Here is a 96734-nt window from a genome sequence, read left to right as displayed (position 1 = left end):
AAGCGTGGGCTTTACCGTTCAAGAAACAATTTGTTGATTAACGCTGACTTGAACGGTAGCGCCAACATTTTAAGAAAAGTAGCCAGGAAGTTAGGTATTGACCTAAACCGACTGGGTAGACGGTCTTTGACAACCGTAGCGAGAGTTAGATTGTGGAAGTTGCCACAACTTAACTCTGTCCGCAGAATCCCTCACTTTCAGTGAGGGAACGTCAACACTACATCGCTTGGTTACAATACCTGATCCTTCATTTCCTCCAACCTTGGGGGTATCAGTTGCAGGGTGAAGTTAAATGGCAAGGCGAAGATCCCACGGATCAGGGAGTGATTCGGGTTGAAAATAATCAGCTTGTTTTACCAGCCGGGATTGATTTTCTCAAAGAAGCAACTGCCCCCATTGCTGTCCCCCATGCGGTGATGCAAGGATTAGAAGCCATTCAAGCTGTCAATCAAACAGCTTTATATAGTTGGTTGGCGGCTGAACAAACAGCCATTGAATTAGGGTATCCTGAAACTGCCCAGTGGATTCAATCCCATCTGGAACTGTATATCCGTGGGATGAAGCAAGGGTTTGTTGGGGACGATCAAACTTAGCCGAAACGTCCGCTTACATAGTCTTTCGTGGCTTCCTCCTTGGGATTTTGGAAGATATTTTCGGTTTCGTCGTACTCAACTAAATACCCCTGTTTCCCCCCCTTTTCTGTGGCTCTGGCATTGAAGAAGGCGGTCATATCAGCCACCCGTGTGGCTTGCTGCATATTGTGAGTCACAATCACAATACTGTATTTTTGTTTCAGTTCGTGCATTAAGTCTTCAACCTTGAGGGTGGAAATCGGGTCAAGAGACGCACAAGGTTCGTCCATTAATACCACATCCGGGTTAATCGCGATCGCACGGGCAATACATAACCGTTGCTGTTGTCCTCCAGATAGAGACATTCCGTTGGTTTTTAGCTTATCTTTGACCTCATCCCATAAGGCGGCAGCGCGTAGGGAGTTTTCCACCAATTCATCTAGATTCCCTTGGTAATTATTCACTCTGGCACCGTAGGCAATATTGTCATAAATTGTTTTGGGAAATGGGTTGGGTTTTTGGAACACCATACCAATCCGCCGTCGGACTTCTACCGGATCAACCTTTTTGTCATAAAGGTCTTTCTGGCGATAGTAAACTTTACCCTCAATGTGAAATGAATCAATTAAATCGTTGAGACGGTTGAAGCAGCGGATCAATGTACTTTTACCACAACCCGAAGGACCAATCAGAGCCGTGATCCGGTTTTTGGGAATCTCCATAGACACCCCTTTCACCGCTAAAAATTTGCCATAGTATATATCTAGGTCTTCCGTGCGTAAAACCGTTTCCGTTGATTGTTCATTGCCTTGATTCGGACTGGCAACTTTTTGATTAGATTCCATGATAATCCACCTTAATTTTGAGATTAATTGCTGCTACGATAACTGGACTTTAAGATTTAGACTTTTAACCTTCATCTCCCATTCTATATAGGTAGGTTGATTGGATAATTCATAACTCATAATTCAGTAAATGCTTTTCCGGGTTGTCCAACGAGAAATTACACTAGTGAGTAAGACCAAAGCCACCAGGATTAAAGAAGCTGCCCAGGCTAATTCTTGCTGATCCGAAAAAGGCGAGGTGGCAAAATTGTAAACTAATACGGCTAGGGAGGGAGTCGGGTCACATATTCCTGAGGGCCAAAAGAAGGTGAATAGAGCCGTGAAAATCAGGGGGGCGGTTTCCCCAGCGGCGCGAGCAACCGCCAAGGTAGTTCCCGTCAGGATCGCGGGTAAAGCGGCGGGAAGAACCACTCTCAATACCGTTTGATATTCCGACGCTCCCACACCCACCGATGCCCAGCGTACATCCTGAGGTACAATTTGCAGGGCTTCATCCGTGGTTCTGATAATAATGGGTAGCATCAGTACCGCCAGTGCTACGCCTCCTGCAAATGCGGAAAAGCTACCTGCACAGGGGATGAATCCCGGTCCTAGCACAATAATCCCATAAGCAAATATCCCGGCAATAATTGAAGGGACACCACTGAGGACATTAGTGGCAAAGCGAATCCAGCGAGCAATTGGACCCGAACTAAATTCAGATAGATAAACGGCGGCTAAAACGCCAATGGGAACACTAATCAGCGCTCCAATTCCAACCAAAATTAATGTACCGGCAATTGCATTGCCAACACCGCCACCCGATAAACCCGCAGCAGGTGGCAATTCTGTAAATAAGTTCAAGTTCAGGCGGTTAAATCCTTTAATGATCACATAGATAATCACCGCAAACAACGGGATTAGGGCAATAACCAGGCAAGCTCCGGCTAGGATGGTCATCACGATACCAAATATCGATCGCCCACTCGTGTATGAACGGGTAAAACTGTGAGTGGGAAAGTCTTCAGCTTGTGTATCTTGAAAATCCTCTGACATAAAATTTTTTGAGTTTTGAATTAACTTAAAACTTCTTAACTTGGCGCACAATCAACTCTGCCAGGATGTTCACGATTAGGGTTAAGACAAATAGCACGAACCCGGCATACATTAACGCTGCCACCTGTAAACCGGAGGCTTCGGCAAATTGGTTAGCCAATAGGGAAGCAATTGTATTGGCTGGGGCGAGTAGAGAAAAATTAAGTTGATTAGCATTACCAATCAGCAAGGTTACTGCCATAGTTTCTCCCATGGCTCGACCTAGCCCTAACATTATGCCACCAACAATGCCTGAAAATGCGGCTGGAATCAGAACCCGAAAAATAGTTTGCCAGCGGGTAGCCCCTAACCCTAGAGACGCTTGTCGCAAATCTGGAGGGAGGGAAGCTAAGGAATCGCGAGAAATTGCCGTGATAATTGGCAAAATCATCACCGTTAAGATAATCCCAGCCGGAAACATACCTACTCGTGTTGGTTCTGTACCAAACAAAGGAATCCAGCCGAAGGTGTTATGTAGCCACTGCTCAAGGGGTAACAGGATTGGCACCAACACATAAATGCCCCATAGCCCATACACCACACTGGGAATCGCCGCTAACAATTCCACCATAAACACCAGCGTCGTCCGCACGGATTGGGGGAGAAAGTCTTCGCTCAAAAAGAGGGCGGTGCCAATTCCTAGAGGTACAGCAAACAGCAGCGCGATCGCGGAACTCACCAGCGTCCCGTAGATCATGGGTAGCGCCCCATAATTCTGTTCTACGGGATTCCAGGCGCTGTTGACCAGAAAGTTCAGACCAAATTCCCGAATCGCTGGTAAGGCTTCTATGCCTACTGTGATCGCGATGAAGATTAAAATTCCCGCGACTGACAGCGCCAAAATGCGAGCCAGCCAAACAAACCCCCGATCCGTCATTTTTTCACGATCCGATCTTTGGGGGAGTACTGCTGAAGTGGACTCAGCTTGTGTGGTCATAATTAATGAACGTGAACCGACGTTAAGAATTTAAGGATACCAGTGAACCGATCAAACGTAGTAAGCTGTCATGCATTTAAATTGGGTATTAGTAGCGAGCAAGAGGCTCGCACTACTATGGAAGCCATGATTAACATTAAGGTTTGGCTACCGAACAGCTTATCTGAGGAAGGTAAGGTCAAGTCTTCTGTCGGGGCGGGTTTCGCTGTTATCGTTGCTTATTGACCCCGATGGAACTAAACCCGCCCTAACCGAGTGGAATAATTTTGAATTAACCTCCAACTTTCTCAGTTTGTGTGAAGCTATTCACTAACCTCAATGTCATAGTCAGGGCTAATCACATCTGCCGCCTCTGCCACTTTTTCCCGCACATTTTGCGGTAGTGCCACATAGCCTAACTCCGGCGCAATTTCTTGACCTTCTGTCAACGCATATTCAATCGTGGCTTCCAAGGATTTAGCCGTCTCCGGATCATCATACTCTTGGTAAGCCAAAAGCCACGTATAAGTAACAATGGGATAGGATTCCTCACCTTCGGGATCAGAAATAAATGCCCGCAGATTTTCCGGTAAAGTAACGGCTTCTAACGTCTTGGATGCCGATTCATCACTGGGCGTGACAAAATTCCCGGATTGGTTTTCCAAGGCAGCAAAGTTGAGGTCATTCTGCTTGGCGTAGCCGTATTCGACATAGCCGATCGCACCATCGGTTTGTTGAATCTGAGCCGTCACCCCTTCATTTCCCTTTGCGCCAACCCCGGTGGGCCACTCGACGGTTTTGCCTTCCCCAACTTGTTCTTCCCACTCCGGACTAATCGCACTCAGGTGTTTGGTAAAGACGCCTGTAGTACCACTACCATCGGAACGGTGAATCACGGTAATCGACTGATCGGGCAACTCTACACCCTCATTTGCCGCCGCAATTGCCGGATCATTCCAGTTGGTAATGTTGCCCAGAAGAATATCCACGTACACATCCCGTGGCAGTTTCAATTCTTCTACTCCTCCCAGGTTGTATGCCAGTACGATACTGCCAGCCGTTATCGGCAGCATGAGAACGCCTCTATCGACTTGCTCGATTTCTTCGTCCTTCATTGCCACATCGCTAGCCCCGAAGTCTACCGTACCTTGAGTAAACTGTTCTACACCAGCGCCACTACCGACAGATTGATAGTTGACCTGGAGCATCGGATATTGACTACTGATGTCTTGGAACCAACGCTGATAAATCGGGGCGGGGAACGATGCACCAGCACCGGTTAGCGCTACAGATTCAGCGAGGGCGAGTTTGTCATCACCCCCACCCATGTCAGTTTCTCCATCTGTCATGTCAGCCTCTTGCTCTCCTCCGCATGCCGCTAGGCTAACTGCCAGAACTAGAACGGAAACTGAGCGAACTAAACGAGCTGGATTGATGAAAGCGAGACGGAACACCATTTGACTAAGCCTCAAAGACAGTTACACTACCGTATAGTCTCTTGCAGGATACCCCTCATTCGTAAAGAGAAGGTTAACAAGTATGAATTTCCGTATGGGTTTGGAAACCAAACCCCGGTTATTAATGTTGGTTCCCTGATCAATTATCTGGTAAGGCTGAACTGGTGCAGAATGTCGGCTATAGGGTATAGTGTTAAGTTGCGGTTCTATCGGTTGTGACATCACGACCAAGCCGCCGACGTGCAAAGCGAGGGTCAAAGCGTGGTTCAAACGCCATTACGACAGTCTGACAATTCACTCCATCCGGATGCGGCGAATTCCCCAGCCTCCGTGCCAACCGCAGTGCGAGACTGGCTCAACGCTCTCGCCCAACGGATTATAGCAGGCGATCGCATCAATCGAGAGGAAGCGCTGACACTGGCGCAGATAGAAGGACAGGATAATATTTTGCTTCTGTGTGAAGCCGCCGATCAAGTGCGCCAAGCCTGCTGCGGTAACACCGTGGATTTATGCAGCATTGTGAACATTAAATCCGGTAGCTGCTCAGAAAACTGCGGCTTTTGCGCCCAATCTGCCCATCATCCAGGGAAAGATTCCCCTATTTACGGACTCAAATCCCCGGAGGAAATACTGGCACAAGCCAAAGCCGCCGATGCAGCAGGGGCAAAGCGTTTTTGCCTGGTAAGTCAAGGGCGTGGACCGAAATATCAGTCTCCCAAATCCACAGAATTTGAGCAAATTCTGGAAACCGTCCAGCAGATTATTAGCGAAACCGGGATTAAGCCCTGCTGCGCCTTAGGCGAAGTGACACCAGAACAGGCACAGGCACTCAAGGAAGCCGGAGTCACCCGCTATAACCATAACTTAGAGGCATCGGAGAACTTTTTCCCGGAAATCGTCACCACTCACCGTTGGCGCGATCGCGTCGAGACGATTAAGCACCTGAAAGCCGCCGGAATTCAAGCTTGTACGGGTGGCATTTTGGGAATGGGAGAAACCTGGGAGGATCGGGTGGATTTAGCCCTCGCCTTACGGGAATTAGAGGTGGAATCCGTCCCCCTGAACTTGCTGAATCCCCGTCACGGAACGCCCTTGGGAGAACAGACGAAACTTGATCCATACCAAGCGCTAAAGGCGATCGCGATTTTCCGGCTGATTTTGCCCGAACAAATTATTCGCTATGCTGGCGGACGAGAAGCGGTGATGGGCGAGCTCCAAGCCCTGGGATTGAAAGCCGGGATTAATGCCATGTTAATTGGTCATTACCTAACCACTTTAGGACAGCCACCAGAACACGATCATGCCATGTTAGAGTCATTAGGCTTAACCGGAGGCGAAGCACCGCTTCCCGGAGAGCATCAATCCCAGCAAGTATAGAGGGGGAGTTAAGGACGATTCGCGTAAAAGTGTCTGCTCCCCATGAACTCGTTTGGGCTTTAATTGGCTTATTACTGACTATCGGTGGCACCTTTTTAGAAGCCTTCGTGACAAATCCGCCCTGGGATTGGTCAAGCCAAGGAATTCAGCCTATTTCCTTAGGCGTTACCTGTCAGATTGGGGCGGTTCTACTGGTTGGGTGTTTAGGTGGAAAAAATGCAGGTGTCCTGTCTCAAATTGCTTATGTGGTTTTAGGCTTAATTTTACCGATCTTTGACCAAGGCGGGGGTTTAGACTATGTAATAAAACCCATGTTTGGGTATTTATTAGGATTTATTGCGGGAGCCTGGGTTTGTGGTTTTTTGGCGTTTCGTCTGCCTTTGCGATTAGAATCCCTAGGGTTTAGCTGCTTATGTGGTTTATTCACAATCCATATTTACGGCATAGGCTATTTAACGATTTTTCATCTTATTTTTAATCGGACAAGTATGGATGGTTTATCACTGATGGATGCCATGTTGACATACTCGATTTATCCGTTACCTGGACAGTTAGCCATTGTTTGTGCGGTGACGGTTATGGCGTATACTCTGCGTCATTTATTGTTTTATTAGTCATAAGTTGTGTAAATAAGCCTCAAACCCTGACAAATGACAAATGACGATCCCCACCGTTAACTTTAATTGCCCCCACCTACTTAACCATGCCTTTTAGAAAAAATCGTTACTTCTGGGTAATTGCCGCTGCTAGTGTAATTGTGGATCAACTGACTAAATATTTAGTGGTACAAAATTTTGCCTTATACGAAAGTTTGCCTCTGATTCCCGATATTTTTCACTTAACCTATGTACTCAATACTGGGGCAGCCTTTAGTCTGTTTAGTCAGGGCGGAGTTTGGCTGCGCTGGCTATCACTGGCAGTGAGTCTGGGGTTAATGGGGTTGGCATGGTTTGGTTCCCGGCTGAAACCGATTGAGCAGTTAGGCTACGGCTTTATTTTAGGCGGTGCATTAGGGAATGGAATTGACCGCTTTTTTAATGATTGTATCGTTAATGGAAAAGAGTTAACCTGTGTGGTTGATTTTCTGGAATTTCCAATCGTCAAGTTCCCTATATTAGTCGATTTTCGTCATATTCAACTCGCGCCTTTTCCGGTGTTTAATTTTGCTGATGTTTTTATTAATCTAGGGATTATCTGTTTGTTAATTATCAGTTTTCGCCAAAGCCCATCGGCGGCTAACTCAAACAAGTAGTCTGAGTGTGCCGTTTCAAAGGTCAACTTAAGCTTAAGCTACAGCCCTCACCCCCAGCCCCTCTCCATCCCCTCACAAGGGTAGTAGCGTGGCACAGCTAATTTGATGAATTAGAATTACGCCCGGAAACTGTAGGGGCGCAAAGACTTGCGCCCGATTCAATGGTAAGGTCTAATCCATCATTTTCGCTGTATCAGTCCAGTAATGGCGTGGCACACCTAAGCAAGATAAATTAACCCCACGCCCGGAAAACCTATAAAATCTACGAACCTGCTTTTGTATTGATGCTATTTATCGTAATACATTGCCTCTAAATGTATGACAAGCGTATGTTGTTTTGTATGACAATTTTCTAAGCTTTTGCTGGATAAGTCGCAATTTTATATAGAGACTTATTCGGCTAAACCTATTCTTTTAATCCTGTTAACGTAAAATAGACCAACTTAAATAATGGGTTTTATTTTTTATTCATAATTTATAAACAATTGATAAACTTGTTGCCGAAAATCAATCCAGTGCAATAGCATAGGAATGATGTAGAGAATGGTCTGATCGGATAAAAAAACTGGGTGTCTCTAGTAGTCTGGGTTAAACGCTACTCTAGAATTTATGTCAATCAAAGCCAATACCTCATTAGGTTATTTGGCTTAAACCTTGCTCAAACCCAGCATTTTTGAACAGGCTGACTTTCTATTCTCAATTCAGCCAAAAACGATGATAGGCTCTCATCCTACAGATTGGCTAAACCAGGGTTATCTATGATTATGTTGAACGAGCAAACTTGGATTCAACTGAACTAAACAGCAAGTATCCTGCGATGACCTACACCTTGACAGACTTACGATTTTGCAGCATACGTTTGGCTTATCCTTTAGGAAAAATGCCCGGAGTGAATTTATCGGTAAAGACGTAACCAATTTCATCCCTGTGCTAAGACTATTCGGGTAAAAACCCATCCCCCCTAATCTGGCAAAACAGAGGACTAGGGGGTTTTCAAGGAAATGAATGGACTTTATTTTTTCGCCTCCCGTCTCCGGAAGGGAGATGGATTTGTTCAACGGACTCTAGAGTGGTAGGTAACCAGCCATGTGGGCAAAATTTCTCAAAAATTTAACCAACCAGAAAAAACTTCAGAATCAAATCTTATTGCTGCTGTTTTTAAGCAGTCTTATTCCCGTCTCAATCGTGGGACTTTATGGGATATTTTCGTCCTCGACTGCTTTATCCGAAGTCTCAGAAACTAAACTTGAGGACAGGGTTACTGATGATGCCGAAAATATTGATGCTGTCTTAGAGGGGATTAATGAGGATGTCTTATTCCTGAGCAAGATTCCCGCTATTCAAGGGATTATTCGCTCAGAAACGGCTTCCGAAGACAATCAATCGGCTGATGTTTGGGTAGACCAAGCCCAGACCATTTTTGAGAGTCTAATGCAGGCGAAGTCTCAATATATGCAGCTTCGGTTTCTTGATGAAAATGGTCTGGAAATTGTAAGGGTTGATTCCGATGGGACGACGACGACAGTTATTCCCAAATCCGAGTTGCAAAATAAAGGCGATCGCGGCTATTTTGTTGAAGCGATGAAACTGGAACCAGGAGAGGTTTATGTCTCCCCGGTGAACCTGAACCAAGAACGCGGAGAAATCGAAACCCCGTTTAAACCCGTGATTCGCTACGCCACACCTGTTGCTGATGCAGCCGGGGAAAAACAGGGAATTGTGATTGCCAATGTTTTTGCTAACACATTTCTCCGATATATCGAAGATGCCAATTTAAGCAAGGGCGAAACAGCCTTACTGATTAATGCCGATGGCTACTATCTCTCTCACCCCGATGATGAGAAAGAATGGGGATTTGATCTGGGTACTGATGAAAACTTGGCGAAGGATTATTCTGACCAAATTGTCGAGCAAATTCTGCAAGGTGAACAGGGATTAATTGGTACAGGAAGTAATGAACTCATTAGCTACGCTCAAGTTGATCCAGATCCCAATCAACCGGGTTTTTTGGTGGCTATCCGTACTGTTCCCAAAAGCACAATTTTTGCGTCTGTGACGGCGTTTAAAGTGGTGGCGACGCTGATTATTTTAATCTCCCTCGCTGCGGTGTTACCCGTGGGCGTTTTCCGGACAAGTCAACTGGCGAATTTAGTTAAACAAATTGTGACTCGTATCTCCACCGCTAGCCAAGAGATTTTCTCCACCTTAGAAGAACAAGAACGGGTGGCGAGTCAGCAAGCAGCTTCAGTGAATGAAACGACTACCACCATGGATGAGTTAGAAGCCTCCTCCCGACAATCCGCCGAACAAGCCAAGGCTGCTGTATCCGCCGCCCAGAAAGCGTTGGAACTGACTCAGGGAGGAACCCAAGCGGTAGGTGAAACCCTGGAAGGGATGTACACTCTGGAGAATAAAGTCGGCGCGATCGCACAACAGATTGTTCGTCTTTCTGAACAGGCAAATCAAATTGGTAGTATTTCCCAGTTGGTGTCTGAATTAGCCAACAAAACCAACATGTTAGCCCTTAATTCCTCCGTAGAAGCGGTGCGTGCGGGAGAACATGGCAAAGGCTTCTCAGTAGTTGCCAATGAAATTCGCAAATTAGCCGATCAAAGTCAACAATCCGCTGACAAAATTGGTCTTCTGGTTTCCGAAATTCAAAGCGCGATAAACTCAACGGTAATGGTTACAGATGAAGGGACAAAAACCGTGGCATCCGGTGTGCAAATTGCCCAAAAAACTAATGAAGCGTTCACCGGGGTAGCCGATGCGGTGGACAAAGTGGTGTTAAATAACCAACAAATCTCCCTGAACTTAAAACAGCAAGTCGATGCGATTCAGCAAGTTGTTGAAGCGATGGAAACCATTAATAAGGGTGCAAAAGAAACCGCCACAGGGATTAATCAAACCAAGATCGGGACTCAGCAACTGAACGAAACCTCTCTGGAATTGCAAGAAATGGTTTAACTGCGCCGAGTTGATGTAGAGACGTAGCATGCTACGTCTGGGAGATGGGGGAGATGGGAGACAAAATTTCTATAGCCCATTAGCCTATTCCCTGTTCCCTATTCCCTATTCCCTGTTCCCTGTTCCCTGTTCCCTGTTCCCTAACAAATGACGAATGACGAATGACAAAGGACATAAGACGAATGACGAATCATGATCATAGACGATGAAGAACTGCGAAATCTGTATAAAACGGCGGGTGAAGAACGGCTAGAGAAACTCACTGTCGGTTTGCACCATCTACAAAAAAATCCAGAGAATGAAACAACCTTAGAACAGTTGCTGCGAGATGTTCACAGCTTAAAAGGAGACTCCAAAAGTCTAGGGGTTAAAGCTGTAGAAACCCTTGCCGATCGCATGGAATGGACTCTGGGACGGATTAAACGCCAAAAGCTGGTTTTTTCGCCGTCAGTGAGTCAATGTCTTGATCATGGATTAGATGCAATTCGTCTTTTAATTGCTGAAGCAATAACAGGTAAACCAAGCGGCGTCAATTTAGCTGAAATACTGGATCAATTTCAACAACTTGCTAGTGAATCAGCAGAAAACGCCGCAGGTAGAGACATTCCACCAGAACCTCTAGAGAGAGAGGATATGAGCGCTGAATCATCTGAATTAGCCGAAAGCTATATCGACGATGATGAACTCCGAGACGTTTATCAACTGGCTAGTCGTGAACGGTTACAAAGCCTAGAAGCTGGGTTGCGTCATTTGACAGAAAATCCAGACGATGAAGCTATCTGGGAACAGTTGCGCCGAGAAGCCCATAGTATTAAGGGCGATTCTCGTAGCGTTGGCGTGGAAACCGTGGAAATTTTGGCTCATCCCCTGGAAGAAATTATCGAAAGCCTCAAATCCCAACCCACAGCGTTTACCCCAGAGGTTAGCCAAACCTTACATCAAGGAGTAGAGGCAATTAGCAAATTAGTCCAGGAAGCCGTTACCGGTCAACCCAGTGCGGTGGATACCACGGAGGTACTAGAACAATTTATGCTAGTCCTGGAAAATTGCCAACAAGCCGAACCCGGGCTTGTAGGGGCGGGTTTTACCGATAACCTTGAGCCGACAACCGATAACGGAACCAAACCCGCCCCGCCTCAACCGTCTCCCCCACCCCAACTCGCCGAAAGCTATATCGACGATGATGAATTACGAGAGGTGTATCAACTTACCAGTGGTGAACGATTGCACAGCCTGGAAACGGGGTTAAATGATTTAGCCCAAAACCCAGACAACGATGCTATCTGGGAGGAGTTACGCCGGGAAGTTCATAGTCTTAAAGGCGATTCTCGCAGCGTTGGCGTGGAAACCGTGGAAATTCTGGCTCATCCCCTAGAAGAAATTATCGAGAACCTTAAATCCCAACCCACGGCGTTTACCCCAGATGTTAACCAAACCTTACATCAAGGAGTAGAGGCAATTAGCAAATTAGTCCAAGAAGCGATAACCGGTCAACCCAGTGCGGTGGATACCACTGAGGTGCTGGAACAATTTATGCTGGTGCTGGAAAATTGCCAACAGTCGGCTGTAGCATCGCCAATTCAAGCCGAACCAGGGCTTGTCGGGGCGGGTTTTACCAATACCCTTGAGCCGACAACCGATAACGGAACCCAACCCACCTCGCCTCAACCGTCTCTCCCACCCCAACTCGCCGAAAGTTATATCGATGATGATGAACTGCGAGAGGTGTATCAACTCGCCAGTAGCGAACGGTTGCAGATTTTAGAAGCCGGGTTACTGCATTTAGAAAAATATCCCGATGATACAGCAACATTAGATCAATTACTGCGGGAAGCCCATAGTCTCAAAGGCGATTCCCGTAGCGTTGGCGTCGAATCGGTGGAAACCCTTGTCCATCATATCGAAGAAGTCTTTGATCGCATCAAACATCGACAACTCGGTTTTACGGTTAAAGTCAGTGAAAGCCTCTATGATGCATTAGAAGCCATTCGTGGCTTAGTCGATGAAGCGGTAACGGGTCAACTTCAGGGTGTGGATACAGTGCAAGTGCTGAACCAATTAATCGAAGCGATTGAAGCATCAGCCCAATCTCCCCCGGTGATACCTGTCTCCAAAACTCCCACGCCCTTATCATCCAATCCCGTCTCTCGTCCGGATTCTGTCACGATTGTCGGGTTACCCAATGTCCCATCTTCACCCTCTCAACCTCCCCTCAGCGCCACGTTTATTGACGATGAGGAAATGCGGGATGTTTATAAACTCGCCAGCCTTGAACGCTTACAGAAGCTAGAAGCGGGATTACTGCAATTAGAAAAGCAGCCCGATGACTCAACTATCTTAGATGAGTTACTGCGCGAAGCCCATAGTTTAAAAGGCGACTCCAGAAGCGTCGGCGTTGAACCCGTGGAAGCCTTAATCCACCACGTTGAAGAGATTTTAGGCGGGATTAAACTCCAGCCTACTATTTTAACTCCAGATATTAGCGATCGCTTGTATCGAGGATTGGATGCGATGGGTAAACTGGTACAGGAAGCGGTGACGGGTCAATATCAGGGTGTGAATACTACGGCGGTTCTGAACCAATTACTGGAAGTGTCTCTTCCCACCTTACCGGAGACAGTACCGACTCCCGCCCAACCGCCAGTACCCAAAACCCCAGCCCTAAGTGACACCTACCGAATTGATACAATTCGGGTTCCCACTCGTGATTTAGATGCATTAATGGCGCAAGCGGAAGAATTAAATGTGACGAAACTTCGCATCGCTTACGCCGCGTCAGAAATTGAGGAACTGGTAACACTTTGGCAAGACTGGAAAGCCTTTTATCGTCAATCCGGTGAGGCGACAGCCACAGAGGTTAACCCATTCCAAGAACGCTTAGATGAAAAGATTACCGCCTTACGCACCGCCACTCAGGAAAATACCTCTAACCTGGATTTAATTGCAGAGGATTTACGGGAGAGAATTCAAACCCTACGGCAGTTACCTCTGTCTACTATCTTCCAGTTGTTTCCGCGTATGGTGCGGGATTTAGCCCGCAAACAGTCGAAACAGGTGGAGTTAATCATTGAAGGGGGAGATACGACGGCGGATAAAACTATTCTAGAAGATATTAAAGACTCTTTAACCCATCTAATTCGTAACGCGATCGATCATGGGATTGAGACACCGGAAGAACGGGAAAAATTAGGTAAACCGCCAGTGGCAAAAATTTGGCTGCGGGGGAGTTTAATTGGGAATACGATTATCATTGAAGTCGCTGATGATGGGCGGGGACTGGATATCGACCAAATTAAGCAAACCGCAATTAAACGGAAGCTTTACCAACCCGATGAACTAGAGAGGATGAATCCCAGTCAAATTTATGACCTAATTTTTGCCCCAGGATTCTCCACCCGCAGCTTTATTACCGAAATTTCGGGTCGCGGGATTGGCTTAGATGTAGTAAGGACAAACATTGAACGACTCAAAGGCGCGATCGCGATTGAATCAACTCCCAATCAAGGAAGTAAATTCCGCATCCAACTTCGCACCACCTTAGCCACTGTTAATGCCTTATTTGTCGAGGTTCAGGGAATTGTTCAAGCCATTCCGATTGAATTCGTCCAAACCAGTTTACTCCTTTCCCCCGATGAAATAGAAACCATTGATGGGCGGGAGACGTTAAACTGGCAAGGTCAAAGGGTTCCCGTCGCCAATCTTGCCAATGTCTTGGAACTCTCGAACTCTCCCGCCTACGCCCTGATCGCCAAAAAAGAAATACCGCTATCTGACTTGCGATCGTGTATTTTACTCAAGGTTGGTGATGAAGTTTCGGGATTTTTAGTCGATCGACTTTTGGATACCCAAGAAATCCCCCTCAAACCTCAAAGTACGTTATTAAAGCGGGTCAAAAATATTTTGGGTGCAACGATTCTCCCCACTGGGGACGTTTGTATGATTCTCAATCCGGCTGATTTAGTTAAGTCGGGACAACAACAAACTCCCGCAACAGTTTCGGTTAAAGCCAATACGGTTCTACAAACGAAACCGACAATTCTCTTAGTCGAAGATTCTCTCCCCGTGCGGACGCAAGAACGACGACTTTTAGAAGGGGCGGGGTATGAAGTGGTAATTGCGGTTGATGGATTAGATGGCTATACCAAACTCAAAAGCCGTCATTTTGATGCCGTAGTTTCTGATGTGGAAATGCCTCATTTAGACGGGTTATCTCTAACCGCCACGATTCGCCAGCATTCCGAATATCAAGACTTACCAATTATTTTGGTCACCACCTTGGATTCAGAAGCCGATCAACAACGGGGTGCAGAAGCCGGGGCAAATGCTTACATTATTAAAGGTAAGTTCAACCAAGCGTTTCTATTAGAAACCATCAGCCGATTGGTTTAATTGACTTAAGGTTCGTTTGTTCGTTCGTAAGTAGTCGGCACTTTAGTGCCATCAGCGCTGAAGCGCTTACTACAAACCCTGAGACCATTTCTTTCGTTCGTTCGTAAGTAAGTAGTCGGCACTTTAGTGCCATCAGCGCTAAAGCGCTTACTACAAACCCTTAGTTTCGCTCGTAAGTAAGTAGTCGGCACTTTAGTGCCATCAGCGCTAAAGCGCTTACTACAAACCCTTAGTTTCGTTCGTTCGTAAGTAGTCGGCACTTTAGTGCCACAAGCGCTAAAGCGCTTACTACAAACCCTTAGACTATCAACGACTAACAAATAAAAAATGACGATTAAAGTTCTATTAGTTGAAGACTCCAAAATATCCCTAGTCATTCTCAGACGAATTATCAATGAATTCCCTCAACTTGAGGTTGTCGGAGAAGCGCAAAATGGTTTAGAAGCATTGAGCCTAATTCCTCAAGTTAAACCCGATGTGATTTGTACCGACTTACACATGCCACAGATGGATGGGTTGGAATTAACCACTGAAGTCATGAGTCATAATCCCATACCCATTTTGGTCTTGAGTGTATCAGTCCAACAGGAAGATACCCATCATATCTTTGATGTCCTCGAAGCTGGTGCCGTCGAGATTTGTCCCAAACCGCTAGCTGGCTTAACCACAGAAAACCAACAGTTTAAACGAGAATTAGTTAATAAAATTAGTGTCATTTCTGGGGTTAGAGTTTTCAAGCGAAAACGCAGATATTCGCTGCAACGCCAAGCCGTTAATCTGAACAATCTGACCACGGCTCCCACCAAATCATACCCGAAGCCTAAAATAATTACCATTGGCACATCAACGGGCGGACCTCCAGCGTTGCAGGAAATTTTTTCCCAACTTCCCGCCAATTTTTCGGTTCCCATCCTTTGTGTGCAACACATTTGTAATGGATTTTTACAGGGCTTAATTGATTGGTTAGCTCCCACCTGTAAATTGCCGATTAAAATTGCCGAATCGGGAAATAGACCGCAACCGGGAATTATCTATTTTCCGCCAGAACAACATCAGTTGAAATTAGATAACCAGGGTAATTTTGTTTGTTCAGATACCGTATCTTTCGACGGACATTGCCCATCGGCAACAGTCACATTTGAGTCTGTTGCCAAAGTTTACGGTAAGAAAACAACCGCCATATTATTAACCGGAATGGGCAGAGACGGTGCCAAAGGAATGTTAACCGTTACCCAAGCGGGTGGTTTGACGATTGCTCAGGATGAAGCCACCTCAATCATCTTCGGAATGCCCAAGGAAGCCATTGAATTAGGGGGGGCTAGAGAAGTCCTACCTTTGAACGCGATCGCGCCAATGTTGCTGGAACTTTTACAAAAACAGTCGATTCTACAGTAAACCGATTAGGTAATGAATGTGTCAACACCCAATGAGTTAACTCCTAAAATAAAACAAGCCTTTATTCGCTTAATTGCTCAACATACGGGTTTGGTGATTCGAGAACGCGATCAAGCCAGCTTAACGGACAAACTATTCGCCCGAATGAAAGCAATTAAACTAACCTTTCCGGAAGATTATTATTTGCTGCTCAATTGTCAAACCAGAGAAGCCAAGCAAGAGTGGAAAAAATTGGTTGTCTTGCTGACGAATCTGGAAAGTTACTTTTTTCGGGATAAAGAACAATGTAAATTGCTCAAAACTAAAATATTACCCGAACTAATTCAGCGTCATCAGGTGGATAAAACCCTGCGGCTTTGTAGTGCGGGATGTTCAACGGGAGAGGAACCCTATTCCCTGGCGATTATGCTGAATGAACTGATTCCGGATATTGATAGCTGGAATTTAGTTATTTTTGGCATCGATATTAATCAAGAGGCGCTAGACAAAGCCAAAAAAGGAATTTATCGGGCTTGGTCATTAAGAAGTATTGATCCCAAAATCAAACACGAGTATTTTAAACGTATTGATAATCACTACCACATTGATGACAAAGTTAAATCATTAGTCAAATGGCAACAGGTCAACTTAGTCAAAGATCCTTTCCCTCAAGCTCACTTAGATTTACAGGCGTTTGATTTAATTATTTGTCGAAATGTCTTTATCTACTTTGAATCCTCCGCCATTGCCCAAGCCTTGGATAAGTTTTACCACGCCCTCCAGCCCTTAGGCTATCTGATCACAGGTCATTCTGAACTGTATGGTCAACTTTTAAAGCAGTTTAAAACCAATGTTTTTCCCGAATCCTTGGTGTATCAACGTCAAACTGAGAGTTTAGTCTATACACCTTTAGGCGATGTCCCTAGTCCGTTGACTTGGGATACTGAAGACGATTATACCTTAGCCTTTAATCCGGAAACACTCGAACATGACCTAGAGAAAAACACGATTAAAATGCAGCATGTGGCGTTGAATCTACTCAAACAGTTACCGCCCAATACTCCCCTACAAAAATTAGGCAATTTGACGCCATCTGAACTGATTAAACAACTCCAATCCTCCTTAAATAGTATCGAGCCAGACTCCCCATGACAGACAACTCCTATTTTAGTTTCGGTTTAAATGATCGGCTGTATGGTATCAGTACAGCTTACGTAGAGGAAGTGTTTCCTCTCCCCGAATTAATCTCCATTCCCGAAGCGCCGCGTGAAATGATTGGCGTGGTCAATTTGCGGGAAGAAATGATACCTGTTATCGATTTTAATCAGAGTCTTGGCTTACAATCATCCAACTACCGTTTAACCGACAGTATTATCGTTCTAAGACGAGAAAAAACCAAAGTTGGAATTATTGTGAATCAGGTTTGTGAAGTCCTGACAATCGCCCCAGATGAAATTACCACTGAACTTGAGCCGAATCAAACCGTTAGCGAAAACGGCGTCATTGGTGGACTTACTCGCCATGCAGGTGATATCGTTATTTTAAGTGATCCAGAGAATTGGTTAAACTCGATAGATAGCCACACCTTTAAATTAGTAGAGAACTATCTCAGCCAAGAACTTAACCGGAATCAATCGAGTGCAGACATTCCCGCCGAACAAGCCGTATTTGCTACAAATGCGACACCCGAAGAACGAGACGTTTTCCGAGAACGAGCGAATAATCTCAAGCTTCCCTTCGAGAGTCAAGACTTAACCAGTGTCAAACCGTTAACAATTATTGTCTTAAATCATCAGTTATTCGGGATTGATTTAGGAATGGTGCGGGAGTTTACCGATATCCAACAGGTGACACCGATTCCCTGTTGTCCCCCTCATATTGTCGGAAACATGAATCTGCGCGGCGAAATTGTCACCTTAGTCGATATTCGCCCGGTGTTGAAATTGCCCTTAACCGCGATAACCCGAAGTTCCAAAGCGCTGATTGTGGAGGTTGAGGAGATTTTGGCGGGTGTGATTGTGGATGATGTGCGTGAATCGATGTTTCTGCTGAATCCGCTTCAGATTATTGCCGTGACTCCTGAAACGACTAGCATAAATTCCGACTATTTGCAAGGAGAAGCCGTCTATGCTGAAAAAATGATGAGCATTCTGGATATACCGAAAATTTTCTTGAATGGTGGCTTAATCGTTGAGCAAGCGGTTTGATTGTCATTTGTCATTTGTCATTTGTCATTTGTCATACTCGCTCCCTTGAGAAGCAAGCTACGTCATTCGTCTTATGTAAAGTCGGGGCGGGTTTAGTTACATCTGGGTGTAACCAAAAAGATAATAGTGAAACCCGCCCCTACACAATTTCCCCCTTACTGTTCCCTGTTACACACCGAGCGAAGCCGAGGTGTTCCCTAATCTCCACCGTTAACTTTAATTGTCCCCACCTACTTATAAAGATTGCCAGCGACCCAGCCCATCGCTTACCCTTAAAAAAGTGAGCTTTAATCCGCTCAATCGGATGACTGGAGATAACGATATTGTCGAAAAAGACGGAAACTAAGGTCAAAAACAGCGAAACCCTAGAGCAGAAGTTGTGGAAGTCGGCAGATAAACTCCGCAAAAATATTGATGCTGCCGAATACAAGCATATTCTTTTGGGGTTAATCTTCCTCAAATACATCTCCGATGCCTTTGAAGTGCTACACCAAAAACTCATCGCGGGAGAAGGGGAATATGAAGGAGCAGACCCCGAAGATAAAGACGAATATAAAGCAGAAAACGTTTTCTTTGTGCCGCCAGAGGCGCGGTGGTCAACTTTGCAAGCTCAAGCCAAACAGCCGAATATTGGTCAGCGAGTTGATGAGGCGATGGAAGCCATAGAACGGGAAAATCCCAAACTGTTAAAAGGAATTTTACCCAAGGTTTACGGTCAATAAAAACTTGACTCTGCCTCTTTAGGAGGACTGATTGACCTAATCGGCAGTGCCAAACTGATTGGGGAGACTAAGGCAAGTAGCGAACAGCTAGAACTTGATATAGACCAAAACGCCCTAATATTAAGTGGAACCCGGAGGGGTCGTTTCTCAATGATGCTCACAAGGATTTAAAAGCCGATTTTGTAATTGCCAATCCGCCCTTTAACGATAGCGATTGGGGCGGGGAATTGTTGCGAAAAGATGGACGCTGGCAGTATGGCGTACCCCCAGTAGGTAATGCTAATTTTGCCTGGGTGCAGCATTTCTTGTATCATTTGGCTCCTACGGGGGCGGCGGGGTTTGTGTTGTCCAATGGCTCGCTATCATCGAATACGGGGGGTGAGGGGGAGATTCGCCAAGCTTTGGTGGAGGCGGATTTGGTAGACTGTATTGTGATGTTGCCGACGCAGTTGTTTTATAACACGGGGATTCCGGCTTGTTTGTGGTTTCTCAGTCGTTATAAGAATGGCAATAAGAATCGCAATCGCCAGGGGGAGGTGTTATTTATTGATGGGTCGGAGTTGGGCTATATGGTCAATCGGCGCAATCGAGCTTTTGCCGATGAGGATATCGAGCAGATTGCCGGGACGTATCGCGCTTGGAAGCGGAAGCCCTCCCCTAGCCCCTCTCCCTCCCCTAGCCCCTCCCAAAGGGAGGGGAACGGGGGGGATTATGAAGATATTAAAGGGTTTTGTAAGTCGGCGACGTTGGCGGATATCCAGAAGCACAATTTTGTGTTAACGCCGGGGCGTTATGTGGGCATTCCGGAAGAAGAGGATGATGGTATTCCTTTTGAGGAAAAGATGGGAGTGTTGACGGCACAGTTGGCGGTGCAGATGCGGGAGGCGGCACAATTAGATGAGGAGATTAAAATTCAGTTGGCTAAGGTAGGGTTTGATTTGGAGGTGGAATGATGACGTTACAGGAAATTCTTGAGGCGGTGGATGAGTTGTCGGTGGATGAGCAGACTTCACTGTTTAATGTGCTTCAACTTAGATTAGCTAAAACAACTCAGTCTAGCTCAAATGGGGAAACGTTTTGGGCAATGACTTTAAGGTTTCGAGAACGGATAGAGCGAGAAGGGATTGAGTTTACGGATGAAGATTTCGCGGATTTGCGAGACCGTAGTCCGGGGCGGGAGGTTGAGCTATGACAGCGCAATTTCTTCTAGATACCAATGTAATTTCTGAAGTTAACAAGAAGGTTCCTAACCAATCTGTAGTTGCCAAGATGGATTTGTATGAGGGCAAGGTGGCAACGGCATCTGTGGTAGTGCATGAGTTGCTTTACGGAACGCTGCGAATGCCGCCTGAGTCAGCAAAACGAACATTTTTGTTAGATTATCTAGCTGAGTTGCCCTCAAAAATGGTTGTTTTTGACTACAATCTCAATGCGGCTCGTTGGCACGCTGAGGAGCGAGCAAGACTTTCCAAGATTGGTAAAACACCTGCATTTGTTGATGGGCAAATTGCCAGTATTGCTTTCTGTAATGGGTTGGTTTTAGTGACCAGGAATGAAACAGATTTTCAAGATTTTGAGGGTTTATCTGTTGAGAATTGGTTTGTTATGGAGGAGGAATGATGGCAGAGTTTACTGACTGCATTGTCATGGGGTTTGATTTGGAGGAGATGAACTAATGGACAAGCAACAGGTTCTCGATAAGTTAAATGCTCACAAAGAGCGCCTCGACAAATTCGCGGTCAAAGCGTTGTTTTTGTTTGGTTCGGTAGCGCGAGATGAGGCTAGCTCAGACAGTGATGTAGATTTTTTGGTGGAGTTTGAGCGCCCAGTTGGATTATTTACTTTATTGGGTCTGAAAGCTTATTTAGAGGAGCTTCTAGGCTGTTCAGTCGATGTAGGTACTCCTAGTTCACTACGTCCTCACCTGCGGGAAACTGTGCTAAAGGAGGCAATTCGTGCCGTCTAGGGAGTTTGAACTGCGGGTGCGAGATATGTTGGCTGAGATTGATGTAGTGGAGGAAGTTGTGGCAGGCTTGAGTGTTGAGGTGTTTGCTCAGAATCAACAAGCGTTGCGGGCGGTACTTTACAGTTTGGCGGTGATTGGGGAAGCGGTGGCTAGTGCTATTGATGATTTAGAGGCGGCAGATCCAGCAATACCGTGGCAGCAAATTCGAGGTATGCGAAATGCGGTGATTCATGAGTATTTTCGGGTAGATGTGGAAACGGTGTGGCAAACGACCCAGTTAGATTTGCCGATGCTCAAGGTGGCTTTGCAGCAGATTTTGGATGAGCTAGATATGAGGAGGTAATGATGGCAGAATTGGCAGCGTTGGATCGGGAGATTAAGGCTCAATTGGCAAAGGTGGGGTTTGAGTTATGAGTGAGTGGTTACAAGTACCTCTTGGAGATTTTGCGGATGTGCAAAACGGATATGCTTTCAAATCGACGAGATTCAGCGATCAGGGTACGCCTGTTATTAAAATAAAAAATATCGCTTCCGGGGAAATCACTTGGGATGAAATCAGCTTTTTTTCTGGCTCACCACAAGGCTTGGAAAAGTTTTTGATTCATCAAGGGGATGTTCTGATTGCAATGACTGGTTCGCATGTAACGCAAGTCTCGTCAGCAGTTGGAAAAGTGGCGAGATATAACTCAGACATTGAAGCGTTGCTCAATCAGCGGGTTGGGAAAGTCTATCCCAAAAACTTAAGAAAGCTGGATAATGAATTTCTTTACTACTTTTTAGTTCAACCAGTTACACAATATAAGCTAGGTATCGGTGCATCAGGCAGTGCTAATCAGGCAAACATTTCACCATCTCAAATCAAAGACTTACTGATCGATTTACCCCCGATTACAGAACAAAAGAAAATTGCAGCAGTTTTATCAAGCCTCGATCGCAAGATTGAAAACCTCAGAAGACAGAACGAGACACTAGAGGCGATCGCACAAACTCTATTTAAGCATTGGTTCGTCGATTTCGAGTTCCCCAACGCCGACGGCAAGCCCTACAAATCCTCCGGTGGCGCAATGGAACCGTCAGAATTAGGCGCAATTCCCGCAGGTTGGCGCGTGCATAAACTAGGAGATATTGTTGAAAAAGCGAATACTGGAGCTGATGCCATACAAAAAGCACCGATTGTTGAACGGAATACAGGGATAAAATGTTTAAGAGTTGGCGATCTAACAAATCATCGCCCGTTTGAGGATTGGGGATACTGTGAAGTTACTGAAAAGAATTTTGAGCAGTACAGACTTAGAACTAATGACATCATTGTCAGTAGAACAAGTTCTCTTGGATTAAATCTGCTGATCATGAGTGATTTACCTTCTGTTTTTAATAATGGATTAATAAGGTTAAAACTGAACGAAAATACCAGTCATTTATTAGTTTTTTGTTTTTTACAAAGTAGGAGATTTCGAGAACATATAGAAAAAATAACTTACGAAACATCTACTCGTCCAAACATGAAAATAAACTATCTTCTAGACTTTCTCATTCTTCATACCGATAAAGTTCTAGAGAAGAAGTTCACAAAAATTGTACTTAGTTTATTCTTAAAAGTTGAAAATAACAAAAAACAAATCCAAACCCTAACAAAAACCCGCGACATTCTTCTCCCTAAACTTATGAGTGGTCAAATCAGGATAGGAGGGTGAGTATGCACAAACTAACGCGACTTAGAGAGCTAGTAGAAAAATATAGGCGATGGCATTCTCTAGCACAATTTGTTAATCGAATAGAACTGGTTTATGCTTCTGACCTTGATTCAGCTATCTCCAACGCGCACTCACTTATTGAAACCATACTAAAAACAATTTTATTTGAACGAGTTGAAGAATATGAAAATGAAAAAAAGCTCAAATCTATAAAAATAAATAAACTGGCATCAGAGACGCTTAAGAATATCAATCTAGTCAGATGTAGAGAAAATAGCAATTTTATTAGCGGGATGATAACGTCAATTCAAAATTTAGGTGAAATTAGAAATGGTTTATCGCATGGGAAAAATCTACATTCTCTTGAAGATGAAAAAACAGAGGAACTTACGGCCTTCTTCCTTATGAATTCTGTAGAAACTATCGCCTGCTTTTTGATTGAATTTTATGAAGTTGAATATCCACTTAAAAGTAAAGGCAAAGAAATTAAATATGAAGATGAAGATTATAGAGATTTTAATGATTGGCTTGACGATGAACACGGAACTGTAATGGTTGCTGGGATTCCGATTATGACAAGCATTGCTCTATTTGGCGATCTCATTGCTTATCAGGATAAATACCAAGAATATCTATTGGCAAAAGATAATGAAGAAGTTGACTGAAGCTCAAATTGAAGAATTTGCCTTGAGGACTCTTCAGGGCTTGGGATATGAGTACCAATATGGCGTTGAATTGTCCCCTGAAGATTCTCGACCTGAACGTTCGTCTTATGGAGACGTATTGCTAACGAACCGCCTCAGCCAAGCCATCAGCCGCATTAACCCCCACATTCCCCCCGATATCCGCAACCAAGCCCAACGGGACTTACAAAACATCGCCAGTCCCGACCTGATCAACAATAACGAAACCTGCCACCGCTACCTCACCGAAGGCATCACCGTTGAATATACCAAAAACGGCGAAACCAAAGGCGAACAACTCTGGCTGATTGACTGGGAAACCCCCGAAAACAACGAATTCCTCGCGGTTAACCAGTTTACCATCATCGAAGACAACCACCAACGCCGCCCCGATATTATCCTGTTTATTAACGGCTTACCCTTAGTGGTCATCGAACTGAAAAACGCCGCCGATACCAAAGCCAACCTCTACGCCGCCTATAACCAACTGCAAACCTATAAACAAGAAATCCCTAGTTTATTTACCTATAACGCCCTGCTGGTCATCTCCGATGGACTGTCAGCCCGCGCTGGTTCCCTTTCTGCCGACTATAACCGCTTTAGCCAGTGGAAACGCAAACTCCCCAACGGCGAAATTGACAACAACCCCGACACTAACGAACTGGAAATCCTCAGCCAAGGGATGCTGAATAAACATACCCTACTCGACCTGATCCGCCATTTCACCGTCTTTGAACAAACCAAAACCATAGACCCAGAAACCGAGGTTGTCAACCTGCAAACCCTCAAGAAAATCAGCGCTTATCACCAGTATTACGCCGTTAATAAAGCCGTCGAAAGTGTCTTGCAAGCGTGCGGAATCCCCTCTCCTAACCCCTTTCCCTCCCCTAACCCCTCCCAAAGGGAGGGGAATATGAAAGTCCCTCGCCCTTTGGGAGAGGGATTTAGGGAGAGGGCAGATCATCACCCTTTGGGAGAGGGATTTAGGGAGAGGGCAGATCATCGCCCTTTGGGAGAGACATCTAGAGAGAGGGCAGATCATCACCCTTTGGGAGAGACATCTAGAGAGAGGGCAGATCATCACCCTTTGGGAGAGGGATTTAGGGAGAGGGCAGATCATCACCCTGGGGGAGAGACATCTAGGGAGAGGGCAAATCCAACAGCTTATCGGGGTGGATTACCTGTAACCACACTCCTCAAACGAGCGCGAGAACTCCGCAAAAAACAGACTCCTGCCGAAATTATATTTTGGGAAACCGTCAGAGCTAAACGATTCTATGGGCTAAAATTTCGTCGTCAACATCAGATAGGACATTACATCGTCGATTTTTACTGCCATCAACACCAATTAGTGATTGAACTAGATGGTGGAGTGCATGAACAACCCCAACAAAAAAAACGCGATCGCGAACGAGAGAATTATCTTAAATCCCTGGGTCATACAGTTCTACGCTTCACCAATCAGGCGATTTTCAACGATCTTGAATCGGTTTTGCGATCGATCCTTCAGCATCTGGGTTTGCCCTTTCCTTCTCCCTCCCCTAGCCCTTCTCCCTCCCCTAACCCCTCCCAAAGGGAGGGGAATATGAAAGTCCCTCGCCCTTTGGGAGAGGGATTTAGGGAGAGGGCAGATCATCGCCCCGTGGGAGAGGGATTTAGGGAGAGGGCAAATCATCGCGGCGGAGTCCTGTGGCATACCCAAGGGAGCGGTAAATCCCTATCTATGGTCTTCCTCAGTGGTAAACTCGTTCTGGCATTAAATAACCCCACCCTGGTTATCTTGACCGATCGCAACGACCTCGACGACCAACTATTTGACACCTTCGCAGGCTGTCGTCAACTGCTGCGTCAAGAACCCCAACAAGCCGAAAACCGCCAAGCCGTCCGCGAACTCCTCAACGTCGCCTCTGGGGGGATTATTTTTACCACCGTTCAGAAATTCGCCCCCGAAGACGGCGAAACCCTCTATCCTAAAATTAGCGATCGCGCCAATATCGTTGTCCTAGCCGACGAAGCCCACCGCAGCCAATATGGATTCAAAGCCAAACAAGTCACCCTCAAAGACCCAGACGGGAACGAAATCGGCAAAGCCACCCGCTACGGCTTCGCCAAATATATCCGCGATGCCCTCCCCAATGCCACCTTTGTCGGTTTCACCGGAACCCCCATCGAACAAAGCGACAAAAACACCCCGGAAATCTTCGGCAACTACATCGATATCTACGACATTGCCCAAGCCGTTGAAGATGGCGCAACCGTCCCCATTTACTACGAAAGCCGCCTAGTCGAAGTAGACCTCGACGCACAAGGGCGGGAATTACTCGATGAACTGGACGAGGATCTCAGTTTTGAAGACCTCAACACCACCCAAAAAGCCAAAGCCAAGCAAACCCAACTCGAAGCCATAATCGGCTCTAGCCAACGCCTGGAAACCATCGCCCAAGACATCATTACCCACTTTGAACAACGCCAAACCGCCAATCGCGGCAAAGGGATGATTGTCACCCTCAGTCGCCAAATTGCCGCCAACCTCTACGACAACATAATTAAACGGCGTCCCGACTGGCACAGCGAGGATCTAAATAGTGGCAAAATCAAAGTTGTCATCACCGCCAGTGCCTCCGATGAAGGCAATCTCGTACAACACCACACCAGTAAACGCGATCGCCGCATCCTCGCCCAACGACTCAAAGATCCAGAAGACAACCTGGAACTGGTGATTGTCTGCGATATGTGGCTGACGGGGTTTGATGCCCCCTGTCTCCACACCATGTATATAGACAAACCCATGAAAGGGCATAATTTAATGCAGGCGATCGCCCGAATTAACCGTGTTTATTTTGAAAAGCAAGGCGGCTTAATCGTCGATTATCTCGGCGTCGCCAGCGAACTCAAAAAAGCATTATCCTTTTATTCCCAAAGCGGCGGCAAAGGTGAACTCACCCTCGACCAAGACGTCGCCCTAGGCTTATTTTTAACCAAACTGGAAATCGTCGAGCAAATTCTCGCCGATTACAACTACCTGTCTTATTTCAGCGCTCAAACTGGAGAAAAGCTAAATAGTCTCAAAGGAGCGACCAATTATGCCGCTCATCCAGACATTAAACCGCGATTTTTAGATGCTGTTACCGCCTTATCGCGGAGTTACGCCTTAATCGCTCATCATCCCCAGGCGATCGCGCAAGCCGAAAAAGTGTCCTTCTTCCAAGCCATTAAAGCCAGCTTGCGTAAACTCGAACCCGACGATGGTCGTCTCAGCAATCGAGAACTAGAAACCGCGATTCGTCAAGTCGTTGACCAAGCCCTAGTATCCGATACCGTCGTTAACATCTTTGACGAAGCAGGCATTCAAAACCCCGATGTGTCGATTATCTCCGAACAGTTTTTAGCCGAAGTCGAAGGCATGGAACACCAAAACCTCGCGGTTGAGGTGTTGAAAAAGCTCCTCAAAGAAGAAGTTAAAGCCAAAAGCCGGACTAACATCGTCCAAAGTCGCAGATTGGCGGAAATGCTCGAAGATACATTGCGCCGCTACCAAAATCAAGTAATTGGCGTAACCGATGTGATTCAAGAATTGCTCCACATGGCGCGGGATGTGCAAGCAGCAACCCAACGAGGGGAAGACTTAGGATTAGAACCCTACGAACTCGCTTTTTATGATGCCCTCGCGCAAAACCAAAGCGCTCAAGACGTGATGGGAGTTGACCAACTGCGGGAATTAGCCAGGGTATTAGTCAGCCGCATTCGTAAAAATGCCTCCATTGACTGGAATCTCAAAGAAAGCGCCAGAGCCAGAATGAAAGTTATGGTCAAGCGTCTACTGCGACAATATGGCTATCCACCAGATATGCAGGCGTTGGCGATTGAGTTGGTCTTAGAGCAAGCCAAAGTATTTACAGAGTCAGGACTATCGCAATCCTAACCCCTGTGTAATACAAAAAATTCCATTTTCGGTCTATCTGTCTTACACCGACTCTCCGTAGAAATCACCGAGAGAAAAACTTCACAACCCTTATGTCGTCTATATTACGTCTATTGCAGACTATAGCGATATATTTCAATATGTCACAAACTGTTTTGTATCAACACTGAAAGTGTAATACTAAAACAATCTAATTCTACCGACAAATTCATAAACCAACTAATCTAAAAGTGTAAATTATACCACACAAGTAAAACGAGTAATATTTTATTAATAAAAATTTTTATTTTACGAGTATTTGCTTAAATATACTTTGAGTTATTTTCACAATTTAGTCTTCTGTCTGAAGGTAGAGGCTATCCCCCAAAACGAACAATTAGTATTAGTTCTTAACGGTTTTCCGCCATTTTCCGGCAAATCAGCCTTGTTCCGGTAAAAACACTACATATAGCGTTTTTGACGTTTACACTCGCTACATCTATTGTTTTTGTCGCTTATTCTGCCTAAGTATTCAAGTCAAAATGAATCATTTTATATAAAAAAACGGTAAAGTAATACTTTCACTTTTTTAAAGAAATGATGAAGTTTAGCAAAAACTATACAAAGAGGTTGCAAAAGTTAAAACTTATTGGTTAATATGCTATTCAGAACGAAAAAACCAGGGAAACTTGCATGTCAAACTCGGCTTTACCTCAAGATGATAAAATGCATCTCACCGATTCAAGTGCGAGCAAAACACGGAAAAAGAAAAGGAATAAAATTTTAATTGGCACCCTTGCCGTATGTATTGGTGTAATTGGTTTAGGAGGAGCTGGACTGGCGTATCGACAGACCACTCGATATAAAGTCAGCGATGCAATGGAGGTTAATCTCAAGGAATTAACCAATACTCAATATCCCGCCAACACATCAGGTTTAAGTAAAAAATTCCGCCGCTATAACGATCGCACTTTAACCGTGGTTAAACGGGATGACCACCATTTCGATTTTGTCCTGGAGCCGAATAACGATCACACGGCTAAAATTGTGATCAAAAATATTGATTTAGAACTTTTAACCCCGAAAGTCCCCGAATGGACTAAAAACGATGAAGGCTTAGAAATCGTTGCCTTTACTAACCGCGAATGGAACCGCCAACAGATCAGTTTCCCAGCGGATTCCGAACATATTGAAATTAGTGGCGGTGACGGGTTTGAAAAAGACAATATCTATCAAGTCGCCCTAGCCAATAATTGCATCAATGGTGGATTGTGGGAAGTGATTCTCACCACCAAAGAAGACGGCAATAAAAAGCTTTACTACCAAGGATGGTTTGACTTTCCCCATGGACTGTACAAAGAAGTCTTTGAAGACATCAACAATATCTCCTACTGGAAACACTGGCGACGCTTAGAACATTGGAAAGATCCTAGTGGCGCTGTTGTCAAGACTGACTTGCTGCGAGATGTCATCGATGAGCAAGAAGTTCAAGCCGATTTCCCCCTAGATGAAAAAATCATTGCGTCCGGTGAGCAAGTCCGCAAAGTCCGCACCGTTCTCGCCAATAACTTACAAACCTGGGGCGATTTCTATAGCGGTGAACATGAGATTCAATTTGGCTCTTTTGTTCCCCCTGGATACTATAATACGGATAAACCCTGGGGACATGAATACTGGCGCATTGGTCAATTTGACAAAGCCGTTCTCCGGAATATTGACCATGTAGGTGTCGATGAAACCTTACAGGAACTGGAGTTAACGTTCACGGATACGAAATCCGGAGAACAAAACAAATTGTTTATCAGTGGCGTTGATATCAAAAACCTACCGCAGTTACCTGTAGAGGAATATAATAAGGGCTTATATATGCCTTTAGGAATTGGCATTCCTCCGTTCTATCAAGACTACGAAGAACTGAAAACCAACCATCCCGATAAAAGTCCTTATTTCGCTGGATTACTGGATTCTAAGGACGGGTGGATTGACAATCATAAAGTTGCGTTCGATGGCATCGTCATGCACCGGGATCAGGATGACCCAGAACTGTTGCATCTGTACTTCTTGTCCTACGAACGGATGACCCTAATTGCCCACTTCAAAGTTGATATCAAATCCCTCTACTAGGCACTCGTTGTAACTCACCAATAAGATACCTGATTTCTCTCAGAAGTCGGGTATCTGAACCTCACTTGGTTAGGGCGGGTTTAGTCAAATCCGAGTGCTAAAGAAAAGATAATCGTGAAACCCGCCCCTACAAAACTCTATGTGAAAAGTCAGACTTATTCTCTTGTGCCTCCTGCTTTCTTGCTGCCTTATCCCAGATGTTGCTGCACCATCTCCAACAATTCTTGAGCTTGAGGCGGTTTCGCTAAAAACCCAGTTGCACCCACCAGTTGAGCGCGAGTCCGGTCAATTGACGTATTTTTAGCCGTCAATATAATAATCGGTGTCTTTTTAAACACAGGAGTTTCTCGCAGAAACTTACAAATGCTATAGCCATCAGCATTCGGTAAAAGAAGGTCAAGCAAAATTAAATCTGGCTTATGTTCAATCAGTTGAGAGAACCCTCGCATCGGTTCGGGAATACTCAACACTTGATATCCATTGGGAATTAAAATTTTTCTTAACGTGAGCGTTAACACCGGACTGTCATCAATGCAAGCAATTAAAGACGTTTTAGTATCGGGTGGAGTTTGCTTGATTTCTGGTGGCTTTTTCTCAGCAACTATCGGAGTATTCCCAGCATTATCGTTGCTGCTTGGTAACGTCAAATCAGGAATGTCTTGAAATTTAATCATCCCTCGTTTAGTCCAATCCACCAAAGACTGACTAACTTCAATGATGGATTGATTTCGCTCAACCGCAATATCCCACAAGGTTAATTTTCCATTGAGATACTTGTCTGCAATCGGCAATTCGGATATATCTGCTCCCTCTTGTAAAATAGGAGCCATAGTCGGGTGAAGGTGACTCAACCCAGCCGCTTGCCATTGTTTCTGCATTTGCTCGGCTGTACCCAGAATTGTTTGTATTTCGTTGCTGGATAAAGCAACAACTTTGCAAAATGTCGATATCGCTGTTTGGGTGGGCTTCCAGTCTCTGTCCAAATCCGTGTAAGGCGTGAGTTCAAATAAACATTCTTGAACTAAACTGCGAATGATTAACTTGGCTTGAATCAGGCTAAGTTGTTTTTGGCTCAATCCGCGATCGATGAGCTGACATTCCCAACTAGGATTGTCGGAAAACTGCGAGTAATCAGCCCTCCAGTGCCAATTCGACCGATGCTGATTGATTGCCCGATTCCAGCGTCTCACGGGATGATGTTTACTCTTCGGATAAAGTAATTGACCCCGAACCAAGTACAATGTCCAAAATGCCTGAGAGTTTTTTAGAATTAGCTCTCCGTTTCCATGTTTACTATAGTCGTTTAACTCTTGAATTAGACGGGTTAAGTTCATTCGTAATAATTAAATTATTTTTTATAAATAGAATTTTTTGACCTGGTACAAGTGGCTTCCCGACCTACGTGATAACACGAGAGTTTCAGGTCACTGCTAGTATTTTTTGTCAAAAGAACTAGCATCTGATTCAAAGATGGAACCGATGCACTAGAAGAGTAGATGCTTGCGAAGAGTAGATGCTTGCCTTGAAACGTAAATGTTCTGAACTATGCTTCGCGCGGTTAAATTTGTCATTCTGAACGGAGCGATAGCGGAGTGAAGAATCTCACCAGATGTTACGCTGTACTTCACTAAGTTCTGCATGACAAAAGCTCAGTTTGTAACCGCGAGCAGTATAACTCAACGGCGCGATCGCGCTCAAAAAACGGATACTTAATCGGAAACACCTGTATCTTCTGCTGGAAAGGTTTTCACCCCATGCACCGTCTGACTAGCAGCAAGATACCATGTCTGAGTATAAACTAACGTACTTGGTTAAGATTTGTCTACTTATTCCCCGTTAGCACGTATGTTTGAGCAATTTACCCAGCATCGGATTACCACCTCAGACACCACGATTAATCTGGTGATGGGTGGCGCAGGATATCCTCTATTATTACTCCATGGTTATCCGCAAACCTATGTAATGTGGCATCAGGTTGCACCCGTTCTGGCACAGCACTTCACCGTGATTTGTGCCGATTTGCGCGGTTATGGTGACAGCGATAAACCCAACTCTGATCCAGCCCATCTGACCTATTCTAAACGGGTAACTGCCCAAGACCAAGTGGAACTGATGGATATCCTGGGTTTTAAGCGGTTTTTCGCCGCCGGACACGATCGCGGCGGACGGGTGTTGCATCGTCTCCTGCTTGACCATCCTAACCGAGTTGATAAAGCGGCGGTTTTAGATATTGTACCTACCCGAACGATTTTTCAAACGGTGGATAAGGAGTTAGCCACAGCTTACGAACATTGGTTTTTTCTGATTCAGCCCTATGATTTTCCCGAACGACTGATTGGTGCAGACCCAGAATTTTACCTGAAAACCAAGATACACCAATGGAGTGCAACACAGACAGGGTTTACCGAAGCGGCGATGGCGGAATATAGTCGCTGCTTTCGCCAACCTGCTGTGATTCACGCCACTTGTGAGGATTATCGCGCCGCCGCCTCCATTGATCTCGACCACGATGAAGCAGATATTGACCAGAAGATTCAATGTCCTCTATTGGTGTTATGGGGCGCAAAAGGGGTCATGCAACGCCGCTATGATGTCCTGCAAACCTGGCGCGATCGCGCGATCGATGTTCGGGGTCAGGCGTTGGAGTGCGGTCATTTTCTCCCAGAGGAAGCGCCGCAACAGACAGCCAAGGCGCTGTTAGATTTTTTTATTAAGTAGGTTGGTGGAAATAAACTCAACCCGATTAAGTTATGCAAACCAGCCTCAAACTCTTACTGTTGCCTATTGCCTGTTCCCTGTTGCCTAATCTCAACCATTAACTTTAATTGTGTCCGACTACTTATCCTATTGACTTCTGGGTTGCCTTGATTCATTATGTTTGACATGAGCAATGCCGTATGTTAATAAAAGTCCGTCAAAATCGCTCAAACCCTGATGGGGTAAAGCTGAAAGCATTGTGTCGTCCCTCTGCACCGGAGGAACTTCAGTTTAAAAGTCCCCGGAAAATCTAACCTCTGCTGGAGGAATTAGCCATGAACAGAGTGCATCATTTAACCACCGTTGTTACCGGATTTGGGTTGGGGATTGCAAGTCTGGGTACGTTCTCTGAAGTCCTAGTTCTGGCGCAACCGATTACCTCAGCCAGAGATGGGACGGGGACAATTATTACACTGGATGACAACCGCATCGATATTTCTGGGGGTAGTCTTTCTGCTGATGGCAAAAACCTCTTCCACAGTTTCCAGCAGTTTGGCTTAGATGCCAACCAAATTGCCAACTTTTTGGCTAATCCAAATTTAAACACTATCCTCGGTCGCGTCGTGGGTGGTGACGCCTCTGTGATTAACGGGTTGATTCAGGTCACCGGCGGCAATCCGAACTTATATTTAATGAATCCGGCGGGGATGATTTTTGGGGCGTCTTCCCGATTAAACGTCCCGGCTGACTTTATCGCCACCACCGCCACAGGTATGGGGTTTGGCGATAATCATTGGTTTAATGCGGTGGGTGAGAATGCCTATCAGAACTTAGTCGGGACACCTAACCAATTTGCCTTTGATCCGTTGGAGGTGGGAAGTATTGTTAATGGGGGTGACTTAGCCGTATCCCAGGGGCAAAATTTAACCCTACTCGCTGGTAATGTGATTAACACCGGGACACTAACTGCACCTGGGGGAACCATTACCGTAGCGGCGGTTCCCGGTGCCAATTTGGTCAAGATTTCTCAAAAAGGACAACTCCTTTCGTTGGAAATTGAAGCACCGAAGACTCCCACTGGGGAATTGTTGCCGATCAAACCTCTGGATTTAGCTCAATTGTTAACCGGGAAGGGGGAAGAGGTTGAAACAGGCGTCGAGGTTAACCAATCTGGTGATGTCCAACTGACAGATACGGGAGTCACCTTGCCCAAACAGACAGGAATGGCTATTGTATCCGGTGAAATTGATGTTTCTGTCGGGGATTCACGCCTTGACTCCTCATCCTCACTTGGGGGTGAAGTCAATATTATTGGCAATACAGTGGGTTTAATCGCCGCCAACGTAGATGCATCAGGACGCCAGGGTGGGGGTAATGTACGAATTGGCGGCGGTGAAAAAGGTCAAGAACCAATCCCGAATGCGGATGTGACGTTTGTCAGTAACGATGCGACGATTAATGCAAATGCTCTCGATCAGGGGCATGGGGGTCAAGTCATGGTCTGGTCTCAAAAGACGACTCGCACTTATGGTCATATTAGCGCCCGAGGTGGGGTAAATGGGGGGAATGGGGGGTTTGTGGAAACCAGTAGTGCCGGATTCTTAGATGTTCCGGTAGCGCCCGATATCACCGCACCGACAGGGAATGGGGGAACCTGGCTGATTGATCCCTACAATATCACCATTAGTGCGGCGGCTGATCAAACGAGTGGCACTGCGCCTAATTTTACGGCGACGGCGGATAACTCCGTCCTAAATATTAATACCCTATTAGCGGCATTAACTGAGGGTAATGTTACCGTGGATACAGGATCTTCCCCACCGGGAATCGGTCAAGCGGGGAATATTACCCTAGCAACAGACTTAGATTTTAATGGCAAGGGTGGGAAAACCCTAACCTTAATCGCGGCGAATAATATCTTCATCAACGGGCAGATATTTGATAGCGATAGGATCACGACACCGACGGATGGATTGAATTTAGATTTGCAGGCAGGTGGCGCTGTCGAACTGAATGAAAGTATTTCAACAGCAGGGTTTGACCTAACCGTTACGGCGAAGGGGGCGATTACCCAAGGGAATGACAGCTCATTGGATATTGGCGGTAGAACCCGATTAACCGCCGGTGATGCGGAGAATCCCACGAATATCACGCTTAACCATGCCAACAACAACTTTAATGAAGTCGTGATCACCAACGCCAACCAGGTCAAACTGACCGATGTGAATGATATTGCTTTGGGTTCTAGTCAAGCGCCTACTATTTCTAATATTCAAGGCAATTTTAGCTTGACCAGTCAAGGTGTGATTCAACAGGTAGATGCCAATGATTCTCTGGTTGTCGCAGGGGAAACTCGGTTAGACGCTAACGGGAACGACATCATCCTCAACAATGATAATAACTTGAATCAGGTTATCGTTACCCGTGCGAATAATGTCTCCCTCAAAGATATCAATGAAATACAGCTAGGAACGTCCCCGGATGATCCAGAATCTACCATCTCTGGGACACTTGATGTCACCGCGACGGATGTGAGCATCAACTCCACAGTAGATGTGGGAAATGCTACTTTTGAGCCAATTAATCTTACCTCAACAATCGGTATTGGGGACGGTGCGCCAGGGAATTTCCTCCTAACTGAAGCTGATTTAACTAACTTGGAATCAAGGGGTACAGTCAAAATTGGCAGTCCCCGTGTCACAGGAGAGGTGACTATCGGTGATGTTAACTTGAGACGGGAACGGTTTAACCTGACCGTGCAAGGTGGCAATCCAACGTTCCAGGGAAACCTCAATGTAGCGAATGACCTAACTGTTACCGCCACCACAGACAATATTAACCAAAATAGTGGCACGATAATAAAAGTCAACGGCACAGCTACCCTGGCAGCCGGAAATAACCAGGATATCACTCTTGATAATACCGATAACGACTTTAATACTATCGTGGTTAATCAGGGCAATGATGTCACGCTCAACGACAAAGATAACCTGAATCTGAATTCAGTCTCGATTGCGGGAACCCTAGGGGTGACAGCCGAAAATACTATCTCGACGACGGGAGACATCAATGCCGGAGCGGTTAACTTAAGGGGTGACGGGATTACTCTAAACAGTACGATTGAAACGTCAGATCGAGTGGATAACAATGTTATCTTAACTGGATCGGTGAGGTTAAGGGAAGAGGCGACGATTAATACGGATAATCCCAATAATGATGGGGATATTACGATTAATCAATCCATTAATGGTGCAGGAGACTTGACCCTGGATGCGGGAAACGGCGATATAACCATAAATGAAGCCATTGGTCGCACCACAGCGCCCTTGAACGTAAGCTTAAATGGGGGAACGATTACCTTAGCGAATATTGGCAAGGTAACCGAAGCTGGCGTGAGCGACACAGCGACAATCAATGCCACAGAAGCGATTAATTTTACCGGAGAAATTTACAACGCCCAGAACCAGAACTACACAGCCGACACAGCCTTTAATCTCAACCAAACCACAACGTTTACCTCGGATGGGGGTGCGATCGCGTTTAATACAGGTACGATTCGGGGAACCAACCCAGCTAACCTCACCCTGGACGCGGATACAGGTCGGGTGACAGTCGGTGCGATCGGTAATGGCAATGAAATTAAGAACCTGAGGATTCAGGGGCGTGAGGGGATTACCCTGAATGGCGATATCACGACGGCTGATGCGGCAAATAATACAATTGATCTCAACAGTCGAGTCACTCTCGGTGAAGATATTGCCATTACCAATCAGGGGGGTGAGATTAATTTCAACGATTCTGTGGATGGACGCCAAGATTTAACCGTAAACGCCGATAATAGCACGGTCGTGTTTGCGGACGCTGTAGGTAATCGCACCCCCTTAACAAATCTGACGGTTAACAAGGGGGAATCTGTAACCTTTGATAACCATGTCACCGTAGCCGATAGTATTGACCTAACGGCTGATAAAATTGACCTCAATGGCGGAGTTAACTCGGTCAGTACCCCGAACCAAGGCACCATTTCCCTGAAGCCAGCCACCGACAATGCTTCGATTGATATTGGTTCACCCGCCAACGGAGAAGGAAGTTTAGATATCAGCGATCGGGACTTAGGGGCTATAGCAGACGGCTTTAGCCAGATCACGATTGGAGGGGAAACGGGCAATGGTGAAATTGTCCTCGACCCGGAGGGAGTCAGTTTCCACGATCCAGTGACGATTCAATCCCCGGCTTCTGGGGGCGAAATTAAGGTAAATGGCAATCTGACCGGAACCGATGATGCGGCAATTACAATTAATGGGGAAAATGTCTATCTGGGGAACCCGGATCAGCCAAACGTCACCCTAGAAACCGCCGGACAACCGATTACCTTAAGTCAAACCATCTGGTTGTACGCCAAAGAAGAGGTGGAGGTGAGAATCGGTGCAGGAGGCGGTGACATTACCTTCATGGGTGATGTTACGGGGAGAACACCGGAGACGCAAAGTCTCACCGTTGCACCAGGGACAGGTAATGTTTCCTTTCAGGGGGAAATCGGTCAACCGAATGCCTTGAAAACGTTAAGGATTGGTGATGATACCACCATCAATGCAGATATTGTCGGCACTTCAACGACGGTGTTTGATAGTTTATTTATTAATGCCCAACAGAGTCGAGTCGCGGGTAAGATTAACACCCGTGGCGGTCCAATTGAATTTACAGGTGATGTAATTCTGGTGCGGGATACCCAATTCGATACAATTTCTCAAGCATCACCAGGATCGAGGGGCGGTGATATTAGCTTCGGTGCTACTGTATCCAGCGCTAAGGAAACCCTTGGGAATTCTTCCGCTACATCACCGTTTGACTTGCACCTAAACAGTGGATCGGGAAATGTCACCTTTGCTGGTGCGGTTGGCGCTCAAAACTTTGGCGGTGGATGGACGACAACAGATTTGGGGGCGCTGACGATTGAACGGGCGACAGAGGCGATCGCGGATTCGACAATGACTACCCTTGACTCAGACGGGATTAAGATTACCGCCGATACGATTCAACTTCGAGACGATATCCAGGCGACAGTCGTAGAACTGAATGGGACGGATGATATCAGTACCGCCAGTATTACTGCAACTGAAGACGGTATCACTATCGATAGTGCAACAGGTTCTATTGATACAAGTCAAGGAAAACTCACAGCACCTCAGGGTGATGTCAATCTCACCGCTAACCAAGCTGGTATTACGACAGCCGATATAGAAGCCGAAAGCGTCAACCTGCAAGCCAATAACACGATTACCACAGCGGATGTCTCTGCCACCCAGGGCGGAATTACCATGACCAATCCCTTCGGCTCTATCCAAAGCGGCGATTTAACTGCCCAGGGAGAGACTCCAGAAAATGCTGTGACGCTGACGACTCCAGGTAATATTACCACGGGTCACATTGATACATCATCAGCAATGGGGAAAGGGGGTGCGATCGCCCTGACGAGCCAAACTGGAGATATTACCAGTGGGAATTTGAACTCATCGGGTGCATTGGGGGGTGGTGCGATCGATGTTTCCAGCTTGGGTCAACTGACATTCGCAGAAGTTAATTCCAGTTCGACGGCGGGTTTAGCAGGTTTAATTACCCTGAACAACCGTCAACCCGAATTTAGCAAAGACGCTCCTGGTATTGATTTAATTTGGATCAATGCTCAAGGTTTGCCCAGAAATCAGAGTGCGATCGCCACCCGTCCCTCGGAAACAGAAGGGATTGAAATTACGATTAACATTACCACCGATGGGTATTTTAGAGCAACAGGCACATTCCGTTCTCAAACTGGCATAGAAGCAACGCTAGCCACAGGTGGTGATCCGATTGTGATTCGCCATGGTGGTGGTACTGCCTTTGACCCCTTTGAAGTGGGAAATCCGACGCAAAATGGCACCGCTGGGGCAATTACCAATGGCAAGGGAGTTCTTGGTTCAATTTTCCCCATGCAATCGTTTACATTTCCGGTTGTTCAAGACAATATTGAAATCATTTCTCGGATACCCGCTCAAAGCAATCTGCCCTTAAGCACCATCTCTCCTCAACTACCTGTGGGTCGTCAAGTCGCGGATGCTGACCTAGCCATTTCCACCCTTGACCGTCTGCTTGCCGATACTTTTTCCGGATATTTAGGACCCAAACCCAGCGTTAACAATCCCGCCGATGCCGCCGAAATTCTGGCGCAAATTGAGCAGCAAACCGGGGTAAAATCCGCGTTTATTTATGCCATCTTTGTTGCCGATAACCTGGAACTGATCATGGTTTCCGCTCAGGAGAAAAAGGTTGTCAGTCTCCCGGATACGACACCAGAGACGATCCGGCAAACGGCAAAAAAATTACGCCGAGAAATTACCAATCCGATTAAACGGAGAACCAGTAGTTATTTAGCACCGGCGCAGCAACTGTATCAATGGTTAATCGCCCCCTTAAAAGCAGATTTAGACGCCCAAGGGATTCAAAATCTGGTGTTCATCATGGATAGGGGCTTGCGTTCCTTACCCGTGGCGGCGCTGCATGATGGTCAAGGCTTTTTGGTGGAAAACTATAGTGTGGGGTTAATGCCCAGTCTGAGTATTACTGATACTAGCTATAACAATATTCAGAATGTTCCCGTTTTGGCAATGGGAATTGCGGAATCGAGTGATCTAGCCAAGGAACTGAACCTGAGTTCTTTACCCGCTGTCCCTCTGGAACTACAAACAATTGCTGGCATTCGTGATGGAGAATCATTCCTGAATGAAAAAGTTACCCTAGAATCACTCAAAGTCCACAGCCAAAATGCTTCTATTGTGCATTTAGCCACCCATGGTGAATTCAAACCCGGTTCTCTAGAAAATTCTTATATTCTGTTATGGAATGATCTACTGCGCCTGAACCAACTGCGAGAATTAGGCTGGAATAATCGTCGCACCCCCATTGAATTGTTAATCCTTTCCGCCTGTCGCACCGCCGTCGGTGATGAAAAAGCGGAGTTAGGTTTTGCTGGATTAGCCGTGCAAGCTGGGGTCAAGTCAGCGCTGTCAAGTTTGTGGTATGTCAGTGATGAAGGAACCTCTGGATTGATGACAGAGTTTTATCGGAAGTTGCAAACCGCTCCGATTAAAGCCGAAGCCTTACGCCAAGCACAATTAGCGATGATCAAGGGAGAGGTGCGTTTGGAAGGGGGACAATTACGGGGAAGTGGACAACCTGTTCGGTTACCGCCAACATTAGAAACTCAAGAGGACAAGTCTCTCTCCCATCCCTATTATTGGGCAGCATTTACCCTGATTGGAAGTCCTTGGTAAATAATTGGGCGCTTATGTGCCGAGGCGCAGGGGAATGAACAGTGGACGTTCCCTACACCTTATTTGGCATCGCGTATTTTGCCGGAGGCGAGTTGGCAGGCGTTTACCGCTGATGCGGCGTTGCGACATTGGCAGTTAATTGAGATTGAACAAGGGCGGGCGTTTACCCTGAGTCCGATGCGGATTGATGAGAGTATCCTGCTGTATTTGTTGGGGGAAGAGTATGTCGATCCCCAGTTAAAAGGGATAATTAAACCAGTCGCGCCTCAGTCCGATTTCCCCCTACCGCCCTCCCATCAAGGGATTGCACAACAGGTGGTACAAGTTTGGTTACAGGCAACGGCGGTATCGAGTTATCCAGTCATTCAACTGTGTGGCACTCAGATATCTGATCAGCAGTCGGTGGCGGCGGCGATTTGTGCGTTGCTAGGGTGTCATTTGAAGCAGGTGTCTCTGACTACCCTGACAGCTACACCCGGTTTATTATCCACCGCCGGGAGTTTAACCGCACTGATGCAGCGCTGGGAACGGGCGGCACGGTTAACCAATAGTATCCTGTTACTGGATTGTCAGGAGATGAATGGGGCGGATGGTTTACAACGGCAAGTATTTCTCCAACTGCTAGAGAATTTGCAAACTCCTTTAATTGTCGCCAGTCGGGAACGGCTATTTTCCCCCCAACGTTCGCCGATTACCTTTGATGTGCCGAAACCTACGCTGGAGGAACAACAGGCGATTTGGCTGGCACAATTAGGGACAGCGGGTGAGTCGTTAAATGGGCAGGTAGAGGCGTTAGCCTATCAGTTCAATCTCTCAGCACCGGGGATTGTTGCCGCTTGTACCCATGCCTTAACGGTTGGGGAAGAGGGGGAGAATCATCCCTCTCCAGTTTCCGAACAACTCTGGGATTTTAAGTTAAATAACTATAAAAAAAAGCAATGTCTATTAATCCAACCGAAAGAAATTTAATTGAGGCTAAAATATCGGGTCTTCCGGACTTAGTGGGCTAAACTATCAGCTTTAATGAACCAGGAAGCTTGCCACACAATGATTGCCGCTTTTCACCGCCTCAAAACTCTCTTGAAATCCGGGTAAAATTGGTTAAAGCTATTGCTGTCCCATGTTCCGGCAAATCAAACTAACAATTTAGCACACTAACTACGGAAGACCCACATTTTCCCTCTATTCAGATCCGTCAGATCCGGAGGAAGAGGGTACTGAAGATTGGATGCTATTTATGCCTGATGGCAATGTACTGGCTGTCGGACCGGGTAGTCAATGGTGTTGCGAAAAAAGTTCAAAGAGCAGATAAAATTTGGCTATTTCTGGAAATTATCATTCTACCCTAAAATAAAGAGTGTCTCATGACATCAAATGATTGGAGCGTTATTAATACTACTCGATTGTATGGACAATGCAATAGAGCAAGCAGCAATTGAAGCAGTCAATGAGCAAGAGCGGCAACTACAGGAAGCTCAAAGAGCGCGAGATCGACAAAGGATACAGCAACTAAAAGATCAGTTGCACAGGACACAATAGCAACTTGAAAGAATGCAACAACAGTAATAACAATAACTATAAATTGCAATCCTGTAAAGAGTTACAGAGCTTTACCAGCTATGCTATTTTAGCCATTGCCCATGCGATATTGCCTCAATTTTAACTGTCAGAATCCCCAAAATCCTATCGATACAGAGCTTTGTCAAAATTGTGGCTCGAAGCTGTTAAAGGACATCCAGAGGGTGTCGCTGCTGTGGCAATGAGTGCTGATGGAGAAACGATGGTTAGTCGCAGTCTAAATGGTCAAGTCAGAATTTGGCAGCCTGGTTAACCTGAATTGTGGGCAGAGGGAACAGGGAACAGGGGAGATGGGGGAGATGGGGCAGATGAGGCAGATGAGGCAGATGAGGCAGATGAGGGAGGTGATGGAGAATTTTTCCAGTCACCAATCCTCAATTGCCAGTCCCTCATCCCTAACTCTTGCTGATCAGCGTGCAGATTGACTATGATGCTATTGGTGTATTACGTGTTTTACGCTATCTTACGGTTAAGTACGGTTTCAGGGTCATGGCAATGGCATAGAAAAGAAACCCGACCTTTGAGAAAAACTCAAGCTAGGGGAAACTCTCTGATCTATTCCGTTGCTAGTCAGCGCATCTACGACACCAAATTGAATAGTTCAATCGTGACTACGCCAATTGGGTGTATGACTTAACCTTTTTATGTAGGGTTTTTTTGACAAAACAGTTATTGAATTATCTGTGCGAGGAGTTTATCTTGGCATTCATCCGACTCGCCGATTTGATCATCAATATGGACTATGTTGCGGCAGTGACGTTCAGCACCTATAACGGATTGGGTGAGGGACAAGAGATCCCTGTTGTAAATATTTGTTTAGCAATTCCAGAGGGGGCATTAGATGGTCAAGCGTCATCATGTATAGGGGATTGCCGGAATTGTCAGGGTATCGAAAAGCTGGAATATGAGAATGATTTAGCGATCGCGATTTGGAATTACTTTACCCAATCCAGTGAGGTGACGGTGCTGTTTGAGTGACACGGGACATTAGGAGGATGACTCTTCGCCCCTGCGAGGCATGGCGCGTGAGTTCACTTCCCTCCACTGTCACACCCCTGCTGCCTTATCCCCTAGTTTATGAAGACTCGATGAAACCTCTAAGACTTAGTTGCTGATGCTCGTGTAGTTGACCTATGATAAGGAAAGTGTATTACAGGTTATACGACTGTCTTACAGATTCAACCGTATCTGGGAATGAAAGCCTAGGGTCTGCGATCGCTCGCCTCTTTTGCTTCTGTTCTCCTCAAGGTTGGACACCACCAGGGTAAATCTATCGTTTTCGCTTCAATCCCACTATTCCTGAATGTGGTGTTTTTTTAGGTACTAGCACTATGAGTTCATTCAAATCCGACAACCAATTACGTAATCTCAATCCCTCAACCTCTGAACCTGTATCTTCTGATGAAGTACAGCAATTTGACCTCGAAAATCAATTAGCAGAACTTGCCGTTCCTTTAGCCCAAGCCTGGAAAGATAACCATCCAGAAGCGCAACCTGCATCAGAAGCGGATTTAGATGTTTGTACGTTGGCGGTGGCGATTGAAATGGCGATCGCCGGGGAAGCGGTTGGCGGTCCCATCGGCGCTTTAATTGCCTCGGGTGGGGGTGTCAAGGCGGCTAGTGTGGCGTGCAGACGAGTGCTTTAATCCAATATCGTCTTATGTCATTGGTGAATTAGGATTCAGCAACAAGTATGGCTGTCTTTTTAGACGCCTTGGGAGGATAAGTGTCTGTCGTGTTTTGTAACACCAGAATTCCTCTGATACCGTTTTGGATTGTAAATTTTAGATTTAGATCGAGTTCTCTAATGATGTAAAGCTGATATAGGGTATTAGACAATTGATAGCAATTTGGTTGGTAAGTAGTCGGACAAAAGAAAACGGTACTGTATTAAGTTTTGTAAATCGCCCTCAAACCCTTATTGTTCCCTGTTCCCTGTTCCCTAATCTCAACCGTTAACTTGAGTTGTGTCCACCCACTTCCAGAAAGACCAATTCGCATACTTTTACCTGCATCTGCTACCAATTTCAGTTGAGTTATAAACCCTTTTGAGTTCTGTTGATTAGGGGCAATTTTCACTCTATTGTTTTTTGACCTGATGTTACTCAAACCGTCCCGCGCCGATGCCAGAATTCTTTAACGTAGCTTGCTTATCAAAAAGCGAGTATGACAATCAAGAATTAACCAAGACTCTCATTTCAAGGACATCATTTCATGGCTACTAAATTTGATCCACTTAACACTTATAACTCTCAATCCCATGAAGACACTTTGAATAGAGGGTATCAAAATAATGCAACGAATTATCCTAACAGCCAACTCCCTCTCGAATCCGTTCCCCCCCCAGGAATGACGCCTCCAGAGCCGAAGAAACAGCCTTCTTTCCTGGGGCGTACTCTTCCGAGCTACAATCGTTTATTGTCCCAGAACAGTACTCCCCTGCGGATTCAGTTATTGCAAACCATTTTACCTGCTGTACTGGTTCCCTTAGGATTAGCGGGATTGGTGACATCTGGAATTATTTCGGGACGCAGCCAAGAACAAAATGAGCAGTTATTACAAAATGAAGCATTATTAACCAGTGATATTGTCACTGAGTTGTTAGCCGAAGCCGAAAAAATTCCCGCAATTGTGGCGCATAATCCGTTAGTCATTAATGCGGCTAAGAATACGGCAACAGTGGCTCAAACTGAAGGGCTGCCGACCATTCCGATTGAGCAGCTTGAACAAACTTTCGCCACAAATAAAATTGTTCAACCCAATTCAGCTCTGAATAGTTATCTGCAAAGAACAGCAGAAGTTAGCGAATTTGCGGAATTATTTTTTACCGACAAACACGGGTTTAATGTCGCATATAGTCGCCCGACCTCGGACTTTGTACAACGGGATGAACAATGGTGGCAAGCAACGAAAACAGGTGAAGGTCGGTTAATCGAACCGACGTTTGATCAATCGGCAAATACCTTTGGGATTGAACTGAGCCAAGCGATTACTGATCCGAACTCAGGTGAATTTCTGGGTGTGGTCAAAGGGGTCTTACCCGCTACAGCATTCGGTACAGTGCTGAATAATTTGCTCTCAGATTTACACTTAGTTGATTCTCAAATCGTCCAACTTTTAGCCCTGACCGAAGAGGGTAATGTCACTGTCATTCATAACGTCGGGATTCAGGACGGAGAAGGTCAACCGACAGTTGTGGGCGGTGATGCGATCGCGCAAGGTGCCAAAATATTGCTCGATAGCCTACAGTCTCAGAATCCTCAGGCGGAATCAGTAGCGAGTAATGTGCCACTCAAGAATTTAACCATAGAGTCAGCTCCCTCTCAGGTTGGCGATTCCCTCAACAGGGCTAACTTTGAATACGCGGGTCGCCGTTATCTTCTGGTCACCGTTCCCAAAACCAACTGGGTGATTGCGGTTTCTATGGAACTGAGTGACCTCCGCAGCACTGGATCTCAAGCCGCGCTGACCTTTTCCTTAGCGTTTCTGCTCTTAGGCGGTGCGATCGCAGCAATCCTGTTATTTTTAGCCCGTCGTTTGGCAATGCCTTTAAAACAATTGGTTAGCACGGCGGAACAAATGATTGCAGGGGATCTCAATGTTCACGCTGAACCATCCGGTCCGACGGAAACCCGCCTCTTGTCCCAAGCGTTTAATAATTTGGTCACCAGTGTTAAGGGGTTACTATATCAGCAATCGGCAGAAACACAACAGGCAGAATTATTTGCCAACATCGCCATTTCCCGCGCTCGGACTGAACAAGATTTAGAGGAAGTCTTCCAGGCGGCTGTTCAAGGGGCGTTGCAAATTCTGGGCGTTGATCGGGTAGTAATTTATCGGTTCCAACCCGACTGGCGGGGATACATCTCCAATGAAGCCGTCGTTCCCGCTTGGACTCGTGCCTTGGGGGATAAAATTGAAGACGCTTGTATTGGGGATGCTCTCATCGAAGCTTACAAACAAGGACGAGTTGTACCCACCAATAATGTTTTTGAAGCGGGATTTCATCCGGAACACCTCCAGTTAATGGAACGGTTACAAATTAAAGCCAATTTGGTCACCCCCATTCTCAAGGATGAGCAGTTATTTGGGTTACTGATTGCCCATCACTGTAATGCGCCCCATAATTGGCAACCGTCGGAAATTGAGTTCCTCAAGAAATTAGCGATTCAAGTTGGTTTGTCCTTAGACCGGGTGAACTTCTTGGTCGAAAAAGAAGCGGAAACCGAACGGGCGCAACAACTGAATGAAATTACATCCAGTATTCGGGAATCCGTGACCGTGGAAGAAATTTATAATGCCGCGATTACAGGAATTCGCAAAACCATGAAAACCGATCGCGCGATCGTTTATCTATTTGATAAAAACTGGAAAGGAACGATCTTGGCTGAATCGGTGGCGGAAGGGTTTCCTAAAGCCTTGGGCGCGAATATTGCTGACCCCTGTTTTGCGGAGCAATATGTGGAGAAATATAAGCAGGGGCGGGTCAAGGCGATTGAAGATATTCAAAAGGCGGGCTTAAGCAAGTGTTATTTGGGTCAACTGGAACCCTTTAACGTCAAAGCCAATTTAGTCGCACCGATTTTAGCCTATGGTGATCTTCACGGCTTGTTAGTTACCCATCAATGTTCCAGTACCCGGGTGTGGCAAGAGTCAGAAATGACCTTCTTTAAACAGGTGGCAATTCAACTCGGTTCAGCCTTAGATCGTTTAGATTTCCTAGCCCAAATTGAGCAATCCCGTCAAAAAGCCGAACAACTGGCAGAGGAGCAACGTCAACAGAAAGAAGCGATTCAAATGCAATTAGTTGAACTGCTCAATGATGTGGAAGGTGCAGCCAGAGGTGACTTAACAGTACGGGCAGAGGTCAACATTGGTGAAATTGGCACCGTTGCTGACTTTTTCAACTCAATTGTGGAAAACTTGCGGCAGATTGTAACGCGGGTACAAGAGTCAGCAATTCAGGTGAATATGGCGGTTGGTGAAGACGAACAAGCGATTCAGCAATTGGCAGAAGCGGCACTGAAACAAGCAGAAGAAACGACTCAGATTTTAAATTCTGTCGAACAAATGACCCAGTCCATTGAAGAAGTGGCGGAGAACGCTCGCCAAGCGGCGGTGGTTGCGGGTACGGCATCCAATACCGCCCAAATGGGTCAAGCGGCGATGGATTTAACGGTAGAGAATATCTTAAATCTGCGAGGTACGATTGGGGAGACGGCGAAAAAAGTGAAGCGTTTGGGTGAGTCGTCGCAACAGATTGCTAAGGTGGTATCTATCATTGAGAAAATCGCCCTACAAACCAACTTACTTGCCATTAATGCCGGGATTGAGGCAGCACGGGCTGGTGAAGAGGGTCAAGGCTTTGCTGTTGTTGCTGAAGAAGTAGGAGAATTGGCGGCAAAATCGGCGGCGGCGACTCAAGAAATTGAAGAGATTGTTGAGAGTATTCAACGGGAAACCGCGATGGTGGTTGAGGCGATGGAACAAAGCACCAAGCAGGTGGTAGAAGGGACACAGTTAGTAGATGATGCCAAGAATAGTTTGGGTCAGATGTTAGAGGTATCCTATCAGATTGACCAATTGGTGCAGTTAATTTCTACGGCTACAGTGTCTCAGACTCAAACGGCGCAAGCGGTGAGTAGTTTGATGTATGAGATTGCTATGGTTTCAGCCCAAACCTCGGATTCTTCGACGAAAGTGTCAAATTCGCTGCGAAAAACGGTGGAAGTGGCGCGAGAGTTGCAGGCGTCTGTGGGAACGTTTAAAGTTAATCCGCAACTGGATTATGAGTAACGTTTTCTTGACGGTTTAGGGGCTACCTGTAGGGGCATAATATATCGTGTCCCTACTAGAGGGTTGATCAAGTAAATTGTAGGGGCGGGTTTAGGGATTCAAGCTAGCTTGTCACCAATAACTGAACAACAAAACCCGCCCTGATTCAATTGTAGAGAATAAATTGTACGGAGTTTGTGGGCGCATGGAGCGTGCGTCCCTACAATATAATCTATCCAATTCGGTACGCTATGCCATTATAAAGGCGCGGTGGGTGTTGACAACTGTTTTACTCCAGTTCGTTGTGCGATCGCGCGAGCCAATTTTTCAAACTCTCGGTAAACATTCCTCACCGCATAAGTATGAGCGCCAATCGCCCCGTCAGCCGGTTTGAGGTGAAAGATAGGCTTCCGGGCTTCCTGAGCCATGGGCATCAAACTCTGATAGTTTTTTAGCAAGGCTAAACAATTCGGATCATCGGCTACAGAAATAGCATGACTCAGCGGCTGATCTAATACATCCTCGTGATAAACCGTTGGAATACGAGCAATCCAACGGTTGTAAGCCTTCACCGGACGATCTAATCGGGCTGAATGTTGCAAAACAACGTATCCAAGCGGCTGCATTTTACCTTGGGGAAGCTGTAAATCTGTGGCTAAACCCTTCTTTCCTGGAGAACTTGTTTTAGCTAGTCTCTCTTGCCATTCTTCGCGCCATGTCCGCAATGTTGGACCCAGATTACGCAAACCTTGCAACGAAAATAAATCCGGTGAAAGGGGAACAACTACATAGTCGGCTGAAATTAGCGCCGCCCGATTGATCGCCCCCAAATTAGGACCAAGATCCAGTAATATCACGTCAGCCTGATGAGCTAAAGCAGCGTTTTGCATAATTCTCCAGAAGGCAGACATAACCCGAAACGCTCTTTCTTGACCCCCTCCACCTAAACAATTGGACCACTGTGCTGAAAGCTCATCTTCAAAACCAGAAAGATATAAGTCTCCGACCAAAAGCCCTAAGTCTCCTCCAAAAAACGATAACTGAGCTTCCTCAATGAATTCCAGGTAGGGATTATCAATATCACCCGTTCCTTTTAATAGCGGTTGTATACAATCAAAAACTGTATGAGCATCCTTGCCTAACCAAAGTTCTTCCAATCGCTCCTCGTCCAGAAATGCAGCCGTCAGGTTAGCTTGAGGATCAAGATCGGCGGCAACAACTCGCAGCCCCATATCTTTATACATCCAGGCTAAGTGATAAACTAATGACGTTTTACCCACACCGCCTTTGTTGTTGAAAAAAGCAATAATCGTTGTGTTCATGGTTTTTTCTTAAGTGTGACTAGCAGATGGGCGTCTTCGACGACAAATTCTGGAGGTGGATTACCGTTTTTTTGCAGTTCTTTGCGTGCCAATTGAATTCCGACTCCAAATCGCTGCACATAACCTAAGTTCTTCATCGCTTCGGCTAAATGAGGATTGCGGTAATCGGTTACACCGGGCTGACCAAAGTTTTGCTTATTCACTTGACCAAAAGGACCACCAGGATTTTGGATCTCGATACAATCATTAAACCAGGTAATCCGAACTGGCGCGTATGTTCCTTCATAAATGCGGTGCATCACGGCATTTCTTGCTAGTTGTTGTAGCGCCACAATGGGATAATCAGGCTGTCGCATTTCAATTGGCTGGGCGGTGATATCTGTGGCTACGGAAATATGAGCTTGAATTGTTGCGTCAAGTATTCGGAGTAAATCAGGAAGTGAACCACCAATTTCCTTCTGATCTCTAATGGGATCGGTTAACTCGCTGCCATCAATACGTAGAAATTGGATATAGGCACCTGGAATAAATTGTCGTGGATCACGACCAACAACTAAGACACCCAATACTGTTGGTTTTGGCTGGGATTCAACTGTAGCAAAGCGCATTGAGGTGAGTTGTTGCTCAATAGAGCGTTCATTTTCTTCTAGGATGTCAATTGCTAAAGAGGAAGGCAAATAAACGCGACGAAATAAGTCTAAATCTAGGTCATCTAAGCTAGCTGATGGTAAAGGTAGAATATCAAACGGTAAATCCCTTGCCCGTCTTTTTTCCGCTAAACGACGCTCCTCTTGTTGTGTAGCTGTTGCTCGGCGCGGACCTACTCGTACCCAAACCCGTCCATTAAAGCGTACAGGTGGAGCATCAGAGGGTTCTACGATGACAACCACTAATTCACATCCACTAATCGTTCGTTTCTGGACAATCATGTCCGGAAAAGGCAGAATATTTCCATCGGATCGCATATCGGATAGGGTGAGCAGGAGTTGGTCAGTAATTGGCAGATTGGCACAAGTTCCGTCATTGTTAACGCCAATAAACAGGACTCCGGGTTGCTGGTGGTTGGGTAAGTCATTGGCAAAAGCACAAATAGCCTGACGAATAATATTTCGGTCAGCTATTGAAGCCTTACGTTCTACCCGATCCGATTCCAAATCATTGAGTAGAATTGCCAACTCCTGATCATTCATTCACCCCTCCTTGGTAATACTTTTAGCTTAACTCGTTGTTTCTATAGTAGTAGTCTTTGGCAGATACTGGTTTAGCTAAAGCTATAGATATCGATATTTATGAAACATCTAGTCATACAGCTTCCCGTAAAGCCTGTATATTGTCACCACAAATGGCGTTCAGATTACGGGTAATCTTCTCAATATCCCAGTTCCACCATTGAATCTCTAACAGTTCATCGATAACGTTATCGTCAAAACGCTTGCGGATTTCTCGCGCCGGATTTCCCCCCACAATCGTATAAGGTTCAACAGGGCGAGTTACAACTGATGCTGTGGCGATAATTGCCCCATCCCCGACATGAACACCGGGCATAATTGTTGCGGCATACCCGATCCAGACATCATTCCCAATCACTGTATCCCCTTTGTGGGGCCAGCTATCAGGCATAGCAACTTCCCAGCCGGAACCAAAAATTGGAAAAGGATAATTTGTAAACCAATCGGTGCGATGATTTCCCCCATTCATAATAAACTTGACATCTGAAGCAATCGCACAAAATTTGCCAATTCGTAGCTTATCACCGACAAAATCAAAGTGATATAAAACATTCTGTTCAAAATTTTCGGGATTCTCGAAATCATCGTAATAGGTGTAGTCACCAACGATAATGTTCGGATTATTAATAATATTATTTAAGAAAACTAACCGAGTTTGGTCAGTTAACGGATATTTGCTATGGGGAGATGGTCCGTGAATCATAAGTAACCCTTTGAGATTTTGGCGACGGGACATCATTACCTGGACATAAATTCTTTCCGCTGTACTCAGAAATGTTAACAAGTGTTAAGTCCTTACTGTTTCCTGTGGTACACCGAGCGTGTTACCGAGCGAAGTCGAGGTAAGTCGAGGTAAGTCGAGGTAAGTCGAGGTGTTCCCCCATCTCAAACCGTCAAGTTTAATTGGGTCTGACTCCTTAGAAAACCTGGATTCGGTATAGCGCGATCGCAGGTTTCGGGGCTATTTCTTAATCAAATCTTAAGAGTTGAATCCTTAACTTTAATTCGATCTACTCTAACCTCTCTTAAACAAGAAATTCTACAACGCACTATAGTAAAATTACGACAATTGATCCAAATTATTTTATCAACAGCCAATGGCTTTAACGCTTAAAATATTTGAAGATACCCTCCTCAAACAGCGACCTGTCGATAGTAGTCAAATCTCTGATCCTGATGACCTTTATGGTCTGACGCAAGGGACAGAGTTAGCACTGCACAGTTGGGACCCTCAGGACGGAGAACCTCACCATATCCGGGTGGCGTTTGCCAACCACCTCTTCAACAACAAAAATACCTGGTACGCCTTCACTGACCATATTCAGATTTGGGACGGCGAAACCGTCTTGCTACCCCCAGTGTCTCCCCCGGGTTCTACCGAAGTTCTGTTTAATGTGCGTTCATGTTCCACTCATGTTGTGCGAGGACTGGATCAACAGGTGATTGATGAGATGAACTTCCTCACACCTGACACCCTAGTCAGTTTTGAAGACTTGAATGTGCGTCTGGGAAAAGCCGTGTGGCCCTTCCTCCAGCCTGCTGCCAAAGCCGCCCTGGGGCGGGCAATTCGCGATCGCGGAATTCCTCTAGTCATCAACTCTGGATATCGTACCATTGCCCAACAGCTTATCCTCTACAATCACTATCGAGGAGGTCGTCGCTGCGGGATTCAACTCGCCGCCCGTCCGCCTCGCAGTAATCACCAAAGTGGTTTAGCGCTGGATATCCAAGATACCGATGGCTGGCGTTCCTTTCTAGAACGACATGGCTGGCGATGGTTGGGTCCGAGGGATTATCCTCACTTCGACTATATTCGCGGCGGACGTGATATTCGTAGCCTAGCGGTACAGGCGTTCCAACGGGTTTGGAATCGATACAATCCCCAGGATCGAATTGCCGAAGATGGGGGCTATGGACCCGCTACCGAACGGCGACTGAATCGGAGTATTATCGGCGGTTTTGGGGAAGTCTGGCAGGGCTTGGAAATTATAAAATTGACAAGTCCCTACATGCATGGTACTGATGTCCGCAAAATCCAGCAAGCGTTAGCAGATGCCAAAATTGATGTTGGGGTAGATGGCGTGTTTGGACCAGGAACTCAAGCAGCAGTCAAGCTGTTTCAAAAGGCAAGGAACCTAATTACCGATGGTGTGGTGGGACCGGCTACTCTCGTGCAACTGGGATTTTTCGGCGCACCTGTGGTTATCTCACCGCCTGAACCTGAACCCAAACCCACTCCCGAACCTGAACCCGAACCCGAACCCACTAAACCCACGCCTCCACCAGCAACGGCTGTCGGGCGCATCTTTATTTCTGCGGGTCATGACCTTAAAGATCCCGGCGTTGTTGCTTTAGGGACAACGGAAGCCGAGGAAATGATTCTTACTCGTAACGCCTTGGTGCAGGAACTCCAGTCACGAGGGGTTAATTTCCTTACGGTACCCGATGATCTGGATCTGGGCGGTACAATCAAATGGATCAACGATCGCGTTCTGCCTGGGGATGTGGCGATAGAACTGGGTGGTAATGCCTTTAATGGTTCGGTGCGGGGTACGGAAGCCTATTATATTGATGGAAACGAAGACCGCAAAGACGATGCTAAGTTGGTCTTAGAGGCATTCTTGGAGAAAGTCCCCGAACTGCGTTTACCCGGAAAACCCCTCTCTCGTGGCGTTAAACCGGACACCTTGAGTGCCAAAAATCAGCTTCCGTTTTGTCGTGAAGTCGCGGCATCATCGATTATCTTCAATCTCTGTTTCCTAGATAATCCCGAAGACTTAACCTTACTTCAAGAAAACCGCGATCGCTTTGCCCAAGGTTTAGCTGATGGCTTGCTGCAATGGAGTGGTCAAACGGCAAAATCGGATCAAACTTCACCCCATTTCCGACTGATTAATATCCAAATTCAAAACTACGACCATGACGAAAAAGGGCTTCTCGTCAATGGGAATTCCTATATTCCGGCGGATCTGGTAGAGAATTTAGGTGTTGATCTGACTGTGGAATCGGATATTCGCCAAATCAGTTATGGCAATGTCGTGTATGTGAAAGCGGTTGATCTGCAACCTTTTAATATCTCTGTCGGCTGGGATAGTGATACCAGAACGGTATTACTAAATACAGCCACTCAAACGGATTTGGATGAGTCTGACAAGATTATCTGGTTTGGCAATGCCACAGAAGCAGATTTGAAAGCCTTTCTCACCAGTAATAATGAAAAAGCACTTGATCAGTTCCCCGACATCCATACCATTTACATTGAAGAGGCGGAAAAAGAAGATGTCAATCACGACATTGCCTTTAGTCAGATGTGTCTGACGACCAACTTTTTACGCTTTGGCGGTTTATTACAACCGGAACAAAATAATTTTGGCGGTTTAGGGACAGCCAATAGTGATCCAGCGGGTGCATTTTTCCCGGATATCCGCACGGGTGTGAAAGCCCACATTCAGCATCTCAAAGCCTATGGAACGACTGCACCGATTGAACATCCGCCCATTGTCAGTCCTCGGTTCCAGTTCGTCTTACGCGGGAGTGCGCCTTCGGTGTACGACTTAAGTCGGCGCTGGAGTGCTGATCCGGAGTATGGGAATAAGATTATGGCATTGGTGCGGCGTTTGCATGGTGTGGTGTCTGATGTGGAAGACACGCCTCAATCCTTCTTCATGCGTTTGAGTCATACGGTAGCGCCCATGGAGAATAACGGTAGCGATAGTCCTTGTGGGCTTTAATGTTACCTTTGGTTTCCCTGTAGGGGCGACCCGCTTGCAAAAATCAACAACGGTGTCCATTTAATTGGCTCGGGTCGCCCTTTACTCAACCCAACCTACTTGAACTGTACCATTCGGTCAGGGCGGGTTTAGTCACCTGTGGGTAAAAAAGAAACGATAATAGTGAAACCCGCCCCTACAGACGGGATGCTAGAAGCATCTCTACATTTGCTCAATCCTTGTACAAAATTTAAGGCGAAAGAAGTCGATACTTCACGTTCACCACTTGCTCACTATCCAGGGATGATCCGCCCGCCGAAACCTCCAAATCGCTTAATTCTAAATGAGTAGATGGGTAATCGTCGGAATCAGACGGCGATTCTTCAGCAGATAATTTTATCCCAAATAACGAGATGGCGGGAGTTTCATTCTCAGATTCATTATCGGGTAATGCGACAGATTCAGGTTGAAATCTGGATGAAGCTTGAGGGAAAAATGTGGCGTTATCGTTTAGGCTACGACTATCGAGTCCCTGTAGCGACTCACCTGATAGGGTGGTGTTATTGGATTGAGAGGGTTCAATGGGCATAGCGCCGACGGTTGGTGTCAAGCCAGCGACAAGTACGCCAGCGCCTAAAGGGATGATTATTTTACGCATCATTACTTTTGTCCTCAGAGTTGAATGGTTGGTTTGGGTAGATACACCCCGTCAGTTGATCAAGTGGCGGTGAAGCATTTTGGGAAAAAATTGTGGACGAGTATTCTAATTGATGATCCGGCAAATGCTTAGCTGATTTCACCGATTTTTTGTATTATTAAATACAATTTTGGGAAAGCTTTTGCTTGTTTCCCATGAGATAAACTGACTTAATTTTAAACTCTAGCAATGCATTGAATCTAGCGTATCTATCCAAAGGCAAGTCATGGCGATCGCGTCACCATTCACACAACCTGTAGGGGCGGGTTTAGGGATAAACTCTTGGCATATAACCGCTAACTGTTATACAAAACCCGCCCTTCCCCAGCCGTGCGATCGCGCCCTCATCCACCCAATCTGTAGGGGCGGGTTTAGGGACTAATGTTTGGCATATAACCGATAACTGTTATACAAAACCCGCCCTTCCCCAGCCGTGCGATCGCGCCCTCATCCACACAACCCGTAGGGGCGGGTTTAGGGACTAGCCTTTGGCATATAACCGATAACTGTTATACAAAACCCGCCCTTCCCAGCCATGCGATCGCGCCCTCATCCACCCAACCTGTAGGGGCGGGTTTAGGAACTAGCCTTTGGCATGTAACCAATAACTGTGGAACAAAACCCGCCCTCCCCCACCCTTAATTGACTGGCTAATTCACATTTTATTCAATTTGTCAATACCTCTTAAATTAAACGCCCCAAATGCTTCAAGATTCTCAACACTTCATAGAGATTGTTGCGATATTGCGATCGCGTGGCAAACAAATCCGAAATTCCATACTGTTTGCCTAATGTTTTGATGAACAAAAAGCTGCTACCATTGGCTACCATACCATAGAGCGGTTGTTCTGGCGCTGGATGCGCTGCCATGTAAGCCAATGTTTGCGGAATCGCTAACTCTAAATCAAACGTCGTCTTTTTGGATTCAATTAGAACAATCCACAGTTTACCCTGCAACACTAGCGCATCAATTCGTCCTCGTAAAATTTCTTCGTTGTCTCCTTCTGCTTCAATTTCAACGGAAACCTCTGTCTTGAATTTGTAAGGCGGTTGATAGAAACCTGCTAACTCCAGCAATGGCGACAGCACAACCATTTTGATTGTTTCTTCCAGCATAATCCCATCGGAAATTTGGTAGAGATAGTTGCAACGCACCTGATCTAACCGCGCTTGCTCTGACTCACTCAATGCAGGTAATTCAGCCATCCATTCGGTAAAAAACTGGCTATCTTCCGTCAAGGTTAACCCTAGTTTCTCCTGGACTTGACGGAATGTTGTAATATCGTCTCCAATGGCTAGACTTCTGATCATGGATCAATCCGGTAGAGATTTCTTATTGTATCGCGTCATTGTAAAAACAATCCGTAGCCAGTAGGGTGTGTTAGCGAAGCGTAACGCACCTTAACTTAATTGGTAAGCTGTCATGCATTTAAATTGGGTATTAGTAGCGAGCAAGATGCAAAGCCTGCGGCATGGCTTCGCTTAACGCACTACAAGGATTTCCCTATTATTGATATTAAGGTTTAAATGCCGAACAGCTTATAAGGATATTATTTCCCAGCTTTTAACCAAGCAAATACCTGATCAACGGTTAGATTTAAATCCAAAAACTCAGGTACCCGTAAGAGATCATCACCTGTCATTTCAATGGGTTGTTGTCCCGGCAAGAATACCAGAATTAACCGCTCATCTGGATCAATAAACCATCCTAACTGAGTACCATGTCTTAGGCAATGGAGGATATTTCTAATCACCTTTGTGGCATTCTGATCAGGAGATAGAATGTCAATTGTTCAATCAGGAGAAAGCGCGAATACATTTTCGATTTCACCGTTAGCATCAATAGGTATTCGTTGCCATTGAAATACAGTAACATCAGGAACAATTGAACGCCCGCCAAAGGTGCAACGCAGTTCAGGAAAAGCGAGGGCAATTTGCGACTCTTCAGCGACGTGGTTTATCTTATTGCAAAGTTGAAACTGTAGGCGAGAGTGTTTGCCTTGAGGCATTGGTTTTTGGTAAATGTGACCATTAATAAATTCACTGGCAGGTTTTGTCTCTGGCAGGTTGAGGAATTCGGCTAAGGTAATGGTTTGATCTAGGGGTGTTGTCATCGTTGTGCGATCATCGCCTCCTTATTCCTGAAGTCGTAAAACTCTGGCTGTGATTGGCATAACAGACTACTGGCGTGGCACACCTTAATTAGTAATTGTAGGGGCGCACCGACGTGCGCCCGCGTCAACTTAAGCTCAACCCCTCACCCCCAGCCCCTCTCCCAAGCGTGGGAGAGGGGAGCACGAGGGGAGCAAGAAAGTCCGGTTCCCCTTCTCCCGTGCAAAAAAAGCGAAGCATCCTCTGTCATCCCTCCTCGCAGGGGGGAACGAGAGGGGTGGGAGAAGGGGTTAGGGGATGAGGGGGAAAATGTAGAGAAGTAGATAGACACAACTTAAAACCTTGCCAGCATTGGTTTTCTACCTTAAGTTGACACAGATGACCGACGTGCGCCCGATTTAAACGTCAAATCCAAGCAAAAACAATCCGTAGGGGCGGGTTTAGGGACTAACTTGTAGGATCTAACCGATAACTTTTGTACAAAACCCGCCCTCCCCCAGTTCAAAATCGCATCCTGAACCAATCCAATCCACCAGTTAAACGCTTTTCCCTTGCTTTTTGTTTTTGCTTTCGCCAATGACGCTTTACCGTTGCCAATATAGGTGAATAGCTAAAGCGAACCAACTTAGGATAGACGGGAATAAAAGGCAGATTTTCCTTGCTAAATCGAACCGCTAATGTCCGCGCTAGGGGAAATATATCATCGCGATAGATGTTGATGTCTAGGAATTTAATTAGCTTTGTCAAGGTTTCTGCATTCCCTATCTTAGCCAAAGCCTCTGCTGCATTCTCTCTCACGTCACTATAGGAATCATTGAGGGCAGCGATTAAACCCTCGACAGCTTGAGGATTACCTATCTTACCCAAAGCTATTGCTGCTTGCCATCTCACGTCACTATCGGAATGATTGAGGGCAGCGATTAAACCCTCGACAGCTTGAGGATTGCCTACCTCACCCAAAGCTATTGCTGCATACATTCTCACGTCACTATCGGAATGATTGAGGGCAGCGATTAAACCCTCGACAGCTTGAGGATTGCCTATCTTAGCCAAAGCTATTGCTGCTTGCCATCTCACGTTACTATGGGAATGATTGAGGGCAGCGATTAAACCCTCGACAGCTTGAGGATTGCCTATCTTACCCAAAGCTTTTGCTGCATTCTCTCTCACGTCACTATGGGAATGATTGAGGGCAGCGATTAAACCCTCGACAGCTTGAGGATTGCCTATCTTACCCAAAGCTTTTGCTGCATTCTCTCTCACGTCACTATCGGAATGATTGAGGGCAGCGATTAAACCCTCGACAGCTTGAGGATTGCCTATCTCACCCAAAGCCCCTGATGCTTGCCATCTCACGTCACTATCGGAATGATTGAGGGCAGCGATTAAACCCTCGACAGCTTGAGGATTGCCTATCTTACCCAAAGCCCATGCTGCATACATTCTCACGTAACTATGGGAATCATGGAGGGCAGCGATTAAACCCTCGACAGCTTGAGTATTGCCTATCTTAGCCAAAGCTACTGCTGCTTCCCTTCTCAAGTAAGGATCGGAATCATTGAGGACAGCAATTAAACCCTCGACAGCTTGAGTATCCCCTATCTTACCCAAAGCCCATGCTGCTTCCCATCTCAAGTAAGGATCGGAATGATAGAGGGCAGCAATTAAACTCTCGACAGCTTGAGTATTGCCTATCTTACCCAAAGCTTCTGCTGCTGTGCTTCTCACGTAACTATCGGAATCATGGAGGGCAGCTTGCCACTTCTGAACCATCTGCGAATTAACCTGACTTAATGCCACAAGCGTGGAAGTGATAAACCCAACCCTTGGGTAAGACAGCCAAAACTTGTACAGTCTATCAATTACCTTAGTAACCAAAGGGTGAGAACATTCTGAACATTCCGCCAAACATCGCCCCGCCAACAATAAAAGCGTCTTAAAAATATCATCCTTTTCCTTCATAATCACTTGCAGCAAAGGAATCGGATCTGCCATCAATCCCGCCAGCAAACTTAGGGTTTCATGCCAGTCATAGTCCCAAAAATGCAGCCGCGCTAACGCCACCCCATTGCCAACCCGACTCAAATACGCTGCTGTCAAATACTCCTGAAACGTGCGGTGGAGAAAAAGATAGCGATCGCCTCCTCTATCCAATAGTTGAATAATCCCATCATTCTCGGACAACTCCTCAATCAAACTCGCCGCACTCAGGGTTTTAAAATCACTGCACACCTGCTCACTTCCAAGATAGTTTTCTATCTTGCGCCTGAGTTCGTCTATGGAAAAAATTTCCTTGCCTTCAGCACTAAATTGATAAGCCAGTTCCTGCAAAAGCTCTTTTTTAGCTGATACTCGCGCCTCATTCACCCATTGTCGATGATTATCAATTCCCCATTTTCCCAACATATAATCCACGGCATTACCATACACCTGAGTCCGCCGTGCTGGAAGCATCAATCCTTTGACTTGATATAAACTACACAGTAACGACAACAATAATGGATTTTGAGCCAATCCCCCAATTTGGGGTTTATGGCGGAGTTCTTCAATCAATCCCTCGGCTGAGACAGAATCATCTTCTAGATAACCCGCCGCATTTTTAAACCAGGTTTGAATATAGGCTTCGGTTTGCTTTTGACTAAACGGAACAATTTCTACTTCCTTTGCCTCCGGCAAAAAAGCACCGCCATAGCCAACAATGCGAGAGGTGCAAATCATCGGACAGTTATAATTTCGGGCAAATCGGTTCAGCTTTTCGGCTAAACGAGTCCGATTCTGTTTGGGGACTTCATCTAAGGCATCTAATAGTAAGTAACATTTGCCGTTCTCTAATTTTTCTTGTAGCAGTGTGTCGATAGCCGGATAGTTTTTCGGATAATCTCGCTGGATCAGTTGCGGGATTGCTTCAATGATTTCTTGGGGGGTTTCATCCAAATCGGATAGGCGCAGAAATAGGGGGAATATTACATCATCTATTCCCCTGGTTTCTAGCTTGTTTAAGTTGACAGTTGAAGTCTTATCTAAAGCTTTTTGATCCCCCCTACCCCCCTTCAAAAGGGGGGTTATGGAACTTCTTATAGGAGAATATTGATCCTCCTTATCCATCCCCCCTTCGAGGGGGGAACGAGGGGGGTGGGGCGTTAGGTTTTCCCTCTCCTGTTTAGCAATTAATCCCGCCTCCATTTTTAATAATGTAGACTTCCCCATCCCCGGATCAGCCAAAACCATTACTCTTGAATGCTCTTTTTTCGCCTCTTGCCAATCCACCTGCGTTTGTCGCGATTCCTCAACCGCTTCTACCCCACCTTTTAGCGCATAAACTCGTTTAATCTCTGCCTCAGATTCCCCATACCCCCACATCGTTTCTACCTCATGCTTATATTTCCGTTCCAGCGTGACTTGAATCGGAATATATTGCTCTTGCAATACAACGTTTTGCGGCGTGTGGAAAAAGCCAATGGATTTAAATCGTTCATCGTTTTCAATCGCCTCCAGAAATTGACAAACGGCATTTTTCTCTGGTTGTAATCCCAGTACATCTAAACTCTCTAAACAATTGTCCCAGCGAATCAGATAACTTTCATCGCGTTTACTACACTGAATCACGCCCACCACACCACCCAAGTCTTCAGCAAAAACAGCGCCGCCGCTAGTTCCTGAATCGACTTTTGTATCAATTCGATGGGACACAAAGGTAGACTGTTCTTGAGGTAATCGATTCCAAGGATTTGTGGCGGTTACAGTTTGGATGCGATAGGTGGGTAGAATTTTAACAGGCGCACTGGGGCGAATGGTGGGGGCGGAAAAGTTAATCCCTTGGGGAAAATATTTCTTTTGCGAGGGCGGAAATCCATAAACGGTTACTGAGGTTGATAACTGTTGCGGATTAATTATCAGTACGGCGGGGGCGTTTTCAATATTTATCTTGAGAATAGCAATATCGACATCAGGATTGGATAAGGCTTCGCACCATTGCGCCTCGTATTCCTGTCCCTGATACTCTACTATAAGGCGATCGAGTAGATAAATAACATGGTGACAAGTGACTAAGTAACCATCAGAACGGATGATGAAACCTGAACCTGCGGTTTCTCCTTTATCGGGATTCAGGATTTTCACCATGGATTCCCGGAGTTGGTCAAGACCATAGTAACTCATCTTAAACTGGGATGGGGTTGACGTTTTATGGGATAAGCGCGTCAATTTGTAGGGGCGGGTTTTACGACTATCTTTTCGGTTGTACCTAGATGCAATTAAACCCGCCCCGATTCTCTGGTTTGGTGTTTTCCGGTGAAGTGTTAGGTATGGGGGAGTTATCTTATTTCATCCTAGATGATGTTTGGTTCTGGTGTTTGGGTATGACGAAAGGATTGGTTGGGTTCTTGTGGTTTGATAGGCTAAAGCCATTACTACGAACTGGGTGGATTTTTTTGAGTTAAGTCCCATTCAATGGTGACTTTGACATTGGCTTGGGCGGTTCCTTTGGTGACAAAGGGGATTCCGGTTTCTCCTCCAGCTTGTAAGCCAAATTCTAAGGCGACTTTACTGGGGGCTAGGTTATCGGTGAGTCCCTGTTTGACACTATCGAGTACCAGTTTAGAGTAACTCTTGACTGTACTCTTCATCGTTCGCTTTAATTTATTCGTTCTGTCTTGAATATCATCAATAAACCCAACAGCTTGCAGTTCATCACTGTCTTCCTCATCATATTGGATATAAATAGTTTCGCCATCATCGCCCATAACTTCCGTAATTCTAGTGGTCATAATTAAATATCTCCTTTAACTCATGAATGTAAGAGAGTGCAAGAAAACAGAAATAACGAAACAGCTAATATCTCCCCTGTTGCCCCACAGATACACAACGGAAGACCCATATTTATTCAATCTAATTGATAATTTTACTCACTCCAAAACCTCCACAATACCCGATCGCCCATCAATTCTTACCCGTTGACCATTGCGGAACATCTGAGTCGCGTTATGAATATCCATTACCGCCGGAATCCCATATTCCCGCGCCACGATCGCGCCGTGGGATAGCCGCCCGCCAACTTCAGCAATTAAACCGCCTGCACGCGCCAATAGGGGTGCCCAGCCGGAATCGGTGTAGGGGACAACCAGAATCGTTTGACGGTCAATATCTGGAACCGATTGTAAGTTATTTAAAACCCTAACCAAACCTTCCACTTGTCCCGCACTTGCGCCAATCCCGACAAGACGCTGTTGAGCGGGTTCCGATTGGGTTTGCATCAGAAATGAAACGGCGGGAGGATTACCATAGAATAGAGGCGGAACACTGCGTAATTGACGATGCTCATCTAACTGCGATCGCCGATAGTTAATCAATCTGGGAAGTTCCTCTCGCAACACCTGATCGGTTTCAGCGATTAGACGCTGAATCTCCGCAAATTCTAAGAAGAAAATATCCCCAGCTTCAGCGAGTAAACCGGATTCTAACCACCGCTTTTCTAAGGCGACAAAACTCCAACGCAAGTCGGCTAAAAATTTGGAATAGACTTCAGTCACTCGCCCTTTTAAATTCAACCGCGCTTGTACCACTTCCGCTTTCCAGCGCTGACGCTTTGGCGGTTTAGTGGCTGGGGGAGGATCACATAAAAACTGAGCAAAAAGTTGGCGTATCGGTCGCGGGTCTTCTTTCCATCTGGGAACGGCAATATCTGTGGCGACATCGCTGAGATAGCCATATTGTGCCAGAAATTGGTCGAATTGTTCTAAAACACTTTGAGCATCGGGAATTTCCGACAAGGTGGTAAATACAGAAGCGTGATTATCACAATTAATTTGTTTGGGACTTAATAAATGGCGCGTATCATCAGCTAATTGGGCGAGCGATCGCAAACTGGCAATTTCTGGAGTTTGGCTACTATCTAATTCTTCATCCTTTACCTTGAGTAACGCTTGTCGCAGGGAAAGGCTTAATGGAGCCAGAATACTATAATACGTGGCTCGCTGTAATTCCGATAGTATCTGGTTCACTCGTTCCAGAATTTCGGCGTCTGATAATTCTGAAACCGATTGCTCTTGCAGTTGACTTAAAGCCGGAGCAAAATGGTGGTGATAATCTTGCTCAAAATCCTGATCTAAATTCCATTCCCGACCTAATAAACGCAATAATCCGGGAAGGTTCCGCAGCGTGGATTTCAGGGGGGGTTTAGAAAATTTTGCTCCCCTGGTCAGAAACTCCAAACTTTCTGGCGGTAAACCCATGCGCCGGAAAATATCACCTAACAATGTGGCATTAAAATAGGCGCGAGAATAATGCAGCGTAGCAGTTTGATTAAACTCCAATCCCTGCGATCGTTCTTTTAACACGATGGTAAAAATTTCCCCCCAAACACCACAGGTGAGGGGACGATTAATTGACCAAGTGAGGGGTCGAATCAGTCCGGGAATCACCTCTGCGGCAATCTTGCGCGTCCAGATGGGTTGGAGATTGGTAATTGGTCGCGTTTGTAGTAGCCATAACTGCTGACCGTCATAAGTCCATTCAATATCTTGGGGAATCCCATGATAGCGGTCTTCCAATTCCCGCGCTAAAGTAGCCACCTCTTGGATTAACGCTGGGGGTAAATCCCCCTCTCCTTCAATTTCAACCGATGGGGAACGATTATCTCCAGTCTCCTGTTGATCAAGTGGGGCGGGTTTCGTCGAGTTATCGGTTTTGTCCTCAAGGTTATCGGTTAAACCCGCCCCTACAAGCTGGGGTTGCTGGAAAAATACCCGATACTGTTCTGGGGTGACTTGACCGGATACAATTTGGGAGGCATCTCCGGGTAATCCTTCGAGGACTACGGTGTCTGGTTGTTGCTGCATGGGGTCACGACTAAAAGCGACACCGGAAAAGACGCCTGGGATTTGTTTTTGAATTAAGACAGCCATCGCCGTGTCGGGTAAATCGCGGTTACGGCGATACCCTCTGGCGGCGGGGTGATGATACGAGGCTAAAACTTGGGTAATCGCTTCCTGTAAAGCGGGGCGGCTGGTTACCTGTAAAACCGTTTGATATTGTCCGGCGGATGAAGAGAGTTCCGCATCTTCGCCGATAGCTGAGGAACGAACAACGAGGGGATTGGATTCTGAAACCGGGAGATATTTGACCAAGGGTTGCATATCATCCCCTGGTGGTAAGATCCATCCCTGTGGTACAGCATAACCCCAGCGCTTAAGCTGAGATAAAGTAGCTGCTTTTGAGCCAACTTGTTGGGGATCAAGTTCGCGTTCAAGCGGAATAATAGCTTTATCGCCTCGGAAAAAACGAAACACTGATTTAGATTCTGATTTTGCCTGTTCTGTGGGAAGGTCTAAGTCATCGGGAATTTTCTGATAAATCCAACCGATAATTAGACTCAGCGCGATCGCACTGACAATTCTAGCGAAGTCATGAGGGTGCAACAGTGCCAAAATTATCGGGAATAGGACTAAAACACCGATACGCCCCGTCGTGCGATCGCGGATAATCGTAAAGCCTATGCCCCCAATTAGAAATACCAATAACGCGACGCGCCAGTCATGTACCACAAATCCCCAGACCACATTTGTGGTTCCGGCACCTTTGCCCATCCAGTAGCGCCCCATCACCAGCATAATCAGGGCAATGATTTCCCAAGTGGGTTCTTTGGGGAAGAAATAACCCGCCAGCAAGACAACCGCAATCCCCTTCAAGGCTTCTGATAATACGGCTAAGATACCCACCCAACGTCCACCGTGGTAGAACGCAGCGGAGACAGATACATTACCCGTACCGACTTGAGAGAGTTGGCGTCTTGTAAGTAAGTAGGTAATCCAGGAAATCAGGGGAAGTCCACCTAGCAGGGGACAGAGGACAAAAATGAGTAAAGCACCCCAAACCTGTGTTAGCGTCATGGGACATTTGTTACTGAGATTTCCTTGATCCTACAAGGAAGATGGAGTTGTAGAGACGTTCCGGTGGAACGTCTTTCTTTCCGGTGGAACGTCTGTTGTAGGGGCGGGTTTTACCATTAACATTTGATTTTCACCCGGATGTTACTAAACCCGCCCCAACAGAGTCCAATAATTCTAAGGGCAAATGACCAATGACGAATGACCAATGACTAAGGACGCGGATACTTAGACGCAGGTTCAAAGTAGCGTACTGGCTCACCCTTCAACGCCTGACTCATAAAGTCGCGCCAAATCGGTGCTGCAAATCCACCCCCTGTTGCTCCACCGCCTAACGGTCTGTAGTTATCATTACCAATCCACACCGCCGCCGCTAATTGTGGCACATATCCGACGAACCAGACATCCCGTTCTGAACTGGTTGTTCCCGTCTTCCCAGCCGCTGGGCGTCCAATTTGAGCAGCGGTTCCGGTTCCACCTTGAATCACCCCTTGGAGAACCGCATTCAGTGAAGCCGTTGCCCAGGGATCAAGCACGAGACGGGGTTTCGGGGTATTGTCTAATAACACATTGCCCATACTATCGGTGACTCGGACAATGATTGTCGGATCAGAATGCCAACCCGTATTAGCAAAGGTGGCATAAGATCCTGCCATTTCCAAAGGCGTCACCCCAATTGCACCAAGGGGTAAGGAGGTTACGGGTTCCATGGGGCTTTTAATCCCTAGGGTGCGACATACTTCAATCACTTTATCTAACCCAACCGCTCTGCCAAGCTTAACCGCTGGCACATTTCGCGACTGCACTAACGCACTACGAATACTCATCGCCCCACCGAAACCACCGCCATAGTTTCTGGGCGAATACCAGCCACTCCCATCTCGGTAACTGACGGGGGTATCCATCACCGTGGAATAAGGCGTATATTTACCACTGGCAAACGCTGTGTAGTAAACAAAGGGTTTAAACGCTGAACCCGGTTGGCGTCGGGATTGAATCGCTCGGTTAAATTGGCTCTTTTCGTATCCAATCCCCCCAACCAAAGCTTTGACATAATGGGTGCGCGGATCAACGGCGGCTAGTGCAACTTGGTCAGCGTATAGCCCCCGGCGGCGCAAGTTACTGTGAGCGCGAGCAATGGTTTTTTCCGCCATGCGCTGGAAATTATAATCCACCGTGGTTTGGACACGCATTCCCCCTTTGAGAACCGCATCTCGACCAAATCGCTCATTCAACTCTGCCACGACAGCTTCTGTGATGTAGGGAAGCTGGCTGGTTTGCCAGGAAGTGGGCTTACCCACGCCCAATGGTTGAGCTAATGCCTCTTTTTTCTCTACAGCCGTAATCCATCCCAATTCCTCCATACGAGCCAGAACGATCGCTTGCCGTTGTTTGGCTAAGGGATAGTTGACAAAGGGGCTATATTCTTCCGGAGACTGAATCAATCCAGCCAGCATGGCGGATTCTGCCAAGGTTAACTCGCTGGCGGGTTTGGCGAAGTAACTCTCCGAGGCGGTTTGGATGCCATAATTGTTATGACCCCAATAGATCTGATTCAGATACATTTCCAATATCTGATCTTTGGTGAAGATTTGCTCCAGCCGGATTGCCATAACTGCTTCGGCAATTTTACGCGAGAATTTTTTCTCCCGCGACAGAAATAAGTTTTTCACCAGCTGCATCGTCAAGGTGGAACCGCCTTCAACCACAGCCCCCTTCTCCCAGTTAGCTAAAAAGGCTCGACCCACACTGTTGGGGTTAACGCCATGGTGAATATAGAAGTGGCTATCTTCCATGGCAATAACGGCTCGCTTGAGATTGGGGTTAATGTTTTCTAACTTAACCACCTCTCGGTTGGCTTCACCATGTAGGCTAGCCAGATGCTTCCCCTTGATATCGTAGACGTAGGTCGTTTCGGTGGGAACATAGCCCCTGAGGACTCTCACATCGGGAAGATTGCGGAAGCTTGTCGCCAAGCCCACCAGCCCACCAGCCACAACCGAGCTAGTTAGCATTGTAATGCCGAGAATGGTTCCGCCTGTTACCTGAGCGACTCCTTGCACGAATCGGAAAGCGGGTGGCAATCCGTTTTTACTATCTCTTTGTTGTTTTTGTTGGATGGTACTAGACGACACTGTGATTTCACTTCCTCACTCAAGAAAAAAATACTGAATGGCTGTGTGGGAGGCAACCTTAGGGGGAATACGTTCTATACCTTCTATAGATGATTACAGAAATTTATGGCAAAGTCAGGATTAGCGATCAATTCGGTTTGGGCGATTCTTGACCCCTGTAGACGTTGCTCCCAGCGTTGAATCAGTGGACGGGTTCTCCCTTAGATCTTAATATTAAGCCTGAGATAATCGTTCATGATAACAAACCGAAATATTTTGGCTTTTGGCTGCAAAAATGGTAACATTACCGTTCTGGATTGGCATGAAAAACGGTAAATATGAAGCATCTGCCACTCTCGTGCACGTTAATCCTGAAAGATTTCCCAGACGAATGTCAAATTCTTTAAACACAATGTCTCAGTCATTATCTTGGTTATACCGAGGTGTTAGTGACATTTTTCCCAACCAACCGGATTCTCAAGACCCGAGTGAGAACCTAGAGCAACGGATTCGCCAAACTGAGCGTCCTTTGCGGATCAAGTTGGGAATTGACCCGACGGGGACAGATATCCACTTGGGTCATAGTATTCCCGTAAGGAAATTACGGGCGTTTCAGGATGCGGGTCATACGGCTGTCCTAATTATTGGCGATTTTACCGCAAGAATCGGTGATCCAAGTGGTAAATCAGAAGTACGGAAGCATCTTTCTGACGAACAGGTGCAGCAAAATGCCCAAACCTACTTGGATCAGGTGCGTCCGATTTTAGATTTTGAAACACCAGGACGCCTGGAAATTCGCTATAACTCGGAATGGCTAAGTAAGTTGGATTTGGCAGAGATTCTCGATTTGTTAGCTACGATGACGGTGGGGCAGATGCTAGCGAAGGAGGGGTTTGCAGAACGATTTAAACAGGAAAACCCGATTTACCTGCATGAGTTTCTCTATCCCTTAATGCAAGGGTATGATTCGGTGGCTGTTCAGGCGGATGTGGAGTTAGGGGGAACAGACCAAAAATTTAATATTGCGGTGGGGCGAGATTTACAGCGGCATTTTGGTCAACCCCCCCAGTTTGGATTACTGCTGCCGATTTTAATTGGTACGGATGGCGTGCAGAAGATGTCGAAGTCGCTGAACAATTATGTGGCGTTGCGGGAGGCGGCTCAACCCATGTATCAGAAGCTGGAAGGGACGAAGGATAATCTGTTAGAGGAGTATTTTGAGCTACTCACCGACTTATCCTTAGAGGAACTGCCAGTAAATCCCCGCGATCGCCAACAACTTCTGGCTTGGACAATTGTCACCCAATATCACGGTCAAAAGGAAGCAGATGAGGCAAAAGGCGGGGGCGCTATCCCAGAGTTTTCCCTCTCTCAAGTGGAGTTTCCCGCCAAGTTGTTTTATATCCTTAATGCCAGTGGGTTGTGTAGTAGTAGTGGCGAAGGGCGGCGACAGATTAAAGGTGGCGGTGTGAAACTAGAGGGCGATCGCATTACGGATGTAGACTGCACCTTTGATTCCCCAGAGGCTTTAGAGGGCAAGGTTTTACAGGTAGGGAAAAAGAAATCTGTGCGGTTGACATCCTCAGCAGCTAGTGCATGACGGCAAAAGTTTTTGACTACCGGGCGTGCAAGCAGGGGGAGCAGGGGAAGCAGGGAAATAGCGCAAATTGACAAATTTGTCAATAAAATTCGTGAGGCAAGTGATATTATAAAGATAATCAGACTGTGTGTTCCAGAGGAGGTTCGCTCATGTCACCATTATTGCCGCTAATACTGCTATGGGTTTTTCTAGGAATGGCTTTTTTATCTAGCATCCATGCAGAAGGCAGAGCCATTACTTAGCGCTAAAAAACATAGAAAGAACAGCAAAAAGCATAGATACAACTAGCTTTGCTATACTGAGAAGAGAACGAACATCCGAGGGAGTCGGATTCCTGTAAAGCGGTGCCTCGGAACTGAGTATCGTTCCTCAATAGTTTCGTACAAAACAGGCTATATGCCTGTGGGTCGGGAGAAGTCTTTTCCCTATTGGGGAGAGACACTTCACGCATATAACTACCAAAAAAGGGGAAAGAAATTTCTTTCCCCTTAAACTTTCTATGGGTTTGAGAAATGTAAATTGTAGGGGCGGGTTTTACAGATAACCTTTGACAAAAACCAATAACTTGTCTAAACCCGCCCTTATTCAAGGGTAGTGGCGAGGTCAACCCGGATTGAGTATAAGTTGCGCGGTTAAAGAAAAATGGGATAATCTGTGGCTACTTATCAACAAGCATTTTCCATGTCAGTAGCAGAGCGGATTATCGTCCCCTTAGATGTACCGACCGAAGCCCAAGCGATCGCCCTCGTGGAACAATTACCGCAGGTGAGGTTCTGGAAAGTCGGACTGGAGCTATTTGTCAGTAGTGGACCCGCGATTCTTCAGGTTCTCAAAGATCGGCAAAGACGGATATTTTTAGATCTCAAGTTTCACGATATTCCCAATACGGTAGCTGGGGCGACACGGGCGGCTGCTGGATACGGGGTCGATTTATTGACAATTCATGCCGTAGCAGGTCGCATGGCACTCAAAGGAGCGGTAGCAGCAGCGAAGGAAGGAGCAGAAGCCGCCGCTTGTTCACCACCGAAGTTAATTGCGATTTCCCTACTCACCAGTTTAAACTCACGAGATTTAGCCTTTGATTTAAAAGTTCCGATTGAGTTACCCGAATACGCCCTACAGATGGCACTTTTGGCACAAGAAACCGGATTAAATGGTGCAGTGTGTTCGCCCCAAGAAGTGTCCCAACTTCGCCAAGTGTGTGGGGATGATTTTCTCCTCGTTTGTCCCGGTGTCCGTCCCAGTTGGTCAGAACAGGGCGATCAACGGCGATCGATGACGCCAGCAGATGCTCTGAAAGCGGGGGCTGATTACCTGGTGATTGGGCGCCCCATCACGGCTGCGCCTGACCCCGTTGCAGCGTGGAAAAGAATTTGTGAGGAGTTATAGCGCTTAGCGCTGGTATAGTTATAATCATCAGCTAGATAGCTATGGTGTAATGAGTTGAACGGATGGAAAATATGTACGATAACGATTGACATCACGGGTAAGCAGAGGCATATTTGCGATGACAGCATGAGCGCCGATATAAAAGTCAGGAAGTGGCGATCGCCGTTCACCTCCATGTCGGCGATATGCCAAAAAGCTTTGTCCTGCTAGGAAAGCGGCTGCATAGGGTAAGGGGTCTCGACGAAAAAAATCTTCTGGTAAAGCGTCTTCTACTTCTTCGGGTTGATTAAACCCAATCGATATTTCGGCGTAAATGATCGGGTTAATCACCAAATCTCCCTGATTGGCGTAGTCAGTTAGCATTTGCGATGACCAGTCAAACCATTGAGGATCTTCGGTGAGAATATCCAAGATGACATTGCTATCTACCAGAATTTCGCTCATCGGTCTCCGCGAGTTAGTTGCATAATGTCGTTAGTTGTCAGGCGGTTCGTTGCTTTACCACAAATGGCAGCAATCATTTGTCTTCCTCGGCTGGAACCTTGAGGCTTGCGAATGCGTAAGGTATTCCCTACTACTTCAAGTTGAACTTCTGTTCCTGGTCGAAACCCAAGCTGGCTTTGAATGTCTGGAGGGATAGTAATTTTCCCATCAGTGTCAATTTTCATTGTTTTTATTGTCCAAGTCTCTTGTCATTCCTTATGAGTCTTAATGAGTCTTAAGTTGCTCCAATGCTTAACAGTTGCCTGTTGGCTGGGATTTCAGATGGATGGTGGGGCATTTAACGACGGCGTTACCCCCGGCTCACAAACGCTGCAGACGAAACCCACAAAGCTAAGAGTCCTTCCCTGTACGCCTGCACTCCTGCACCCCTGTTATCCTAAACCCACACTTCTAGCTCAATCGGCAACTTGTCCCTCAGATGTAGAAACTTTAACTTCTCTAATGCTGCGGGATTTACCTAACTACGCGAATCGGGTGATCCAGCGATCGCGACCTGTAAATGAGGACATCGATATAGATCTATATATCATCGTGGCAGGGCGAGCGGAATTTCAACCCCTGACCCTTGGTCCGGGTTCCTATAATTCTGTGACGACTGCAAACGTAGAACCCCCACAGCAAGTGTTTTTCACCACTCTAGAACGCCAATATGTCGAGGGAGGTGCGATCGAACGAGAAAGTTTTCACTGGCTATTTTTAACCAATACCGATAGTGGATGGCGTTTGGCTCTGATGTTTACGCGCCTAGGTTCACCTTCACCAGAACGCCCACCCACGCCGCCACGAGAGAGTAGCGATGGTATTATGGGTCGAGCCGTGCAGCTCTGGTTGCGAGATTGTCGGGCGGACGCAATTCGAGCCTCATACAGATAGTGGTCTATCTTACAATTTAAGTTAGTGCTGAATCGGTTGGGTTTGATTGAGGGCATCTTGGTAAATACCTCAACTCCAGTCTTTAAATTTCCTTTGCTAGTGCCAGATTAATGCCCGATAATTTGCGACAAACTATTGCTCTTTACGTAGAAGATATTGAATCGCCTGTGGGTAGGCGGATTAATTTGCTGATTATGGGGTTAATCCTCTTATCTTCCGCAATTTTCGTGTGCGAGACTTATCCCATACCGCCGCTGCTTCGCCTAAGTCTGGATATTATTGATCGAATTATCTTAATTGTTTTTGTTGCCGAGTATTTACTCCGCTTTTGGGTTGCTGAATCTAAAGTTAATTTCTTCTTTAGCCCTGTTTCTCTCATCGATCTAATCGCGATCGTGCCTTTCTTTATTGGCGTGACGGATATCCGATTTATTTTAATTTTCCGTTGGTTTCGTATCTTACGGTTAATTCGCTTCCTTACCTTTAAAGTTTATATTTTTAGACTTAGCAATCAAGATGCAATTATCTTAGCTCGAATATTATTTACATTGTTCACCATAATATTTGTTTACTCAGGATTAATTTATCAAGTTGAACATGGAATAAATCCTCAAAAATTCAAGACATTTTTAGATGCCTTCTATTTCGCTGTAGTAACGATGACCACCGTTGGATTTGGTGACCTCACGCCAATTTCAGAAGGGGGTCGATTACTAACAGTGCTGATGATTTTGACAGGCATTGCTTTGATTCCTTGGCAATTGGGCGATTTAGTCAAGCACTTACTTAAAACGGCTAACCAAGTGGAGAAAGTCTGTGGCGGGTGTGGTTTACCTTTTCATGATTCTGATGCTCAGTTTTGCAAAATTTGTGGGACTAAGTTAGGGACTGCTGAATAAGTCTTGTGGTGGGGAAAGGCAATAGGGAATAGGCAATGGGCAATAGTGAAGAAAAACGCTTACCTGACAAGGGATTGAGCGATTTTAATTTTTCTTCATTTGTCCTAACCTTAAAAAATTTTATCCCATTGATTTTCAAATCAGGCTCTGTAATCAACTAAGTTCAAAACCGCTGTAATGTCATTTAAACCATTCAGAGTTAAAGAAATATTCCATCTGTCTATAGATATAAATATTTAATTTAAACTTGAAACTTGGGGTAGACGCTATAAATAGAGAATTAGGATTAATATATGGAGACTAGGCAGAGCATATAGCCCCAAAAAGTGACTTTTATCAACAATAAAGATAAATGATATGCTAAAAAATAATTTGAATCACTTTAAAAAATTACTTAGCCCTATGGGAGTTGCGTATACAAGTCTTTTCCTGACTTTTCCAGCATTAATATTTCTGGTCTCTTATTCTAGCCCTTCATCTAACTATCAAGAATATCCTCAGTATAACACTAACTTAATGGTACAATTACGGCAATTTTTTGCTCAAAATTACCCTGATCATACACCATCCAATGAAATTATTATTCCCGGTAAACTCTCAGTTGAGAATGAGTCAGAGGCAAATACTCAGTTATAAATCTTCCATTTCCTGATACAGTTCCTCTAAATCCTGGTGTTGAGTCCGCCGCGAACGCCGCCGATATTTCTTTGTTTGTAACTTGGGTTCGTACTCAGTTTGTCCCTTTCCTTTGGTTTTTGCCTTGAGAGTTGACTCTGGATCAGCTTGTTGGTTCAACCGTTCTTGACGTGCGATCGCTTCCTCTAAGAAACCCAGATAATGATCATAGCGTTCCCAGTCTCCCTGTACCGCACAGTTGGGTTCATCTCGATGTAAGCAGTCACTAAATTGACAACTGGCTACCGCTAACCGTTGTCGCGCTTCGGGAAAGTAATGGATTAAATCGGCTGGGGTACAATCCAAGTCAGGCTGATTAAATCCCGGCGTATCTGCCAATAAACCCCCTTGGGGTAATTCAAACAATTCTACATGGCGGGTAGTGTGGCGTCCCCGTCCTAATTTTCCAGTTACTTCTCCCACGCGCAGGTTGGCTTCAGGGGCGAGTTGGTTAATTAAGCTAGATTTCCCTACTCCAGACAATCCAGCTAAGACGGTAATTTTCTGGTTTAAGCGATCGCTCAGTTCGGCTAAACCGATATTATTGTAAACGCTGATAAATAGGGGTTGGTATCCCCACGCATTCAAGCGCTGCTGCCACTGCTGTTGTTCTTCTGGTGTGACTAAATCACTTTTATTGAGACACAAACATACCTGGAAACCTGTCGATTCTGCCTTGACTAAAAAGCGACTCAGTTGATACGCATCCAGGGTAGGTTCTGCTAAAGCAAACACCAACAGAATTTGTTCAGCATTAGCCACAGGAGGACGATCCAGTTGGGTTTTCCGGGGGAGAACTTCTGCGATCGCACCTCGGTTACCCGTCCAGTCTGGTTCCTCAATGACCACGCGATCGCCCACCATCACCCGTTGACCAATTTTTTTCAATCGGGAACGACGGGTACACAATAGTGTAGAGACGTAGCATGCTACGTCTTCTTGATCACAATTAGACTCTAATCGAACCTGATAGAAATTCGCCTGAACTGCCAGAACTGTCCCCAATAAAGGGGCAGATAACTCAGACGCTGGACTATCGACTCCCTCACTCATGAAGCTTGCGGACGCCGCACTCTTAGGGCAAAGTAGTCTTTGCGATCGTCGAGTGCCTCAATCGGATACCCTGCCATCGCCAGACTATCGGGAACCTGTTCAATCGGTTCCCCTGGATCAAGCCAGACTTCTAATAAAGAACCGGGCGTCATTTGTTCTAAACGTAGCTTAGTCCGCACAAAATTAATTGGGCAAGGTGTTCCTCGCAAATCCAGTTGAGCATCAGGTGTCTGATTAATTGTCGATCCCGTGGGCTTACTCATCCGCGAAACAGTCCTCCCAAAAAGTCTTCTAGCCCTCCTTTACCCGTGCGATCGCCTTTAATTTTTGCCAGCTTCTCCAGCAACTCCCGTTCCTCCGCTGTGATTCGGGTAGGAATATCGATTTGAATTGTAATCAAATGATCACCCCGACTCACCGGATTCCCTAACTTTGGCACGCCATGATTTTCTAATGTCAACACCGTATTCGGTTGGGTTCCGGGGGGAATCTTCAACTCCACCGGACCATCAACAGTATTCACCTGGAGGCGACAGCCCAAAATAGCTTGTAAATAGCTAATTTTCAGATCCGACAGAACATTAATTCCATCTCGCTGAAATTCCGCATCTTCCTCAACAAATAGGTAGACATATAAATCTCCTGGAGGACCACTGCGTAATCCAGCATCCCCTTCTTTAGAAACCCGTAGCCGGGTTCCATTATCCACACCGGGCGGAATCGTAATTTTTAGCTTTTTGGTTTCTTGTTTGCGACCTGCTCCCCCACAGGTTTCACACTTATCCTCAATCACCTGTCCTTCGCCGTTACAGGTTGGACAGACTGACACTTGAGTGAAACTGCCAAAGGGGGTACGAGTGGCGCGACGCACTTGTCCTGAGCCGCTACAGGTCGAACAGGTACGCGGTCGAGTTCCCGGTTTAGCCCCCGTACCGTTACAGGTATTACAGTTTTCTAGGTGAGGAATGCGAATTTCCTTTTCCCCACCGAATACAGCTTCCCGGAATTCTAGCTTCAAGTCTAGGCGCAGGTCATCCCCTCGCGTCGGTCCACCCCGCCGACGTCCCGTTTGCTGACCCATACCCCCAGCAAAACCGCTGAAGAAGCTTTCAAAAATATCAGCAAAACCCATATCCCCAAAATCGGGATAGCCGGCTCCAGCAGCACTTGAGGATACACCCGCTTCGCCAAAGCGGTCGTATCGTGCCTTCATTTCGGGTTCGGACAGGATTTCGTAAGCTCGATTAATTTCTTTAAATCGCTCTTCCGCTCCTTGTTCCTTGTTAACGTCGGGATGGTACTTTCGGGCAAGGCGACGGTAAGCCCGCTTTATTTCTTCTTTGTCAGCGTCGCGAGAGACGCCGAGAGTCTCATAGTAGTCAGGCATAGAGCAATGCGGGAGGGTTGGATTACGTTACGGAGGTGGGTTAATCGGGAGGGATAGTTTGTACAGAGAATCGGCTTGATCGCCACCGAGGGCTGATATCCGGATCACCTGCACGTCTATCCATTTTGGATAAAAAACCAGCGAATTGCTACTTACATGTAGGCATTGCCTTAGTCAACTGTTTCATAGTCAGTATTATTTACTGTTTCATCATCAAAGTTCAGAATTAACTCTTCTTCTTCAGGTTCCGACTCAGAAGGTTCGCTAACTTCTACAGGTGAGGCAATTTCCTCCTCGCTTTCGCTAATCTCATCGGGTTCCAAATCGGGCGCACTCTCTTGGTAGACGGCTGCACCAATGGTAAACAGGGTTTGTTGGAAATCTTCTAGTTGCTGTTTAATGTCCTCCACTGCAATCGAGGGGTCTTTGAGTGCAGCTTGTAGCTGTTGCTTTTTCTTCTCTCCCTGCGCCTTCAAGTCCTCGCGTACCAAATCGGCATTGTCTTTTAGGGTCGATTCGTAACTGTAGAAGAGGCTTTCGGCTTGATTTTTCAGTTCCACCAGTTGCATCCGACGGCGGTCTTCTTCGGCAAATTGCTCGGCTTCTTGGCGCATCCGTTCCACTTCACCACTATTTAATCCACCGGTGTTGGTAATCCGGATGCTTTGCTCTCGTCCTGTGCCTTTATCCGCCGCTGAGACGTTAAGAATTCCATTAACATCAATATCAAAGGATACCTCAATTTGAGGCACACCCCTGGGAGCCGGAGGAATGCCTGCCAGTAGAAACTTACCCAGGCTCTTGTTATCACGAGCCATTGCCCGTTCACCCTGGAGGACGTGAATTTCCACAGAGGTTTGTCCGTCCGTCGCCGTGGAAAAGATTTGCGATTTACTGGTGGGGATCGTGGTGTTACGCTCGATAATTTTGGTGAAAACTTCGCCTAAGGTTTCAATCCCCAGTGACAATGGAGTTACATCCAGTAGCAACAAGTCTTCAACTTCACCGCCCAAGACGCCCCCTTGAATGGCTGCACCTAGGGCAACCGCTTCATCGGGGTTGACCGACTTATCGGGTTGGCGACCGCCAAAAAACTTACTAATCGCTTTCTGAACGGCGGGGATGCGAGTCGAACCCCCGACCAGCAGAATCCGGTCAATATCATCGGGCTTCAGTTCGCCATCTTTGAGCGCCTGTTTTACGGGTTCAACTGTGCCTTTGATCAAGTCGCTCGCCAGTTCTTCAAACTTCGCTCGCGACAATTCCATCTCTAGATGTTTCGGACCCGTTTCATCTGCGGTAATAAACGGCAGGTTGATCGAGGTGTTCAACATGCTAGAGAGTTCAATTTTTGCCTTTTCTGCGGCTTCTCGCAAACGCTGTAGCGCCATTTTATCTGCGCCGATGTCGATGCCTTCTTGTTCCTTGAACTCCTGGATCATCCAGCGCACGATCACGTTATCGAAGTCATCTCCCCCTAAATGGTTGTTGCCAGACGTGGCTTTGACTTCAAATACGCCGTCGCCCAGTTGCATCACCGAGACATCAAACGTACCGCCGCCTAAGTCAAAGACGAGAACTTGGTGTTCTTCATCTTGCTTGTCCAGCCCATACGCCAATGCTGCGGCGGTTGGTTCGTTGATGATCCGCAGCACTTCTAAACCGGCGATGGTTCCGGAATCTTTGGTCGCTTGCCGTTGAGCATCGGTAAAATAGGCAGGGACTGTAATCACCGCTTGTTCTACGGGTTCACCGAGAAAGTTTTCGGCATCGGCTTTCAGCTTTTGCAGGATCATGGCAGAGATTTCCTGCGGGGTATATTGATGGGAGCGGATCTGGACATCAACCGTATCGTCGCGACCCTTAACACAGTTATAGGGAACTCGCGATCGCTCCTCTACCGTGTCCTCCCATCGGCGACCAATAAACCGTTTAATACTATGGACAGTATTTTCAGCATTGGGAACTGCCTGACGCTTCGCTAGTTGACCAACCAAGCGCTCATTCGATTTACCAAATCCCACAATACTCGGTGTGGTTCGTCCGCCTTCCGTACTGGAAATGACGAGGGGCTGACCTCCTTCGAGGACAGCCACGCAACTATTTGTTGTGCCCAGGTCGATGCCAATGACTTTTCCCATAGCGCTTCGGCCTATCTGATCGGTAAGGTTTTCTTTTTAAGGTGGTAATCTGTGGCTACAGCACTCACCTAACGTTCGCTCAACCGTTGTTTGGGGTTGATTGTTTTAGAGACGGACAGCCAAGGGGGGAGTATCCCCGTGCCGCTTAACTTTCTGGTTCTGAGGTTTCTTCCTCTGAGGTTACCACGGGCTCTGGAGCCGCAGCAACTTTAACCATGGCATGACGCAATACGCGATCGCCCAAGAAATAGCCACGCATCAGTTGTTCGATGACGATTCCTTCGTCATATTCCTCACTCGGCTGTCGCATTACTGCTTCATGGAAATTGGGATCAAACTCTGTTCCTTCCGGACGCATCGGCGAAACCCCAAGGCGTTTAAAGGATTCCACCAGTTGTTTGTAGATCCCCTGATAACTCTTATGCACCGCCATCTCCCCATCATTTTGAGGTTTGATTTGCGATCGCGCCCGCTCAAAGTTATCGACCACGGATAATAACTCGCCCAGAGTATTACGCTTTACTTGATGGTCTAAATCTTCTTTTTCTTTAGCCGTCCGCTTGCGGAAGTTATCAAAATCGGCAGCCATCCGCATGGATTGGGTTTTAAAGGCTTCAAATTGCTGATTAACTTCCTCCAGTTGAGCTTTGAGGAGTTCATTTTCCTGCTGCAAGGTTTCGATAACCGCGACATCCTCCTGCTGACCGGGCAATCCGGCAGAGTCCGATTCCGCAGACTCACTCTCCACGCCTTGTCCTGCCGAAGTTTCTGCCGCTTCCGTTGTCACTTCAGCGGTTGCCGCTTCTGCCGTTGATGGTGATTCAACATCGGGTTGTGTGCCAACCTCCTCCTCAGAAGTTGCCTCATTTAAATCGGGGTTATCTGAATTCACGGCCTTCTGCTCATCTGTTTGTTGCAACGTAGTATTTGGTTGTTTGTCTTCGTCACTCATAATTCACTCGTACTAAAAACTCAATCAATCTCCTGCTCCTTCAAGGGATGGCAACATTTACCTTGCCCAGATTAACGGCAAGATTTTGGGTAGGCTAAAGTCCCAGGCATCAAGTCCGGATTGCTACCTCCTCAAATCCTAGTACATACTGGGGAAAATTGTCTGTTGTTAATGTGTCTATTGATTCAATCACAGCTAAACAGGAGTTCTCGCCGTAGAGACATAGCCTGTTACGTTGAGGATTTGGGGGCGGAGGTACTCTAGGAGTCCGAGGAAACGGTTAAGATAAAACTTGAGGCGGTATCCCCATCTATAATAAGGGATAGAGTATTCTATCAGGGTATAGAGGACTAATTTTGAATTCAGTCAGAATTCTATCACATTTAGATTATCTGAAGACTTGCATTTCACCCTTGCCAGGATATTGGTAACTCCAGCATGTTGGCATCCAACCTTATTCACGCCTCAACGTGTTTCCCAGCATGGGTACTCTGATCTAAACCCAGTGAGAAGGGAGCCATTCTGAGATCCGTCAAGCCCTTTTATTCAAATTGGCGGCAAGGCAATGGGGTTACCGTTGTCGCTTCCTCCAGTACGACAAACGCTAAAACTTTTAGGAATTCTGTAACTAAGGAGATAGTCTCACCCACTATGACTCAATCCCCATCATCATCAGCAAGACGTGCCCTTGTTGTCAAAAACGATTTTTCGCCCTTTGGAAATAAACTGGTTCAATCAGGTTACGTTGATGACTCTCAAATGCGGCAGGCATTGGCGGAAAGCCGTAAGTCAGGACGACCTCTAACCGATGTCGTTGAATCAATTACCGGGCGTCAGTTGCCACCCGACTTAATCCGTCAGTACAAGAAACAGCAACTGTTTGAACTCAAAATACTTTACGGTGTTGAATCTCTTGATCCGGAACTTGGTGATATTTCTGGTCACCAAGTCAAGGAACTCATCGAACGCCTAATTCCTATTGATATCTGTAGTCGCTATCGTTTAGTGCCGTTATCCAAAAATGATGGTCAACCCCCATCGCTTCTGGTAGCAATGGTTGATCCGGATAACCTTGACGCCCAAGATGATCTAAACCGGATTTTGCGCCCTCACGGGATTGATCTACGGCGGATGGTGATTACCCAGGAAGATTATCAGCATCTGATTAATCAATATCGGGATAAAAAACTGGCACAAGAGAAGGAACAGGAAGCCGCCAAGCAGACAAACATCAGTCAGGATCTTGATAATTTAACGCTGTCTGATGCACCAGAGGAAACGGAAGAAGACATATCGAAAGTCGCGGGTGACGCCGGTGGTGCCCCGGTAATTAACTTGGTGAATAAAATCCTCGCCAAAGCCCTACAAGAAGACGTTTCAGACATTCACATCGAACCCCAAGAAGAATACTTGCGGGTTCGCTTCCGCAAAGACGGCGTACTGCGGCAAGCCTTTGAGAACTTACCTAAAACAATCAAAAATGCCGTTGCTGCCCGCTTCAAAATTATGTCAGATTTGGACATCGCTGAACGCCGATTGCCCCAAGATGGCAGAATTCGGCGCATGTTCCAAGGGCGCAAGGTTGACTTCCGGGTCAGTACCTTACCTAGCCGCTATGGTGAGAAGATTGTCCTGCGGATTTTAGATAACTCTAGCACCCAGTTGGGTTTGGATATTCTGATCACCGACCCAGAAAGCTTAGAAATTGTCAGGGAAATGACAGCACGACCCTTTGGGCTGATCTTGGTCACGGGTCCTACTGGTTCGGGTAAATCCACAACCCTATATTCTATGCTGGCTGAGCGCAATGACCCAGGAGTCAATATCAGCACCGCAGAAGATCCGATTGAATATTCCTTACCCGGTATTACCCAGGTACAGGTACTGCGAGAAAAAAACATGGACTTTGCCTCGATTCTGCGCTCATTTCTACGGCAAGATCCCGATGTAATTCTGGTGGGTGAGACGCGAGATAAGGAAACGGCGAAAACCGCGATTGAAGCGGCGCTCACCGGACACTTAGTCTTAACCACGCTGCATACCAACGACGCGGCTGGCGCCATTCCCCGCCTGGATGAAATGGGAGTTGAACCGTTCATGGTATCAGGTGCGCTTCTAGGAGTGCTAGCCCAGCGCCTAATGCGGCGGGTTTGTACGGAGTGTCGCACACCTTACCAACCTACTGCTGCTGAACTGGCTCGATTTGGTTTGGCGGCTTCCAGTGAAGGGGAAGTCACGTTTTATAAAGCCAATACCCTACAACCCGATGAAATTGCCGACGCTCGTGCCAAAGGCACACTCTGTCAAAAATGTAATGGGATTGGGTACAAAGGACGAGTAGGTGTGTATGAAGTCATGCGGAACACCGAACGACTGCAACTCCTAATCAATGAAGGAGCGCCTACCGAACGGATCAAAGAAGCAGCGGTTGAAGAAGGGATGAAAACCCTATTATCCTACAGTTTAAACCTGGTGCAGGACGGTCATACCACGTTGGAAGAAGTTGAACGGGTAACGTTTACTGATTCCGGTCTTGAGGCAGAAATGAAAGCCAAACGTAAGCAATCCCTCTCCTGTAGCACTTGCGGCGCTGGGTTAGAACAGGAGTGGTTAGACTGTCCGTACTGTATGACCCCACGTTTCCGGGACTAAGTTCTGCGGTATTCCTGAATTGTTGTTGGCTTCAACCTCCAACAATAATTGATTAAGCCAAAAACACTAAAAAGCAACAACTGATTCTGATTGGGAGACAATGCCATGCCAATGGATTTAATGATTGAAGACTTGATGGAGCAGCTCGTTGAAATGGGTGGCTCAGATATGCATATTCAAGCTGGGGCACCGGTCTATTTCCGCATTAGTGGTAAACTCCAACCCTTTGGGGAAGACCCACTGAATCCCCAAGAATGTCAGAAGCTGATTTTCAGTATGCTCAATAATAGTCAACGCAAGGAATTGGAGCAGAACTGGGAATTGGATTGCTCTTATGGGGTGAAGGGATTGGCTCGCTTCCGAGTCAATGTTTATAAGGAGCGCGGCTACTACGCCGCCTGCTTGCGAGCCTTGTCCTCCAAGATTCCCAACTTTGATATGTTAGGTCTGCCGGATATTGTCCGGGAAATGAGCGAACGCCCTCGGGGGTTAGTACTGGTGACCGGACCAACGGGTTCAGGAAAAACCACCACACTGGCGGCAATGATTGATTTAATTAATCGCACCCGACCTGAACATATTCTCACCGTCGAAGACCCGGTGGAATACGTTTTTCCCAACATTAAAAGCTTAGTTCACCAACGTCAAAAAGGTGAAGATACCAAAAGCTTTGCCAATGCGCTCAAAGCCGCCTTACGGGAAGACCCGGATGTGATTCTGGTCGGCGAGATGCGGGACTTGGAAACCATTTCACTGGCGATTTCAGCTGCAGAAACGGGTCACTTGGTCATGGGAACCTTGCACACCAGTTCCGCCTCTCAAACCGTGAACCGGATGCTGGACGTGTTTCCTCCTGAACAACAAGCTCAAGTCCAAGCTCAGCTCTCGAACTCCTTGGTCGCCGTCTTCAGTCAAACCTTGGTACCCAAGAAAAACCCGAAACCTGGTGAGTTTGGTCGGGCAATGGCACAGGAAATTATGATTGTCACCCCGGCTATCTCTAACTTGATCCGTGAAGGGAAAGTGTCCCAAATGTATTCCGCCATTCAAACCGGGATGAAAATGGGCATGATCACCATGGAACAGACATTAGCCAATTTAGTCAAACAAGGCACGATTTCCTTTGAAACAGCCGTGTCCAAGAGTTCCAAGCCTGACGAGTTACAGCGTATTCTCGGCGGTGCTGCTGGAATGGCTGGTGCTGGTGCCAAAGGCGGCAAAGTTGGTGCTAAGACTCGTTAAGTTATCGGGGTTAGTTCTCTCGTGAACTGCAAAAAATATCACCGGACAACTAACCCTTTCCTTCAATCCTTTTTTCATTCAGACGCAAGCTATGCCTACCTTTATTGCTGAGGTTCGGGATTCCAAAGGAAACGCCAAAAAAGAGAAAGTTCAAGCTCTTTCTACGGATCAAGCCCGCGCCCACTTGCAAAATCAATATCCCACTGTCGGCAGTATTCAGAAAGCGTTTAGCCTGGAAGACCTAAATTTAGACGCACTCCAGGAAAAAATGACGAGCGTCAGTGTCAAAGACCGAGCCGTTTTTTCCCGGCAATTTGCGGTAATGGTTAATGCTGGAGTCGCCATCGTGCGTTGTCTGGGTATCTTATCGGATCAATGTGACAATCCTAAGCTGAAAAAATCACTGACAGTAATCAGTAGTGAAGTTCAGCAGGGAACCAGTCTCTCAGATGCCATGCGAGAACATCCCGCCTGTTTCGACCAACTCTATGTCAGTATGGTGCAAGCGGGGGAGGTTGGGGGTGTCCTAGATGAAGTTCTCAACCGATTAGCCAAGCTGCTGGAAGATATGGCGCGGCTGCAAAACCAGATTAAGTCGGCAATGACTTATCCTCTGGTGGTTGGTGGCTTTGCTGTACTGGTGTTTTTGGGAATGACCATTTTTCTCATCCCTATCTTTGCCGGGATTTTTGAAGAAATCGGCGGAACATTACCAGCCCTGACTGCCTTTATGCTCTGGTTGAGTGGTGTTCTCAGAAGCTGGTACGCTCTGATTCCAGTTGGGGTGATCATCGTTACCACAGTTGCCATCAAGCAGTACTACAAAACCCCACCCGGTCGCCTGCAAATCGATGCACTCCTATTGAAAGTACCTCTGTTTGGTGAACTGAATGAAAAATCATCAGTCGCCCGGTTTTGCCGCGTCTTCGGTACGTTAACTCGTTCCGGAGTTCCCATTCTTAATGCCTTAGACATTGTTCGGGATACCTCAGGAAACCAAGTGATTGCTAACGCGGTGGAAGCGACCAAGCAGGAAATTCAGCAAGGGGGTTTGATCAGTGTTGCCATGCAAAATGAGCAAGTTTTCCCCGGTCTAGCTATTCAGATGATTAGTGTTGGTGAAGAAACTGGGGAATTGGATTCAATGCTGATGAAGGTTGCCGATTTCTATGAAGATGAAGTTGAGCAAACGGTAAAAGCGTTGACCAGTATTTTAGAGCCTGTGATGATTATTGTCATCGGGGGAATGGTTGGTACAATTCTGGTCTCTATGTATCTGCCCATGTTTAAAGTGTTTGAAACGTTGGGTTAAATTGGGCAGCATTTCCAGGATATGGGGCGTCCATGCCTATAACCGTTTGATGGTAGAGGATTTGCCGCGTTGATTCAGCTACTCGTACAGTATGACGGAAAAAAACTATCCTTGCACGCATTACTGAAACGCCTATAAGGTAAGCATTTTGAATGCGTGAATTCCCAGGGATCGGTACTAACAACCTGAGCAACCTCTACTGATTCTCCACTACGGTTCGTGAATAGTATTTAAACTAGTCCATAAGACGTTACCACTTATTTAAAAATGCCAGTTAAGCCATCTAATTACGAAACAAGTTTAGCCGAATATAGCCACCATGAGGGGGCGTTGGCGCTGCTGAAACAACATCGACCTTACTTGGAAATGATTCCGAGTATGCGCCGCCCCTCAGAAAGTGTGATCACGATTCCTCTACCCATTGTGCGCCTACGCCATCTTCAATCATCAACAGGACATTCTAATCTAACCAGCTTGAATGGAACGGTTGGCTTACCCTGTGATGTTGCCATGTTAATGTGTGACCCAGAATGGAAAATAAAAATGGGGGTGGAAATTATCATTTTCATTCATCGCCCTCATGAAGATTTTTCGGATTTATTGAGTCGTTGGCGTCAGACGCAAGTGTTGCTCGATAAAGACTATGAGTGGCTAATGCCCCCCCGCCATCAACATATTCTCAGTGAAGGCGTTGACCGGATTTATCCCTTATTTGTCATCTTCCCGGAAACACCCCAACGGATTCAACAGGGGTTATCGGGTGCTTGTTTACCGTTTGTCATGCAAAGTCCAGATTATGTGACGGAAGAGGAAAAATCAGAAAGCTTCTCTACGGAACGTCCACCTGCTTAGTACAGGGAAGATAGGGGAGATGGGGAAGATAGGGAAGAGTAGGGGCAGGTTTAGGGACTAATATTGGTTGTTATCCCTAGCTGGGCTGCAAAACCCGCCCTGTGTGTAGGGGAGGGTTTTACCATTAATGTAATGTTTGGTTTTCGCCCTAATCTCACTAAACCCGCCTCAACGGAGTGCAAAAATTCTTCGACAAATGACCAATGACAAATGACAAATGACAAATGACAAATGACAAATGACCAATGACCAATGACCAATGACCAATGACCAATGACCAATGACTATCGAACAAAGTGGGGCATCACTTCAGCCGCTGTAAATAAACCGTAAAGACCTCGTTGATGTAATGATATCCCTGCTTTGAGATAGCCAAAGGCTGGACCACAGACATTAGCCGCCATACTGGTTTCGTCGCCGAGGGTAAAGGTGTGGGTGGAGATTTTGCCCTCAAAGGTGCGTCCGGTTACCTGGACATTCGTACTCAAGGGTTTTTTGGGATTACGGGTATCAACAACGCCCCCTACAGTGACGCGATCGCGCGAACATATACCCGCTAATTCCAACATGATATCATCGGCATGTTCCATATTCTCTAAGGTGAGGATGCCATTGGTTTGATCCAGAAGCGCTTCCACATCCGCATCACTCATCTGACGTGCCTGTTCCACATCGTAGCCGGGAAGGTGGGCAATATCTTCTCGAATCGTGGCGCGATAGGCTTCCCAATTGGCAATACCGACACCAAAGGTAATTTTAACGCTGTGTATTTCAGCATAGCTTTGAGCCGCGATCGCAGCCGCAGCGGTTAACAGTCCTGGTGTAGCACCACATCCCGCCATGTAGGTGATTCCGGCGGCTTGGAGTTCATCTTTCATGGCGAGTAACTGTTCTACCGCACTGGTGCGTTTGAGGGCGTCTACAAGTACCCCCCGCCATCCTGATTGGATAAACTGACGGGCGACTGATGCCATAAACGTATTCGGCAAATTAGGTAGGGCAAGGAAATAGCCATCCACTGCCGCATTTTCGATTAAATCAGCAATCGTGTTATTGCTGAGAGTACCTGCGGGTTCGAGATACCCCAGTGACCCTTGATTATGATACGTTGCGATCGCGCGATCGGGATCTAGCCCAGTTGCATTATAAGCCCAGCCCTGCTTATCAGCAGCAGCGACCCAAATCATCTCCCGTTTACCAGCCAGCACTCTAGCCGCCGCTTGTCCTAATCCGCCAAAGCCTAAAATACCGACTCGAATGGGTTTGTTTAACGTAGAATCCATCAAATTTGCCTTATGGGTCTCACTCATAGCGATACACCTTAAATCACACAAACCTTCATTATCTCTCACCACTTCCCCCGCTCCCTCTGCTCCCTCTGCTTCCCCAGCTTCCTCTGCTTCCCCAGTTCCCCCATCTTCCCTGTGCCTCATCTCTATGTATCTTTTTGTTAAGAACACAATTTGGACGATCCTGGCGCTTGACTGGGAGGGCAAGATACGCGAAACTTAACAAAAGATTAGTGTATGATACTAATCAAGTATTAATTTCTGTTACGGTTTAATTCGCTATGATGCGAATAATAACGAGAGATTGCTCAACTGGCGAGATAGCTGGTTGTGTACGCTCAGAAGCTGTCGCTTAGGTGTTACAGCAAAGAACTGGAGGACTGACCCAACCGTTAACAAACTGATGGAAACCTTAGAATTTGTCATTTATCCAGATGGTCGAGTGCAAGAGAAAGTCACGGGTATCGTTGGCGCCTCTTGTGCGGAAGTGACTGCTGCCATTGAAGCTCAGTTAGGGCAAGTCGTCTCGATGGAGCAAACATCGGAATACTTTACCCAACCGACTCAGCAGTCGGCAACAGCAACCGCTCAAGCGACCTATAGCTCTTGGTAAGTTTTTTTGTTCAATTAGCTTTCTTTAACCAAAATGTCACATTTCAGCAACATAAAAACTCAAATCCGCAACCTGACCTCTTTACAATCGGCGTTAACAGACCTTGGTGTCGATTGGAAAGCTGGTCCGAGTCAAGTGCGTGGGTATCGCGGTCAATCTAGAACCGCCGAAGTCGTTATCGAACAAGAAAACAACTACGATGTGGGTTTTGCCTGGAATGGCAAAGAATACGAGCTAGTTGCTGACCTCCAATACTGGCAACAGCCTTTATCTGTCGAGGGTTTCCTCAACCGAATCACCCAACGGTATGCATTTCATACGGTAATGAACGAAACTGCCAAGCAAGGGTTTCAAGTTGCCCAACAAGAAAATAATCAAGACGGTTCAATCCGTTTAGTTGTCCAACGCTGGAGTGCGTAATGTCTGATTTCTCCCCGACACCAGAGCGTTCAGGGTTAGAACCCGAACTCGGCGGCGTCTTCCGAGATGCACCAGAGCGTTCAGGTTTAGAACCCGAACTCGGTGGTGAGCTGCGGCAGAAAGGTGTTTATGTCGATGAAATTACTTGTATTGGCTGTAAGCATTGTGCCCATACAGCTCACAATACATTTTACATCGAGCCAGATCATGGGCGAGCGCGTGCCTTTCGCCAAGATGGTGACCCAGAAGACTTAATCCAAGAAGCGATTGACACCTGTCCAGTCAATTGCATCCACTGGGTAGACTACACCGAACTCAAGCAGCTAGAAGACGAGCGACAGTTTCAGGTTATTCCCGTGGCTGGATTTCCGATTGAGTCGGCTGTCGTGGCGACCAAAATGCGGCGCAAGAAAGCGCTTAAACAATATAAGTCAAAACCAAGCCCCAAAAAATAGGCTGTGTATTACAGTCTCTTCTGTATAAATCCTCGATGGCTAATTGTCATTGAGGGTTTTTATTATTGGCTGGAGGCTGACTAAATTCAAAAGTTCCGTTCGTAGGGGCGCACGGCGTGCGCCCATCGACGATAATTTTAGCCTATCGTTAGCCCAGTGTATATAACAGGACTTACGCACAAACGCCATTTATGGTGGGGACACGGCATTGCCGTGCCCTTACACACAAACGCCATTTATGGTAGGGGCACGGCATTGCCGTGCCCCTACAGGTAGCGCCTGTGCTTATATAACGGAGTAATACGTAGTTCACAGGGCGCACGTCGGTGCAGGGCGCACGTCGGTGCGCCCCTACGGTACGGGTTAATTTGGAACTGGAAATAATCCAATAATCTACGCCTTCCCCTTATTTAAGCGGATGGTTTTCGTTGAGCAACTTTTCGATTCTTGCTTCATCCACTCTGGAGATAATGCGTTTTGATTCGTGAATATCGCGGGTAGTTTTGGCAAGGCTAATGGTTGAGCCAACAGAGAAGGCTAATCCCATTCCCATAAAACTTTTTGTCCAACTATCGACGGGTAGATATAAAATCCCGATACTCATAGCCGAGACGGAAATAATAAAAGAAGCCCAGGTTTGAAACACCCAAGCGTTACTGTGGATTTGGTTGTTAAACGGTGATTCCATAGTCCCTTTCTTCATCAAAATTTGGTGGATTCAATTTATTCAAGAATAGGAATCGATTGGCTGATAATTTAAGGACAACGGGACAGTTTTGGGAATTGCACAGGAATGGTATGACCCAAAGACGCGGAAAATCGTATCGACTATTCGTTTATTGTTGTGCCAGTTGAGAAATTGTTTAATTGTTTGGTTACATAAGACCGAATTAAAGCTAATCAATCCTAGTCCAAGTTAACCTTGAGGCTGAATCTTACTTCATTCTGGCGGTGTCGGCAATCGGGGGATTTGGTAGGTAATTTCGCCATTTGTCCCTGGTAGGGGCGACTCGCCAGATTCAATTAACATCACCTAACCTCTAATTGTATCGGGTCGCCCGGTATAAGATATGGGGAAAAATCGGGCATCAGATACCTTTAAACCCTGGTAGGGGCGACCCGCCGCATTCAATCAACATTACCTAACCTCTAATTGTATCGGGTCGCCCGGTATAAGATATGGGGAAAAATCGGGCATCAGATACCTTTAAACCCTGGTAGGGGCGACCCGCCGCATTCAATTAACATTACCTAACCTCTAATTTGATCGGGTCGCCCCCCGCTGGGTATTGGTAATGATCTAATACCGCATTTAAACAGGGGCGAGTCGATATAGGTTAATTCTTACACCACCTACGATATGCAGCGACTCGCCCCTACAACCGCGATAATTTCAATAATCTCGATAATCCCAACAATCCCGATAACTCTAAGTCCATTAATGAAAGAGTTAGCCTCAAATGTCTGTACAATAGAAGTAAACGAGTCTAAAGTTTACCCGATGGCTGTTGTCATTCCCGATGAAGTTTTGAACATCGCCCAACTCTCGGATGTAGAGATGTTACAAGAAATTGCCATTTTGCTGTTTCAGCAGGAACGCTTGACATTAGCGCAAGCTAGTCGATTGGCAAATTTGCCCCGTTTGCACTTTCAAAAGCTGCTGGCAAGTCGTCAGATTCCTGTGCATTATGATGTGCCGGAATTGGACGCTGAGGTGGAAATGATGCGGGAGATGGGTTATCTTTGACTATTGTTAGTAATACCTCACCGATTACCAATTTAGCCGCGATCGCGCCAATTCTATCAAAATTGACACGCCAACCCAAACCCCCAAACCCCTACAGAGGGCACGGCAATGCCGTGCCCCTACAATACATCGGCAAACGCGGGACGTAATTTCTGATAACACCAAACCCCCACACCAAACACAACCCCAGAAACGCAAAACGCGACTGCCCATTCTAACCCATGTTCCACTGAACCCACTAATACCAAATCCCGATAAACCTGGGCAATTACCGCCAGAGGATTCAACCAAAATACCCAATCCCGTAAGTTTTCTGGAATCACTGAAGCGGGATAGACAATCGGCGTCATATAAAACCAAAGATTTAAAATCACCCCTAATGTTTGGGGAATATCTCGCAAAAATACGGTTAATCCGGCTGCCAAATATCCTAATCCGGCAGTTAACAACAACTGAGTTAACCACACTAAAGGCAATAACGCTAACGTGGGATGTAATGTTCCTGAGGATATCGCCACTAACACAATCAATGCGGCTAACCCCAAGGCACTTTCAATAAATGTCGATAATACGGGAACCAGTGGTAATAGTGCCAAGGGAAACACCACCTTTTTTACCAAATTGGGTTGTCCGACGACTGAACCCGCCGATTGGGTTAACCCGCCAGTAAAGGCAATCCACGGCAATAACCCGGCAAACAACCATAAGCCAAAGGCAATATTGTTATCCGCAGGTAATCCCTTCAGACTTAGTTTCACCTTCAGAACAATGGAAAACACGTAGGTGTAAATCAGCAACTGCGAGAGTTGATTGAGGAGGGGCCACAAATTCCCCAATACCGAACCTTTATACCGTGCCTCCAAATCCCGGCGCACTAATGTCCGCAGTAGGTCAAATTTGACCCACCACTTTTCGTTTAGGGGCAACCAGTTTCTAATTTTACCAACTTTCCGAATTACGCCGAGCATTGATTTGTCATTGGTCATTGGTCATTTGTCATTTGTCAAGTCGGGGCGGGTGTAGGGTGCGTTAGCAAAGCGTAACGCACCATTTCAAACGATAGTCGTGAAACCCGCCCCTACACAATCTTCCCCATCTGACACACCGAGCGTGTTACCGAGCGAAGTCGAGGTAAGTCGAGGTGTCCCCCGTCTGAAGAAAGGCGAAAATTTGCTATATTCCTGGCAACAGTGGCGGTAAAATACACATCTGGTGTTTCAGGAGAAGCCGTAAGCCTTGCAGCAATTATTACAGATTTCTCGACTCATCGATGCCTTCAACGAATGGGTTGGTCGCCTAACCTACTGGCTAGTATTATTAATGATCGCGATCGGGACATGGAATGTTGCCGGACGCTATATTGGCTATTTTGTCGGTCAAAACCTCAGTTCCAATGCCTTTATCGAAGGTCAATGGTATTTATTTGACCTGGTATTCCTTTTGGGTGCAGCCTACGCCCTGCGCCATGATGAACATGTGCGGGTGGATGTGTTCCATAAAAGCTGGGCGCCGAAATGGAGGTCCTTGGCTGATTTAATTGGGACGCTGTTATTCTTAATTCCCTTTTGTTTAATGGTGATTTATTTCTCCTGGGGAACCATTCTCAATTCCTGGGCAATTCGGGAAATGTCTCCTGATCCGGGGGGATTACCCCGCTATCCGATCAAATCTATGATTATTGTCAGCTTTGTCCTCCTGATTCTGCAAGGGATTTCCCAAGCGATTAAAAACTGGGCAATTTTCACGGGCTATCTTACACCCCAGGAGGAACATCATGATGCTGGAGTATGACTGGTTAGGTCCTCTGATGTTTGTCGGGGCGTTGGTATTTCTGTCCCTGGGCTATCCTGTGGCATTCTCTCTGGGAGGGGTTGCGATCGCGTTTGCGATTATTGGTGTGAGTCTGGGTGTCTTTGACCCCATCTTCCTGACTGCCATGCCCCAGCGTATTTTTGGGATCATGGCAAATTATACCCTATTGGCAATCCCTTATTTTATCTTCTTGGGTTCCATGCTGGAAAAATCTGGCATTGCTGAACGCCTGTTAGAAACTATGGGGATTTTGTTTGGGCGCTTGCGGGGGGGACTTGCCTTAGCCGTAGTATTAGTGGGGGCGCTATTAGCCGCTACTACTGGGGTTGTCGCTGCAACTGTAGTGGCGATGGGACTGATTTCCTTACCGATTATGCTGCGCTACGGTTATGATAAACGGTTGGCAACGGGGGTAATCGCCGCATCGGGGACGTTGGGACAGATTATTCCGCCGAGTGTGGTTTTAGTTGTATTAGCAGATCAGTTAGGAATTTCGGTTGGGGACTTATTTATTGGTTCCTTAATTCCTGGGTTATTAATGACCACAGCTTTTGCGGTACATGTACTGATTGTGGCATGGTTAAAACCCAGTGCTGCACCTGCTTTACCCGCTGAGGTTCGTGACATTGGCGGGAAAGCTTTAGGACGTCGAGTTCTGTTTGCCATGTTCCCACCGTTATTATTAATTCTTTTAGTCTTAGGCAGTATCTTTTTTGGCTTTGCCACACCAACAGAAGCCGGGGCGGTGGGTTGTGTGGGCGCGATGGTACTCGCTGCGGCTAATCGTAAGTTAACGTGGCTATCGTTACGCCAAGCCTGTGACGCTACGCTACGAATTACCAGCATGGTGATTTTTATATTACTGGGTTCTACGGCGTTTAGTTTAGTCTTTCGCGGTTTAGAGGGCGATCAGTTTATGTTTGATATTCTCGCCAATTTACCCGGAGGTCAAATTGGCTTTCTGGCAGTGAGTATGGTAACGGTGTTTATTTTAGGTTTTTTTATTGACTTTTTTGAAATCGCCTTTATTATCGTTCCTTTGTTTGTTCCTGTGGCGGAATCTCTGGATGTAAATCTTGTCTGGTATGGGGTTATTTTGGGGGCGAATTTACAAACGTCTTTTCTCACACCACCCTTTGGCTTTGCCCTCTTTTACTTACGGGGTGTCGCTCCACCGGAGGTGAAGACGACAGAGATTTATTGGGGGGCAATTCCATTTATTTTACTTCAGGCGCTAATTGTTGTCTTAATTATCGCGTTTCCTGAGTTAGTCAGTTTTCTTCCCTCGTTGAGTCGCTAATAGCAAAATGATGATAAGTAGGTGGACACAATTAAAGTTAGCGGTGGAGATTAGGGAACAGGGAACAGGGAACAGGGAACAGTAAGGGTTTGAGGCTTGTTTACAAAACTTAGTATTTAATGTAGCGAGCAAGATGCTCGCACTACAATGATTTTACCACTCTTGACATTAAGGTTTAAATGCCGAATAGCTGATTAAGAGGAACACAACAACTTGATCAGGGATTGGGGTAACTCTTCAAAATGCTCTAACAAAAAGTCCAGGATTGCCAGATGGCGTAAATCTACGGGTTGAGGGGTGTAGTATCCTTTACCTCGTTTAAACCAACACTGCACTGTCCCCAGGGAACGGGAACAGATATGAGACAGTTGTTCATAGGTGACATCCCATTTGCTATAAAACTGCCTTGGCGTCATCCCTAATTGACAGTAACTATAGAGGTCAATAATGTATTTTTCCCGCTGGTTTATCGGGCGAAGATTGTGTCGCGAGTCAACTCCTGGATAAATAGGTTTGCGATCGCATTCACTTCTGCATCGGTTAGGTGCATTTGCGACGCATCGAAGTCAATGTCGCGGTAGTGCTTGATCCGATCGAGGAGTTGGGTAACACCAAATTCCGCTAACGTTTGCTGGGCAGTGGTTTCAGCGGTCAGGGATTTGTCGAATTGAGGGAATAAAGGTTTCATTGGGTTCTTCTCCTTGTGTTTGGTTGGGTGCATTAGTTACTTGTAATGATGTTATAACAAATTAGTCAAAATAAAAACCCCTTTGTCTCAAAAAAAAAGAGTAGAGACATTGCATTCAACGTCTCTACAATGGTGCTTGGATTTCAAAAACGTAGGGTGGGTTAGGCGGGATTTAAACCGAAGCGATAACCATTCAATGAACAATCAGCCGTAACCCACCACTATTAACGGGGAGGTGTATTATTGAATCAATAGGTCAGAGAATAATCCTTGATTTTGTGGGGTTTACGTCGTCAAGCCAACTGACTGGTGCGACACAACTACAATTATGGATTAGATATGTCCATTTGATGGGCGCACGTCAGTGCGCCCCTACAATTTCTGGATGTAATTCAAATTCATCTTACTTAGGTGTACCACACCACTACATTGAAAAAACGTAGGGTGGGTTAGGCGAAATTTAAACCGAAGCGATAACCATTCAATGAAGTATCCGCTGTAACCCACCAATATTAACGAGGAAGTGTATTATTTAATCAAAATATCAGGTGTAAATCCTTACTTAATTCGGTTGGGTTGACGCAGGAAACCCAACCTACTCCCATTTTTAGGCTTCTCCCATTAACTGTAGTACGGCATCAATAAACCTCTGACTAAAATATATTCCCTGCTTGAGCATCGCATCTAAAAACGGCTTAACGGCTTCAATCTCTCCTAATTGCTTCGCTTTAATCAAAATTCCCACCGAACCGGAAACGTTAAGATTAAGCGACTCTGCTACCTTTCTACCCGTTAACTCATCGATTAAAACAAGGTTAGCTTTTTTTTCTAATGCCAAAGTAATCACTTCTGCTTCTCCTCTATCCAGGCTAGGCAGTAGTAAAGCGAGTTGTTCTTTAGCGGTAATCGTCTGAATAGTAATCCAAGTCTCTTGTTCTAAGTCAATAAATCCAGTTTTGTTTTGAGTATAGTCTGATAGTTCTTGAGCCACAGCATCAGGTATCGTCAAATTGCCAACTATTTGTCGCAGTAAAGATAACTGATTTATTTTGGCAAAAGCAATTAAAGGTGTGGCATTGCTGATAATCATTGTCTGGCTTTATAAGTGACTTATTCCTTGGATTTCGCTTTCTATAACCGATTCATCATAATCAAAAATTATAATACCTTTTGCTGCTAAAATATCCATAAATTCTAAGCGATTAATCCCAGCCAGTTCTGCGGCTTTGCCCAAGGATAATTTTTTCTCCTGAAAATAGGTGATTGCTGCTAACAAGCGCAGGGTATTGGTTAGCTCCAGTGAACCCACTTTTAAAGCGGCGAGTATATCTTGAGAAACTTGAAAAGAAATTGTCTCCGTTGTCATTAGAATAATTCTCTCTTTGGCTTTTCATTACCTTGTATTGTAACGTATTGGATGTGTAGGCAAAATCTGCCGGAGACAGTGAGGTGAAACTGTTCCCTGTTCCCTCCCCTCACCACAAAACTCCCTGCAGCAACCCCTATCTATTTTGCCGTTTCTCGCCACAGGAATCGCTCTAAGGGAACTAAGCGCATCAGTTCTCGCCCTAAACGTTGATACAGAGGAATCCGTTCTGAGTAGATTTTGGCATATCCTGTCGCTCCCGGATAGAGTTTACCATCGCTGTTATCCACAACAATTTCGACTTGGGCGATGGGCTGGGGTTGGGAGGGTTCGTGCTGAATTTGAGGCAGAATTCGTTGTACGGTGGCGGTGTACGGTCTTAGTTTAGCTTGGCGGGGACGGAAGGTAACGGGTTTATGGTTTTCTACATATTCTAAGTCTTCTTCCTTAATGTCTACTGTGGCGGTGAGGTTGCTGAGTTCAGCGATTTCTAGGAGAAAGTCTTCGGTGGGTTTGAGTTCTTGATTTTGCCGCAAGTCTAAATCATTGGTGAGGATAACCCCGGCGATGGGAGACCGTAGGGTAAGATTTTGTTTATGGGTTTTTAGTTCAGATAGGCGGTTTTTTAGCGTCGCGATCGCTTGTTGTTGAGTTAGCATCTGGGATTGTGCCGTGGCAATCATTTCCGAGGCGTCAATGGCGGCGAGTTGGGAAGCGGTTTCGGTTTGTAAGTCACGGGCGGTATCGGTTTGGTTTTGTTTGGCGGCGGCGATTTCTTGGGTTTTGGCGACTAGATTACTTTCAATGTTATGGAGTTCACTTTCGACTTCATCGCGGCGGTTGCGGGAAATCGCGCCTTGTTCGTAGAGTTGGTGATAGCGTTGTAGTTTTTCCTGGAGTTCGGGGATGCGTTCTTGGAGGCGTTGGCGTTGGGTGTTTAAGACTTGAATTTCGGGGGTGAGTTGTCCTTGGGTGAGGGCTTTTGCGCGTAGGCTTTCTCGACGGGTTTTTGTCATCATTGCTTCAGCTATCGCTTGGACTTCTACCAGTTGGGCTTCGGCGCGGATGCGTTGTTTCTGGGCGGTGTCTAAGACTTGATGGGCTTGGACGAGTTGTTGTTCGATGGTGGCAATTTCTCGGTCTAATTCTAGACTGGATAATTGTGCCAAAATTTGTCCCGGTTGGACGGTTTCTCCGGGTTTGACGTAGATTTTTGTAATGACTCCCGCTATGGGTGTGCGAACAATGGCTCTTGCGCCTTCGCGGGTTTCGAGTTCGACGGAACCCCCGACTTCAAAGGAGGTAGGGATGAGGCTGATTAGGCTTACGCTGGTGGCGATGGTGAGGAGGATGGCGATTCGCTTTAGGGGAAGGTGGGGTTTGCTGGTTGGGGGGGCGAGTTGTAAGTTTTGGGAGGGGTTCATGGGGGTTAGGGGTTGGGGATTTTTTTGAAACGCAGAGGTTCGCAGAGGGAAGCGCAGAGGTTCGCAGAGGGGTTTGGAGGGATTTGTTGGTTTGTGTTTGTTGTTTTTTTTGTTTTTCTGCACCTCGGCTGGTTTTTGGGGGAAGTAGTAGTAAATTGCCCAAATTGTGAGTAGGGTAATTGTCCAAAAGGGGATGTTGGTTAATGTCCAATTGGTGATTAGGGTGAAGAGGCTACCGAAGACGAAGAGGATATAGAGGAGGCTGAAGGGGGCGTAAGTGGCGAGGATTAGGCGATTGTGGCGGGGTTCTGGGCTGGGTTTTCGGCGTAGTAGGTTTCCGTAAAATTGGAAGGAACGAGTGCGGAGGTTGTTGATTCCGGTGAGGGCGACGGCGAGATAGTAGCCGTCAAATTTTGCCAGGGGATTGAGGTTGAGGGCGATGGTAAAGAGTGCGGCTACCATCAACAGATAACTGGCGGTGGCTAACCAATTGGCAGAGGATTGCCATAACCAAAAGGCGATTGCAGCAATAATGAGTTGACAAATAATACCTGCGCCGACGACTAAGATTCGTTTAAATCGAGAGAGGCAATAGGAATCGGTGGTATTGGTATAAGCGGCTGGCATTAAAAACATGAACAGTAGCCCGAATTCGGGGACAATGCCGTTGTAATGTTTCAGGGTAAAGGCATGTCCAAGTTCGTGTAGGGTGACAACTAACATGGCGAGTAGGGCAAAGGGGAATAGGAGAGAAATGCCCTGATTTGCGACTAATTGTTGTCCGGTGAGGAGAATTTCGGGACGTTGAGATAAACCAATAGATAGAGAAATGGCTAAAAAAAAGCACAGGATGAGACAGGTTGGGCGTGTCCAAATCCAGTGCAGTTTATTGATATGTTGAGTTAACCAAGCGTCGGGATTAAATAGGGGAACTTTGAAAAAGAGGAGTTGGAGTGGGGTGAATTTACGTTTGGGAGGTTTGGCGGGTTTGGTTCCGACTAACATCCCGGTGGCGGTGAGAAGTTGTAGGAGGTAGCGGAGTTGTTCAAGGGTGAGGTTATTGTGTTTGGCGATATCGGCGGGGGGATGTTTTCCCAGTTGCTCGATGGCGGCTTTACTGTGAGAATCAACTTGGAGAAAGGTGACATCTTCGGGATTGCGTAATATCCAATAACCATCGGAGTGAGGAATCCATTGAACGCAGGATTTGAGTTGAAGTTTGGGGGAATTGGGGGGTGGAGAATTTGGCTGGTGTTCTGTGTTATCGGTGTCTAATATCTTATTGTCTATCGGTGGCTGAGAATGGGTTGGGTTGGGAATTTTTCTGCCATTGTTTATGTTTTGCTCTCTGTCTGCTTTAACGGGTGGGTTAGGTGGAATGGATTCATCTGATGAGAGAATGCCAAGTGTAATCAGTTTTTGCCATAAATCCAGGACAAAATTAGGGGAAATTGCTGAATTATATTTTTTCTGACAGTGCTGTTGAAGTTGAGTAACCGTGAAATTTCCGGTGAAATGGCTGAGGGCGTAAACCTCGGCTGGAGATAAGGGAAACTGACGATTATCGTGGCGCGATCGCAGAGTATACTGTTTGGATGACGCCTGTTGGCTGAGTTGCCAGTGGGGACTGATGTCTGGACAGATCCAGTCGGGTTGTTCTTTGGCTGTGAGTTTTTTTCCAACCTGCATGATGTTTGTAGTAGATGCCTATTTGCAGGGTAAACGGAAATGTTAAGGAAAATCAACCATTTTTTAATACCTTTATCAAATCTTTAAGCAGAGACTTACGGGGTTCTACGACAAATGGCTGACATGGGGAGTTTACCGTCTCCGTAATTTTACGGAGGATAGGCTGATGTGTGAATTGTGTAGGGGCGGGTTTCACGACTATCTTTTCGGTTGCACCCAGATGTAACTAAACCCCCCAGACGCGCCATGGCGCGTCTCTACAATAGTCAAATTAATCCATGACAGCTTGGTTAAGGGGGGTTAAGTTTAAAACTGTAACATTTACGACCTATTGCTGATAATCAGGGAAAAGTTCCCCGCTTTATGAAAACTTAATCAAAAACTCAAGGCAAAGTTTATTATTTTGGTATAGGATAGTGAACAAGCTAGATTTCCGTTCAGTTGATTTTCCCTTCA

At 46.2% G+C, this 96734-nt stretch carries 73 protein-coding genes and 2 pseudogenes; 43 read left to right on the top strand and 32 right to left on the bottom strand.

Annotated features, from left to right (window positions below):
• Positions 1 to 200: 200 nt before the first annotated feature.
• A complete protein-coding gene (locus RIC07_RS11320; RefSeq protein WP_446394606.1) occupies positions 201 to 593 on the top strand; it encodes a hypothetical protein in 393 nt (130 codons plus the stop codon).
• On the opposite strand, the gene pstB is transcribed toward RIC07_RS11320, so the two are convergent.
• From pstB to pstC, 3 genes are all read right to left on the bottom strand, one after another.
• Positions 590 to 1417, bottom strand: a complete 828-nt coding sequence (pstB, locus tag RIC07_RS11315; protein WP_446394605.1) for a phosphate ABC transporter ATP-binding protein PstB — start codon at positions 1415 to 1417, stop codon at positions 590 to 592. The genes RIC07_RS11320 and pstB overlap by 4 nt on opposite strands.
• Positions 1418 to 1540: 123 nt before the next feature.
• Positions 1541 to 2452: a phosphate ABC transporter permease PstA gene (gene pstA, locus RIC07_RS11310; protein ID WP_446394604.1), complete on the bottom strand. Its 912-nt coding sequence runs from the start codon at positions 2450 to 2452 to the stop codon at positions 1541 to 1543.
• Between the two features lie 25 nt (positions 2453 to 2477).
• On the bottom strand, positions 2478 to 3428 hold the full coding sequence (gene pstC, locus RIC07_RS11305) for a phosphate ABC transporter permease subunit PstC (RefSeq protein ID WP_446394603.1): 951 nt from the start codon (positions 3426 to 3428) through the stop codon (positions 2478 to 2480).
• 42 nt (positions 3429 to 3470) lie between these two features.
• Between pstC and RIC07_RS11300 the strand changes: the two genes are divergently transcribed.
• Positions 3471 to 3653, top strand: coding sequence for a hypothetical protein (locus RIC07_RS11300; protein WP_446394602.1), 183 nt, complete (start codon positions 3471 to 3473; stop codon positions 3651 to 3653).
• Positions 3654 to 3730: 77 nt separating this feature from the next.
• Here RIC07_RS11300 and pstS read toward each other — a convergent pair whose 3' ends face one another.
• Entirely contained in the window at positions 3731 to 4864 is a 1134-nt protein-coding gene (gene pstS / locus RIC07_RS11295; protein ID WP_446394601.1) for a phosphate ABC transporter substrate-binding protein PstS, read from the bottom strand.
• Positions 4865 to 5194: 330 nt separating this feature from the next.
• On the opposite strand from pstS, the gene bioB reads away from it, so the two are divergent.
• The 18 genes and pseudogenes from bioB (at position 5195) to RIC07_RS11205 (ending at position 29520) form a co-directional block, all read left to right on the top strand.
• Entirely contained in the window at positions 5195 to 6241 is a 1047-nt protein-coding gene (bioB, locus tag RIC07_RS11290; RefSeq protein WP_446394611.1) for a biotin synthase BioB, read from the top strand.
• Between the two features lie 29 nt (positions 6242 to 6270).
• Positions 6271 to 6855 (top strand): biotin transporter BioY, encoded by a 585-nt coding sequence (locus RIC07_RS11285; protein WP_446394600.1) that lies wholly within the window; start codon positions 6271 to 6273, stop codon positions 6853 to 6855.
• A gap of 89 nt (positions 6856 to 6944) precedes the next feature.
• Positions 6945 to 7493: a signal peptidase II gene (lspA, locus tag RIC07_RS11280; protein ID WP_446394599.1), complete on the top strand. Its 549-nt coding sequence runs from the start codon at positions 6945 to 6947 to the stop codon at positions 7491 to 7493.
• Between the two features lie 1086 nt (positions 7494 to 8579).
• Positions 8580 to 10460 carry a methyl-accepting chemotaxis protein gene (locus RIC07_RS11275; RefSeq protein ID WP_446394598.1) on the top strand — a complete coding sequence of 627 codons (1881 nt, stop codon included), beginning with the start codon at positions 8580 to 8582 and terminating at the stop codon, positions 10458 to 10460.
• A 28-nt stretch (positions 10461 to 10488) separates the two neighbouring features.
• On the top strand, positions 10489 to 10611 hold the full coding sequence (locus RIC07_RS11270) for a hypothetical protein (protein WP_446394597.1): 123 nt from the start codon (positions 10489 to 10491) through the stop codon (positions 10609 to 10611).
• Between the two features lie 41 nt (positions 10612 to 10652).
• The gene (locus RIC07_RS11265; RefSeq protein ID WP_446394596.1) at positions 10653 to 14849 is read left to right on the top strand and encodes an Hpt domain-containing protein; all 4197 of its coding nucleotides are present in this window, start codon (positions 10653 to 10655) and stop codon (positions 14847 to 14849) included.
• Between the two features lie 327 nt (positions 14850 to 15176).
• Positions 15177 to 16244 carry a chemotaxis-specific protein-glutamate methyltransferase CheB gene (gene cheB, locus RIC07_RS11260; RefSeq protein ID WP_446394595.1) on the top strand — a complete coding sequence of 356 codons (1068 nt, stop codon included), beginning with the start codon at positions 15177 to 15179 and terminating at the stop codon, positions 16242 to 16244.
• A 12-nt stretch (positions 16245 to 16256) separates the two neighbouring features.
• The gene (locus RIC07_RS11255) at positions 16257 to 17375 is read left to right on the top strand and encodes a CheR family methyltransferase (protein ID WP_446394594.1); all 1119 of its coding nucleotides are present in this window, start codon (positions 16257 to 16259) and stop codon (positions 17373 to 17375) included.
• On the top strand, positions 17372 to 18430 hold the full coding sequence (locus RIC07_RS11250; RefSeq protein WP_446394593.1) for a chemotaxis protein CheW: 1059 nt from the start codon (positions 17372 to 17374) through the stop codon (positions 18428 to 18430). Before RIC07_RS11255 ends, RIC07_RS11250 begins: the two co-directional genes overlap by 4 nt.
• 320 nt (positions 18431 to 18750) lie before the next feature.
• Positions 18751 to 20105, top strand: a pseudogene (locus tag RIC07_RS11245) (N-6 DNA methylase).
• Complete coding sequence (locus RIC07_RS11240) at positions 20102 to 20344, top strand: hypothetical protein (RefSeq protein WP_446394592.1); 243 nt, start codon at positions 20102 to 20104, stop codon at positions 20342 to 20344. The pseudogene RIC07_RS11245 and the gene RIC07_RS11240 overlap by 4 nt, the downstream one beginning before the upstream one ends.
• A complete protein-coding gene (locus RIC07_RS11235) occupies positions 20341 to 20772 on the top strand; it encodes a PIN domain-containing protein (protein ID WP_446394591.1) in 432 nt (143 codons plus the stop codon). Before RIC07_RS11240 ends, RIC07_RS11235 begins: the two co-directional genes overlap by 4 nt.
• Before the next feature lie 55 nt (positions 20773 to 20827).
• Positions 20828 to 21118, top strand: coding sequence for a nucleotidyltransferase family protein (locus RIC07_RS11230; RefSeq protein WP_446394590.1), 291 nt, complete (start codon positions 20828 to 20830; stop codon positions 21116 to 21118).
• Complete coding sequence (locus RIC07_RS11225; protein ID WP_446394589.1) at positions 21108 to 21461, top strand: HepT-like ribonuclease domain-containing protein; 354 nt, start codon at positions 21108 to 21110, stop codon at positions 21459 to 21461. Before RIC07_RS11230 ends, RIC07_RS11225 begins: the two co-directional genes overlap by 11 nt.
• Before the next feature lie 67 nt (positions 21462 to 21528).
• Positions 21529 to 22812, top strand: a complete 1284-nt coding sequence (locus RIC07_RS11220; protein ID WP_446394588.1) for a restriction endonuclease subunit S — start codon at positions 21529 to 21531, stop codon at positions 22810 to 22812.
• 2 nt (positions 22813 to 22814) lie between these two features.
• Complete coding sequence (locus tag RIC07_RS11215; RefSeq protein WP_446394587.1) at positions 22815 to 23477, top strand: abortive infection family protein; 663 nt, start codon at positions 22815 to 22817, stop codon at positions 23475 to 23477.
• A complete protein-coding gene (locus RIC07_RS11210; RefSeq protein WP_446394586.1) occupies positions 23461 to 27417 on the top strand; it encodes an HsdR family type I site-specific deoxyribonuclease in 3957 nt (1318 codons plus the stop codon). The genes RIC07_RS11215 and RIC07_RS11210 overlap by 17 nt, the downstream gene beginning before the upstream one ends.
• Before the next feature lie 672 nt (positions 27418 to 28089).
• Complete coding sequence (locus RIC07_RS11205; RefSeq protein WP_446394585.1) at positions 28090 to 29520, top strand: hypothetical protein; 1431 nt, start codon at positions 28090 to 28092, stop codon at positions 29518 to 29520.
• Positions 29521 to 29708: 188 nt separating this feature from the next.
• On the opposite strand, the gene RIC07_RS11200 is transcribed toward RIC07_RS11205, so the two are convergent.
• The gene (locus RIC07_RS11200) at positions 29709 to 30854 is read right to left on the bottom strand and encodes a response regulator (protein ID WP_446394584.1); all 1146 of its coding nucleotides are present in this window, start codon (positions 30852 to 30854) and stop codon (positions 29709 to 29711) included.
• A 511-nt stretch (positions 30855 to 31365) separates the two neighbouring features.
• On the opposite strand from RIC07_RS11200, the gene RIC07_RS11195 reads away from it, so the two are divergent.
• From RIC07_RS11195 to RIC07_RS11160, 8 genes are all read left to right on the top strand, one after another.
• Positions 31366 to 32238: an alpha/beta fold hydrolase gene (locus RIC07_RS11195; RefSeq protein WP_446394610.1), complete on the top strand. Its 873-nt coding sequence runs from the start codon at positions 31366 to 31368 to the stop codon at positions 32236 to 32238.
• A 314-nt stretch (positions 32239 to 32552) separates the two neighbouring features.
• Positions 32553 to 39524 carry a CHAT domain-containing protein gene (locus RIC07_RS11190; RefSeq protein ID WP_446394583.1) on the top strand — a complete coding sequence of 2324 codons (6972 nt, stop codon included), beginning with the start codon at positions 32553 to 32555 and terminating at the stop codon, positions 39522 to 39524.
• 63 nt (positions 39525 to 39587) lie between these two features.
• A complete protein-coding gene (locus tag RIC07_RS11185) occupies positions 39588 to 40493 on the top strand; it encodes a hypothetical protein (RefSeq protein ID WP_446394582.1) in 906 nt (301 codons plus the stop codon).
• Positions 40494 to 41164: 671 nt separating this feature from the next.
• On the top strand, positions 41165 to 41287 hold the full coding sequence (locus tag RIC07_RS11180) for a 4-Cys prefix domain-containing protein (protein ID WP_446394581.1): 123 nt from the start codon (positions 41165 to 41167) through the stop codon (positions 41285 to 41287).
• A gap of 36 nt (positions 41288 to 41323) precedes the next feature.
• Positions 41324 to 41527 (top strand): hypothetical protein, encoded by a 204-nt coding sequence (locus tag RIC07_RS11175; protein ID WP_446394580.1) that lies wholly within the window; start codon positions 41324 to 41326, stop codon positions 41525 to 41527.
• A gap of 232 nt (positions 41528 to 41759) precedes the next feature.
• On the top strand, positions 41760 to 42080 hold the full coding sequence (locus RIC07_RS11170; RefSeq protein WP_446380223.1) for a hypothetical protein: 321 nt from the start codon (positions 41760 to 41762) through the stop codon (positions 42078 to 42080).
• Between the two features lie 353 nt (positions 42081 to 42433).
• Positions 42434 to 42748, top strand: a complete 315-nt coding sequence (locus RIC07_RS11165) for a hypothetical protein (RefSeq protein ID WP_446394579.1) — start codon at positions 42434 to 42436, stop codon at positions 42746 to 42748.
• A gap of 568 nt (positions 42749 to 43316) precedes the next feature.
• Positions 43317 to 46898: a GAF domain-containing protein gene (locus tag RIC07_RS11160; protein ID WP_446394578.1), complete on the top strand. Its 3582-nt coding sequence runs from the start codon at positions 43317 to 43319 to the stop codon at positions 46896 to 46898.
• A gap of 236 nt (positions 46899 to 47134) precedes the next feature.
• Here the strand turns inward: RIC07_RS11160 and RIC07_RS11155 are convergent, their stop codons facing one another.
• The 3 genes from RIC07_RS11155 to RIC07_RS11145 all read right to left on the bottom strand — a co-directional run bounded on the left by RIC07_RS11155 (position 47135) and on the right by RIC07_RS11145 (position 50131).
• Entirely contained in the window at positions 47135 to 48199 is a 1065-nt protein-coding gene (locus tag RIC07_RS11155; protein ID WP_446394577.1) for a ParA family protein, read from the bottom strand.
• Positions 48196 to 49389, bottom strand: coding sequence for an ATP-binding protein (locus tag RIC07_RS11150; protein WP_446394576.1), 1194 nt, complete (start codon positions 49387 to 49389; stop codon positions 48196 to 48198). The genes RIC07_RS11155 and RIC07_RS11150 overlap by 4 nt, the downstream gene beginning before the upstream one ends.
• A 112-nt stretch (positions 49390 to 49501) precedes the next feature.
• Positions 49502 to 50131, bottom strand: coding sequence for a CatB-related O-acetyltransferase (locus tag RIC07_RS11145; protein ID WP_446394575.1), 630 nt, complete (start codon positions 50129 to 50131; stop codon positions 49502 to 49504).
• Between the two features lie 394 nt (positions 50132 to 50525).
• Here RIC07_RS11145 and tftA point away from each other — a divergent pair, with 394 nt between their 5' ends.
• Entirely contained in the window at positions 50526 to 53159 is a 2634-nt protein-coding gene (gene tftA, locus RIC07_RS11140; RefSeq protein WP_446394574.1) for a hormogonium tapered terminus morphoprotein TftA, read from the top strand.
• A 229-nt stretch (positions 53160 to 53388) separates the two neighbouring features.
• Here tftA and RIC07_RS11135 read toward each other — a convergent pair whose 3' ends face one another.
• The 8 genes and pseudogenes from RIC07_RS11135 to RIC07_RS11100 form a co-directional block, all read right to left on the bottom strand.
• The gene (locus tag RIC07_RS11135) at positions 53389 to 53799 is read right to left on the bottom strand and encodes a hypothetical protein (protein ID WP_446394573.1); all 411 of its coding nucleotides are present in this window, start codon (positions 53797 to 53799) and stop codon (positions 53389 to 53391) included.
• Positions 53789 to 53938 (bottom strand): hypothetical protein, encoded by a 150-nt coding sequence (locus RIC07_RS11130; RefSeq protein ID WP_446394572.1) that lies wholly within the window; start codon positions 53936 to 53938, stop codon positions 53789 to 53791. The genes RIC07_RS11135 and RIC07_RS11130 overlap by 11 nt, the downstream gene beginning before the upstream one ends.
• A 581-nt stretch (positions 53939 to 54519) precedes the next feature.
• Positions 54520 to 55146 carry a type I restriction endonuclease gene (locus RIC07_RS11125; protein ID WP_446380219.1) on the bottom strand — a complete coding sequence of 209 codons (627 nt, stop codon included), beginning with the start codon at positions 55144 to 55146 and terminating at the stop codon, positions 54520 to 54522.
• Between the two features lie 239 nt (positions 55147 to 55385).
• Positions 55386 to 55949: pseudogene (locus RIC07_RS11120) on the bottom strand (Uma2 family endonuclease).
• A 499-nt stretch (positions 55950 to 56448) separates the two neighbouring features.
• Positions 56449 to 60105: a HEAT repeat domain-containing protein gene (locus tag RIC07_RS11115; RefSeq protein ID WP_446394571.1), complete on the bottom strand. Its 3657-nt coding sequence runs from the start codon at positions 60103 to 60105 to the stop codon at positions 56449 to 56451.
• Positions 60106 to 60356: 251 nt separating this feature from the next.
• Positions 60357 to 60713 carry a CU044_2847 family protein gene (locus RIC07_RS11110; protein WP_446394570.1) on the bottom strand — a complete coding sequence of 119 codons (357 nt, stop codon included), beginning with the start codon at positions 60711 to 60713 and terminating at the stop codon, positions 60357 to 60359.
• 138 nt (positions 60714 to 60851) lie between these two features.
• Positions 60852 to 63833: a glycerol-3-phosphate acyltransferase gene (locus RIC07_RS11105; protein ID WP_446394569.1), complete on the bottom strand. Its 2982-nt coding sequence runs from the start codon at positions 63831 to 63833 to the stop codon at positions 60852 to 60854.
• A 209-nt stretch (positions 63834 to 64042) separates the two neighbouring features.
• A complete protein-coding gene (locus RIC07_RS11100; RefSeq protein WP_446394568.1) occupies positions 64043 to 65965 on the bottom strand; it encodes a transglycosylase domain-containing protein in 1923 nt (640 codons plus the stop codon).
• 370 nt (positions 65966 to 66335) lie between these two features.
• Here RIC07_RS11100 and tyrS point away from each other — a divergent pair, with 370 nt between their 5' ends.
• Positions 66336 to 67544, top strand: a complete 1209-nt coding sequence (gene tyrS / locus RIC07_RS11095; RefSeq protein WP_446394567.1) for a tyrosine--tRNA ligase — start codon at positions 66336 to 66338, stop codon at positions 67542 to 67544.
• 681 nt (positions 67545 to 68225) lie between these two features.
• A complete protein-coding gene (pyrF, locus tag RIC07_RS11090; protein WP_446394609.1) occupies positions 68226 to 68933 on the top strand; it encodes an orotidine-5'-phosphate decarboxylase in 708 nt (235 codons plus the stop codon).
• A 39-nt stretch (positions 68934 to 68972) separates the two neighbouring features.
• Here pyrF and RIC07_RS11085 read toward each other — a convergent pair whose 3' ends face one another.
• Positions 68973 to 69377: a type II toxin-antitoxin system VapC family toxin gene (locus RIC07_RS11085; RefSeq protein WP_446394566.1), complete on the bottom strand. Its 405-nt coding sequence runs from the start codon at positions 69375 to 69377 to the stop codon at positions 68973 to 68975.
• Positions 69374 to 69601, bottom strand: a complete 228-nt coding sequence (locus RIC07_RS11080; RefSeq protein WP_446394565.1) for an AbrB/MazE/SpoVT family DNA-binding domain-containing protein — start codon at positions 69599 to 69601, stop codon at positions 69374 to 69376. Before RIC07_RS11080 ends, RIC07_RS11085 begins: the two co-directional genes overlap by 4 nt.
• A gap of 43 nt (positions 69602 to 69644) precedes the next feature.
• Between RIC07_RS11080 and RIC07_RS11075 the strand changes: the two genes are divergently transcribed.
• Together RIC07_RS11075 and RIC07_RS11070 are read left to right on the top strand one after the other, a co-directional pair.
• Positions 69645 to 70310: a hypothetical protein gene (locus tag RIC07_RS11075; protein WP_446394564.1), complete on the top strand. Its 666-nt coding sequence runs from the start codon at positions 69645 to 69647 to the stop codon at positions 70308 to 70310.
• A gap of 110 nt (positions 70311 to 70420) precedes the next feature.
• On the top strand, positions 70421 to 71209 hold the full coding sequence (locus RIC07_RS11070; protein WP_446394563.1) for an ion transporter: 789 nt from the start codon (positions 70421 to 70423) through the stop codon (positions 71207 to 71209).
• A 630-nt stretch (positions 71210 to 71839) separates the two neighbouring features.
• On the opposite strand, the gene rsgA is transcribed toward RIC07_RS11070, so the two are convergent.
• The 5 genes from rsgA to grpE form a co-directional block, all read right to left on the bottom strand.
• On the bottom strand, positions 71840 to 72937 hold the full coding sequence (gene rsgA / locus RIC07_RS11065) for a small ribosomal subunit biogenesis GTPase RsgA (protein ID WP_446394562.1): 1098 nt from the start codon (positions 72935 to 72937) through the stop codon (positions 71840 to 71842).
• Positions 72934 to 73200, bottom strand: coding sequence for a sulfurtransferase TusA family protein (locus RIC07_RS11060; RefSeq protein WP_446394561.1), 267 nt, complete (start codon positions 73198 to 73200; stop codon positions 72934 to 72936). The genes rsgA and RIC07_RS11060 overlap by 4 nt, the downstream gene beginning before the upstream one ends.
• A complete protein-coding gene (dnaJ, locus tag RIC07_RS11055; protein ID WP_446394560.1) occupies positions 73197 to 74324 on the bottom strand; it encodes a molecular chaperone DnaJ in 1128 nt (375 codons plus the stop codon). Before dnaJ ends, RIC07_RS11060 begins: the two co-directional genes overlap by 4 nt.
• A gap of 170 nt (positions 74325 to 74494) precedes the next feature.
• Positions 74495 to 76465 carry a molecular chaperone DnaK gene (dnaK, locus tag RIC07_RS11050; RefSeq protein ID WP_446380206.1) on the bottom strand — a complete coding sequence of 657 codons (1971 nt, stop codon included), beginning with the start codon at positions 76463 to 76465 and terminating at the stop codon, positions 74495 to 74497.
• 145 nt (positions 76466 to 76610) lie between these two features.
• The gene (gene grpE, locus RIC07_RS11045) at positions 76611 to 77417 is read right to left on the bottom strand and encodes a nucleotide exchange factor GrpE (RefSeq protein WP_446380205.1); all 807 of its coding nucleotides are present in this window, start codon (positions 77415 to 77417) and stop codon (positions 76611 to 76613) included.
• Positions 77418 to 78068: 651 nt separating this feature from the next.
• On the opposite strand from grpE, the gene RIC07_RS11040 reads away from it, so the two are divergent.
• From RIC07_RS11040 to RIC07_RS11025, 4 genes are all read left to right on the top strand, one after another.
• Entirely contained in the window at positions 78069 to 80069 is a 2001-nt protein-coding gene (locus RIC07_RS11040; RefSeq protein WP_446394559.1) for a GspE/PulE family protein, read from the top strand.
• Between the two features lie 111 nt (positions 80070 to 80180).
• Positions 80181 to 81311 (top strand): type IV pilus twitching motility protein PilT, encoded by a 1131-nt coding sequence (locus RIC07_RS11035; protein WP_446348308.1) that lies wholly within the window; start codon positions 80181 to 80183, stop codon positions 81309 to 81311.
• 91 nt (positions 81312 to 81402) lie between these two features.
• Positions 81403 to 82623, top strand: a complete 1221-nt coding sequence (locus tag RIC07_RS11030; protein ID WP_446394558.1) for a type II secretion system F family protein — start codon at positions 81403 to 81405, stop codon at positions 82621 to 82623.
• A 267-nt stretch (positions 82624 to 82890) separates the two neighbouring features.
• Positions 82891 to 83475, top strand: a complete 585-nt coding sequence (locus RIC07_RS11025) for a hypothetical protein (protein ID WP_446380202.1) — start codon at positions 82891 to 82893, stop codon at positions 83473 to 83475.
• Between the two features lie 50 nt (positions 83476 to 83525).
• Here RIC07_RS11025 and RIC07_RS11020 read toward each other — a convergent pair whose 3' ends face one another.
• Both RIC07_RS11020 and bioU read right to left on the bottom strand, forming a co-directional pair.
• Positions 83526 to 83756, bottom strand: a complete 231-nt coding sequence (locus RIC07_RS11020; RefSeq protein WP_446394557.1) for a hypothetical protein — start codon at positions 83754 to 83756, stop codon at positions 83526 to 83528.
• 3 nt (positions 83757 to 83759) lie between these two features.
• Positions 83760 to 84785: a (S)-8-amino-7-oxononanoate synthase BioU gene (gene bioU, locus RIC07_RS11015; protein ID WP_446394608.1), complete on the bottom strand. Its 1026-nt coding sequence runs from the start codon at positions 84783 to 84785 to the stop codon at positions 83760 to 83762.
• Positions 84786 to 85167: 382 nt separating this feature from the next.
• Here bioU and RIC07_RS11010 point away from each other — a divergent pair, with 382 nt between their 5' ends.
• From RIC07_RS11010 to RIC07_RS11000, 3 genes are read left to right on the top strand one after another with little or no spacing between them, the layout of a single operon-like run.
• Positions 85168 to 85377, top strand: coding sequence for a DUF2997 domain-containing protein (locus RIC07_RS11010; RefSeq protein WP_006102996.1), 210 nt, complete (start codon positions 85168 to 85170; stop codon positions 85375 to 85377).
• 33 nt (positions 85378 to 85410) lie between these two features.
• A complete protein-coding gene (locus RIC07_RS11005; protein WP_446394556.1) occupies positions 85411 to 85797 on the top strand; it encodes a DUF1257 domain-containing protein in 387 nt (128 codons plus the stop codon).
• The gene (locus RIC07_RS11000; RefSeq protein WP_446394555.1) at positions 85797 to 86252 is read left to right on the top strand and encodes a ferredoxin; all 456 of its coding nucleotides are present in this window, start codon (positions 85797 to 85799) and stop codon (positions 86250 to 86252) included. The genes RIC07_RS11005 and RIC07_RS11000 overlap by 1 nt, the downstream gene beginning before the upstream one ends.
• A 406-nt stretch (positions 86253 to 86658) precedes the next feature.
• Here the strand turns inward: RIC07_RS11000 and RIC07_RS10995 are convergent, their stop codons facing one another.
• Positions 86659 to 86940: a YiaA/YiaB family inner membrane protein gene (locus RIC07_RS10995; protein ID WP_446394554.1), complete on the bottom strand. Its 282-nt coding sequence runs from the start codon at positions 86938 to 86940 to the stop codon at positions 86659 to 86661.
• A gap of 813 nt (positions 86941 to 87753) precedes the next feature.
• On the opposite strand from RIC07_RS10995, the gene RIC07_RS10990 reads away from it, so the two are divergent.
• Positions 87754 to 87999 (top strand): UPF0175 family protein, encoded by a 246-nt coding sequence (locus tag RIC07_RS10990; protein ID WP_446394553.1) that lies wholly within the window; start codon positions 87754 to 87756, stop codon positions 87997 to 87999.
• A 119-nt stretch (positions 88000 to 88118) separates the two neighbouring features.
• Here RIC07_RS10990 and RIC07_RS10985 read toward each other — a convergent pair whose 3' ends face one another.
• Positions 88119 to 88967, bottom strand: a complete 849-nt coding sequence (locus RIC07_RS10985) for an ABC transporter permease (protein WP_446394607.1) — start codon at positions 88965 to 88967, stop codon at positions 88119 to 88121.
• A 268-nt stretch (positions 88968 to 89235) separates the two neighbouring features.
• Here RIC07_RS10985 and RIC07_RS10980 point away from each other — a divergent pair, with 268 nt between their 5' ends.
• Positions 89236 to 89790 (top strand): TRAP transporter small permease subunit, encoded by a 555-nt coding sequence (locus tag RIC07_RS10980; protein WP_446380228.1) that lies wholly within the window; start codon positions 89236 to 89238, stop codon positions 89788 to 89790.
• Positions 89774 to 91111, top strand: a complete 1338-nt coding sequence (locus RIC07_RS10975) for a TRAP transporter large permease (protein ID WP_446394552.1) — start codon at positions 89774 to 89776, stop codon at positions 91109 to 91111. The genes RIC07_RS10980 and RIC07_RS10975 overlap by 17 nt, the downstream gene beginning before the upstream one ends.
• Before the next feature lie 194 nt (positions 91112 to 91305).
• Here the strand turns inward: RIC07_RS10975 and RIC07_RS10970 are convergent, their stop codons facing one another.
• The 5 genes from RIC07_RS10970 to RIC07_RS10950 form a co-directional block, all read right to left on the bottom strand.
• Positions 91306 to 91527 (bottom strand): helix-turn-helix domain-containing protein, encoded by a 222-nt coding sequence (locus RIC07_RS10970; RefSeq protein WP_446394551.1) that lies wholly within the window; start codon positions 91525 to 91527, stop codon positions 91306 to 91308.
• A 50-nt stretch (positions 91528 to 91577) separates the two neighbouring features.
• Complete coding sequence (locus tag RIC07_RS10965; RefSeq protein WP_446394550.1) at positions 91578 to 91799, bottom strand: hypothetical protein; 222 nt, start codon at positions 91797 to 91799, stop codon at positions 91578 to 91580.
• A 607-nt stretch (positions 91800 to 92406) separates the two neighbouring features.
• Positions 92407 to 92889 (bottom strand): DUF3368 domain-containing protein, encoded by a 483-nt coding sequence (locus RIC07_RS10960; protein ID WP_446394549.1) that lies wholly within the window; start codon positions 92887 to 92889, stop codon positions 92407 to 92409.
• 9 nt (positions 92890 to 92898) lie between these two features.
• Positions 92899 to 93165 carry a UPF0175 family protein gene (locus RIC07_RS10955; RefSeq protein WP_446394548.1) on the bottom strand — a complete coding sequence of 89 codons (267 nt, stop codon included), beginning with the start codon at positions 93163 to 93165 and terminating at the stop codon, positions 92899 to 92901.
• Positions 93166 to 93305: 140 nt separating this feature from the next.
• Complete coding sequence (locus tag RIC07_RS10950; protein WP_446394547.1) at positions 93306 to 96278, bottom strand: efflux RND transporter periplasmic adaptor subunit; 2973 nt, start codon at positions 96276 to 96278, stop codon at positions 93306 to 93308.
• Positions 96279 to 96734: the final 456 nt, after the last annotated feature.

Origin of the sequence: Coleofasciculus sp. E1-EBD-02, from assembly GCF_040218245.1 — a bacterium.
GTDB lineage: Bacteria > Cyanobacteriota > Cyanobacteriia > Cyanobacteriales > Coleofasciculaceae > Coleofasciculus.
The sequence above is the reverse complement of the archived record's forward strand: the minus strand, read 5'-3'. Positions and strand labels throughout refer to the sequence as shown.

Bases quoted from the DNA above. Each gene is read 5' to 3' on its own strand.
- RIC07_RS11110 (WP_446394570.1), bottom strand. From the start codon at position 60,713: ATGACCACTAGAATTACGGAAGTTATGGGCGATGATGGCGAAACTATT.
- RIC07_RS11030 (WP_446394558.1), top strand. From the start codon at position 81,403: ATGCCTACCTTTATTGCTGAGGTTCGGGATTCCAAAGGAAACGCCAAA.
- RIC07_RS10960 (WP_446394549.1), bottom strand. From the start codon at position 92,889: ATGATTATCAGCAATGCCACACCTTTAATTGCTTTTGCCAAAATAAAT.
- RIC07_RS11105 (WP_446394569.1), bottom strand. From the start codon at position 63,833: ATGACGCTAACACAGGTTTGGGGTGCTTTACTCATTTTTGTCCTCTGT.
- RIC07_RS11220 (WP_446394588.1), top strand. From the start codon at position 21,529: ATGAGTGAGTGGTTACAAGTACCTCTTGGAGATTTTGCGGATGTGCAA.
- RIC07_RS11190 (WP_446394583.1), top strand. From the start codon at position 32,553: ATGAACAGAGTGCATCATTTAACCACCGTTGTTACCGGATTTGGGTTG.
- RIC07_RS10990 (WP_446394553.1), top strand. From the start codon at position 87,754: ATGGCTGTTGTCATTCCCGATGAAGTTTTGAACATCGCCCAACTCTCG.
- RIC07_RS11005 (WP_446394556.1), top strand. From the start codon at position 85,411: ATGTCACATTTCAGCAACATAAAAACTCAAATCCGCAACCTGACCTCT.
- RIC07_RS11150 (WP_446394576.1), bottom strand. From the start codon at position 49,389: ATGAATGATCAGGAGTTGGCAATTCTACTCAATGATTTGGAATCGGAT.
- RIC07_RS11115 (WP_446394571.1), bottom strand. From the start codon at position 60,105: ATGAGTTACTATGGTCTTGACCAACTCCGGGAATCCATGGTGAAAATC.
- RIC07_RS11210 (WP_446394586.1), top strand. From the start codon at position 23,461: ATGAAGAAGTTGACTGAAGCTCAAATTGAAGAATTTGCCTTGAGGACT.
- tftA (WP_446394574.1), top strand. From the start codon at position 50,526: ATGGCTTTAACGCTTAAAATATTTGAAGATACCCTCCTCAAACAGCGA.
- lspA (WP_446394599.1), top strand. From the start codon at position 6,945: ATGCCTTTTAGAAAAAATCGTTACTTCTGGGTAATTGCCGCTGCTAGT.
- RIC07_RS11265 (WP_446394596.1), top strand. From the start codon at position 10,653: ATGATCATAGACGATGAAGAACTGCGAAATCTGTATAAAACGGCGGGT.
- RIC07_RS11175 (WP_446394580.1), top strand. From the start codon at position 41,324: ATGGTCAAGTCAGAATTTGGCAGCCTGGTTAACCTGAATTGTGGGCAG.
- dnaJ (WP_446394560.1), bottom strand. From the start codon at position 74,324: ATGCCTGACTACTATGAGACTCTCGGCGTCTCTCGCGACGCTGACAAA.
- RIC07_RS11215 (WP_446394587.1), top strand. From the start codon at position 22,815: ATGCACAAACTAACGCGACTTAGAGAGCTAGTAGAAAAATATAGGCGA.
- RIC07_RS10975 (WP_446394552.1), top strand. From the start codon at position 89,774: ATGATGCTGGAGTATGACTGGTTAGGTCCTCTGATGTTTGTCGGGGCG.
- RIC07_RS11180 (WP_446394581.1), top strand. From the start codon at position 41,165: ATGCGATATTGCCTCAATTTTAACTGTCAGAATCCCCAAAATCCTATC.
- RIC07_RS11270 (WP_446394597.1), top strand. From the start codon at position 10,489: ATGCTACGTCTGGGAGATGGGGGAGATGGGAGACAAAATTTCTATAGC.
- pstA (WP_446394604.1), bottom strand. From the start codon at position 2,452: ATGTCAGAGGATTTTCAAGATACACAAGCTGAAGACTTTCCCACTCAC.
- RIC07_RS11275 (WP_446394598.1), top strand. From the start codon at position 8,580: ATGTGGGCAAAATTTCTCAAAAATTTAACCAACCAGAAAAAACTTCAG.
- RIC07_RS11165 (WP_446394579.1), top strand. From the start codon at position 42,434: ATGAGTTCATTCAAATCCGACAACCAATTACGTAATCTCAATCCCTCA.
- RIC07_RS11160 (WP_446394578.1), top strand. From the start codon at position 43,317: ATGGCTACTAAATTTGATCCACTTAACACTTATAACTCTCAATCCCAT.
- pstS (WP_446394601.1), bottom strand. From the start codon at position 4,864: ATGGTGTTCCGTCTCGCTTTCATCAATCCAGCTCGTTTAGTTCGCTCA.
- RIC07_RS10965 (WP_446394550.1), bottom strand. From the start codon at position 91,799: ATGAAACCTTTATTCCCTCAATTCGACAAATCCCTGACCGCTGAAACC.
- RIC07_RS11230 (WP_446394590.1), top strand. From the start codon at position 20,828: ATGGACAAGCAACAGGTTCTCGATAAGTTAAATGCTCACAAAGAGCGC.
- RIC07_RS11060 (WP_446394561.1), bottom strand. From the start codon at position 73,200: ATGAGTAAGCCCACGGGATCGACAATTAATCAGACACCTGATGCTCAA.
- bioU (WP_446394608.1), bottom strand. From the start codon at position 84,785: ATGAGTGAGACCCATAAGGCAAATTTGATGGATTCTACGTTAAACAAA.
- RIC07_RS11075 (WP_446394564.1), top strand. From the start codon at position 69,645: ATGAGTCTTAAGTTGCTCCAATGCTTAACAGTTGCCTGTTGGCTGGGA.
- pstB (WP_446394605.1), bottom strand. From the start codon at position 1,417: ATGGAATCTAATCAAAAAGTTGCCAGTCCGAATCAAGGCAATGAACAA.
- RIC07_RS11250 (WP_446394593.1), top strand. From the start codon at position 17,372: ATGACAGACAACTCCTATTTTAGTTTCGGTTTAAATGATCGGCTGTAT.
- tyrS (WP_446394567.1), top strand. From the start codon at position 66,336: ATGTCAAATTCTTTAAACACAATGTCTCAGTCATTATCTTGGTTATAC.
- RIC07_RS11135 (WP_446394573.1), bottom strand. From the start codon at position 53,799: ATGATGCGTAAAATAATCATCCCTTTAGGCGCTGGCGTACTTGTCGCT.
- RIC07_RS11080 (WP_446394565.1), bottom strand. From the start codon at position 69,601: ATGAAAATTGACACTGATGGGAAAATTACTATCCCTCCAGACATTCAA.
- grpE (WP_446380205.1), bottom strand. From the start codon at position 77,417: ATGAGTGACGAAGACAAACAACCAAATACTACGTTGCAACAAACAGAT.
- RIC07_RS11010 (WP_006102996.1), top strand. From the start codon at position 85,168: ATGGAAACCTTAGAATTTGTCATTTATCCAGATGGTCGAGTGCAAGAG.
- RIC07_RS11000 (WP_446394555.1), top strand. From the start codon at position 85,797: ATGTCTGATTTCTCCCCGACACCAGAGCGTTCAGGGTTAGAACCCGAA.
- RIC07_RS11255 (WP_446394594.1), top strand. From the start codon at position 16,257: ATGAATGTGTCAACACCCAATGAGTTAACTCCTAAAATAAAACAAGCC.
- RIC07_RS11040 (WP_446394559.1), top strand. From the start codon at position 78,069: ATGACTCAATCCCCATCATCATCAGCAAGACGTGCCCTTGTTGTCAAA.
- RIC07_RS11205 (WP_446394585.1), top strand. From the start codon at position 28,090: ATGTCAAACTCGGCTTTACCTCAAGATGATAAAATGCATCTCACCGAT.
- pyrF (WP_446394609.1), top strand. From the start codon at position 68,226: ATGTCAGTAGCAGAGCGGATTATCGTCCCCTTAGATGTACCGACCGAA.
- RIC07_RS10995 (WP_446394554.1), bottom strand. From the start codon at position 86,940: ATGGAATCACCGTTTAACAACCAAATCCACAGTAACGCTTGGGTGTTT.
- RIC07_RS11125 (WP_446380219.1), bottom strand. From the start codon at position 55,146: ATGATCAGAAGTCTAGCCATTGGAGACGATATTACAACATTCCGTCAA.
- RIC07_RS11155 (WP_446394577.1), bottom strand. From the start codon at position 48,199: ATGAACACAACGATTATTGCTTTTTTCAACAACAAAGGCGGTGTGGGT.
- RIC07_RS10955 (WP_446394548.1), bottom strand. From the start codon at position 93,165: ATGACAACGGAGACAATTTCTTTTCAAGTTTCTCAAGATATACTCGCC.
- RIC07_RS10985 (WP_446394607.1), bottom strand. From the start codon at position 88,967: ATGCTCGGCGTAATTCGGAAAGTTGGTAAAATTAGAAACTGGTTGCCC.
- RIC07_RS11070 (WP_446394563.1), top strand. From the start codon at position 70,421: ATGCCCGATAATTTGCGACAAACTATTGCTCTTTACGTAGAAGATATT.
- rsgA (WP_446394562.1), bottom strand. From the start codon at position 72,937: ATGAGTGAGGGAGTCGATAGTCCAGCGTCTGAGTTATCTGCCCCTTTA.
- RIC07_RS11085 (WP_446394566.1), bottom strand. From the start codon at position 69,377: ATGAGCGAAATTCTGGTAGATAGCAATGTCATCTTGGATATTCTCACC.
- pstC (WP_446394603.1), bottom strand. From the start codon at position 3,428: ATGACCACACAAGCTGAGTCCACTTCAGCAGTACTCCCCCAAAGATCG.
- RIC07_RS11240 (WP_446394592.1), top strand. From the start codon at position 20,102: ATGATGACGTTACAGGAAATTCTTGAGGCGGTGGATGAGTTGTCGGTG.
- RIC07_RS10970 (WP_446394551.1), bottom strand. From the start codon at position 91,527: ATGACGCCAAGGCAGTTTTATAGCAAATGGGATGTCACCTATGAACAA.
- RIC07_RS11035 (WP_446348308.1), top strand. From the start codon at position 80,181: ATGGATTTAATGATTGAAGACTTGATGGAGCAGCTCGTTGAAATGGGT.
- RIC07_RS10950 (WP_446394547.1), bottom strand. From the start codon at position 96,278: ATGCAGGTTGGAAAAAAACTCACAGCCAAAGAACAACCCGACTGGATC.
- cheB (WP_446394595.1), top strand. From the start codon at position 15,177: ATGACGATTAAAGTTCTATTAGTTGAAGACTCCAAAATATCCCTAGTC.
- RIC07_RS11200 (WP_446394584.1), bottom strand. From the start codon at position 30,854: ATGAACTTAACCCGTCTAATTCAAGAGTTAAACGACTATAGTAAACAT.
- dnaK (WP_446380206.1), bottom strand. From the start codon at position 76,465: ATGGGAAAAGTCATTGGCATCGACCTGGGCACAACAAATAGTTGCGTG.
- RIC07_RS11195 (WP_446394610.1), top strand. From the start codon at position 31,366: ATGTTTGAGCAATTTACCCAGCATCGGATTACCACCTCAGACACCACG.
- RIC07_RS11145 (WP_446394575.1), bottom strand. From the start codon at position 50,131: ATGATTCACGGACCATCTCCCCATAGCAAATATCCGTTAACTGACCAA.
- RIC07_RS11025 (WP_446380202.1), top strand. From the start codon at position 82,891: ATGCCAGTTAAGCCATCTAATTACGAAACAAGTTTAGCCGAATATAGC.
- RIC07_RS11235 (WP_446394591.1), top strand. From the start codon at position 20,341: ATGACAGCGCAATTTCTTCTAGATACCAATGTAATTTCTGAAGTTAAC.